This is a genomic window from Haladaptatus marinus (assembly GCF_051194195.1).
On record NZ_JBLZNK010000005.1, the window covers coordinates 1 to 112117 of the forward strand.

110 protein-coding genes, 1 rRNA gene and 8 pseudogenes (1 of these 119 cut by a window edge) are annotated in these 112117 nt (G+C 58.0%); 61 read left to right on the forward strand and 58 right to left on the reverse strand.

Features of this window, described 5'->3' with window-relative positions:
- Positions 1–332: ribosomal RNA gene (locus ACN2TU_RS17150) — 16S ribosomal RNA — on the reverse strand; the annotation flags it as partial.
- 1066 nt (positions 333–1398) lie between these two features.
- Here ACN2TU_RS17150 and ACN2TU_RS17155 point away from each other — a divergent pair.
- Positions 1399–1719, forward strand: coding sequence for a winged helix-turn-helix transcriptional regulator (locus tag ACN2TU_RS17155; RefSeq protein WP_435157061.1), 321 nt, complete (start codon positions 1399–1401; stop codon positions 1717–1719).
- Between the two features lie 40 nt (positions 1720–1759).
- On the opposite strand, the gene ACN2TU_RS17160 is transcribed toward ACN2TU_RS17155, so the two are convergent.
- A complete protein-coding gene (locus ACN2TU_RS17160; protein ID WP_435157063.1) occupies positions 1760–1966 on the reverse strand; it encodes a hypothetical protein in 207 nt (68 codons plus the stop codon).
- A gap of 149 nt (positions 1967–2115) precedes the next feature.
- On the opposite strand from ACN2TU_RS17160, the gene hemH reads away from it, so the two are divergent.
- Complete coding sequence (gene hemH, locus ACN2TU_RS17165) at positions 2116–3165, forward strand: ferrochelatase (RefSeq protein ID WP_435157065.1); 1050 nt, start codon at positions 2116–2118, stop codon at positions 3163–3165.
- On the forward strand, positions 3138–4436 hold the full coding sequence (gene hemG, locus ACN2TU_RS17170; RefSeq protein ID WP_435157067.1) for a protoporphyrinogen oxidase: 1299 nt from the start codon (positions 3138–3140) through the stop codon (positions 4434–4436). Before hemH ends, hemG begins: the two co-directional genes overlap by 28 nt.
- A gap of 51 nt (positions 4437–4487) precedes the next feature.
- Here the strand turns inward: hemG and hemE are convergent, their stop codons facing one another.
- Positions 4488–5492 carry a uroporphyrinogen decarboxylase gene (gene hemE / locus ACN2TU_RS17175; RefSeq protein ID WP_435157068.1) on the reverse strand — a complete coding sequence of 335 codons (1005 nt, stop codon included), beginning with the start codon at positions 5490–5492 and terminating at the stop codon, positions 4488–4490.
- An 80-nt stretch (positions 5493–5572) separates the two neighbouring features.
- Entirely contained in the window at positions 5573–5770 is a 198-nt protein-coding gene (locus ACN2TU_RS17180) for a heavy-metal-associated domain-containing protein (protein WP_435157070.1), read from the reverse strand.
- Positions 5771–5971: 201 nt separating this feature from the next.
- On the opposite strand from ACN2TU_RS17180, the gene ACN2TU_RS17185 reads away from it, so the two are divergent.
- The 5 genes and pseudogenes from ACN2TU_RS17185 to ACN2TU_RS17205 all read left to right on the forward strand — a co-directional run.
- On the forward strand, positions 5972–6574 hold the full coding sequence (locus tag ACN2TU_RS17185) for an AsnC family transcriptional regulator (protein ID WP_435157072.1): 603 nt from the start codon (positions 5972–5974) through the stop codon (positions 6572–6574).
- Between the two features lie 56 nt (positions 6575–6630).
- The gene (locus ACN2TU_RS17190) at positions 6631–8373 is read left to right on the forward strand and encodes a Rieske (2Fe-2S) protein (protein WP_435157073.1); all 1743 of its coding nucleotides are present in this window, start codon (positions 6631–6633) and stop codon (positions 8371–8373) included.
- Between the two features lie 266 nt (positions 8374–8639).
- Complete coding sequence (gene nrdR, locus ACN2TU_RS17195; RefSeq protein ID WP_435157815.1) at positions 8640–9134, forward strand: transcriptional regulator NrdR; 495 nt, start codon at positions 8640–8642, stop codon at positions 9132–9134.
- Complete coding sequence (locus tag ACN2TU_RS17200; RefSeq protein ID WP_435157074.1) at positions 9131–11563, forward strand: ribonucleoside-diphosphate reductase subunit alpha; 2433 nt, start codon at positions 9131–9133, stop codon at positions 11561–11563. Before nrdR ends, ACN2TU_RS17200 begins: the two co-directional genes overlap by 4 nt.
- Positions 11564–11581: 18 nt before the next feature.
- Positions 11582–12589: pseudogene (locus tag ACN2TU_RS17205) on the forward strand (ribonucleotide-diphosphate reductase subunit beta); the annotation flags it as partial.
- 41 nt (positions 12590–12630) lie between these two features.
- Here ACN2TU_RS17205 and ACN2TU_RS17210 read toward each other — a convergent pair.
- Positions 12631–13092: pseudogene (locus ACN2TU_RS17210) on the reverse strand (acyl-CoA thioesterase); the annotation flags it as partial.
- Between the two features lie 116 nt (positions 13093–13208).
- Here ACN2TU_RS17210 and ACN2TU_RS17215 point away from each other — a divergent pair.
- A complete protein-coding gene (locus ACN2TU_RS17215) occupies positions 13209–13586 on the forward strand; it encodes an SPW repeat domain-containing protein (protein ID WP_435157075.1) in 378 nt (125 codons plus the stop codon).
- Here the strand turns inward: ACN2TU_RS17215 and ACN2TU_RS17220 are convergent, their stop codons facing one another.
- Positions 13587–14039: a hypothetical protein gene (locus ACN2TU_RS17220; RefSeq protein ID WP_435157077.1), complete on the reverse strand. Its 453-nt coding sequence runs from the start codon at positions 14037–14039 to the stop codon at positions 13587–13589.
- Positions 14040–14176: 137 nt separating this feature from the next.
- Between ACN2TU_RS17220 and ACN2TU_RS17225 the strand changes: the two genes are divergently transcribed.
- From ACN2TU_RS17225 to ACN2TU_RS17255, 7 genes and pseudogenes are all read left to right on the forward strand, one after another.
- Positions 14177–15415 (forward strand): RNA-guided endonuclease InsQ/TnpB family protein, encoded by a 1239-nt coding sequence (locus ACN2TU_RS17225; RefSeq protein ID WP_435157078.1) that lies wholly within the window; start codon positions 14177–14179, stop codon positions 15413–15415.
- A gap of 495 nt (positions 15416–15910) precedes the next feature.
- Positions 15911–18512 (forward strand): annotated as a pseudogene (locus ACN2TU_RS17230) (heavy metal translocating P-type ATPase).
- Between the two features lie 108 nt (positions 18513–18620).
- Positions 18621–18992, forward strand: a complete 372-nt coding sequence (locus ACN2TU_RS17235; protein WP_435157080.1) for an ArsR/SmtB family transcription factor — start codon at positions 18621–18623, stop codon at positions 18990–18992.
- Positions 18989–19261: a DUF7521 family protein gene (locus tag ACN2TU_RS17240; protein WP_435157081.1), complete on the forward strand. Its 273-nt coding sequence runs from the start codon at positions 18989–18991 to the stop codon at positions 19259–19261. Before ACN2TU_RS17235 ends, ACN2TU_RS17240 begins: the two co-directional genes overlap by 4 nt.
- Positions 19262–19294: 33 nt before the next feature.
- On the forward strand, positions 19295–21634 hold the full coding sequence (locus ACN2TU_RS17245; RefSeq protein ID WP_435157082.1) for an Eco57I restriction-modification methylase domain-containing protein: 2340 nt from the start codon (positions 19295–19297) through the stop codon (positions 21632–21634).
- A gap of 224 nt (positions 21635–21858) precedes the next feature.
- Positions 21859–23694: an SLC13 family permease gene (locus tag ACN2TU_RS17250; protein ID WP_435157084.1), complete on the forward strand. Its 1836-nt coding sequence runs from the start codon at positions 21859–21861 to the stop codon at positions 23692–23694.
- Between the two features lie 194 nt (positions 23695–23888).
- Complete coding sequence (locus ACN2TU_RS17255; RefSeq protein ID WP_435157086.1) at positions 23889–24956, forward strand: glutamate-cysteine ligase family protein; 1068 nt, start codon at positions 23889–23891, stop codon at positions 24954–24956.
- A 6-nt stretch (positions 24957–24962) separates the two neighbouring features.
- Here ACN2TU_RS17255 and ACN2TU_RS17260 read toward each other — a convergent pair whose 3' ends face one another.
- The 3 genes from ACN2TU_RS17260 to ACN2TU_RS17270 all read right to left on the reverse strand — a co-directional run bounded on the left by ACN2TU_RS17260 (position 24963) and on the right by ACN2TU_RS17270 (position 25721).
- Positions 24963–25094, reverse strand: coding sequence for a hypothetical protein (locus ACN2TU_RS17260; protein WP_435157088.1), 132 nt, complete (start codon positions 25092–25094; stop codon positions 24963–24965).
- Positions 25091–25402 carry a DUF7979 domain-containing protein gene (locus ACN2TU_RS17265; RefSeq protein WP_435157090.1) on the reverse strand — a complete coding sequence of 104 codons (312 nt, stop codon included), beginning with the start codon at positions 25400–25402 and terminating at the stop codon, positions 25091–25093. Before ACN2TU_RS17265 ends, ACN2TU_RS17260 begins: the two co-directional genes overlap by 4 nt.
- Positions 25403–25517: 115 nt before the next feature.
- Positions 25518–25721: an HVO_2901 family zinc finger protein gene (locus ACN2TU_RS17270; RefSeq protein ID WP_435157092.1), complete on the reverse strand. Its 204-nt coding sequence runs from the start codon at positions 25719–25721 to the stop codon at positions 25518–25520.
- Between the two features lie 122 nt (positions 25722–25843).
- On the opposite strand from ACN2TU_RS17270, the gene ACN2TU_RS17275 reads away from it, so the two are divergent.
- Complete coding sequence (locus ACN2TU_RS17275) at positions 25844–26119, forward strand: MarR family transcriptional regulator (protein WP_435157094.1); 276 nt, start codon at positions 25844–25846, stop codon at positions 26117–26119.
- Between the two features lie 28 nt (positions 26120–26147).
- Here ACN2TU_RS17275 and ACN2TU_RS17280 read toward each other — a convergent pair whose 3' ends face one another.
- Positions 26148–26378 carry a hypothetical protein gene (locus tag ACN2TU_RS17280; protein ID WP_435157096.1) on the reverse strand — a complete coding sequence of 77 codons (231 nt, stop codon included), beginning with the start codon at positions 26376–26378 and terminating at the stop codon, positions 26148–26150.
- Between the two features lie 80 nt (positions 26379–26458).
- Positions 26459–27517, reverse strand: coding sequence for a zinc-dependent alcohol dehydrogenase family protein (locus tag ACN2TU_RS17285; RefSeq protein ID WP_435157097.1), 1059 nt, complete (start codon positions 27515–27517; stop codon positions 26459–26461).
- A gap of 125 nt (positions 27518–27642) precedes the next feature.
- On the opposite strand from ACN2TU_RS17285, the gene ACN2TU_RS17290 reads away from it, so the two are divergent.
- A complete protein-coding gene (locus ACN2TU_RS17290) occupies positions 27643–28296 on the forward strand; it encodes a DedA family protein (protein ID WP_435157098.1) in 654 nt (217 codons plus the stop codon).
- A gap of 93 nt (positions 28297–28389) precedes the next feature.
- Positions 28390–29655: a translation elongation factor EF-1 subunit alpha gene (gene tuf / locus ACN2TU_RS17295; RefSeq protein WP_435157099.1), complete on the forward strand. Its 1266-nt coding sequence runs from the start codon at positions 28390–28392 to the stop codon at positions 29653–29655.
- A gap of 64 nt (positions 29656–29719) precedes the next feature.
- Here the strand turns inward: tuf and ACN2TU_RS17300 are convergent, their stop codons facing one another.
- On the reverse strand, positions 29720–31579 hold the full coding sequence (locus ACN2TU_RS17300; protein WP_435157101.1) for a glycoside hydrolase family 15 protein: 1860 nt from the start codon (positions 31577–31579) through the stop codon (positions 29720–29722).
- A gap of 182 nt (positions 31580–31761) precedes the next feature.
- Between ACN2TU_RS17300 and ACN2TU_RS17305 the strand changes: the two genes are divergently transcribed.
- On the forward strand, positions 31762–32439 hold the full coding sequence (locus ACN2TU_RS17305) for a uracil-DNA glycosylase family protein (RefSeq protein WP_435157103.1): 678 nt from the start codon (positions 31762–31764) through the stop codon (positions 32437–32439).
- Positions 32440–32704: 265 nt separating this feature from the next.
- Here the strand turns inward: ACN2TU_RS17305 and ACN2TU_RS17310 are convergent, their stop codons facing one another.
- Positions 32705–32896, reverse strand: coding sequence for a DUF7576 family protein (locus tag ACN2TU_RS17310; protein WP_435157105.1), 192 nt, complete (start codon positions 32894–32896; stop codon positions 32705–32707).
- A gap of 37 nt (positions 32897–32933) precedes the next feature.
- On the reverse strand, positions 32934–33308 hold the full coding sequence (locus ACN2TU_RS17315) for a hypothetical protein (RefSeq protein ID WP_435157106.1): 375 nt from the start codon (positions 33306–33308) through the stop codon (positions 32934–32936).
- Between the two features lie 290 nt (positions 33309–33598).
- On the opposite strand from ACN2TU_RS17315, the gene ACN2TU_RS17320 reads away from it, so the two are divergent.
- The gene (locus ACN2TU_RS17320) at positions 33599–34198 is read left to right on the forward strand and encodes a DUF7344 domain-containing protein (RefSeq protein WP_435157107.1); all 600 of its coding nucleotides are present in this window, start codon (positions 33599–33601) and stop codon (positions 34196–34198) included.
- A gap of 102 nt (positions 34199–34300) precedes the next feature.
- A pseudogene (locus ACN2TU_RS17325) lies at positions 34301–35293 on the forward strand (MBL fold metallo-hydrolase).
- A gap of 30 nt (positions 35294–35323) precedes the next feature.
- Here ACN2TU_RS17325 and ACN2TU_RS17330 read toward each other — a convergent pair.
- Genes ACN2TU_RS17330 through ACN2TU_RS17340 form a run of 3 tightly spaced genes read right to left on the reverse strand, consistent with a single transcriptional unit; the run spans position 35324 to position 38646 of the window.
- Complete coding sequence (locus ACN2TU_RS17330; protein WP_435157108.1) at positions 35324–36394, reverse strand: sugar ABC transporter permease; 1071 nt, start codon at positions 36392–36394, stop codon at positions 35324–35326.
- Complete coding sequence (locus tag ACN2TU_RS17335) at positions 36391–37383, reverse strand: carbohydrate ABC transporter permease (RefSeq protein ID WP_435157110.1); 993 nt, start codon at positions 37381–37383, stop codon at positions 36391–36393. The genes ACN2TU_RS17330 and ACN2TU_RS17335 overlap by 4 nt, the downstream gene beginning before the upstream one ends.
- Positions 37384–37392: 9 nt before the next feature.
- Complete coding sequence (locus tag ACN2TU_RS17340) at positions 37393–38646, reverse strand: extracellular solute-binding protein (protein ID WP_435157112.1); 1254 nt, start codon at positions 38644–38646, stop codon at positions 37393–37395.
- 191 nt (positions 38647–38837) lie between these two features.
- Here ACN2TU_RS17340 and ACN2TU_RS17345 point away from each other — a divergent pair, with 191 nt between their 5' ends.
- Positions 38838–39965, forward strand: coding sequence for an ABC transporter ATP-binding protein (locus ACN2TU_RS17345; protein ID WP_435157113.1), 1128 nt, complete (start codon positions 38838–38840; stop codon positions 39963–39965).
- A gap of 24 nt (positions 39966–39989) precedes the next feature.
- On the opposite strand, the gene ACN2TU_RS17350 is transcribed toward ACN2TU_RS17345, so the two are convergent.
- A complete protein-coding gene (locus tag ACN2TU_RS17350) occupies positions 39990–42017 on the reverse strand; it encodes a DUF7997 domain-containing protein (protein WP_435157114.1) in 2028 nt (675 codons plus the stop codon).
- A 105-nt stretch (positions 42018–42122) separates the two neighbouring features.
- Between ACN2TU_RS17350 and ACN2TU_RS17355 the strand changes: the two genes are divergently transcribed.
- Both ACN2TU_RS17355 and ACN2TU_RS17360 read left to right on the forward strand, forming a co-directional pair.
- Entirely contained in the window at positions 42123–44180 is a 2058-nt protein-coding gene (locus ACN2TU_RS17355; protein ID WP_435157116.1) for an alpha-amylase family glycosyl hydrolase, read from the forward strand.
- A 35-nt stretch (positions 44181–44215) separates the two neighbouring features.
- The gene (locus ACN2TU_RS17360) at positions 44216–45274 is read left to right on the forward strand and encodes a TrmB family transcriptional regulator (protein ID WP_435157118.1); all 1059 of its coding nucleotides are present in this window, start codon (positions 44216–44218) and stop codon (positions 45272–45274) included.
- A 6-nt stretch (positions 45275–45280) separates the two neighbouring features.
- Here the strand turns inward: ACN2TU_RS17360 and ACN2TU_RS17365 are convergent, their stop codons facing one another.
- A complete protein-coding gene (locus ACN2TU_RS17365; protein WP_435157120.1) occupies positions 45281–45646 on the reverse strand; it encodes a DUF4112 domain-containing protein in 366 nt (121 codons plus the stop codon).
- Between the two features lie 143 nt (positions 45647–45789).
- On the opposite strand from ACN2TU_RS17365, the gene ACN2TU_RS17370 reads away from it, so the two are divergent.
- Entirely contained in the window at positions 45790–46488 is a 699-nt protein-coding gene (locus ACN2TU_RS17370; RefSeq protein ID WP_435157121.1) for a ferredoxin--NADP reductase, read from the forward strand.
- Positions 46489–46675: 187 nt separating this feature from the next.
- On the opposite strand, the gene ACN2TU_RS17375 is transcribed toward ACN2TU_RS17370, so the two are convergent.
- On the reverse strand, positions 46676–47077 hold the full coding sequence (locus tag ACN2TU_RS17375; RefSeq protein ID WP_435157123.1) for a VOC family protein: 402 nt from the start codon (positions 47075–47077) through the stop codon (positions 46676–46678).
- 113 nt (positions 47078–47190) lie between these two features.
- Between ACN2TU_RS17375 and ACN2TU_RS17380 the strand changes: the two genes are divergently transcribed.
- The 4 genes from ACN2TU_RS17380 to ACN2TU_RS17395 all read left to right on the forward strand — a co-directional run bounded on the left by ACN2TU_RS17380 (position 47191) and on the right by ACN2TU_RS17395 (position 52593).
- Entirely contained in the window at positions 47191–47916 is a 726-nt protein-coding gene (locus ACN2TU_RS17380) for a ThuA domain-containing protein (RefSeq protein WP_435157125.1), read from the forward strand.
- A gap of 139 nt (positions 47917–48055) precedes the next feature.
- The gene (locus ACN2TU_RS17385; RefSeq protein ID WP_435157127.1) at positions 48056–48382 is read left to right on the forward strand and encodes a hypothetical protein; all 327 of its coding nucleotides are present in this window, start codon (positions 48056–48058) and stop codon (positions 48380–48382) included.
- A 271-nt stretch (positions 48383–48653) separates the two neighbouring features.
- Positions 48654–49463 (forward strand): DUF8054 domain-containing protein, encoded by an 810-nt coding sequence (locus ACN2TU_RS17390; protein ID WP_435157129.1) that lies wholly within the window; start codon positions 48654–48656, stop codon positions 49461–49463.
- Positions 49464–51351: 1888 nt separating this feature from the next.
- Positions 51352–52593 carry an orc1/cdc6 family replication initiation protein gene (locus tag ACN2TU_RS17395; protein WP_435157130.1) on the forward strand — a complete coding sequence of 414 codons (1242 nt, stop codon included), beginning with the start codon at positions 51352–51354 and terminating at the stop codon, positions 52591–52593.
- Between the two features lie 660 nt (positions 52594–53253).
- Here the strand turns inward: ACN2TU_RS17395 and ACN2TU_RS17400 are convergent.
- From ACN2TU_RS17400 to ACN2TU_RS17425, 6 genes are all read right to left on the reverse strand, one after another.
- The gene (locus ACN2TU_RS17400) at positions 53254–54246 is read right to left on the reverse strand and encodes a S1C family serine protease (RefSeq protein ID WP_435157132.1); all 993 of its coding nucleotides are present in this window, start codon (positions 54244–54246) and stop codon (positions 53254–53256) included.
- 195 nt (positions 54247–54441) lie between these two features.
- Positions 54442–56502, reverse strand: coding sequence for a formate dehydrogenase subunit alpha (gene fdhF / locus ACN2TU_RS17405; RefSeq protein ID WP_435157134.1), 2061 nt, complete (start codon positions 56500–56502; stop codon positions 54442–54444).
- Between the two features lie 74 nt (positions 56503–56576).
- Positions 56577–56882, reverse strand: coding sequence for a DUF8036 family membrane protein (locus ACN2TU_RS17410; protein WP_435157135.1), 306 nt, complete (start codon positions 56880–56882; stop codon positions 56577–56579).
- 61 nt (positions 56883–56943) lie between these two features.
- Positions 56944–57219: a winged helix-turn-helix domain-containing protein gene (locus ACN2TU_RS17415; RefSeq protein WP_435157137.1), complete on the reverse strand. Its 276-nt coding sequence runs from the start codon at positions 57217–57219 to the stop codon at positions 56944–56946.
- A gap of 74 nt (positions 57220–57293) precedes the next feature.
- Positions 57294–57716 carry a ferritin-like domain-containing protein gene (locus ACN2TU_RS17420; protein ID WP_435157139.1) on the reverse strand — a complete coding sequence of 141 codons (423 nt, stop codon included), beginning with the start codon at positions 57714–57716 and terminating at the stop codon, positions 57294–57296.
- 23 nt (positions 57717–57739) lie between these two features.
- Positions 57740–57943: a hypothetical protein gene (locus ACN2TU_RS17425; protein WP_435157844.1), complete on the reverse strand. Its 204-nt coding sequence runs from the start codon at positions 57941–57943 to the stop codon at positions 57740–57742.
- Between ACN2TU_RS17425 and ACN2TU_RS17430 the strand changes: the two are divergent.
- Together ACN2TU_RS17430 and ACN2TU_RS17435 are read left to right on the forward strand one after the other, a co-directional pair.
- Positions 57930–58073 (forward strand): annotated as a pseudogene (locus ACN2TU_RS17430) (succinylglutamate desuccinylase/aspartoacylase family protein); the annotation flags it as partial. The gene ACN2TU_RS17425 and the pseudogene ACN2TU_RS17430 overlap by 14 nt on opposite strands.
- A 76-nt stretch (positions 58074–58149) precedes the next feature.
- Positions 58150–58930: pseudogene (locus ACN2TU_RS17435) on the forward strand (RNA-guided endonuclease InsQ/TnpB family protein); the annotation flags it as partial.
- Position 58931: 1 nt separating this feature from the next.
- On the opposite strand, the gene ACN2TU_RS17440 reads toward ACN2TU_RS17435, so the two are convergent.
- From ACN2TU_RS17440 to ACN2TU_RS17455, 4 genes are all read right to left on the reverse strand, one after another.
- Positions 58932–59486, reverse strand: a complete 555-nt coding sequence (locus ACN2TU_RS17440) for a class I SAM-dependent methyltransferase (protein ID WP_435157140.1) — start codon at positions 59484–59486, stop codon at positions 58932–58934.
- 313 nt (positions 59487–59799) lie between these two features.
- Positions 59800–60192: a DUF7970 domain-containing protein gene (locus tag ACN2TU_RS17445; protein WP_435157141.1), complete on the reverse strand. Its 393-nt coding sequence runs from the start codon at positions 60190–60192 to the stop codon at positions 59800–59802.
- Positions 60189–61022 carry a ParA family protein gene (locus ACN2TU_RS17450; protein ID WP_435157142.1) on the reverse strand — a complete coding sequence of 278 codons (834 nt, stop codon included), beginning with the start codon at positions 61020–61022 and terminating at the stop codon, positions 60189–60191. Before ACN2TU_RS17450 ends, ACN2TU_RS17445 begins: the two co-directional genes overlap by 4 nt.
- Positions 61023–61344: 322 nt before the next feature.
- Positions 61345–62316, reverse strand: a complete 972-nt coding sequence (locus ACN2TU_RS17455) for an ornithine cyclodeaminase family protein (RefSeq protein WP_435157143.1) — start codon at positions 62314–62316, stop codon at positions 61345–61347.
- 380 nt (positions 62317–62696) lie between these two features.
- Here ACN2TU_RS17455 and ACN2TU_RS17460 point away from each other — a divergent pair, with 380 nt between their 5' ends.
- Positions 62697–64742, forward strand: coding sequence for a S9 family peptidase (locus ACN2TU_RS17460; RefSeq protein ID WP_435157145.1), 2046 nt, complete (start codon positions 62697–62699; stop codon positions 64740–64742).
- Between the two features lie 117 nt (positions 64743–64859).
- Positions 64860–65276 (forward strand): SPW repeat domain-containing protein, encoded by a 417-nt coding sequence (locus ACN2TU_RS17465; RefSeq protein ID WP_435157146.1) that lies wholly within the window; start codon positions 64860–64862, stop codon positions 65274–65276.
- Positions 65277–65294: 18 nt separating this feature from the next.
- On the opposite strand, the gene ACN2TU_RS17470 is transcribed toward ACN2TU_RS17465, so the two are convergent.
- From ACN2TU_RS17470 to ACN2TU_RS17480, 3 genes are all read right to left on the reverse strand, one after another.
- Positions 65295–65531 (reverse strand): hypothetical protein, encoded by a 237-nt coding sequence (locus tag ACN2TU_RS17470; protein WP_435157148.1) that lies wholly within the window; start codon positions 65529–65531, stop codon positions 65295–65297.
- Positions 65532–65590: 59 nt separating this feature from the next.
- Positions 65591–65890 (reverse strand): HalOD1 output domain-containing protein, encoded by a 300-nt coding sequence (locus ACN2TU_RS17475; protein ID WP_435157149.1) that lies wholly within the window; start codon positions 65888–65890, stop codon positions 65591–65593.
- A gap of 242 nt (positions 65891–66132) precedes the next feature.
- Complete coding sequence (locus ACN2TU_RS17480) at positions 66133–67485, reverse strand: hypothetical protein (protein ID WP_435157150.1); 1353 nt, start codon at positions 67483–67485, stop codon at positions 66133–66135.
- A 155-nt stretch (positions 67486–67640) separates the two neighbouring features.
- On the opposite strand from ACN2TU_RS17480, the gene ACN2TU_RS17485 reads away from it, so the two are divergent.
- The 4 genes from ACN2TU_RS17485 to ACN2TU_RS17500 all read left to right on the forward strand — a co-directional run bounded on the left by ACN2TU_RS17485 (position 67641) and on the right by ACN2TU_RS17500 (position 70323).
- Positions 67641–68054 (forward strand): EamA family transporter, encoded by a 414-nt coding sequence (locus ACN2TU_RS17485; protein ID WP_435157151.1) that lies wholly within the window; start codon positions 67641–67643, stop codon positions 68052–68054.
- Positions 68055–68297: 243 nt separating this feature from the next.
- Positions 68298–69464, forward strand: a complete 1167-nt coding sequence (locus ACN2TU_RS17490; RefSeq protein ID WP_435157153.1) for an ABC transporter substrate-binding protein — start codon at positions 68298–68300, stop codon at positions 69462–69464.
- 328 nt (positions 69465–69792) lie between these two features.
- Entirely contained in the window at positions 69793–69960 is a 168-nt protein-coding gene (locus tag ACN2TU_RS17495; RefSeq protein ID WP_435157155.1) for a hypothetical protein, read from the forward strand.
- 66 nt (positions 69961–70026) lie between these two features.
- Complete coding sequence (locus tag ACN2TU_RS17500) at positions 70027–70323, forward strand: amphi-Trp domain-containing protein (protein WP_435157157.1); 297 nt, start codon at positions 70027–70029, stop codon at positions 70321–70323.
- A 14-nt stretch (positions 70324–70337) separates the two neighbouring features.
- On the opposite strand, the gene dpsA is transcribed toward ACN2TU_RS17500, so the two are convergent.
- Complete coding sequence (dpsA, locus tag ACN2TU_RS17505; protein WP_435157158.1) at positions 70338–70883, reverse strand: DNA starvation/stationary phase protection protein DpsA; 546 nt, start codon at positions 70881–70883, stop codon at positions 70338–70340.
- A 225-nt stretch (positions 70884–71108) separates the two neighbouring features.
- On the reverse strand, positions 71109–71303 hold the full coding sequence (locus tag ACN2TU_RS17510) for a DUF5786 family protein (RefSeq protein ID WP_435157160.1): 195 nt from the start codon (positions 71301–71303) through the stop codon (positions 71109–71111).
- A 280-nt stretch (positions 71304–71583) separates the two neighbouring features.
- Here ACN2TU_RS17510 and ACN2TU_RS17515 point away from each other — a divergent pair, with 280 nt between their 5' ends.
- Together ACN2TU_RS17515 and ACN2TU_RS17520 are read left to right on the forward strand one after the other, a co-directional pair.
- Positions 71584–72246 (forward strand): DsbA family protein, encoded by a 663-nt coding sequence (locus tag ACN2TU_RS17515; protein ID WP_435157162.1) that lies wholly within the window; start codon positions 71584–71586, stop codon positions 72244–72246.
- Positions 72247–72330: 84 nt separating this feature from the next.
- Positions 72331–72672: a DUF6176 family protein gene (locus tag ACN2TU_RS17520; protein WP_435157164.1), complete on the forward strand. Its 342-nt coding sequence runs from the start codon at positions 72331–72333 to the stop codon at positions 72670–72672.
- A gap of 53 nt (positions 72673–72725) precedes the next feature.
- On the opposite strand, the gene ACN2TU_RS17525 is transcribed toward ACN2TU_RS17520, so the two are convergent.
- The 3 genes from ACN2TU_RS17525 to ACN2TU_RS17535 all read right to left on the reverse strand — a co-directional run bounded on the left by ACN2TU_RS17525 (position 72726) and on the right by ACN2TU_RS17535 (position 75390).
- On the reverse strand, positions 72726–73730 hold the full coding sequence (locus ACN2TU_RS17525) for an LLM class flavin-dependent oxidoreductase (RefSeq protein ID WP_435157166.1): 1005 nt from the start codon (positions 73728–73730) through the stop codon (positions 72726–72728).
- A gap of 225 nt (positions 73731–73955) precedes the next feature.
- Positions 73956–74108 carry a hypothetical protein gene (locus ACN2TU_RS17530; RefSeq protein WP_435157168.1) on the reverse strand — a complete coding sequence of 51 codons (153 nt, stop codon included), beginning with the start codon at positions 74106–74108 and terminating at the stop codon, positions 73956–73958.
- Positions 74109–74115: 7 nt separating this feature from the next.
- Positions 74116–75390: a M24 family metallopeptidase gene (locus ACN2TU_RS17535; RefSeq protein WP_435157170.1), complete on the reverse strand. Its 1275-nt coding sequence runs from the start codon at positions 75388–75390 to the stop codon at positions 74116–74118.
- 99 nt (positions 75391–75489) lie between these two features.
- Here ACN2TU_RS17535 and ACN2TU_RS17540 point away from each other — a divergent pair, with 99 nt between their 5' ends.
- Positions 75490–75972, forward strand: a complete 483-nt coding sequence (locus ACN2TU_RS17540) for a VOC family protein (protein ID WP_435157172.1) — start codon at positions 75490–75492, stop codon at positions 75970–75972.
- A 139-nt stretch (positions 75973–76111) separates the two neighbouring features.
- Complete coding sequence (locus ACN2TU_RS17545) at positions 76112–76423, forward strand: DUF7344 domain-containing protein (protein ID WP_435157174.1); 312 nt, start codon at positions 76112–76114, stop codon at positions 76421–76423.
- Between the two features lie 66 nt (positions 76424–76489).
- On the opposite strand, the gene ACN2TU_RS17550 is transcribed toward ACN2TU_RS17545, so the two are convergent.
- The gene (locus tag ACN2TU_RS17550; protein ID WP_435157176.1) at positions 76490–76750 is read right to left on the reverse strand and encodes a HalOD1 output domain-containing protein; all 261 of its coding nucleotides are present in this window, start codon (positions 76748–76750) and stop codon (positions 76490–76492) included.
- 614 nt (positions 76751–77364) lie between these two features.
- On the opposite strand from ACN2TU_RS17550, the gene ACN2TU_RS17555 reads away from it, so the two are divergent.
- On the forward strand, positions 77365–77565 hold the full coding sequence (locus ACN2TU_RS17555) for an Lrp/AsnC family transcriptional regulator (RefSeq protein ID WP_435157178.1): 201 nt from the start codon (positions 77365–77367) through the stop codon (positions 77563–77565).
- A gap of 472 nt (positions 77566–78037) precedes the next feature.
- Positions 78038–78871, forward strand: a complete 834-nt coding sequence (locus tag ACN2TU_RS17560; RefSeq protein WP_435157179.1) for a TrmB family transcriptional regulator — start codon at positions 78038–78040, stop codon at positions 78869–78871.
- Positions 78872–78879: 8 nt separating this feature from the next.
- Here the strand turns inward: ACN2TU_RS17560 and ACN2TU_RS17565 are convergent, their stop codons facing one another.
- From ACN2TU_RS17565 to ACN2TU_RS17580, 4 genes are read right to left on the reverse strand one after another with little or no spacing between them, the layout of a single operon-like run.
- The gene (locus ACN2TU_RS17565) at positions 78880–79593 is read right to left on the reverse strand and encodes an ABC transporter ATP-binding protein (RefSeq protein ID WP_435157180.1); all 714 of its coding nucleotides are present in this window, start codon (positions 79591–79593) and stop codon (positions 78880–78882) included.
- Positions 79593–80351 carry an ABC transporter ATP-binding protein gene (locus tag ACN2TU_RS17570; RefSeq protein ID WP_435157181.1) on the reverse strand — a complete coding sequence of 253 codons (759 nt, stop codon included), beginning with the start codon at positions 80349–80351 and terminating at the stop codon, positions 79593–79595. The genes ACN2TU_RS17565 and ACN2TU_RS17570 overlap by 1 nt, the downstream gene beginning before the upstream one ends.
- Positions 80351–82303 carry an ABC transporter permease gene (locus ACN2TU_RS17575; protein ID WP_435157182.1) on the reverse strand — a complete coding sequence of 651 codons (1953 nt, stop codon included), beginning with the start codon at positions 82301–82303 and terminating at the stop codon, positions 80351–80353. The genes ACN2TU_RS17570 and ACN2TU_RS17575 overlap by 1 nt, the downstream gene beginning before the upstream one ends.
- Position 82304: 1 nt before the next feature.
- The gene (locus ACN2TU_RS17580; protein WP_435157183.1) at positions 82305–83555 is read right to left on the reverse strand and encodes an ABC transporter substrate-binding protein; all 1251 of its coding nucleotides are present in this window, start codon (positions 83553–83555) and stop codon (positions 82305–82307) included.
- A gap of 271 nt (positions 83556–83826) precedes the next feature.
- Between ACN2TU_RS17580 and ACN2TU_RS17585 the strand changes: the two genes are divergently transcribed.
- Both ACN2TU_RS17585 and ACN2TU_RS17590 read left to right on the forward strand, forming a co-directional pair.
- Entirely contained in the window at positions 83827–84537 is a 711-nt protein-coding gene (locus tag ACN2TU_RS17585) for an EthD domain-containing protein (RefSeq protein WP_435157184.1), read from the forward strand.
- Positions 84538–85109: 572 nt separating this feature from the next.
- Positions 85110–85709: an HD domain-containing protein gene (locus ACN2TU_RS17590; protein ID WP_435157185.1), complete on the forward strand. Its 600-nt coding sequence runs from the start codon at positions 85110–85112 to the stop codon at positions 85707–85709.
- 174 nt (positions 85710–85883) lie between these two features.
- On the opposite strand, the gene ACN2TU_RS17595 is transcribed toward ACN2TU_RS17590, so the two are convergent.
- From ACN2TU_RS17595 to ACN2TU_RS17605, 3 genes are all read right to left on the reverse strand, one after another.
- On the reverse strand, positions 85884–86849 hold the full coding sequence (locus tag ACN2TU_RS17595) for an NAD-dependent epimerase/dehydratase family protein (protein WP_435157186.1): 966 nt from the start codon (positions 86847–86849) through the stop codon (positions 85884–85886).
- A 101-nt stretch (positions 86850–86950) separates the two neighbouring features.
- On the reverse strand, positions 86951–88672 hold the full coding sequence (locus tag ACN2TU_RS17600) for a thiamine pyrophosphate-binding protein (RefSeq protein ID WP_435157188.1): 1722 nt from the start codon (positions 88670–88672) through the stop codon (positions 86951–86953).
- A 116-nt stretch (positions 88673–88788) separates the two neighbouring features.
- Positions 88789–89445 carry a helix-turn-helix domain-containing protein gene (locus tag ACN2TU_RS17605; protein ID WP_435157189.1) on the reverse strand — a complete coding sequence of 219 codons (657 nt, stop codon included), beginning with the start codon at positions 89443–89445 and terminating at the stop codon, positions 88789–88791.
- A gap of 142 nt (positions 89446–89587) precedes the next feature.
- Here ACN2TU_RS17605 and ACN2TU_RS17610 point away from each other — a divergent pair, with 142 nt between their 5' ends.
- Together ACN2TU_RS17610 and ACN2TU_RS17615 are read left to right on the forward strand one after the other, a co-directional pair.
- The gene (locus tag ACN2TU_RS17610; protein WP_435157190.1) at positions 89588–89923 is read left to right on the forward strand and encodes a DUF7344 domain-containing protein; all 336 of its coding nucleotides are present in this window, start codon (positions 89588–89590) and stop codon (positions 89921–89923) included.
- 73 nt (positions 89924–89996) lie between these two features.
- The gene (locus ACN2TU_RS17615; RefSeq protein ID WP_435157192.1) at positions 89997–91220 is read left to right on the forward strand and encodes an MFS transporter; all 1224 of its coding nucleotides are present in this window, start codon (positions 89997–89999) and stop codon (positions 91218–91220) included.
- On the opposite strand, the gene ACN2TU_RS17620 is transcribed toward ACN2TU_RS17615, so the two are convergent.
- Positions 91194–91901, reverse strand: coding sequence for a helix-turn-helix domain-containing protein (locus ACN2TU_RS17620; RefSeq protein ID WP_435157193.1), 708 nt, complete (start codon positions 91899–91901; stop codon positions 91194–91196). The two genes, ACN2TU_RS17615 and ACN2TU_RS17620, sit on opposite strands and share 27 nt — an antisense overlap.
- Before the next feature lie 163 nt (positions 91902–92064).
- On the opposite strand from ACN2TU_RS17620, the gene ACN2TU_RS17625 reads away from it, so the two are divergent.
- The 5 genes and pseudogenes from ACN2TU_RS17625 to ACN2TU_RS17645 all read left to right on the forward strand — a co-directional run.
- Positions 92065–93738, forward strand: a complete 1674-nt coding sequence (locus tag ACN2TU_RS17625; RefSeq protein ID WP_435157194.1) for an ABC transporter substrate-binding protein — start codon at positions 92065–92067, stop codon at positions 93736–93738.
- Positions 93739–94692, forward strand: coding sequence for an ABC transporter permease (locus ACN2TU_RS17630; protein WP_435157195.1), 954 nt, complete (start codon positions 93739–93741; stop codon positions 94690–94692). It abuts the gene before it with no gap.
- A complete protein-coding gene (locus tag ACN2TU_RS17635; protein WP_435157196.1) occupies positions 94689–95687 on the forward strand; it encodes an ABC transporter permease in 999 nt (332 codons plus the stop codon). The genes ACN2TU_RS17630 and ACN2TU_RS17635 overlap by 4 nt, the downstream gene beginning before the upstream one ends.
- Positions 95684–96745 (forward strand): ABC transporter ATP-binding protein, encoded by a 1062-nt coding sequence (locus ACN2TU_RS17640; protein WP_435157197.1) that lies wholly within the window; start codon positions 95684–95686, stop codon positions 96743–96745. Before ACN2TU_RS17635 ends, ACN2TU_RS17640 begins: the two co-directional genes overlap by 4 nt.
- Before the next feature lie 8 nt (positions 96746–96753).
- Positions 96754–97665, forward strand: a pseudogene (locus tag ACN2TU_RS17645) (ABC transporter ATP-binding protein); the annotation flags it as partial.
- 439 nt (positions 97666–98104) lie between these two features.
- Here ACN2TU_RS17645 and ACN2TU_RS17650 read toward each other — a convergent pair.
- From ACN2TU_RS17650 to ACN2TU_RS17660, 3 genes are all read right to left on the reverse strand, one after another.
- Positions 98105–98314 carry a hypothetical protein gene (locus ACN2TU_RS17650; protein ID WP_435157198.1) on the reverse strand — a complete coding sequence of 70 codons (210 nt, stop codon included), beginning with the start codon at positions 98312–98314 and terminating at the stop codon, positions 98105–98107.
- Positions 98315–98417: 103 nt separating this feature from the next.
- Entirely contained in the window at positions 98418–99215 is a 798-nt protein-coding gene (locus tag ACN2TU_RS17655; RefSeq protein ID WP_435157199.1) for an SDR family oxidoreductase, read from the reverse strand.
- A 126-nt stretch (positions 99216–99341) separates the two neighbouring features.
- Positions 99342–99998 (reverse strand): DUF1028 domain-containing protein, encoded by a 657-nt coding sequence (locus ACN2TU_RS17660; RefSeq protein ID WP_435157200.1) that lies wholly within the window; start codon positions 99996–99998, stop codon positions 99342–99344.
- A gap of 86 nt (positions 99999–100084) precedes the next feature.
- On the opposite strand from ACN2TU_RS17660, the gene ggt reads away from it, so the two are divergent.
- On the forward strand, positions 100085–101755 hold the full coding sequence (gene ggt, locus ACN2TU_RS17665; protein ID WP_435157201.1) for a gamma-glutamyltransferase: 1671 nt from the start codon (positions 100085–100087) through the stop codon (positions 101753–101755).
- A 1-nt stretch (position 101756) separates the two neighbouring features.
- Here ggt and ACN2TU_RS17670 read toward each other — a convergent pair whose 3' ends face one another.
- From ACN2TU_RS17670 to ACN2TU_RS17685, 4 genes are all read right to left on the reverse strand, one after another.
- A complete protein-coding gene (locus tag ACN2TU_RS17670) occupies positions 101757–102113 on the reverse strand; it encodes a hypothetical protein (RefSeq protein ID WP_435157202.1) in 357 nt (118 codons plus the stop codon).
- Positions 102114–102249: 136 nt separating this feature from the next.
- Positions 102250–102498: a Sec-independent protein translocase subunit TatA/TatB gene (locus ACN2TU_RS17675; protein ID WP_435157203.1), complete on the reverse strand. Its 249-nt coding sequence runs from the start codon at positions 102496–102498 to the stop codon at positions 102250–102252.
- Between the two features lie 214 nt (positions 102499–102712).
- Positions 102713–103048: a thioredoxin family protein gene (locus ACN2TU_RS17680; RefSeq protein WP_435157204.1), complete on the reverse strand. Its 336-nt coding sequence runs from the start codon at positions 103046–103048 to the stop codon at positions 102713–102715.
- Between the two features lie 96 nt (positions 103049–103144).
- Positions 103145–103879 (reverse strand): sporulation protein, encoded by a 735-nt coding sequence (locus ACN2TU_RS17685; RefSeq protein ID WP_435157205.1) that lies wholly within the window; start codon positions 103877–103879, stop codon positions 103145–103147.
- A 97-nt stretch (positions 103880–103976) separates the two neighbouring features.
- Here ACN2TU_RS17685 and ACN2TU_RS17690 point away from each other — a divergent pair, with 97 nt between their 5' ends.
- Positions 103977–104417, forward strand: a complete 441-nt coding sequence (locus ACN2TU_RS17690; protein ID WP_435157206.1) for a DUF7988 family protein — start codon at positions 103977–103979, stop codon at positions 104415–104417.
- 441 nt (positions 104418–104858) lie between these two features.
- Positions 104859–105671, forward strand: coding sequence for a PQQ-dependent sugar dehydrogenase (locus ACN2TU_RS17695; RefSeq protein ID WP_435157817.1), 813 nt, complete (start codon positions 104859–104861; stop codon positions 105669–105671).
- Here the strand turns inward: ACN2TU_RS17695 and ACN2TU_RS17700 are convergent.
- Positions 105668–106111, reverse strand: coding sequence for a hypothetical protein (locus ACN2TU_RS17700; RefSeq protein ID WP_435157207.1), 444 nt, complete (start codon positions 106109–106111; stop codon positions 105668–105670). The genes ACN2TU_RS17695 and ACN2TU_RS17700 overlap by 4 nt on opposite strands.
- A gap of 91 nt (positions 106112–106202) precedes the next feature.
- Here ACN2TU_RS17700 and ACN2TU_RS17705 point away from each other — a divergent pair, with 91 nt between their 5' ends.
- The 3 genes from ACN2TU_RS17705 to ACN2TU_RS17715 all read left to right on the forward strand — a co-directional run bounded on the left by ACN2TU_RS17705 (position 106203) and on the right by ACN2TU_RS17715 (position 108776).
- Positions 106203–106883, forward strand: coding sequence for an MBL fold metallo-hydrolase (locus ACN2TU_RS17705; RefSeq protein WP_435157208.1), 681 nt, complete (start codon positions 106203–106205; stop codon positions 106881–106883).
- Positions 106884–107094: 211 nt separating this feature from the next.
- Entirely contained in the window at positions 107095–108042 is a 948-nt protein-coding gene (locus tag ACN2TU_RS17710; protein ID WP_435157210.1) for an NAD-dependent epimerase/dehydratase family protein, read from the forward strand.
- Entirely contained in the window at positions 108039–108776 is a 738-nt protein-coding gene (locus ACN2TU_RS17715) for a CPBP family intramembrane glutamic endopeptidase (RefSeq protein ID WP_435157211.1), read from the forward strand. Before ACN2TU_RS17710 ends, ACN2TU_RS17715 begins: the two co-directional genes overlap by 4 nt.
- Positions 108777–108819: 43 nt before the next feature.
- Here ACN2TU_RS17715 and ACN2TU_RS17720 read toward each other — a convergent pair whose 3' ends face one another.
- Positions 108820–109101 (reverse strand): WNWW family protein, encoded by a 282-nt coding sequence (locus ACN2TU_RS17720; RefSeq protein ID WP_435157213.1) that lies wholly within the window; start codon positions 109099–109101, stop codon positions 108820–108822.
- A 29-nt stretch (positions 109102–109130) separates the two neighbouring features.
- On the opposite strand from ACN2TU_RS17720, the gene ACN2TU_RS17725 reads away from it, so the two are divergent.
- Entirely contained in the window at positions 109131–109409 is a 279-nt protein-coding gene (locus tag ACN2TU_RS17725; RefSeq protein ID WP_435157214.1) for a hypothetical protein, read from the forward strand.
- Between the two features lie 62 nt (positions 109410–109471).
- Here ACN2TU_RS17725 and ACN2TU_RS17730 read toward each other — a convergent pair.
- Positions 109472–110151, reverse strand: a pseudogene (locus ACN2TU_RS17730) (DUF7504 family protein).
- Positions 110152–110260: 109 nt separating this feature from the next.
- Entirely contained in the window at positions 110261–111490 is a 1230-nt protein-coding gene (locus ACN2TU_RS17735; RefSeq protein ID WP_435157215.1) for an AI-2E family transporter, read from the reverse strand.
- Positions 111491–111617: 127 nt separating this feature from the next.
- Here ACN2TU_RS17735 and ACN2TU_RS17740 point away from each other — a divergent pair, with 127 nt between their 5' ends.
- Positions 111618–112117, forward strand: the 5' end (the start) of a protein-coding gene (locus ACN2TU_RS17740; protein WP_435157216.1) for a M24 family metallopeptidase. 613 nt of this gene lie beyond the right edge of the window; only the first 500 of its 1113 coding nucleotides appear in the window; its start codon is at positions 111618–111620; its stop codon lies off the right edge, out of view.

Sequence of the window (112117 nt, forward strand, 5' to 3'; positions counted from 1 at the left end):
TGCGCCCCGTAGGGCCTGGATTCTTGTCTCAGAATCCATCTCCGGGCTCTTGCTCTCACAACCCGTACCGATTATCGGCACGGTGGGCCGTTACCCCACCGTCTACCTAATCGGCCGCAATCACATCCTATAGCGCCGGAGCGTTTCCAGCTCCCGGTGTTCAAACCTGGGAGCATTATCCAGTATTAGCCTCAGTTTCCCGAGGTTATGCTGGTCTATAGGGTAGTTTGATCACGTGTTACTGAGCTTTCCGCTACGAATCTAAATTCGTGCAACTAGCATGGCTAAATCGAACTCCAATAGCAATGGCCTCTGGCAGGATCAACCAGAATGCCGCTGGACGAATGTCCAGCATGTTAGGCGGAGACACTCTCAGAAGAGAGTGTATCACATATATCACGTCGTTCGAGACACCACATCGGAAAACCGACAAGGTGTCACCGAACTACCAAGGCTGACATCAGATTCCATCGTGTACGGCTGACCGCAGGGGTGGAATCCTCATTTCCTTCGGACTTGATCGAAGGAGGAGAAGGGTATTAAACCCTTCGAACCTTCGCTGCCCGAGATTGCGGGACGAGTTGAACGCCCCGCAGATCGCATTGTATCTTTCTTCGCGTTTATATCCGAGCACCCTTTCATACTTAAGGGCGTCGGATCCCGCTTGCCTTCAGCGAATGATCGCCGAAGGCACGTCCACATCCATTTTGAGTGCCCCGTATTACTTAAAGGCACCGAATTGAGTGTGTTCCGTTCGTCCCAAACCGAGGGACGCCGTCTACATCACATCCGAGTGCCCCTATACACTTAAGGGCATTGAATTGGATTTCTTTCGTCCGATCCGGGTTTCAGCCCTATAAAGGACGTAGGATTCGGACAACCACTCGGCGGAAGACCACCGGGCGGCGTTCGCATTTGTACGAATGGCAGGGTTACATTTAAGCCCGTCGAATGAGATGTTCTTTGGGACGCCTCGACACGTCACACGGTAATCGCGCAATAACAAGTATAAGGTGGTCAGTAATGAGCGCATACGCGTGCGAAAGTACACTCAATAATATATCGTTTCTGTGCAATTCCGATTTTCGGGTTTCAATCCGGTGCACTGCAAAGACCCCATTTCAGCGGAGTACGGCAACAACGGGCATCAAGATACGAAGGTGAACGATAGTGTCTCGAACAAATCGAAGTTCCGGGGAAATATTTCATCGCCTGCTTTCGCGGGTCGTCGAAAATGCTGAGAATCAGATTCGGATAGGATGACGACCGCGGACAATGTCTCGGGCGCGTGACCAATCGAGGCGTCGAGCGTAAGTCATTACAGTATCACTTCGTAACCTGATTCGAGCCCGAACCAATATATAGGTTCGCCGATAAAGCCGTAACCAGAGTATCCGAATGTCATCAACATCAGCAGACACCGAGAAAGGCGTCTGTTCTGTCGTAGAATCGTTCGAGCAAATCGGGTCACAGTGGCGACTCGTCGTCCTCCACGACCTACAGGAGGGTGAAAAACGATTCAACGAACTCAAACGCTCTACGGGCGCGAGTTCTCGGACGCTTTCGCGTGTATTGGACGACCTCGGCGATATGGGGTTCGTCAGTCGGAGAGCTGAAGCCGATGCACCGATTGCGACCTACTACAGTTTGAGCGAAAAAGGGCATTCCCTCAGTCCGGTTTTCGAGGAAATCGGAACCTGGGCCGAGGAGTGGCTCTAGTTCTGCGAACCGACAGCCATCGTGGCCACGTTGTGATTTCTCACTTCATCGTGTCGTACATCTGCCTGCTCTGACCAGCGGCATCGAAGTTCGGAATCGAGACGGATGGTAGGTGAATCGCTCGTCTGTTCGGTGGTACACGGGAAGGAACGTCCTCCCAGTTTGCCTCCCCTATCTGGATGTACGCCTGATTGCGCGCTTTCTCCGCTTGGTCGGTCGTTCGGGGTTGTCCTGTATCGTCTGCCACGCCTGCGTCGCTTGATTCGCCGCCTGCGTATCCGACCAGTTCGTGTGTCCAAGCGAAGAAAAACTATACGACCGGCACTGTCGCACGGTGAGAGTGATTCTCATTCCGCAAACGACAACTATTCGGCCCATCCGTCCCGAGATTCGACCATGACAACCGGCGTCGTCGTGCTCAATTTCGGAGAACCGGCGGAACCGACGCGAGACAACGTTCTCGACTATCTGAAGCGCATCTTCATGAACAACGCCGATTTGGAAGGCGACACCACCGAGGAAGAAGCGCGCCAACGCTCGCGACAACTCGCCGAACGACGCGTGTCGAGCCTCATCGAAGAATACGAGGAAATCGGTGGCTCCCCGCTCGACCCGCAGGCGAAAGCGCAGGCCGACGCACTGCAAGCCGAACTCGACGAACGAAATCTCGACGCGAAAACCTACGTCGGAATGCAGTTCACCGAACCGTTCATCGCCGACGCGGTGGCACAGGCACACGAAGACGGCGTGGACGAACTCATCGGCCTTCCCATCTACCCACTCTGTGGTGCATCCACGACAGTTGCCTCTCTCGAAGAACTGACCGACTCGGTCGCAGGACTGAACTGGGACGTTCCGGTTCACGAGGTCACTGGGTGGCACAAACACCCGACCTACAACCGGATTCGTGCAAGCAACATCCAACGGTATGCCGACGAACAAGGACTGAACCTCGCCGACGACGACACCGAACTGGTCTTTTCGGCGCACGGAACCCCGACCCATTATCTGGAGGAAGGCAGTCGCTACGACATCTACGTCGATGAATTCTGCGACGTGATGGCCAGCGAACTCGGCGTCGAATCCTACTCGCTCGGCTTTCAAAACCACGGCAACCGAAAGATTCCGTGGACGGAACCCGAAGTCGAAGACGTGGTGACGGAAATCGACGCCGAGCACGTCGTCGTGGAGCCGATCAGCTTCATGCACGAACAGAGCGAGACGCTCTCCGAATTGGACGACGAGCTCCGAGAAGAGGCCGAGGAAGTCGGTCTCGACTTCTACCGGGTTCCGGTTCCTCACGACGACGACCGGTTTTCCGGCGTCCTGTCCGACCTCGTAGAGCCGTTCGTGGCCGATTTCGACCCGTCCTACTACCAGTTCCGCCAGTGCCAGTGTAAGGATACGCCAGGCACGATGTGCCTGAACGCCCCGTTCCAACGATGACGGTCGGCATCGTCGGCGCGGGTATCACGGGACTCACACTCGCCCACCATCTCGAAATAACCGACACCGAGTACGTCGTCTTCGAGGCCGACTCGGAACCGGGTGGCGTCATTCGAAGCAGACAAGTCGATGGCCATCTGCTGGAGTGGGGTCCACAGCGTCTCCGACGGACGGAACCGGTGGACAAGCTCATCATCGACCTCGGACTGGCGGACGAGGTCATCGAGGCTGGTGAGACGAAACTGTTCGTCTACGCGAACGGGAAACTCCGCCGAGCACCCTTCTCCATCGAGGAGTTCGGTCAAACTGACCTGCTGTCGTGGCGCGGCAAACTCGACGTGTTGAAAGAACCGCAGACCGACCCGGCAGACCCCGAGGAAACCGCCGCGGAACTGTTCACCCGAAAGTTCGGCGAGGAAGCCTACCGAAACCTCATCGGCCCGCTGTTCGGGGGGATTTACGGCTCGGAACCGGAACGGATGCCCGTCAAGCACGCGCTCTCCGGCGTCTTGCTGATGGAGCAAAAGTACGGCAATCTGCTCACACCAGTGCTCAAGCGGGCGATGTCTGGAGGAACGTCTGCACCAGCGATTTCGTTCGACGAGGGCGTCCAGCGACTGCCCGAAGCCCTCTATGACGCGCATTCGGAGAACGTTCATCTCGACACCGCAGTCACCGAAATCCGAGAGTCGGACGACGGTTATCTGCTCGAAACCGAGAACGAGTCCGTCAAAGTCGACGAAGTCGTTCTCACCACCGCCGCAGAGATGAGTGCCTACCTCCTCGAAAATCTCACCGATTCGGCGGACGCGCTCGATCGCCTCAACTACAACCCGCTCGCGCTCGTTCACCTCCACGCGGACTGCAACCGGGACGGATTCGGCTATCAGGTGCGCCACGACGAAGGACTCGACACCCTCGGCGTCTCGTGGAACGCGAGCATGTTCGGGCGGGATGGTGTGTATACCGTCTTCCTTGGCGGGATGAAAAATCCCCAACTGGTCGAAGAAAGCGAGGAAACGCTCGGCGAAATCGCCCGAACCGAGTTCAACGACGTGATGGACGCGGATGCGGACGTGTTGAGCGTGGTTAGCCTCGACCGCGGATTCCCGGCCTATGACACCTCGTGGGATGCACTTTCCGAGTTCGAAGCACCCGATGGAATCCACCTTGCAACGAACTACACCGCCAGAATGGGCGTTCCGAGTCGGATTCGAGAAGCGAAAGGCTTGGCAACGGCGTTGGCCGAGTCGTACGCGACACGGCCATAACGGAAAACCAGTCGTAGCCCGAAGACGGAGAATTCGGCGAGAAATCGACCGCTAGCGGTCGATTTCTTTCGCCGCCTCGACGAACGCTTTCGCGTTCTCGACGGGCGTGTTTCGGTCGATACCGTGTCCGAGGTTCAGGATGTGTCCCGAATCGCCCGCATTCTCGATGACATCGTGGGTTTTCTCACGGATGAACTCCGGATTTCCGAGCAGGTAGGAGGGGTCGAGATTGCCCTGTACCGGCGTGTCGCCCAACGTTTCCCGAGCGTCGGCCATGTCCACCGTCCAGTCGAGTCCGACCACGTCGGCACCGGATTCCCGAAGGAGGTCGAGTTTGCCGCCGGGGTGGCGCGCGAAGACGATGGAGGGCACGTCGATGGCGTCGAAGATGCGCTTGTGGAGCGGCAGGACGAACTCGCGGTAGTCGTCGGGCGTCAAGACGCCCGCCCACGTGTCGAAAACCTGCACGACATCCGCACCGTGTTCGACTTGATATTCGACGTACTCACAGACCACGTCGGTGAACGCTTCCAACAGGTCGCGGAACGCGTCGGGGTGGTTCGCTCGGAACCGCCGAATCGGTTTTCGAGAAGCCGATTCGTCGCCGACGACGTAGGATGCGAGGGTGTATGGCCCGCCCGCGAACCCGATGATACTGGTTCGGTCGCCAACACTGTTCTGAAGACGGGTGAGCAATTTCCCGACATAGTCGATCTCGGTGGCCACGTCGTTGGATTCCATCGGCACGTCGTCCGGACTCATGACGGGGTTCGAGACGACGGGGCCGACACCGCTCTCGATGTGGTAGTCGAAGCCGAGGGGTTCGAGGACGGTGAGAATATCGGAGAACATGACCAGTCCGTCCGGTTGGAACAACTCCCACGGAAGGAGCGTAATTCGCTCCGCGACTTCCGGCGTCTTGATGGCCTCCTTGAAGGAGTACTGTTCGCGAATATCGCGGTATTCGGGGATGTACCGGCCAGCCTGTCGCATCAACCAGACCGGCGGGCGCTCGGTGCGTTCGCCACGTGCCGCACGAACCAACAGGTCGCTCATGGCCGAGAATTGACCGGATGGCGTCTAAGCGTTTCGACTCTGCGACACCATTGACGAAGGATAGTCAGACGGTGGCGCACTCAGGCTGAAGCGTCGTAGCCGGCATCTTCTACGACGGTGACGAGGGCGTCGGTGTCGGCGTCGCCCTCGACGGTGGCAGTTCCCACCTCGTGGTCGGCGCTCGCCGTGGAAACGCCGGAAAGGTCTTCGAGGGCGTCGACGACGCTCCGTTCGCAGTGACCGCAGTTCATGCCGTCTACCTGAATCGTGGTTACCATACACAGCCCTCGTATTGCATTACTTTTTTCAGTTTCGGAAGAACCGGAATCGGCAGGAAACGCGAGAATCGATTTACCCAACGATAATTCACTTACTAAACAAACGGAATTTGTATTGGCGGCCGATGATACACAGGTCAATCCGGAAACGAAGCGATATATCGAAAACTGTTTTTATTCTACCACACCAATGGGAGTGTAATGCGACAACTCGACGATACCGACCGGGAGATAATTCGGTTACTCGTAGAGGATGCCCGCCGCCCGTACAACGAAATCGCCGAAACGGTCGATCTGTCGCCGCCGACAGTGTCCGACCGCGTCGAGCGACTGCAGGAAATAGGAATCATCCGACGGTTCACGGCGGAATTAGATCACGACATCCTCACCGACGGTTTGTCCTTGCTGGTCACCGTCAACGCCAAACCGGGCCGCGTCACCGACATCCGGGAATCGCTCGCATCGTTCGACGGCATCGAACACGTCTTCGTCACCGCCGACGCCCACATCGTGTGTAAAGCAACTCTGCGTGAGCAAGCGGTGGAAACGCTGCTCTCGGACGCGATCGGCGAAGATGCGGTTCGCGAGTACGACGTGCAACTGCTCATCGATGACGAATGGAATCCGCAACCGGGAACAATCGACTTCGCACCGGACTGTGTGGAATGCGGAAACACCGTCACCGAGGAGGGAGAATCAACCCGAATCGATGGCGAACTCTACCACTTCTGTTGCTCGTCGTGTAAGTCGCAGTTCTCCACCCGATACGAACGCCTGCAAGAGGGTGTGAAACTTGATGGCTAACCTACATTAATTCGTTTCAGCGAACCGTTTTGGTGCCGTGTGACAATGCATCACTCATGGCAACGAACCAATCGTTCGTCCGCGTCGGCGACGCGGACGAACTCAGGGACGAAGGCCGACTGTTGGTGAACCGAAACGGTCGGTCGTTGGCACTGTTCTACCACGAAGGGGAGTTCCGCGCGGTGGACAATCGCTGTCCACACATGGGATTTCCGCTAACCGAAGGCAGCGTCGAAGACGGCATCCTAACCTGCCACTGGCACCACGCTCGGTTCGAACTCTCCTGTGGGGACACGTTCGACCCGTGGGCCGACGACGTGCAGGCGTTTCCAATCGAGGAACGCGACGGAGATATCTACGTGAACCTTACGCCGAAGCGGGACAGCCCTCCCGAACAGCACTGGAAGGAGCGACTCGAAACGGGTCTAGAAGAGAACCTCCGCCTCGTGGTGGCCAAATCGGTCATCGGTCTGTCGAACGAAGACGTTTCGGCGTCCGAACCGCTCCGAATCGGGGCCGAGTTCGGCACTCGCTACCGCGACCAGGGATGGAGTTCCGGCCTGACGATTCATTCCTGCATGGCGAACGTCCTTCCCGACCTACGGGACGACGACCGACCGCGCGCTCTCTACACCGGTCTTCGGCACGTCGCCTCCGACTGTCAGGGCGAGTCGCCGCGCTTCGACCAGCCATCGTTCGAGACGGAGGAAGTGTCGGCAGACCGACTTCGGAGATGGTTCCGCGACTGCGTGGAGGTGCGCGATGACGACGGCGCGGAGCGCTGTCTACAAACTGCGATTGCGACCCTCGAACCCGAAACAGTCGCGGAAATCCTCTACGCCGCGGCGACCGACCACCTCTATCTCGACGCCGGACACAGCTTCGACTTCATCAACAAATCGCTCGAACTGTTAGACCACATCGGCTGGGAGCACGCCGAAAACGTCCTGCCGAGCGTCATTCCGCGACTGACCACCGCCCAGCGAAGCGAGGAACTCTCCTCGTGGACACAGCCGATAGACCTCGCCGAACTGCTGTTCGACTGCTTCGACCAACTCCCCGAACTGGTCGAGGCAGGGGGAAGCGGAGGTGAATGGAACGAACCCGACGACTTCACTGACACGCTGCTCTCCGACGACCCCCACGCTATCCTCGACGCGCTGAAAGCCGCGATTCAGGAGGGAGCAACCTGCGAAGAACTGGCAAACAGCGTTTCGTTCGCGTCGATGATGCGAATCGCCCAGTTCGGGACGGCGAACGAGTTCAACGACTGGAACACCGTCCACCACACGTTCACGTACAACAACGCCGTCCAGCAAGCAGCGAAGCGCGCGAGCTCAACGGCGCTCTATCGTGGCGTCCTCACGGGTGCGATGAGCGTCTACCTCGACCGATTCCTGAACACCCCGCCAACCCCCATGCCAAGTATCGACTCCACGGACGCCGACCCCGACGACCTCCGCGAGGAACTGCTGGAAACGTTCGACGAGGAAGGCAACGTCAACGCCGCCGGAGCCATCGTCGCGGAGTATTTCGCGGCAGATGGCGACCCGGAAAACCTGAAAGAAACGCTCGGACGAGCCCTCCTGCGGGAGGACGCCGGCTTCCACACGCTCCAGAATTTGGAGGCGTCCTTCGCGCAGTTTGACCTGCGCGAGGATGCGGACGAGAAAGAACTGGCACTCATTTCGCTCGCCCGCTACATGGGTGCGCACTTCCCGACGCGCCGGGAAGCAGAGCAGACCTATGTCATCGCAGATAGGTTGAACCGGGGCGAGAAGATTTACGAGGCGAACTGAGGGAGATCGGTTCGAGCGAGCGAGTTTTCGTTCGACATCCTGTGTCGGGGTTCGCCATTTCAATTCCACGGCGACGAGAGTCCCTATCCGGAACTCATTTTACAGTCCTACTCGTCGGTTGCAACAGCCAATACAATTTGAATTGTATTATTCCAAGTTGATTGGGTAACCTTTATGGCGGCACAGTCTGACACCACATATTGCGGTTAGAACACGGATACCCCATCATATGGGGTTACATACCGGAGGACCACGTAGTGACAACTATGAACTGCCCGGATTGTGGGAACGAGCGGACGCGAGTCATCGACACCGAAACGAGCGCCGACGGAATGTCGGTGCGGCGACGGCGCGAGTGCCAACGCTGTTCGTTCCGGTTCACCTCCTACGAACGTCCGGAGTGGGATTCCCTCCAAATCAAGAAACGTGACGGGAGCATCGAGTCGTTCAGTCCCGAGAAGCTTCGCGCGGGTATCGAACGCGCCGTCGAGAAGCGCCATGTGACCGAGGAAGACGTGACGAATCTCGTCGAGACGGTCGAGTCCGAACTACAGTCTCGCGAGACCCGCATCGTCTCGTCTAGTCTGGTCGGCGACCTCGTCTCCGAGCGATTACGCGAGCTAGACCAAGTCGCATACATCCGGTTCGTCTCGGTGTACAAGGCCTTCTCCGAACCCGAGGAGTTTCTCCGCGAACTCGACGCCGTTCTCGATTCCGAACTCGATGCGTCCGATTCGACAGACGAACCCGATAATCCATGAGCCAACAATCTACTGCGACGACCGAAACCGTCCGATCCATCCTCGACCGAGCACGCACCGGCTACGAAACGACCCTCCCCGAAGACGAGCGCGACGACCTTCGCACCGAAATCGAGCGGACGCTCTACGACGGAGCGTCCACAGATGAAGTGTACCGAGCCGTTCTTCAGGCCCTCACCGCGCGAGTCGAACGCGAACCCGCATTCAAAGGTATCGCCGCCGCGGTCTTCCGACAACGTTACTACCGCGAAATCATGGGCGACGACCTGAAGGGCTACGAACTCGACCGCGAGTATCGTGCAACCTACGTCGCCAATCTCGAACGCGCGGTCGAAATCAACCTCCTCGATGACCGACTCACCGAGCGGTTCGACCTCGAAGGACTTGCGGAGTATCTCGAACCGAATCGCGACGAGAAGTTCGAATACATGGCAATCGAGACGCTCTACCAGCGGTATTTCCTCAAGACGGAGGAGAACGGCGAGCATCTCGAACTGCCACAGGCGTTTTGGATGCGGGTCGCCATGGGGTTGGCAATCGAGGAGGACGACCCACAGCAACGGGCGAAGGAGTTCTACGACGTTCTCTCGAAGTTGGAGTTCACGCCCTCGACGCCGACGCTGTTCCACAGCGGTTCGACGCATCCACAGCTCTCATCCTGTTACCTGACGACGGTACAGGACGATTTGGAGCACATTTTCGATTCCTACAAACATCACGCGATGCTGTCGAAATGGAGCGGCGGCCTCGGCAACGACTGGACCAACCTCCGAGCAGGTGGCGCGCTCATCGAATCGACCGGCGTCGAATCGACCGGCGTCGTGCCATTCCTCCGCATCAGCAACGACGTGACGGCGGCCATCAACCGCTCCGGAAAACGGCGCGGCGCATCCTGTGGCTATCTCGCCTGCTGGCACATGGATTTCCCCGCCTTCATCGACCTGAAACGCAACACGGGCGACGAGCGTCGGCGCACGCCGGACATGAACACGGCCGCGTGGATTCCGGATTTGTTCATGAAGCGGGTCGAAAACGAAGAAGAGTGGACGCTGTTCAGTCCCGACGAAGTGCCCGACCTCCACGACCTGTCGGGCGAGGCGTTCGAGAAGCGGTATCTGGAGTACGAGCGACAGGCCGAGAACGGCGAGTTCCGGCAGTATGAACGGGTTAGTGCCCAGGAACTCTGGCGGAAGATGCTCACCCGACTGTTCGAGACGGGCCATCCGTGGATAACGTTCAAAGACCCGTGTAACGTTCGCTCGCCCCAAGACCACGTCGGGACGGTTCACTCCTCGAATCTCTGTACCGAGATTACGCTGAACACGAGCGAGGACGAACACGCCGTCTGCAATCTCGGGAGCGTGAACTTCGCCACGCATGTGTCAGATGGAGAACTCGACCGTGACCATCTCGCCGAAACCATCGAGACCGCGATGCGGATGCTGGACAACGTGGTTGACCTCTGTTTCTATCCGACCGAGCAGGCCGAACATTCGAACATGCAACACCGACCGGTCGGACTCGGCACGATGGGCTTCCACGACGCGCTGATGGAACTGGACGTACCGATGAACTCGGAGGATGCAGTCGAAAAAGCCAATCACTGGCAAGAGTTCGTCTCCTATCACGCGATTTTCAACTCCTCGAAGCTCGCCGAAGAGCGCGGGTCGTATCCCTCCTACGGGGGGTCGAAGTGGGACCGTGGACTGCTCCCTCAGGACACCGTTGACCTGCTCGAATCGGAACGCGGGCAGTCGATTCCAACCGACCGCGAGGAGACCCTCGACTGGTACGTCGTCCGCGAACACGTCGAAGAACACGGAATGAGAAACTCGAACACGATGGCAATCGCGCCGACTGCGACGGTTTCGACCATCAACGGGACGGCGCCGTCCATCGAGCCGTTGTACTCGAACCTCTACGTGAAATCGAACATGTCGGGTGATTTCACCATCGTCAACGACCAACTCGTCGCGGATTTGCAGAAAGAAGACCTCTGGGACGAGGAAATGATCGACCGAATCAAATACCACGATGGTTCCATTCAAGAAATCGACGTCATTCCGGACGACCTCCAGGAGTTGTATCGCGGTGCGTTTGAAATCGACCCGCGACACCAACTCCGACTGACTGCCCATCGCCAGACGTGGATAGACCAATCGGTTTCGCACAACGTGTTTTTCCCGTCCACGGACGGCACACTCCTCGACGACATCTATCGAACCGCGTGGCAGTTGGGGCTGAAAACGACCTACTACCTCCGAACGCTCGGCGCGTCGCAGATAGAGAAATCGACACTAGACATGGCCGAGTACGGCAAGAGCCAGCATCGGGACGGTTCCGGGTCTAATACCGCCGAAACCGATGGTGGACAGACCGAAAACGAACTCTGTACCGTTTCCGACCCGACCTGCGACGCCTGCCAGTAACGAGAAAACCAACGACTTTGCACACAATCCATGCCGATCATCAACAACGACGCGGAACACGATCCGAACAAGATACTGCCGATCGACTACGACTGGGCGCGCGAATACTACGAAGCGGGCGTCAACAACAACTGGGTGCCACAGGAAATCCCGATGCAGGACGATATCTCCCAGTGGAACGGTAACGCACTCTCGGATGCCGAGCGCCAACTCATCGAGTGGAATCTCGGCTTCTTTTCGACCGCCGAATCGCTCACCGCGAACAACATCGTCCTCGCGCTGTACGAATACGTGACCGCCCCAGAATGTCGCCAGTATCTCCTGCGACAGGCCTACGAGGAGGCGATTCATACGGATACGTTCATCTACTGTTGTGATTCGCTCGGCTTCGAACCAGACTACCTCTACGGGATGTACGAGCGAGTCCCCTCCATCGAGGAAAAAGACGAGTTCGTGGTTGACCTCACTCGTGCAATCAATCGGCCCGGTTTCACCATCGAGACTGACGAAGACGTTCGCGAGTTCGTCCGCGACCTCGTCGGCTTCTACGTCATCATGGAGGGAATCTTCTTCTACGCCGGGTTCGCCATGATGCTCGGCCTGAAACGCCAGAACAAGATGGTCGGCATCGGCCAGCAGTTTGAGTACATCATGCGCGACGAATCGCTTCACCTCGGGTTCGGCATCGACCTCATCAACGAGATTCGGGCGGAGAATCCCGGCATCTGGACCGAGGCGTTCGGTGATGAAGTCACCGACCTCATCACCGAGGCTGTCGAGTTGGAGAAAATTTACGCCTACGAGGCGTGTCCGGACGAAATCCTCGGAATGAGCGCCGAGCAGTTCGCCGAGTACGTCGAACACATCGCCGACCGGAGATTGGAGCAGTTGAATCTCGCTAAACGGTACGGAACCGAGAACCCGTTCTCGTGGATGTCGGAACAGACCGACCTGAACAAGGAAAAGAACTTCTTCGAAACGCAGGTCACTGAGTACCAAAGCGGCGGGTCGCTGGACTGGTCGTAGGCGGACAGGTCGAGAACCCACACCGATTTTTTAGGCAACTCCAACGATTCCCTGCGTTTGCGACGACGCCGGAGGGCGTCATCGCGGAGGGTTTCCTGTTCGTCAGTCGGACAGCAAACGTCCGCAACCGATGCCGGACGCTCGTTCTCGTCCAGCGCGACCATCGTGAAAAACGAGGTCGCGGTGTCCTGTTTTTCGTTCTCGCTCGGACGTTCTGCTCCGACGTTCACCAACACCTCCATGCTCGTCCGCCCGGTTTCGAAGACGTAGCCTTCGACGGTCACGATGTCACCGAGGTCGATAGGGCCGAGGAAATCGACGTGATCCATCGACGCGGTGACGACCTGCCGCCTGGAAAATCGGCGGGACGCAATGGCGGCACAGATGTCAATCCAGTGAAGAACCGACCCACCGAGCGCTCGTCCGAGGTTGTTCGCGTCGTTCGGCATCAGGATTTCACTCATCACGGTGTGCGAGTCCAAAAGTGGCGCTGTTTCGGGCATCAGACCGTTCTACACGACGTGGACAGATAAAACAAGTGAATTTGTAATAATGAAATTTTATTTGTTTCCGTAACCGTTCGACTTATCCTTGAAACGGTCGTCTACCGGACAGGACAATGTGGGGGAACAGGACGATTCTCGCGGGCGCACCGCTCGGCATCTGGTTGGTATTTGCGCCGTTCGTCGTCTACGAGGCGATGCTCGCGCCGAACTTCTGGAACGATATCGTCGTCGGAATCACGGTGTTGCTTCTCGTCCTTTACGGAGCGATCTGCACGTGGCGCAATCGAAAAGTCAGCATCGCGGCGGGCGGACTCCTCGGTCTGCTCGGACTGTGGCAAGTGACGAGACCGTTCGTCGTTCCGACCGCTGGCCCGCTTCCGCTCTGGGGTGACGCAGTCGTCGGCGTTCTGCTGTCAGCACTCGGCGGGCGAGTCATGCGGGAGGCACGAAACTATTCGGTTTCGGAACAAGCGCAGACGGCACGACGATAGTCAGCGAGAGCGGTTCCGCGAAGCGTTTTCCGTTTCGAGCGCCGTCCGATACCACGACGGCCGCGAGACGGTTGTGTTGCCGACGTTCGAAACCTGCACCGACTCCGTGACTCGAGCGGACTCCCCGCGACTCGTTCCAGTCGCTTCGAACCGATACCGGTGAATCAGCCCCCACGTGTCCACGACGAAAACGAGCGAGGCGTTCTCGACCGACTCGAACGAATACTGTGAAAATCCGTCGGAATTCGTGAGTTCGGACGCGGTAACGCGGTAGAGTGGCGGTTCGGAGCTGTTGTCGATTTGCTCGATATTCGTGACGTTGAATGCCAACAGCAGTGAGTAGAGACGGTCGTGGTTTTTCCGCGGTTGGAAATCCGCTCCGTTTCGCGACGACCTCGAATCGGATTCCGCCACCTGCTCGTACCACGTGCCGTCGTCCGTCACCGTCTTCATAGATACCACAGCGCGGATACCCGCGACTTTAGGCGCGGGAGGAAGCGCGTACGCTTGACTACTGTACTACCGTTTTCTGCCGGGCTGACTCCCGGTCGTATATTAACCATTATAAGCATGTTCGTTGTACATAATGTATGGAGGCTCGGCGAACTGTTCAAGTCAAGCTATCTGTGAGCGAAAGCGACGCCGACCTTCTTCACGAGACGATTCAACAGTTCCGATGGGCCGCTAACTACGTTGTTCTGAACGCTCGAAACGACGACGGCTACGTCGAAACGAGCAAAGGCAAACTCAACAGCCGAACCTACGACGACGTTCGCTCTGAAACTAACCTTCACGCGAACCTTGTTCAAGCGGCTCGAAGCCGTGCGGCTGACGCGTTGAAATCCGTCGTGGCAAAGTGGAAACGCGGAAAGAACGCGAGTCTCCCGTACTTCTCCTCGCCGTTCCTCGAATACGACAAACGGAGCGCGACGTTCCACGATGACCACGCGTCCCTTTCGACTGTGGATGGTCGAATCACCGCCGAATACGTGTTGCCCGACGACGAACGCGAGACTCCACATTCGGAGTACCTCTTTTCCGACGACTACGAGACGACCGGTGCGACGCTTCACTACCGCGAAACCACGGACGAGTTCTACTTTCACGTCAGAACAAAGGCTGACGTGGACGCTCCCGAACCACGCGAGAACGGAACGGTTCTCGGCGTGGATCTCGGGGTCGAAAACATCGCCGTCACTTCGACTGGCGTGTTTTGGTCGGCAGCCGAACTAAACCACTGGCATCGCGAATACGAAAAGCGACGTACATCGCTCCAACAGTGTGGGTCGCGTAGTGCTCATGAGAACATGCAAGCGGTCGGTCTGAAAGAGACAGGCCGATTCGACCAGCTTTTGCACCGCGTATCGAACGAGTTGGTCGAAGAAGCCGACGCACACGGATGTTCGCATATCGCCTTTGAGAACCTCACGGATATCCGTAATCGGATACCCGGCGCGAAACGGCTTCACGCATGGGCGTTCGGCCGCCTCTACGACTACACGGCGTACAAAGCCGAAGAACGCGGGATTTCAGTTCAGCAGGTGAATCCTGCGAATACCTCGCGTCGATGTTCGTCGTGTGGGTTCACTCACGAGGACAACCGTTCGTCGCAGGATACGTTTGAGTGTTTGAAGTGTGGCTATTTGAACCATGCAGACTACAACGCGGCGAAGAACATCGGCTACAGACTCCTTGGCAAGCAAACCGCTGGCGAAGGAGGCGCACCCATAGGCGTGCGCTTGAACACCGGGATGATGAACGCGAACGGCGTCACTGCCGTACCAACGTTGGGTAGAGCGGGAGTCCATGGTGAATGCTACGGCCTTTAGGCCGTGGCAGCTTACTGATTCGTCTGCGTTCACGAATCCTTCGTGTATAGGAATCTTCTCGCAAAATCCGAGTGTGGGTATCGATGAGTGTCAGTCGATTCGTCAGGCCGTTCGCCGAGAGACCGGGGGCGAGTTCGCCCGAAAGCGTCGTTGTTTCGGGAGCGGGGTTCGGGCTGTCGATTCCGGAAAACTAACTGCATCCGGCGGTAGCGACGGAAAGGCAGAGAACGAGTGCGAGGAGGGCACGGCGCATCGTTCAAAAAATATCGTTCTTTTGATTTAAAATATGTGGCAAAGTAGAACGAACGACGGCGGAGAAAGGATTTCGGGAATGGGGAATTGAAAAAAGAGTTTGAATCGTATTCCACCTAAACATCCAAGGTTTCACCGGTTCGGCTCACTCGTTTCTAAAGGGCAACGGGGATGAAGAAGCGGTTCGTGTGAGAACATAAGGAGCAACTCGTGACGCAAAAAACGCAGCTCGACATCCACAGAATGAGTTGTACGAACTGCTCAGGGACGGTCACTGAGACACTCGAATCGCTCGACGGCGTGCGGGAGGCGAACGTCAACTTTGCCACCGATGAGGGAACTGTCGAGTACGACCCCGAAGAGGTCTCACTGGCAACCATCTACGCAGCCATCGAGGACGCGGGATACGACCCGGTTCGCGTGACGACGACAGTAGGCATCTCGGATATGTCCTGTGCGAACTGCTCGGATGCGGTCGAAACCGCACTGGAATCGGTTCCCGGCGTCATCAGAGCCGACGCCAACTTCGCCACCGACGAGGCCAGCGTCGAATACAACCCCGCCGGAGTGAGCATCGACGAGTTCTACGACGCCATCGAGAACGCGGGATACAGCCCCGTTCGAGAGGATTTACGAACGGGGAGATCCGACGGTGAAAGCGGACGCGAAAGTACGGGAGACGAGCGCCAAGACGCCCGTGACGCCGAGATTCGAAAGCAGTTCCGACTGACGCTGTTCGGAGCACTGCTCGCGCTTCCACTCCTCGCGTTCATGTTTGAGCATCTCTTTTTCCCGGAACTGCTCGGCGAGACGTCGTTCGGCGTCGATATTTGACTCGTCCAGTTCCTGCTGGCGACGCCAGTCCAGATTCTACTCGGCAAGCAGTTCTACAAGAACGCCTACACAGCCCTCGTAAAGAATGGAACGGGGAACATGGACGTGCTCATCGCACTGGGGTCAACCACGGCGTACGTGTACAGCGTGGCCGTCATGTTCTCGCTCATCCCCGGCGGGACGTACTTCGACAGCGCGGTGCTCATCCTCGTGTTCATCACGATGGGCAACTGGCTCGAAGCCAGGTCGAAAGGCAGGGCCAGCGATGCTCTCCGCGAACTGCTCGAACTGGAAGCAGATACCGCGACGGTCATCAAAGGGGGAACGGAGCGCGAAGTTCCATTGGGTGAAGTGGACGTCGGTGACCGACTCCGCGTCCGCCCCGGGGAAAAGATTCCGACCGACGGCGTGGTCGTGGACGGCGAAAGCGCAGTTGACGAATCGATGGTGACCGGCGAATCGGTTCCGGTCGAAAAGGGGGAGGGCGACGAGGTCATCGGCGCGACCATTAACGAAAACGGGGTTCTCACGGTTCGTGCAACCAAGGTCGGCGGGGAAACCGCCCTTCAGCAAATCGTGCAGATGGTGAAGGAGGCACAGGCCCGGCAACCCGAAATCCAGAACCTCGCGGACAGAATCAGCGCGTATTTCGTTCCGGCAGTCATCGCCAACGCGCTGTTCTGGGGCGTCGTCTGGTATCTCTTCCCCGAAGCGCTCGCCGGATTCGTGAACGCCCTGCCGATCTGGAGTCCGGTTGCGGGCGGGCCCGAAGCCGTCGGCGGAAGCGTCTCGGGGTTCGAGTTCGCCATCGTCGTCTTCGCCAGCGCGGTGCTCATCGCCTGCCCCTGCGCGTTGGGGCTTGCGACCCCAACCGCGACGATGGTCGGCTACTGCAATCGGCGCGCGAACGGGCGTCCTATTCAAAGGTGGCGACGTGTTGGAGCGCGTGAAAGATACCGATGCGGTCGTCTTCGACAAGACCGGCACCCTCACCGAGGGCGAGATGCGCCTCACCGACGTTGTTGCGCTCGAACCAACGACTGACGGAGGAGCGGCGACCGACGGTGGAACTGACGCAGTCACGGCCGAAGGCAAACCCGAACTCACCGAGGAGTTCGTTCTTTCTGCAGCGGCGAGCGCGGAATACGGAAGCGAACACCCGCTCGCACAAGCGATCGTCGAGGGAGCAAAAGAACGAGGTATGGACGTCGAGGAGCCTAGTTCGTTCGAAAACGTCCCGGGTCACGGAATTCGTGCGGAGACGAGTCACGGCGACGTTGTCGTCGGCAATCGAAAACTTATGCGTGATGAGGACATCGACCCGAGTCCCGCGACGGACGTGCTGGAGCGCTTCGAGCGCGACGGAAAGACGGCCATGCTCGTCGCGGTGGATGGGCACCTCGTCGGCGTCGTGGCGGACGCCGACGAGGTGAAAGCGAGCGCAACGGAAGCCGTGAGCGCCCTTCGAGCGCGTGGACTAGACGTTCTCATGCTGACGGGCGACAACGAGCGAACCGCCCGCGCAGTCGCCGAACAGGTCGGTATCGAGCCGAAGAACGTCCGCGCCGAAGTCCTACCGGACAAAAAAGCCGCAGTAATTGAGGATGTGCAATCGGAGGGGGGGGGGCGAGCGATGATGGTTGGTGACGGGGTGAACGACGCGCCAGCACTCGCCGCGGCATCCGTCGGAACAGCCATCGGGAGCGGAACCGACGTGGCTATCGAGGCCGCCGACGTGACGCTGATGCGGGACGATCCACGCGACGTGGTGAAGGCCATCCGTATCTCGGAAGGGACGCTTTCGAAAATCAAGCAGAACCTCTTCTGGGCACTGGGGTAAAACACGGCGATGATTCCGCTGGCCTCGCTCGGACTTCTGCAACCGGCACTCGCGGCGGCGGCGATGGCCTTCTCCAGCGTGAGCGTGCTGGGCAACAGCCTGCTGTTCCGACGATACGTTCCCGACCACGATTACGAACTCCTCAGTGTCCGCCCTAAACAGCGGAAATGACGGAGGCATCTCGCCGCATCGTCAGCCGATTTTCGATGATTCTCGGCCGATGAAAACGGTCGCAGTAGTCGAACCAATTATGTATCGAGCCACGGAAATCGAAATCGAATGGTGCGGGACTTGGCAGATGACGCGCCCGAGTTACAAGAGATACTCGACGCTCTAGATGACCCCGCCTGCCGACGAATCATCATGGAACTGAACGACCCGCAGACGGCGCGCGAACTTGCCGACGAAACCGACATTCCACTCTCGACACTTTACCGAAAGCTCGATATGCTGAGTGATGCATCACTTGTCACGGAATTGACCGAAATCCGCGAAGACGGCCATCACACATCCAGATACCAACTCGCGGTCGAATCGGTGAACATCTCGTTGACGGACGACCGGGAGTTCGACGTATCGATAGAGCGCCCGCCGGAAACGACCGACGAGCGCCTCGAACGATTGTGGTCGGAGGTACGAAAGGAAACATGAACGTTGCACCCATCGTCATCGCGCTCAAGACACTCACACTCGCCCTCGGAGGGGTGATAACGTATTTTGCGTACAAAGCATACCGACGAACCGGTTCGAGAGCACTTCGCTCGCTGGCGGTCGGATTCGGTATCGTCACCCTCGGGGCGTTCCTTGCGGGTATCGCGGATCAGGCGTTCCAAACCGACCGCCAACTCGTTCTCGTCATCGAAAGCGCACTGACGGCCATCGGGTTCGCCGCTATCGCATACTCGTTGTATGCCGAGTGAAGGCTTATCCGTCTTCGGAAAGAGTTGCAATCGATGGATACACTCCGCGGAGCGGACGAACATCCTGCGGAGCGACTCGACGAAACCGTCAGAACCGCCCTCGAACTGGTCACGAGTGACGTGCTCGGCGATGCTGAAAACGACCCGCGGCGAGCGTTCGATGTCGCGCTCGTGGGCGTATTTCGCGCTCTCGTCGCCGGGTTCTCGGCGAGTCGAGGACGGGACGAACCGCCGTTTGCTCACGGAGAACCCCTCATCGAACAGCGGAAACTGTTCGAATCACTGTCGCCGACGCGACTCGATTCCGTCCTCGACGAAATCGAGTACGACCGGTTATCGACGCGTCATCTCGGCGGCGTCTACGAACGATTGCTCGACTGCGAACCGACCGTTACCGATGGCGAGGTACGCCTCACGGAAGAGGCGACACAACGGGCATCGGTCGGTGCGTACTACACGCCCGAAACCGTGGTCGAATATGCCGTCTCGCAGGCAGTCGGAGAAAATCCCGACGCCACCGTGCTCGACCCGGCGATGGGAAGCGGCCATTTCGTGACCTGTGCAATCGATACACTGGCGGAACTGCGTGGCGACGAATACGAAACCGCGCGGAGAACGGTGGCTGAGAACCGCGTGTTCGGCGTCGATGTAGACCCACTCGCCGTGGAGCTCGCCCGGTCAGCAGTGTGGTTCGAAACCGGCGTGTGGGCCGAGGACAACCTCCGAGTCGGCGATTCACTGGCCACCGATACCGACTGGCCCGGAACCGGGCGGTTCAATGCGGTGGTTGGCAACCCGCCCTACGTCCGGAGCCGACACATTCCGACCGAAACCAAAGCCGACCTCAAATCGAGGTACGAGACCGTAACGGGCGCATTCGACCTGTACGTCCCGTTCGTAGAGCGGATGACTGCCCTGGGCGACCGAGTGTCGTGTGTCGTCCCGAACAAGTGGACGACGGCACGATACGGACGAACGCTCCGTGACCACCTCCTCGACCGGCATCGACTGGTCGAACTGCTTGACGTGTCGGCGGTGTCGGTGTTCGCCGACGCGAGCGTCTACCCCCTCGTCGTCACCGTCGAGGCGGAATCCGGACCGACAGAGACGATTCGAGTGCGGCAGGCCGACACCCTCACAAAACTCGATGACAGAGGCGACGAAGCGCCCGGTACCCTCCTCTCGCGGGCGTTCGTGGACGAGCTCGGTGACCGAGTCATCCCGGTCGGAATCGATCCGGCGTTCGTGCCGATTGCGGAACGACTCCGGCGCGAAAACGACGAACTCGGGGCGCACGTCACACAGACCGAGGGAATCCACACCGGAAACGTTCGGGATAAACTCGTCGTGGACGACCCCGGTCCGAACTGCGAACCGCTCGTCAATGGCGGCAACGTCTCGCGATACGGACTGAACTGGGACGGGAAATGGATTCGATTCGACCCGTCGCTCATCGGCGACGGCGAGTACGGAAGTCTACGCGACCGGGACGTGTTCGAAGACGAAAAACTGCTGCTTCGAGATATCAGCGAGCGCCCCGTCGCGACGTACGATGACGAGGGGTTTTACGCGCTGAACACGCTCTACAGCGTTCGTTCACGTTCCGACCTGCCGCTCCGATATCTCCTCACGGTCATCAACTCGACTGCGGCAACCTGCTGGTTTCAACAGGTGTACGGCGGCACCCACGTCAGCGGCGGATATCTCCGCTTTAAACCGATGTTTGCGACCCAACTGCCAGTTCCGAACGGAAACGACGATCGCGTCGCGCTCGTCGCGCTCGCAAATCGAATGCGTGACCTCGGGCGTGAACGGGACGATATCGAAATTCGGCTGCCGGTCGGAGATGGCCCCCGATTGGGTGAACTGGTGCGAACTACCTCGGCCGACTCAATGTTGGCCGAAACGACCGAAACGCGGGACGGGCTTCGACTCGGAGCCGTGTCGGTAGCTGAAAAGGAGAGCGGGCAAACCGACGGCGAACTCGTCGTTTCCGCGACGACGAGATACCGACCCGACCACGATTCGGAAACCGATTCGTGGGGGTTCACGGAAACCGACCCTATCCCGGCGCTGGTGTTCGAGGGGAACAAAGAGTGGTGCGATTTGATTCGATGGTTTGTTCCGCGTGCGGTGAACCGCAACGGATTCACCGACCGGGCGACGAAAACCATCGCCCTGACCGACCGACTGGAGTCGCTTCGCCTGCCGGAACCCGACGACGCCCACGAGTTTATCGATGCGAATCGCCGGATGGAGGAGTTAGAGGGGAAAATCGCGCGGACGGACGCCGCCATCGACCGACTGGTGTATCGGGCGTATGGGCTTTCTATGGACGAAATCGAGACGATAGAACGATTGGCGAAGCGATAACGAGTTCTGCGAAAAGGACACGGAGGGGTCGGTGAGCACAAAGTGAGGGTATGAAATCAAGGTGTCGCGGTGACAGTATCCGGGACTCCTGTGAGACGAGGTAGCCACGTCTTCGGTATCGCCGAATATCCGAAACGCCGTCGGAAAGCATCTACAAATAATATTCTTAGATTTTTCATAAGTTATAGGAAGCCTTTATGAGTGAAACGTTCGTATGTCAACGCATGTTGCAGGTCGGGGTGGCCGGTGTGACGACTGACATGCTCGTAGTGTTCGCTATCGTCGGCCTCGCGCTTGTTCTCTTCGCAACCGAACTCCTTCCTGTCGATGTCACCGCAATTCTGGTGATGGTTACACTCATCGTCCTCGAACCCTGGACGGGCATCGACCCGGCGACCGGAATTTCGGGGTTCTCGAACGAGGCGACCATCACCGTGCTGGCGATGCTCATCCTGAGTTCGGGCGTGAGTCAAACTGGGGTCGTACAACTGCTCGGAAACAAGTTGGCGACATTCGCGGGCACCGATCTCAGAAAACAGTTGTTCGCTACGATCGGCGTGGCCGGGCCAGCCTCCGGGTTCGTCAACAACACCCCGGTCGTGGCGATTTTGGTTCCCGTCATCACCGACCTCGCCCACGAGGGAAACACCTCGCCCTCGAAACTGCTGATTCCGCTCTCCTATGCCTCCATGCTCGGCGGGATGCTCACCCTCATCGGCACCTCGACGAACATCCTCGCCAGCAACGTTGCGGGGCGGTTGGCGGAAACGACTGCTGACCCGAGACTTCACGCCTTCTCGATGTTCGAGTTCACGGGACTCGGCGCCATCGTCCTCGTCACCGGGAGTCTTTACCTGCTGTTCATCGGCCATCGACTCCTGCCGGAACGCGTTCCGCCGGAAGAAGATTACATCGAGGAGTACGAAATAGAGGATTACTTGACCGAGGTGGAGGTCAACGAGGGGTCACCGCTCGTCGGACAGACCGTCAGAGAAGCCATCGACACGGCGATTTTCGACGTGGACATCATCCAAATCGTCCGCGACGACGAGACGTTCATCGAGCCTATCGGTCAGAAGACGGTGCGGTCGGGCGACATTCTCAAAGTCCGAACCGACCGCTCGACGCTCCAGTCGCTCGTGACGCTGGACGACCTGACGCTCGTCGGAACGCCAACGGACGACTCTATCGACCCCGGCGAGAAACAGACGCTGGTCGAAGTCGTCATTCCGTCCGGTTCCGAACTCGTGGGCGAGACGCTTTCGAGTTCGACGTTCCGCGAACGGTACAACGCGACCGTCCTCGCGTTCCGGAGTCGCGGCGAACTCATCCGCGAACGACTCGACCGCGTGACGATTCGAGTTGGCGACACCCTGCTCATGCAGGCGTCGGTGGACAGCATCGACCGTCTCGCCGCAAATCGGGATTTCATCGTCGCGCACGAAGTGGCCGACCCGGATTACCGAACCGACAAGATTCCGGCGGCGCTCGCCATCATCGCTGGCGTCGTCCTCCTCGCCGCAATCGGCATTTTCCCCATCCTCGTGACGGCACTCGCGGGCGTCGTGGCGATGGTCGCAACCGGCGTGCTACGACCGACCGAATTGTACGATTCGGTGGAGTGGAACGTCATCTTCCTGCTGGCGGGCGTCATTCCGCTCGGTGTCGCACTCGAAGCGTCCGGCGGGGCCGAACTGCTTGGCGGTCTCGTCGCCGCCAGCGCGGATTTCCTCCCAGTCATCGCCGTCCTCTGGGTGTTTTACATCGCCACCGGCCTCATCACCGAGGTCATCAGCAACAACGCCAGCGTCGTTCTGATGATTCCCGTCGCAATCGAGGCAGCGCTCCGCATCGACGCGAACCCCTTCGCGTTCGTCCTCGCCGTGACGTTCGCCGCCTCGACGTCGTTCCTCGGGCCGGTCGGCTACCAGACGAATCTCTTCGTCTACGGTCCGGGCGGATACAAGTTTACGGACTATTTCCGAATCGGCGCACCACTCCAACTGCTTCTGTCGGTCGTGACGGTCGGTGGAATCGCCGCTTTTTGGGGACTCGCCTGAATCGAGACCGATTTCTGTCGGCAACCGTACACCCCAATCCGTAATGAAATAATTCGCATAAGTTATTAACCGTCGGACGGCGTATGTTACTCATCGCTCGGTGACGTATCGTTCGGCGACGTTCGATTCCTGTTGCGTAGCGATCTGTTGCGATAGCGAATCGCACTTGTCACCGACCGGGGGTGGGGTGGGGTATGAAAATCGGAGTCGAAGCAGAATACTGGGTTGTGGATGAATCGGGCGGGTTAGCGACCGAAACGGACGAACTGTTCGACGTAAGTGAATACGTCGTCCCGGAGTTCGTCACGCCGTTGTTAGAGGTGCAGACGCCACCCGTTTCGAGTCCCGAGGAACTGCGTCTGGAATTCGGGTCGATTCTCAGAGCCGTCGCTGAGGCGGCCGAGGACAGAGGGCTGTCGCTCGTTCCGCTCGGAACACCGCTCACCCGTGAATCGTTCGAAATCACGTCGGAGCGCGGACGGTTGTTGGAGAGCATGTACGGCGACGACATGGAATACGCGATGAACTGTGCAGGGACGCACGTCCACTTCGACAAAGGAAACGTCGTTCGACAGATGAACCTGCTCACCGCGCTCGACCCTGCACTTGCACTCGTCTGCTCATCGCCGTACATCAACGGAAACAGGTTGGCGTGTTCTTCCCGCGCCGCGGTGTATCGCTACGAATCACACGAAACGTTCGCTCGCTACCGCGACCTGTGGGAGTACGTCGAGAGCGAAGCCCAGTGGGAAGAACGCATCGACGAAGGGTATCATGTCTTGCAACTACTCGCACGGGAACGTGGCATCGACACCGAAACATTCGGTCGCTACTTCCACCGTGAAAATACTGTGTTGACCCCGGTTCGACTCCGCCATCAATCGCCAACGGTCGAATGGCGCGCGCCGGACACCGCGCTTCCGAGCCAAATCCTGCGCCTCGTGAGCGAAGTTTCGAGTCTGTTGCAACAGACGGAGTACAAGGAGGTAGTTATCGGGGAGCCCGGCGTCCGAACGAACGAAATCGGGATTCCGCCGTTTTCCGAACTGCGCGAACTCAGCGAGCAAGCGATCAACGAAGGAACCGGGTCGCTTCGCGTCCAGGATTATCTGACCACCATGGGCTTCGACGTGACGCGCTACCATCCGATTTCGGAGCGCATCGAAAACGGATGGACGCTTCCCCAGGATGAAGCACGTCGAATCAGGCTCGAGTACGCCGAACTACTGAAAGAGGATGTAGACGGATTGATGAGCGCATAAAAACGCTCAACCAGCTCCCGACCGAAAGCCGCTGACCACGTCGAGCCACGAAACGAAGACGAACGCACTGATGAGTGCGGTCGTCGTCCCACCGAACAGGGTCGCCATTCGTTCGGTGATGTGTTCGCGCTCGTTCACTTCGATTCTGTACACTCGGTCGTTGGCGATGATAAACGAGTTTCGTAGTTGGTCCGGCGTTCCTCGTCTATCTCGTACGACCCCCGGAGTTTCGCACGTCCGAAGGCGAGCCGTGCGTCACTCGATAGATCTCCATACGTTACCGACGACGAGCGCACGCCCGGTTCGTTTTCGCTCACTTGCTCGGTGGTAAGCGTGTACGTCGTGGAACTTTGCGGCGGCTGGAGGAGTGCGTAGCCGGAGAGGACGAGTCCGGCAACGAGCAGGAGCGTCGCGAGCAGTTGAATGACGAGTCCATCGAACCGCATCTGATGTTCGTCTTCGTGCGGTGTGGCGACTTAAAGGATTTTCATCTGTCCAGCGCAGAAAGAAATGGACACCAAAACTGCATTCGGGAGCAAAAATAGGATGGTTGTTCGCCGATCACCGACGGGATGGCAGTACGTCCTCTACGGGATAGAGGTCTTCACGAATGCCGGATCCATCACAGTCCTCGTTCGGGCATCGATACCGCCAGCCGTCGTCGGTCGCCGTGTCCGCGTCGAAGCGCTCCCCACACTCGCGGCAGAACAGTCGGTCGATGTCAGTTGCGCGCTCCCGACTTGCAAGTTCAGGCTGCATACTCATACCTTCACAGTCCTCAATGAAAGAACCTACGTTTTTTCGCTACTGACCCGGGTGACACGGGTGACACCGGGTTACCCACGAGTTAGCGAGCGGTTTAGTGGGTGGCGCTCGTCGCACCGTACATGGAAAAGCAGACCCTGACCAGCCTGTGTGACCTGCCACCGAGCGCGAAACTGGTGTTCAAAGTGTTAGAGTACAGCGGTGCACACACACAGAAAGAAATCGTTCAGCGGTCGCGGTTGTCGGCGCGAACGGTCAGGAGTGCATTGGAGAACTTGGCAGATGTCGGAGCAGTCACGGAAGAAGTGTACATTCCTGATGCCCGCCAACGACTCTATCGGTTGGATGACTCCCGCGACTGGGAGCAGGTGAACTGTCTGGAAGAAGCACCAGTGTGATGTAGCCGACGTTCGACCTGGAACCGGTTTACCCACGTCTCTCAACCGAATACAGCCAACTCGGTCGTTCGCCGGTCAGCAGGTACAAGCCAGTGCCCAACAGCGCGAGCGGAGCGACGGCCATGAGAATCCAGCCAGTGACTCCGGCATCGGCAGTCACCGCACCCGCAATGAGCATGAATGCGATGGCGGGGGTCGCAAGCAAGAGGAAACCGATGACGATTGCTTGAGGGAGACCAACGTCAGCAAGCGAGCTCATATCGAAAATGACCATCATGCCGACATGTTTTTTACTTAGATACTTGGCGAGAGAGCGTCGAGGTACGAGGCCGAAACTTCTTACCGCGAAAAATCGACGACTTCGATTCCCGACGTGTCGAAGTTGCTCATCGCCTCCAACCTGTCCGGAACTTCGGCAAGCCCCACCGTCTTGGTCACCAGTTTTCCGGGCGAAAGCACATCCCGTTCGAGCATCCTGAGCAGTTCGCCGTACCGCGAGGGTGGCATGCCGCGCGACCCGAGGAAGGTGATTTCGCGCATCGTCATCGCGTCCGTGGGGAGCGAAACTTCGCCTCGCTCCTCGTCCGTCGTCAGCCCGAGTTGGACGTGCTGGCCGCGCTGACGAAGACAGTCGATGGAGTTGCGACAGGTTTCCGCGATTCCGAGGGCGTCGATGGAGATATGCGCCCCGCCGAAACGGTCGTGAACCTCGGTCGGAACATCCACCGATTCGGCGCGTATCGTCTCGTCCGCACCCAGTTCCCGCGCCGTTTCGAGTTTGTCGTCGTCCAAATCGACCGCGACGACGTTCGCGCCGAGGGCGTCGGCGACGTGAACCGCCGAGAGACCGACCCCACCACAGCCGTGCACCGCGACCCAGTCGCCGGGCGTCAGGTCGACGCGATGGGCGAGGGCGTGGTAGGCCGTCACGAACCGACAGCCGAGTCCGGCCATCTCGACCGAGGAGACGTTTTCGGGCAATCGAACCGCGTTGTAGTCGGCGTAGGGGACGTGTACCTGTTCGGCGAACGCGCCGGGTGCGTTCGCCTCGAAGCCGAGCGAAATGCCGTTTTCACAGACGTTACCGTGTCCGTTCTGGCAGTACTCGCAGTGCCCCTGTCCGAGGTTGAACGGAACCGCGATTCGGTCGCCCTGCTCGATTTCGGCCACCTGCTCGCCGACCGAGACGACCGTTCCCGCCGGTTCGTGGCCGAGAATCTGTCCGATAGGGACTTGATCGTCGGCCCATTCGCCATGGCCCTGCCACGCGTGCCAATCGCTTCGACAGATTCCGCAGGCCTCGGTTTCGATGACGACGCCGTGGGATTCTATGTCGGGTTCCGGTACGTCTTCGATGGAGAGCGGTTCGCCGTACGCGTTCAAAACTGCGGCACGCATGTGTGGGCGTGAGTTCGTGTGGCACGGGATTAAATCGGCGGGGAGCGGCAAGTCGTGATGAACAAAATAATCCACATCAGTTCGGGTAGAAGAAATATAAACGTCGAACGCCAATCGCCGCGTAGATGTTCGAGTGGTTGACGCAGGAAGTGCTCTCTTTCGTCCGGGCGTACGGATATTTCGCCCTGTTCGTCTTCATCATCCTCGAAACCGCTTGGATAATCCATTTCGTTCCGAGCGAGATCATCATCCCCGCGACGGCAGCCTTTCTCGTGCACGACCCGTTTTCGTTCGTGCTGTTCGTCGGCATCATGACGGTCGGGGCCGTCATCGGCAGTCTGCTCGGCTATTACCTCTTCGGCGTCAACGGTGAGGAGCTCATCCGCCGATACGGGCATCTCATCCACGTTCCGGAGGAAGAAATCGAGCGAAGCCAGACGTGGTTTCACCGATGGGGCGAAGGCCTCATCTTCTGGGGCCGAGTCGTTCCCGTACTTCGGACGCCCATCTCCATCCCCGCCGGGTTCGCGCAGATGAACCTCGGCAAATTCACGCTGTACTCCACCGGCGGCTGGTTCATCTACAACACAGCCCTCGTCTGGCTGATTTACGGCCCCGAGGACGAAATCTCCCCGCTCGGTGCGGCCGTCGCGTGGGTCAGCGATGCGACGGCGAGATACGGCACCGAAGCAGTCGTCGGGGTTGGCGTGGTGCTGACAGCACTCTGTGGAATCGCGTGGTGGCAATTTACGCAAAATTCGTCGCCGACACCGGAGTAATCGTGACGATTTTTTGGAAGGTTCGCCCGCAGGTGCGGCATAACTGTTTTTGTAGCTGAGAGTGAAGGATGTCTAGTACGGGGGAATGGGGAGATGCCAGACAAACCACACCAGAACCTAGCGATTATCGGCCACGTAGACCACGGAAAATCGACATTAGTCGGACGACTCCTCTTCGAGACGGGAAGCGTCCCGGAGCACGTCATCGAACAGCACAAGAAAGAAGCGGAGGAGAAGGGCAAGGGCGGCTTCGAGTTCGCCTACGTGATGGACAACCTCGCCGAAGAACGCGAACGCGGGGTTACCATCGATATCGCCCACCAGGAGTTCGACACCGACGAATACTACTTCACCATCGTGGATACGCCGGGGCACCGCGACTTCGTGAAGAACATGATTACCGGCGCGAGTCAAGCCGACAACGCGGTACTCGTCGTCGGCGCGGACGACGGCGTTCAGCCACAAACGCAGGAACACGTCTTCCTCGCGCGAACGCTCGGCATCGGCGAACTCATCGTTGCCGTGAACAAGATGGACGCGGTCGATTACGACGAAGACCGCTACCGCGAGGTCGTCGCGGAAGTGAAAGACCTGCTGAATCAGGTTCGATTCAACACCGACGACGCCGAGTTCATTCCGATTTCGGCGCTGGAAGGGGACAACGTCGTCGAACACAGCGACAACACGCCATGGTACGACGGACGGGTCATCCTCGAAGCACTGAACAACCTACCGGAACCGGAACCGCCGACCGACGCGCCGCTCCGCCTGCCGATTCAGGACGTGTACACAATTTCCGGAATCGGGACGGTTCCAGTTGGCCGCGTCGAGACGGGAACCCTGAACACGGGAACGTCCGTATCGTTCCAACCGAGCGACGTGAGCGGGGAAGTGAAAACCATCGAGATGCACCACGAGGAGGTTCCGGAGGCCAGACCCGGCGACAACGTCGGGTTCAACGTCCGCGGCGTCGGCAAGAACGACATCCGAAGGGGTGACGTTGCTGGCCCGGCGGACGACCCGCCGAAGGTCGCCGAGACGTTCAAGGCCCAAATCGTCGTGATGCAACACCCCTCGGTTATCACCTCGGGGTACACGCCAGTCTTCCACGCCCACACGGCACAGGTCGCCTGTACAATCGAATCCATCGACCAGAAAATCAACCCCGCAAGCGGGGAGGTCGAAGAGGAGAATCCCGACTACATCCAGAGCGGTGACGCCGCCGTCGTCACGGTCAGGCCGCAGAAACCGCTCTCCATCGAACCGTCGTCGGAGATTCCCGAACTGGGAAGCTTCGCGGTGCGAGACATGGGCCAGACGATTGCGGCGGGGCGAGTGCTGGAAGTGAACGAGAAGTAACGGCCGTCGAAAAGATCGTTTTACCGTTTTTCGATCCACGAGCGCGAAGCGAAGAAGTCGGAGATTATTCCTCAATAGCCCCGATACCGCTCCCCAAATCCAGTCCGATTGGGGCGAAACCACGGCTGTCACGTCCGGTCATCCGACCGAGATACAGCGCGGAATTGATGAGACCGATGTGGCTGAACGCCTGCGGAAAGTTGCCGACTTGAATCCCCTCATATTCGTCGATTTCCTCGGCCAGCAGTCCGAGCGGACTCACGTATTCGAGGATGTTCAGATACAGTTCTCGTGCCTCCTCAGTCCGGCCCGAGAGCGCGAGCGCATCGACCAACCAGAACGAACAGAGGGCGAACGCCCCTTCGTCGCCGGGGAGTCCGTCGTCGCCGTTGTACCGATAGACCAACCCGTCATCAGTCGTCAACCCCTCCTTGACCGCGTCGATGGTGTTCTGAACGCGTTCGTCGTCGAACGGGAGGAATCCGACGACGGGAATGAGGAGCGCAGTCGCGTCGAGAGAATCGGTGTCACCGAACGCTTGGACGAACGTCTCGCGTTCGTCGTTGTAGCCGTCCTCCAGAATCCGGTTTCTGATTTCGTCCCGCACGTCCCGCCACCGGTCGAACGGAGCGTCGAAATCCTTGTTTTCGGCAATAGCGATACCGCGGTCGATTGCGACCCAGCACAGCAGTTTCGAGAACACGAAGTGGCGCGGGTCGCCGCGCACCTCCCAGATTCCTTCGTCTTTGTTCGTCCACACGTCACAGACGTAGTTGACGATTGCTCGAACCGATTCCCAGTCGTCTTCGGTCAGATATTCGTCTCGGGTCGTCGTTTCGTACACGGCGAGGACGAGCTCGCCGTAGATGTCCAACTGCCGTTGATTGATCGCGTCGTTACCGATGCGAACCGGTGAGGAGTTTCGGTAGCCCGAGAGATGGTCAAGTGTGGCTTCATCGAGGTCGGGGTCGCCGTGGAGACTGTACAACGGTTGCACGTCCTCGGGGCTGTCGATTCGACAGAGGTCGAGGAACCAGTCGAAGTACCTCTCGGCCTCGGCGACGTGATGGAGATTGGAAAGCGCCTGAATCGTAAACGCCGCGTCTCGAATCCAGTTGTATCGGTAATCCCAGTTGCGAATCCCGCCGATATCTTCCGGAAGCGAGGTGGTTGGCGCTGCGGCGATTGCCCCCGTTTCGTGGTGCGTCAGGAGTTTGAGAACCAGTCCGGAACGCACCACGATATCGTGCCACGATCCGCCGAAGACACACTCTGATTCGTCACAGGTGTGTGCCCATTCCCGCCAGTAGGAAATCGTCTCATCGAGACGACCTCCTGCTATCTCGGCATCGATCGGTTCGGTGTCGCCGTACCGAAGGACGAACCATTCGGTCTCTCCCTCCTCCAGCGTCAGCGTGGTAGTTGCCGCACCGTCGGACAGTTCGAACGAACAGTCGCTGGCGAGAAAGATGGACAGGTCGTCGCCGTCGGCGAGAACGCCGTGACGCCGACGGTCAAGACGTGGCAATACCCGTGCGTAATCGAATCGCGGTTGGAACATGACGTTCACATCGACGGTTCTGCGCTCTCCGGTCACCTTCCGAAAAAGTGTCTGCTTCGGCACTCGTTCGCTCTCGTCTTCGACCACCGGCATGAAGTCGGTAACGCTGAAATCGCCCATCGCGGTTCGAAATTCGGTTCTGAGCACGTTCGTCCGGTCTAAATACCGCTGAGTGGCTTCGTAGGCCGCGTCCGGTTGAATGCTGAAACGACCGCCCTCCTCGTCCAATAGCCGTGCGAACACGCTCGGCGATTCGAGATGCGGCAGTGGACACCAGTCAACCGACCCATCCGTGCTCACGAGCGCACAGGTTTCGAGATTGCCGACGAGGCCGTACGATTCGAGCGGAGCGTAGTTCACCATTGATTCCCCCGATTCCGATACGGGCTATTTTCTCATCAAACACGAGGTAGTCGCGAGGTAGTGGAGTAACCGAGACGTAACCCGACGACACGAACCGAGACACGAGTCGATGTTACCGTGAGACGAACCGTGGACGACGAAAAACCGCACCGTCTTTAACCGCAACAGTCCTACGAAATTCCGTGCAGAACGTCACGGACAGAATCAGCAACCCGTTCGGAATGCGCCCGCCCTGCCAGTACGAATGTGTCCCCGGCGGTTCCCCCGCGGTGTTCGGATACGGCGACGCCAACGCGGACTTTCACGTCATCGGCGACTATCCGGGAGCACACGGCGGATGTGAGACGGGCATCCCGTTTACGGGAAGTGAGGCCGGCGAGAAACTTCAATCGGTGCTGAACGACGTTGGCTTGCTCGAAGACGCCTACAGCGACGAACCGGGCATCAGAAACCTGTTCATGAGCTACCTCCACATGTGCTGTCTGCCGGGTGAGCGGGCACCGACCCCGGCGGAGTACGCCGATATGGAGCGCTTTTTCGACGCCGAACTCAGAGCTATCGCGGCACACATCCTGCTTCCCGTCGGCGAGAAGCCCACCGAACACGTTTTTTGGGAATTTACCGCACAGGCCAGAAAGCACGGGTTCGATGGCGGAACACCCGACATGGCCGCGCTCCACGCGGAGGAAGTCAAGGGTCGAGGCTTCCTCGTCGTCCCAGTACGTGACCCGCGCGAATGGGGGCCACGCGATGGCGAGCGACTCGCAGCGCGCCTGAACTCGATTCTCACCTCGGACTACCAACAGACCGTAGATTTAGGTCGGTTCCTGCCGGACGACGACCCTTACGAGGTTCGGTAACGATCGATATTACGGCCGACACGGTTCCGACGACGAGTTCGACCGCGAGCAGTGCGACCGGGAGGATGAGCAAGGCGACGAGGAGTCCGATAACAGCACCCACAGCGAACCCGGCGCGTTTCACTCCCGATTCGGGGAGTCGAATGTTCATGCGAAATCGACGCGCTCGAAGGAGGTAAAGCCCCGAGAGCGTTCGCACTGGTTTCGGAGATTACCCGGACGATGAATCGAGCGCGTCGAGTCGCGAGGCACCGTTCCACAGAAGTCAGTGCAAAAACGGCCCCGTCCATTCGTCCATGCAGTCGTCGCTACAGAAATGAAGCGTCACGCGTTCGATGTCGTTGGCGGTCGCGCCGTATTTGACGATGACGGTCGGATGATGGTCTGCGATATCGACGAGTGTGCCACAGTTGGCGCAGGGTGGAAACTCCTCGTCGGAGTGGCCAGTGGTGGGCATGGTGGAAGCACACTCCCGTCGTCAGTAAATGTACTGCCTACTCCGGAAGTTCTCGGCTGTTAGCTCGGAGCTCCGAAGGACTGGATTCGACGTTGACGGTGTTTTCGACGACCACGCGCACGTCCTGTGCGAGAACCGAGAGCGCCATAGCGCGAATGTACACTTCGTAATCGGCGTGGGTGTCGCTCGTATCCTCGGCGACGACATCGTTCACGACATCGATTTCCGGTTCCCGTTCAGACACTTCACAGATACGAAGCGAGACATCACGGTTCCAGAAGTCGAAAACACACCCACCGAGCGATCGATACAGGGCGGAGCGCATGCTCATTCCGGAACCCATTCCCTCGTGTACCTCAGCCGCGAGTTGCCGGACGGCGTGCCGGTAAGCGTCCCTGTCAAAGCTCGGCATACTATGAGAAATGTATCATTGCTGATTACAAGAATCCCGATGTCTCTCCCGACCGAAATATAGGGTTCTCGTGTCGATAGTACCGCACAGCCACTGATAAAGTAGACCTTTATCAGAAACGACGACCCAACACCTTTTTAAAATAACGCCGAGATATTGAACTACATGGCACGCGAGCAACGAAACGACCGATTACCGGGACAATTGAGAAACCCGGGACGAACTAAGGAAGACAATCCCGGCTTGAATGGCACGAACAGAAGGGAAAGTATCACATACCGGGACAAACGATGAGCGTGAGTAGTGACTCACCGCCAGTAGACGAATTCGAGGCCGCCACGGAAGACCAACGTAAACCACTGGCACGCGATAAAATTTTCCACATCCTTCAGACGCAACGTCGTCGGGATGCGCTCCGGTACCTGAAAAATACCGACGGCCCTATCGAGATGCGCGACCTCGCCGAGCAGGTGGCCGCCTGGGAGAACGATACGACGATACAGGCGCTTTCGTCCAACGAACGCCAGCGTGTGTACATTGCACTCTATCAATCACATCTCCCGAAACTCGACAACGAGGGAATCATCGAGTACAACAAAAGTCGCGGAATCGTCGAGCGGGGCCCACTCGCCGACCAGTTCGATCCCTACCTCGACGTTCCCGGCGACGAGAACGAAGCCGAGAACTCCATAGTAGACGCTCCGACAGACACCGAAATCCCATGGATCAGTTACTACCGACGCCTTACTCTCGTCGGCGGTGCACTGGTCACGGCAGCGTGGGTCGGTGTTCCACCGCTTTCGTTCGTTCCGGATTTCGTCTGGGGAGTCCTCCTTGTTTCGGCATTCGCGGCACTCTCGCTGGCACAAATTTTCACGGCCGACACGTAGCGCCGCGCCCTTTATTATCCCCACATCTTAATGGGGAATATCCTCTACAAACATATGGAATAAATAAACAAATAGCATTACATCTCAAAAATAGCTGGAGTTGTGAATAGGATTCGACTCGGAAACACCGAATTTGAGCGGGACAACGCGGTCTACGTGCTTGGCACTGGGCCGGCGAACCAGTGACGCTCATCGATACGAGCGTCCGAATGCCCAATACGCTCGAATCGCTCCGGTCGGGACTGGCGGACATGGGGGTAGCGCTTGCCGACGTGGAGCGAATTCTCGTTACTCACTGGCACCCCGACCATGCCGGATTAGCTGGAACGGTGCAGGAAGCGAATGATGCAACGGTTTACGTCCACAAAGGAGATGCCTCACTCGTCGCCCAGCGCGACACGGCGTGGGACGAGTTCGAAGCGCGCCAACGGACGCTGCTCAGCGAGTGGGGACTTCCAATCCCGGTTCAAAAAGCGGTGTTGGCGACGGCAAAGAAGGCAGGATAACTCGATGGCCCGACGCCGACGGTCGAGTCGATTTCGGCGGGCGACCGCCTCGATTGTGGGATATCGCTCGAAGCAGTTCACCTTCCCGGACACACAGCGGGTCTCGTCGGATTCGCCTTCGACGGCGAGTCGGGACGTGAACTCTTCTGCAGCGACGCCCTGCTCGCCGACATCACGCCGAACATCGGCGGTGCCGACGTTCGAATCGAAAAACCCGCTTTCGGCGTATCTCGACACGTTGACCCACATCATCGAAGCGAACTACGACCGCGCGTGGCCCGGTCACGGCGACGTGATAGAAACCCCCGCCGAGCGCGCGATGGAAATCCGACATCACCATCGAGACCGTACAGAACAAGTGCTCGACGTGTTAGCCGACTACGGTTCCGTCAATGCGTGGACGATGGCTGGCCATCTGTTCGGTCAACTCGACGGCATCCACGTCCTCCACGGCCCCGGCGAATCCTACGCCCATCTCGAACATCTCGCAAAAGCGGGTGCTGTCGGTCGGGTCGAGAACGAGTACGAACTGGTTGAGCGCCCGGATTTGAATGCACTGTTCTGCGAGCGCGCGACGGTGAGTCCGTGAAAAATCAACCGACGACCCAAGTTCGGGTCGTCAGCCTTCCATTCCGCCGAACGATAGCCCGCTCTCGATGTAGCGCTGGACGAACAGATACACCAGCATGACGGGCGTCGCGAAGGTCAGCGCGAAGGCCGAGAAGCGCGCCCACGGCGTCGAATACTTCCCGACGAGGCTGTACAGTCCCACCGGAAGCGTGTACTTGTCCGCGCTGAGCAGGAGTTGTGCGACGATGAACTCCGTCCAACCGGCGAGAAAGCTGAACACCAGTACGGTCGCCAACCCAGCCTTCGACAGCGGAAGGATGATTTCCCAGACGATACGCCAGGAGGACGCACCGTCCATCATCGCCGCCTCCTCGTAGGAGGTCGGAATGTTGTCCATATAGGTCTTCAGTAGCCACGTGTTGAACGGCACCGCCGTCGCCGCATAGTACGCCGATAGCGCGAGTTTGCTGTTGTCCAGTCCGACCTGGACGAACGTGGCATAAAGCGCGATGAGCGCGGCAACGCCCAGTCCGCTCCCGACCTGCGTGAACAGGACGTAGCCGTACAGGATTTTCGACCGGAAGATGAACTTCCGACGCGACAGTGCGTACGCCGCCGGGACGACGATACACATCGTCAAGATTACTGTCGGAATGGCGACCGTGAGGCTGTTCCAGAGGAATCGGGGGAAATTCGAACAGCCGCCGTATTTGGCACAGTCCACGGTGGTCGAGATGCCCGGCGTGTTCAGCGCGATTTCGTAGCCAAGCAAACTGATACCGACTTCGAGACTCGGTATCTCCATCCCCCCGAGAACCCAGAGGTAGGCGTCCGGGGACGGGTTCTTCGGCCAGAGTCGAATCCCGCTGGACGAATACAACGAACCGCCGCTGCCCGAGAGCGAGGCGAGGAAAATCCAGTAAATTGGGAACAGTAGTGCTCCGATCATCACCAACGCCAGCGACGTAGCGAGGATTTTCGCGGCGACTCGGCGCGGCGGAACGTCGCCGTTTTTCAGGCCGACAACGGTGTACCGAACCGTCTCTCCCGCACGAATCGGGGCATCGAGAACGTGTTTGATGTCCTCGGCCAGTTTGCCCGAAATTCCGTCGGCGCTCATTCGTTCACCCCATCCGCGAGGCGGCCACGCTTCACGTTCAAGAACATGAATGCGGCGATGACGACGAGCGACAGCGACATGATGGCGGCACCCATGCCGTACTTGTCGAAGCGGAACGCTTCACGGTAGCCGTAGACGATGAGCAGTTCGTTCTGGCGGAGCGGTCCGCCCTTGTTCATCACAAACGGGATGAGGAACTGTTGGAACGATGCCGCCGCCGTCAAGATGGACGCGAAGAGTACGGGACGCTTGATAGATGGCAGTGTTACGTGCAGAAACCGGTTGAAGAATCCCGCGCCGTCAACCATCGCCGCGTCGTGGAGTTCCTCGGGCACATCCTGAAGCGCACTCACGATGATGATGACCATGAACGGATAGGCCAGCCACATCTCCGTGATATTGTAGGCGAGAAAGGCCGTCCAGCGTTGGTCGAGCCAGAGCACTGGTTGAAGCTGCAACAGCGTGAGCAGTTGATTCGCCAATCCGTACTGAGCGTTGCTGAAGATGCCCCGCCAGACAGTGATGGTGAAGATGGACGGCAGACCCATCGGGATGATGATGAACGAGCGCATGTATCGCCGACCGACCACGTGTTCGTTGGTCAGCACGAGCGCGATGGCGATGCTCAGCCCGATTTTGAGCATCACGCTCGTAACCACGAACAGCCACGAGATTCCCATCGAGTTCCAGAAACTCGCGTTTATCGGCAGTGTCGTGCGATATCCGAACAGGTCGAGCGTAAAGTGTGGCGTGCCGAACAGCACCTGTGCGTAGTTTTCGAATCCGATGAACGAGTACGACCCGTTGAACAGCGTCAGGTTCGTCGCGTCGGTAAACGAGAGGAATACCGAGTACGCGATGGGATAGAACATGAACGCCGAGAACAGAAACAGCCCCGGCAGTACGAGGAGCAGGGGAAGGTCGTCCCGGTCGAACACCGGATTTTCTAGCGCTTGCGCGCCGCGTGAAACCGTCGAGCGAATACTCATTGGGTAGTGTTACTGCCAGTTACTTTTGATCGTCTTCTCGGCCTGTTTGAACGCCGGTTTGGCGTCTTGGTCACCTTTGACGACCTTCTTGAAGGCACTTTTCAACGGATCCCAGACGCTGCTCATGTGTTTGTGCGTCGGAATCGGTTCGCCCATCTTGACGGATTTGGAGTACGCCTTGGTCGCGGCGGGTAGTTCGTCACTTCCTGCGAGGTCTTTGTGAACCGGGATGAAGCCGTGTTCTTCTGCGAGCGTCGAAAGGATATCCGTGTTCGTCGTGTGCCACTCGGCGAACTTCCGGCCGGCCGTGGCGTTCTTGCCACCCTGGTTCATCTTCTTGGAGAAGTACCAAATCTTGACCGTCGTGTACGGTTTCGGCGTTCCGCCCTTCGGTTTCGGAAGCGGCGCGACGCCGACATCAACGCCTGAGTCTCGGACGCTGCCGAGGAACCACGGCCCGTTGATGGCAAATGGTGCGTTGCCCTCGTTGAACACCGCGGCTTGTGGGTCGTATGCGTGGTCTTTCGGGATGTATTTCGCCAGTTCGTCGCGGACGAACCGGAACCCTTTGAGCGTCTTCTCGTTCGTCAGGCCGAGTTTGTCGTTTCCTTCATCGTAGTAGAACCCGCCGAAGGCCTGTGCGTAGCCGCTGATGAAGTATGGGTCGATGGGGAACGAGAGGCCGTATTTGCCGTTCGATGGGTCGTGATGTTCGTCCATGATGGACTGCATCTCTTCGACCATCTCAGGTGGTTTGTCCACCAACTCCTTGTTGTAAACCAGGCCGACCGTCTCCGCGGCCCATGGAAGGCCGAGAACTTCACCGTTGAATTGCACTGCCTCCGCCGCAGCTTTCGTGAACGTCGAGTCGATATCGACGCTCAGGTTCTCCTTCTGGTCGGAAAGGAGTCCTGCGGGCTGATATTCTCCGATCCAGTCGTGTGCCCACTGGAACAGGTGTGGACCTTTGCCCGCTGGTATCGCGTTTTCCAGTTTCTTCTCCAGTTCCGAAATCTCGGAGAGTTTCACCGAATGGTTCGTCTCGCTGCCAAACGTCTCGACGTTTGTCACCAGATTCTTTTTCGGTCCTTTCGAGCGGCCGTGCCAGAGTTGTGCAGTTCCGGCGGCAGTTTTGCCATCACCGGAACCGTCGTCTGACGTGTTCTTGTCCGAGCTATCGTCACTTACGCTGATACAGCCAGCCAATGTTGCACCAGCCAAAGCACCGCCAGTTTGAATGATTCGTCGCCGTGGATACGACATGAGGTTATCTGTTATGAAATATGACTTCACGTATTTAACCGTTAGGGATTTTCGTGTCCTTTTGGCTGTGACAAATTCACAATGATCTCCCCTCGTTCGATTTTCGAATTTTAAAAGTAGTATGAAAAATCGCATCACAAATTTAGTACGATGGGAAAGAACTTTATCGTGGTACGACACCACACGAAGTAATGGCAAGCCTTCGACTGGAGAACCTCCGAAAGGAGTTCGACCGTGGTCAAATCGTCGCGGTCGACGACCTGAACCTCGATATCGCCGACGGCGAGTTCGTTACGCTCGTCGGCCCGTCGGGATGCGGAAAGACGACCACCCTACGCATGATTGCTGGACTCGAACGCGCCACATCCGGCGGCATCCATATCGGCGACGATGACGTGACCGACGTTCACGCCAAAGACCGCGACGTGGCAATGGTGTTCCAGAACTACGCGCTCTACCCGCACAAAACCGTCGAGGAGAATATGTCGTTCGGGTTGCAAATGAGTACCAACCTCTCGAAGGATGAGCGCCACGGGCGCGTTTACGAAGCCGCGGAGATGATGGGAATCGAGGATCTGCTCGACGACAAACCCGACGAACTCTCCGGTGGGCAAAAACAGCGTGTCGCCCTCGGCCGCGCAATCGTCCGCGAACCGGACATTTTCCTGTTCGACGAACCGCTCTCGAACCTCGATGCGAAACTCCGAACCACGATGCGCACCGAAATCCAGCGCATCCAGCAGGAACTCGGGATTACCGCGGTGTACGTCACGCACGACCAGGAGGAGGCGATGACGATGGGCGACCGCATCGTCATCCTCCGGGACGGTGAACTCCAGCAGATGGGTGCACCGACCACAGTCTACGAAAACCCCACAAACAGTTTCGTCGGCGGGTTCGTCGGATCGCCCAGCATGAACTTCATCGACGTTCGCGCGACGAACGACTCGGGTGAAATCGTCCTCACTAACGCCGACGGCGACTTCTCATGTCGCCTTTCGTCCGCTTTCACCGGGCGAATCGAAACCGTGAACGGCGAGTTCACAGTTGGCGTCCGTCCGGAAGACGTGTTCCCCGCGACTGGCGACGAGCGAAACGTCCTCGAAACGACGGTCGAAGTCGTGGAACCCATCGGAAGCGACAACTATCTCTATCTCGACCTCGCCGATGATTTTATCGCCCGCGTCGATTCCGACGTGGAACCCTCCCCCGGCGACACGATTCAGGTCACGTTCGCGGAGGACGACGTTCACGTCTTCGACAGCGAAACCGGGAAGATTATCGGCGAAAAATCGGAAACCGCGACGGCGTCAGTGTAACAGTTTCTTCGGTCGAACGCCGTTTCAGTCCAGGCTCGTTTGCACTTCTTCTGGTTCCAACACGCCTTGTTTGTCCAGCGACGCAACCGTCGCCAGACGAATTGCATGCGGCCACCCGAGCGGTGTCGCGCTATCCGCGTCACCCACGTCGAAGAACTGTTCGGGCAGATAGCCGGAGTCGGTGCAGAGCGGGCCATCGGGGAGGAGGAGCAAAAGAAGTTCGCGCGAGCGTCGCGCGAACTCGTCGGCGCGCGACGACTCGCGCGCCGACAGCAGGGTTGCAAGTTCGGACGCGGCATGTGCGCCCCACGCGGTCGAAACCGTCCAGATTTTCGGCTCGCGCTGGTCGCGTTTACGCCAATCGTCCTCGTCGAATCGCGCGAGGCCGCGGATGTCGCTTTCCTCGGGGTCGCGCCAGAGCCCATCCAGAACTGCCTCGGTGTGCGACACGAGGCGGTCGACCTGTTCGGAATCGAGGTCGGCAACTTCGGCGTATGCGTGATGGGCACCGGCGAGCGCGAGGGAACTCGAATCGAGGCGAGCGTCGAGTTCGTCGTCCTCGTCCAGTCGAAGAGCGTAGAAGTCGCCCGTCCAAAGGTTTTCGAGTCCGGAGAGCACTGTCTCGGCCTGTGATTTCGCGTGCTCTCTCAGTTCCGCGTCGATCGGCGCACTCGTGAGCGCTGCGTATGCTTCGAGGTACGTCGCGGCGGTGTGAGCGAACCGTCCGGTCATGTTCTCCCATGCGTTCTGGCAGTGAACCGGGAGACCATCCGATTCCAAGGTGTCGTCCAGTCCGTCGAGTGCGACGGAGAGCGCTTCCCGAACCATTGATTCGAGTTCCGAATCCACGTCGCCGTCGCGGAGATATCTCGTCAGAAACGCGATGACGCTTCCCGTCTGGTCGGCCTGATAATCCGCACCTTCGCCAGCTTCGATGCGGGCGTTGGCCCAACCGGGAGCGAGAGTGCCATCGCGAGGCCAGACGCGGTGGGGCCACGTTCCGTCCTCACACTGCGTTTCGCAGTAGAACCGGGCACTTCGCGCGTGCCAGTCCGCGAGCGAAAGGTCGAAATGATCGTCGGAAGCGAGCAGGAAGCGCGAGATTTCAGCGTCGTCGCGGAACCACGTGTAGCCGTATCCGCCGGAGTAAGCGTAGAACGGGTCGAAATCGGGACCGGCGATTCGTGCTCCGGTTTCCGCTGAGAGGAGCGAGAGGACGCGCAGGTCGGCGGTGACCGCTTTCGCTTCCGGCGTATCGGGACGGTTTACGGTTTGTTCGGTAGCAGCGGTTCGGATTTCGTCGGTCGAATCGTATGTTTCGAGAAGTTCGCGAATTCGGACGAGGGCATCCTCGCGCGGCGTTTCGTCGTGGTCTGCGAGGAACGAAACGAGCGTGACGGTTCCGTCCAACGCGGCCGGAACGACGAGTTCGCCGCTGAGCCTGCTCTCTTCGTACCGTCCGGCCTCGTTGGTCTGTGGAACCGTCGTCGGTTCGTCGGAGACGAGGGAGGCGAAATCCGTCGGCACCTGTCCGTGGATTTCTTCCGGTTCGGGGGCGATTGCGAGGTAGTCGTGTTCGTCGGCATGGAACATCTCGATTACGTCGCCGTGTCGAAGCTGTCCGATTCGGTCGTCACGGCCATCGGGTGCAAAACCGAGATAGGCGACGAGTTCGGCCGAAAAGTCGTCCTCGGTAGTGAAATGGGTGATATGAGCGTCCGAAAGCGTCACGTCGTACTGTGTCACCGACCAGTCGTCGGCCTCGTGTTCGGTGACGATGAGCGCGGAATCCCCGTCGTATCGCTGTGTCGAGTCGGCACCGTCGAACCAGATCGTCTCGCCATCGCGTCGAATCCCGAATCGAGAGCGGTCAATTCCGTACCGGCCGGAAAGCGGATTGGAGTAGTCGCGAAGCGACCCGTCCGGGGCGACGTGTACGAGTCTGGCGTCAAGGCCGGAGAACCGGCCCGCAGGCGTCCGGCGCTCACCTGGGAAGCGTGTCGCGCTCCCGCGATGGCGTTTGAAGTCCGAAAGTGTATCGCGGAGTGTCATCGGGTTGGAAGACGGGGAGCCACGATAAAAAGGCTTGGTGAAATAGTCGTTCACAAATTAACGAAAATCCAAACGTTGTTACCCCCTGCCTGTGGTGTGGTGAGTATGCACGAATCGGCCCCACCGCGATTCACGACCGTCGGCGAGGCGGTCGAACTCGCACCGCGCGACCCCATCCCGGATGGGGAATACGAATGGCTTCTCGAATCTCACCCGGACGGGAGTTTGGCGACAGTCGGCGATTCTCCGGTTGTCCACTTCGAACCCGACGAACCCGGCGTCTACCACCTTCGACTTGCGAAAGCGGACGGAGAACAGCGCCGATTCGTTCGTGCGTTCCCTGACGAACGACGGACTGCGCGCTTCGAGCTTCCGGTCAGCGACCTCTCGATTCCGCAGGAGGAACTCGAATCTATCTGTATCGCAGGACCGTTCAACGAACACATTACCGGTGCAGACCGGCCGACCTACGAGGATGGAACCTACGTCTTCGAAACTCGACTCCCACCGGGCGATCATCCGTACGGATTCCTGATGAACGACGACCTTATGGAGCAAGTGCAGGGAACGTTGACGGTTCCGGGGCCGGGTCGCCCGCGAGTTCACCTCGATGGAATGTTGACGGACGACGAAGTCGTGATTTCGGCGGCGGTGAGTTCGGCGCCGAACAGTGAGTTCGAGGACGACGAACTCGACGTAGAGTTTTACGTGGAGATGGACGATCGAGACAGAGTCAAGGTCGTCCGTAACCAACGACGCCTTCGAATTCCTCGAAAAAAACTCGGGAACGACATTCGTGTTCACGCGGTCGCAGTCGGCGAACGCCACAGCGTCGCCGACTGCGTAGAAATCGACGAGCGAAACGGGAAAGAGAAAGTTCGGAGGCACAACGACGCGCCGGAGTGGGCCGAATCGCCCACCGTCTACGAGATATTCGTCCGGTCGTTCGCGGGCGAAACGGTCGATTCGACGTTCGAGGAGTTGGAACGGCGGGTTCCCTACCTCGAATCGCTGAACGTGGACTGTGTCTGGTTGACGCCGATTTTGGAAAGTCCGACCGATCACGGCTATCACACGACGAACTACTTCGAAACCGCGAGCGACCTCGGCACGCGCGAAGAGTTCGCGTCCTTCGTCGCACGCTGTCATGAGGCCGATATTCGGGTTATCTTCGACCTCGTCATCAACCACTCCTCGCGCGACCACCCAGCGTTCCAGATGAGTGCGGCAGGCGTGCCGGAGTATCGGGACTGGTACGTCTGGGAAACAAACGAGAAGACGGGGAAAACGGAAGCCCAGCGCTACTTCAACTGGGAGCAGATTCCGAACTTCAATTTCGACTCCCTCGCGGTGCGGCGGTTCCTTCTCGACGTAGTCGAGGAGTGGGCCGGGATGGTCGATGGCTTCCGATGCGATGTAGCGTGGGGCGTCCCCCACGAGTTCTGGAAGGAAGTCGCAAGTCGGGTACCGGACGATTTCCTTCTGCTCGACGAGACGATTCCACGCGACCCCGACTACCACGAAGGCGAGTTCACGATACACTACGACACGACGTTGTACGGAACGCTTCGCGAAATCGGACAGGGCGAAATGCCCGCCACGGCACTCTTCGACGCGCTGGAGGACGGAAACCGCGTGGGTTTCCCCGACAGCGCAGTACATCTCCGCTACGTCGAAAATCACGATGAGTCACGTTATCTGGATGACTGTGGATTGGACGCACTGAAAGCCGCAACCGCCGCGACGTTCACGCTTCCGGGTGCACCGATGATTTACTACGGCCAAGAACGCGGCATGACCGAATATCGCGGGACGATGCGGTGGGAACACGGCGACGACGAATTGACCGCGTTCCACCGCCAACTGAGTCGATTGCGTGACGAGCTTCCCGTCCTTCGAACGGGGTCAGTCGAGAAAATCCAGTGGGAATGCGACGACGGAAATGAAAACGAATGCGACGACGGCGTCGTCGGGTTCTCGCGCAAGTCGTCCGACTCGCGCGTCGTCGTCGTCTTGAATTTCGGCGAATCAGCACGGGAGGTGACCCTCGACACGGAGATCGAGGACACCGACCTCGTGACAGGCGGCCGGATTCCGACCGTTGGGGATGGTGAGACGAAACTCGTGGTCGAAAGCGTCGTCGTCGCCCACGTCACCGAGTAACGTTTATACTTTCGTGGTGAACGACCGGACAACGAATGGACGACCGTACGCTCTCCGACCTGCTCCGGCAGTTCGGTCTTTCGGAGAAGGAAGTCGATACGTATCTCGCGATTTTGGAACAGGGCGAGGCGAAAGCCAGCACCATCGCGGACGATGCTGGCGTCTCGAAACGCTACGTCTACAGCACGAGCGAGAAGTTGGCAGACCGCGGCTTTGTCGAAGTCAACGACCACGTCGTCCCGACGATGATTCGCGCGAACCCGCCGGAACAGGTCATCGGGACGCTCGCGGATAGGGTCGAAACCATGCGTCCCGCATTGGACGACCGCTACTCCGCGACGACCAGCGACCCCGACCAGTTCGAGGTCATCAAATCCCGCGTCACCGTCATCAAGCGAATCGAGAATCGACTGGCGGACGCGAACGAAGAGATCACGCTCTCGATTCCTTACGAACACCTTCCCGAGGTGGCAAACGAACTCGGAGCAGCGGTCGAACGGGGCGTTCTCGTCCTGCTCGTCGTCAGTGGCATCCACCCGAACGACATCGATGAATCGGAGTTCGACGGCCTCGCAAGCGCCGCGCGTACGTGGCGCGAACCGATGCCGACGACGCTCACGGTCGATCAACGATTCGGCCTCGTCGCGCCGACCGAGATGATCGTCCGCTCGAACAGCAACAAGCAGGCGATTACGTTCGCACAAGAACAACTCGTTCCCGTTCTCGTCGGGTCGTTTCTCGGCAACTACTGGCCGATGGCGAACGAAGTGTACGCGACCGCTCCCGCGGAGTTGCCCCAAACCTTTCACGACTTCCGCAACGCGGTGTTGCAAGCCACGCTCCATCGCCGAGCAGGCCACCCGATTCGCGCCCGGGTTCGTGCCCGGCCGGTCGGTGGGGAAAACGGGCCGGTGACCGTCGAAGGAAGAGTCGTCGACATTCGGCAAGGACTCGTCGAACCGGCGTCGAACGCCTTCCCCGTCGAAACCGCACTCGTGCTCGAAACTGCGGACGGAAACGTGAGCATCGGCGGTTCCGGGTCGTTTATCGAGGATTTCGAAGCCGACGACGTGACGCTCGAACTGGAAGATTAACCGTCTTTAGACGTGTTTTTCGAGCAGTTTACGGTTTCGCTCGTTCGCCTTCCATCCGGCGTCGAACAGCGACCCGAGAATCGGCACGGAACCACCGAAGGTGTCGATGAGGACGTTCACGAGCATCCGAGCAAGGGTTTGCCGAGGAACCCCCATAAGAACACCTTCGAAGACTATGTAAAGCGAAATCACCGCGGACGCCACGTCGCCGCCGACCGGCAGCAGACCCAGAATCGGGTCGAGGCCGAATCGGAAGTTCGTACCGGGGACGCAAATCGCCTCATCCAGCAGATTGCTCACTGTTCGTACTCGCTGGATGGAACTACGTTTGTTCTGGGGCACGTCGTCAGGGATGGTCGCATACTCTACCATGATAATAGCTTAGGCATTTGAGTCGGTTATGCACTCTGCTTGCCTATTCGGCTACTATTCACGGCCGGAGACGGTCGTATCGCTCACGTTCAGCGAACCAGTTGGCCGATTCGTTTAGGGACGTCACCGATGAGGACGAAACTATGCGCGAAGTCGAGATTACGTCGATTCACCGGATGACGCCACAGGTAAAGCAGTTCGTACTCGTCGCCGACCACGAGTTCGATTTCCAACCCGGCCAGCACACACACCTCCACTTCGAACAGGATGGGGATGAGGTGGTTCGGCCCTATACCGCGACGACGCGACCCGGAACGAATAGCATCGTGTTGGCGATAAAGCGGTACGACGACGGTACCGCGTCGGTGTACATGCACGACCGGGAACCGGGGGATACCATCGAAATCGAGGATTTGGACGGGAACCTCTATCTCCGAAACACCGACTCGGACGTAGCGTTCGTCTCGACAGGCACCGGAATCACGCCGATGATAGCGATGGTGAAACAGTACCTTCGCGAGGGAGAGGGGAAGGTAACCTTCCTCTACGGCGAGAAATCACAGGAAAACATCATGTTCCGCGAAACGCTCGACCAGTTCGAATCGGCACACGAGAACCTGACCGTGGCCTATTCCCTTTCCGAAGAGGAGTGGGCGGGAAGGACGGGACACGTCCAAGAACACATCGAGGAAGTCGTTTCATCCACGATGGAAACCGATTTCTACGTCTGTGGCGTGCCGGGAATGGTCGTGGAGACGAAGGAGAAGCTCGCGAGCATCGGCGTTCCAGAGGAGCAGGTGTACAGCGAGGGTTGGGAGGACGACGAGGTATCGGAGGAGTAGCTTCGGGAGAATTGCTTTTAGCTTCGTCTCACGAATTCCTGCCTTTCAAACTGCTCTTGGGAGGTTCTCAGGCAGATATGTACGAAGGGATTTGGCGACAGGCGTACACTCGGGTTGCTCCGTAAAGAACAGACGGGCGAAAAGATTCGCTCTCATAGGTTTATGCGTTGCCTGGCGCACATCCTGTTCAGAACTCCCAGTAGGGGTTCCACGCAACTTCCCAGAGATGGCCATCCGGATCGGCGAAATAACCGGAGTAGCCACCCCAATTGGTTTCCTGCGCCGTTTTTACAAGTTCGCCGCCCGCCGAAACCGCTTCGCCGAGCACGTCGTCGACCACTTCTTTCGAATCGACGTTGTGCGCGAGCGTGATTCCGTCGAACTCGCCGACCCCGGACGAGACGGTCGCGTCTTCGGCAAGCAGTTCACGAGGGTAGAGTGCCAGTTTCATGCCGGACATTTCGAAAAAGGCGATGAATTCGTCTTCGTCTCGCTCATCCATCGGAAGCGAGAGGCCGTCCCGATAGAACTGAATGGAGTCAGTGAGGTCGGCGACGCCGAGCGTGACGATGCTAATTCGAGGTTCCATATGGCAACTTCGGGGGCAGGTCGAATAAACAGCAGTGGTGAGATGGAACTGGGAAACGCGACCGCTGACGCGGTTCCGAAACAATGAATCGACTCTCGGGAGAGGTATGTCGCATGAGCCAGATACGGGTCACGGTGTGGAACGAGTTTCGGCACGAGCGAGAAGGAGGAGAGGCAGAAGAGTGTTACCCAGAGGGCATCCACACGGTGCTTGCAGAATTGTTCGAATCGGAAGGATTCGACGTGGAAACGGCCACGCTGGACGAACCCGAACACGGACTGAGCGAGGACGTAATCGAAGAAACGGATGTGCTTACGTGGTGGGGACACGCTGCCCACGACGAAGTCGCGGACGAGGTCGTAGAGCGAGTGCGTCAGCACGTCCTCGACGGAATGGGTCTCATCGTGCTCCACTCCGGACATTTCTCGAAAATCTTCAAACGCCTCATGGGAACGACCTGCGACCTCAAATGGCGAAACGAGGGCGAGCGGGAACGACTCTGGACGGTGGAACCGAGCCATCCGATTGCGAAGGGAGTTGACGAGCAAATCGTCGTGCCGACAGCGGAAATGTACGGCGAGCGATTCGACGTACCCGCACCCGACGAACTCGTCTTTATGAGTTGGTTCGAGGGTGGTGAGGTGTTCCGAAGCGGCTGTTGCTACCGCCGTGGTTCGGGCCGGGTTTTCTACTTCCAGCCAGGCCACGAAACGTATCCTATCTATCAACAACCTGAAATACGGCAGGTTTTGGGGAACGCCGTCGAATGGGCGGTTTCCGACGACAATCAGCGGACGGAGTACGGTGAGGTTGCGATACCACCCGAGGAGTGCGAATGAAAAGATTTGAATACTGATGCGATATTTATATGAAAGGCAATAAATCGCCGCGAAAATTGAACTCGGGTGACACTATCGGGTGAAGGGAGGACGTAGGACAAAGTTATTTATTGGTCACATACAAGACCAGTAGTGTAGAATGGAACGTCGCCCTGTTCGGGTGCTCCACGTCCAGGACAACGAGTTCTTCGGAAAGGTCGCGTCTGATGTCCTTCACGAGGAACTTGACTATGTGGAAGTTCACACTGAAAACGCCCCACGCGACGCCCTCGCCCGTCTGAAAGAGGAGCAATCCGTTCTTATCGAAGGACGGGAGACCGCGCTCCAACATGGAAGTGGTCTTGGGCTGTGGCTGACGAATTGGGTCGTTGGAAAGTTCGGTGGCGAACTTACGTTTGGCACCAATCAGCCACGAGGAAGCGTTGTGACGATTCGACTTCAACAGGCGGAACCACCTAGTAGTTGATTATTGGCAGATATTATTGGTAGGAAATTACTAGTAGAAATGATAGTCAGCAATAATTAATAAATATAATTAGTAGAGAATAGTTAGCGGAAAGCTGAATTTTCGAAGACTAATCTGGAACACGTGTTGGGCGTATAGAGTGTGTTGGGCGTATTGGGCGTTTTTGATGCGTCCGTATGGAACTTTAATACGATCGTGTAGATCTTTTTAACTGCCATCAACCGATTTCAACAATAAGTATATAATGATGAAGCAAAATGTTAGGAATGAGATGAGTACGGAACGAACGGGATTCATTGACCGCTTCAAACAGCCGGAATACATCGGAGAAAATCGGTGTATACCCTGTACGATTGTAAACGTCACAATTGCCATCGTCGTAAGTACGGCCTTGACATTTGCGGCGATACCACTCGGTATTGCGTTCTTCGCGTTTAGTATGTCGGCGATCTACCTCCGTGGGTATCTCGTTCCCGGAACGCCGACGCTCACGAAGACGTACTTCCCCGATTGGTCACTCCGGGTGTTCGATAAGAGCGAAATGTCAACGCCAACGCGGACACCCAAAGAATCGGATCGCGACCCCGAAGCGGTGCTTACCGAAGCAAACGTTATCGAACCCTGTGAGGAAATCGACGACCTTTGTCTCGACGATGGTTTCCGAGGGGCCTGGCACGATAGCATGGAACGTGTCCTGGAAGACGGTGCTGAAAAGAACGATTTGAGCCGCATTCTCGATGCCGACGAGGACGAATTGGAGTTCGAAGAACACGAGAGCGCCTTCCTCGCTCGAATCGACGGTCGCCGACTCGGTCAGTGGGAGTCTCACGCCGCACTGGTCGCCGACCTCGCCGCAGCACGCGAACTTAGCGACCGCTACGACCAGTGGGATGAACTCTCCGTGGACAATCAAAGCCGTATTCTGAGTGGCCTCCGTATCTTCCTTGAAACGTGCCCGGAATGTGGCGGTACTATTACCGCAGAACAGGAAACGGTCGAATCGTGCTGTCGCTCGATGGAAGTCGTCGCCGCAACCTGTGAAGGGTGTGACGCCCGTATTCTGGAAGTCGAGCAGAACTAGTTCGCGAAACGATTCACTAAGCTACTCAACTAATAGCCAAGGCTTCAGACAGTAGCTGAAGCACGGACAGTAGACGAAGTGGGATTGGACAGCGGTGCCATCGTTCGTACAGCAACGGTTTAACCGAACGACCACGCGATAACTGGACGACTACGCAATAGCTGGTGAAACTACGCTATAGCCGGACAACCACGCTATAGGTGTACGATGACACTATCCTTGAATAACAACACTGTCTCACCGAAAACGACAGTGTCCTCGTTCTATCCGGACAGTACGTTTCATCCGGACACTAACACCGTTGTTTCCGCTGTTCGCAGGTTATGGAGGTTCGCTCAACGAGATTCGAGAACCATTCGAAATCGGGTCGTGCGACCAATATATTATCAGAAATCGTCGGTCAACGTGAATAGACAGCTTTTCAGGGATAATTTTCGTACACCAGTGTTTCCGCTGTTTTCCGTCTCAGTCGAGATAGAGCGATTCGCAACATTTCGGGGCACAAGCACCCAGAGAGAGGACTACTAAAACGGAAGATGGATTCCATACTGATCGAAACGCGTCTGGCGAGAGTCGAATCCAGCGGCAAATCTCATCAGTTTGTTCTTTCTCGTACCACCTGATTCAAGCCACCAAATGAGTATATCAGGGTAGCCAAAGCCGCTACTAACGTTCTCGGGAAGGAATCATTTGCCATCCACGTATCAAGATGTTTCGAACGGCACCACCCCACGATTTCCGCTGTCCCCACGAGTGGAGTTGTTTCGTATCAACTCCATGGTTTCCGCTGTCGCACAAAAGAAGATGGGATACTACCCAAATAACACCCACCCCGTAATTTCCGTTGTTTAGGTGGCCTGAGACGGTGGTCGAACCGCCAGGTAGCACTGAATCGACGTTGCTGAATCGCACGCCCGAAACAGTGTGAGAGTCAAAGAGAATGCACGTAGAAAAGTATGAGAGGCGAAGAGCGTCAGGGTCAAAATATCTTGGATGGACTGGTATGACCGTCGGCTCGCCTATCGAAATGAGAGTGAGTGTAATTCCTCGGAACGGTTGGTGTGAATACCGCGATCGACATGATTGGTGTATGAGTGTGATTGGTGTATGAGTTGGAGTGACACGGACACCCACCCCATCATTTCCGCTGTTTTGGCTGGAAGGAGGGTGGCGGGTTGATGATACCGAGGACGATGGTGATGAACAACAGCGTATAGCGGTAGAGAAACGGATGACGACATCAAAATAACAAACTCTTATCTAGTTCCACTAAGTTCAATCCACGCCTTCTTTACCCAATGCGGGTATTGTTTAACTTTATTACTTATAAATCTATCGCTTTATTATAGGTCTTTCATAACCCACCCCACCCTTCCCCCAACTAAACACAGGAAATAGTGGGGTGGGTGTGTCTTTATAAACAGTAACGTGTTATCCCACCAATCTTGATCCTCGACCGGGCAAAATAAGCCAATAGTAACGGCTCTAACCCGTCTTTTTACTATTTTCATTTCATCGTTAACCCCCACTGTTTCCGTTGCTCTTTCATTCCTCTATCAAGAGTGACGGTGTTTGCAAGACGACGGAAACGGAGGAATAGTATACAAACGACAAAGATGAAGAAATAGTGCAGGTAGAAAAGGGTGGAAAAACAGACTCCGTTCGCGGACTGCGTAAGACAGACTACGTGACAGACTGTGCGGGATGAGGTGAGACAAATTATGTGAGATGATCTCATGATATAGCTCACTGATTCTAAGCGGTGAAAACGAACGTTGACATCGGAAACGACGCTCCCCGTCGAATTGGTACGATACTTATAGACGGAGGGACAGAAGAAACAGCGGACGCCTCAGTTTTATATACTCTTCCGTGAAACCGTACGATAATGTCATCGTTCAGCTTCGACCGGGATAACTCTCTCTACAAGAACCGGGACGCACTATTGGAGGAGTACACGCCCAACAATCTCGTTGGACGGGACGACGAACTCGAAGAGTATCACGCTGCTCTCCAACCCATCATCAACGGTGAAGCCCCGTCGAACATCTTTCTCTACGGAAAGAGCGGCGTCGGAAAGACCGCCGCAACGCGATTCCTGCTCAACCAACTTCAAGAAGACGCCGCGCGATACGACGACATCTCGCTTTCGGTCATCGAAATCAACTGTGATGGTCTCAATTCGAGTTACCAGGTCGCGGTTCGGCTCGTCAATACGCTGCGCGACCCTGCGGATCAGATCAGTAATACCGGCTACCCCCAAGCGCAGGTTTACAGCTTTCTCTGGGATGAACTCGACAAACTCGGCGGAACCATCATCATCGTGCTGGACGAGGTCGATCACATCAACGACAACTCCATTCTCTACCAGATTCCACGCGCCCGAAGCAACGGCTACCTGGAACACGCCAAAATCGGTCTCATCGGCATCAGCAACGACCTTTCGTTTCGCGACTCCCTCTCGGCAAAAGTTCGCTCATCGCTCTGTGAAAAGGAAGTTTCGTTCCCGCCGTACAACGCGAGCGAACTCCAGAAAGTGCTCCATCAGCGCGACCAAGTCGCGTTTCACGATAGCGCCCTCGCGGACGACGTGATTCCGCTCTGTGCGGCCTACGGTGCGCAGGACGCTGGTGACGCTCGACAAGCGCTCGATTTGCTCCTCGAAGCAGGTGACCTCGCCCGGAAAGACGCCGCAGAACAGGTCGTCGACCAACACGTACAGGAAGCACGACGTAAACTCGAACGAGACCGAATCATGGAGGGTGTTGCCGACCTTACCCAGCACGCTCGTCTCATCCTGTACGCACTCACGTCGCTCGAAGCGGAAGGAAACACGCCCGCTCGGTCGCGGGATATCCGTCCTCGCTACGAACAGTTGTGCAATCACATCGGAACCGAGGCACTCACCAGCCGACGGATGCGCGACCACCTTGCCGATCTCGCCATGCTCGGGGTCATTTCCTCGACGGAGAAAAACGAGGGTATGTCCGGCGGCAAGTACCGTGAACACGCACTCAAACAGGACTTGCAACTCGTTGTCAGCGCGCTCAAAGAAACCATCGACCTCGCTGGCGTTCACGAAAGCATTCGACCGTATTATCAGTCGCTTCTTGACGACCGAGACACCTGATCGTTACCCAATCCCCTCCCGTTCTCCAAAAATAGCAACCGAAATCACCACGAACGACTGGTAAGCACCAACATTTCCGCTGTTCTCTCACACGTCTTCTCACTCTCTTATTCTCTTCTACCTTTTTCTTTTCTACCCTTTTCCCAACTTCTCTATTCTGCTTTTCTCTCCCCATTCATCTTGCTATGTTTGGGGCCCCACTTTACCTCTCATTTCCGCTCATCTCCCGTCTTGAACTCTCTATTCACAGGTATCTCCACTCTACCCCACTATTTCCGTTGTTTCTACGATTCACATCGTTCGAATTAACACCAGAATTTCCGTTGTTTTCTCGACGCCGTCTGCCGATTTGGGACTCCGATCATCATCCGTTGATGTAATTCTCGATGAAAAACCCGATCTGAACAGTCCCGGAACTGGCGTAACACCGCTATTTCCGCTGAAATCCTACTGCCATCATAACAACACCCTACATTCCACTGATATTCCGCCGTAATTCTGCCATTTCCCACTGATAACAATATACCGCGCTATTTCCCTTCCTCTTCCGAACATGACCATCCGCAGCTATCCGCGGATAGATGCTCCGCGGAGGCGGCGATTAATACACGAATTCCGGCATTTCACGGTCGACTCCCAGCATTTCACAGCCAACTCCCATCATTCCACCGTTATACTCACATCACCGTGACCGGTGGTTCTGGGGCGTTCACCGAGTGTTACGATTTCGGTTACTGGCTGTCGTCTCCGAATCAGTTCAACCTCGACTTGCTCCCCAGGATGGGTTTCGGTGATGAGGTATCGCATTAACTCCTCGTGGGAACGGATGGGTTGACCATCGACACCGACGATAACGTCGCCACCAACTGGGATTTCACGCCCGCGAAGGGTTCGAACGGCTTCGCATCCGAGGAGTGCACCGCTCGCAGGCCCGAGTCGGACATCCACGACGAGGATTCCGTCGGTTTCTCCGAGTTCGTTAGCCTCGGCGACGACCGGTGAAACGTCTATCGTCGAGATTTTGAGAAACGGATGGCGATACTGCCCTTCGGCGACGAGATCGGGAACGACCCGTGAAACGATAGCGGCCGAGATAGCGAATCCGATACCATCCCCCTGTCGCGCTCGATTGACTCCGACGACTTCGCCGTCGAGCGTCAGTAGCGGACCGCCGCTGTTACCGGGGTTGATGGCGGCGTCGGTCTGCACTGTGTCGGGAATGACGAATCCGTTTCCGGTGGGAAGCGAGCGATTTGTTCCGCTAACGATGCCTGCCGTGATGGTTCCATCCAGGCCCATCGGATTGCCGAGTGCGGCGACCTGTTGGCCCGGTTTTGGTTCGCCCGTCGTAACTGGAAGTGGTTTTGCATACTCCGGCAGGTCAGCCACCTGTACGACCGCGAGGTCGGTATTGCTGTCCCGCCCGACGATGTGTCCAGTTCGCCAGTCGCCGTTGCTAAATCTGAGTTCCACTTCGTCGGCACTCCCCACGACGTGCTGGTTCGTGACGATATTCCCCTCGCCGTCGTAGACGAACCCCGATCCAGTTCCAGTTCTCGCACCTTTCGCCACGTTCTGCGGTGTGACGTAAATCGAGACCACCGACGGTATCGTATCCCTGTACAGCTGTTCGTATGTTTTCTGCTCGTTCATACTCCAGTCCGACGACGAAACCGAGTCCCGCCTGCCGGATTCACCCAAGGTTAGGGTCGAACACGTTTAAGCATGTCACTCATTCACATTCCACATCCATTCGTATCATACCCACTCACTCGTTGCATATCCACCCATTGTATATCCACCCACCCACCCACTGTCCATTCCTTCACTCACTGCACATTCACTCCCTCATTCCGTGTTCTCCACTCGAACCCTGACGTGCTTGTAGGTCGGAATCTTCGACGTCGGATCGAGTTCATCGCCGGTCAGGCGGTTGACCAACCGTTCGGCGAAGTGGAACGTGAGAAACACCACTCCAGGCCGAATCGACGGCGTTACCGCCGATTTGGCCTCTATTCGTCCGTTGTTGCTCGTCACGACGACTTTATCTCCGTCCTCGACACCCCGTTCCGTCGCATCGTCCGGATGGATTTGCAGGGCGTCAGTGCTTCGGAGATGCGTTAGCACATCCGACCGGCGAGTGACGACGCCGCTGTTGAAATGCTCGATAACGCGTCCAGTTGTCAACACCAACGAGTCGCTGTCGTTGTTGCTATGCTCTGCTGTTGGATCGATGTGTTCGACTGAAACGAGCGGAGCGCGCCGCTCGCCGTTCGAAAATCGGTTTCGGTGAAGGACGCCGACGCCTTCGGTTTCGCCTTTCGGGAGCGGCCATCGCTGGCTTCCGTCTCCGATTCCCGAATAACTCATTCCCGAATACTGCGGCGTCACTTGCGTTAATTCCGAAAAAACCGCCTCCGGACCGTCATACTCGAAGGACGTGTCCGACAATCGAACATCCGAATCGATATCTAACAACCGGCGACCTATCTCACAGAGAATTTCGAGGTCAGTGCGCGCGTTTCCGGGCGGGTCACTGCTCGGACGCATTTGTTGAACCTGTCGGTCGGTGTTCGTGACGGTTCCGGCCTTCTCAGCCCATGAACTGGCCGGCAATATCACGTCCGCGTGTGCCGTGGTTTCGGTCGGGAAAATTTCTTGCACGACGAGACAGTCGAGCGAATCAAGTTCCCGCACAGTGCGGTTCACGTTCGGTTCCGTCGCCCCGATATTTTCGCCGAATACGAACGCACCGCGAATCCCGTCACCGAACTCGTGCGTCATCTCGACTTCCGTGAGTCCCGGTATTGCTGGCGGTTCGACGCCCCAAACGTCTGCAATCGCTTTTCGGGCGTCGGAATCTGTCACCGGTCGATACCCCGGTAGTACGTCCGGCAAGGCACCCACGTCGCTCGCGCCCTGCACGTTGTTCTTTCCACGGAGTGGGTTGACGCCAGTACCGCACCTGCCGACGTTTCCCGTCACGAGCGCGATGTTGAGAAGTGTGTGAACGTTGGCCGTTCCGTATCGGTGTTGACTCATTCCCATGCCGGTAAACGCCGCCGCACGGGTGGCGTTCGCGTAGATTCGCGCAACTTCTCGGAGATCGTCCGGCGCTATTCCAGCGGTTTCTGCGCATTCATCCACATCGACGCCGGAGATGAACTTCCGAAACGCCGAAACGTTGGAAACGCGCTCTCGCAGAAATTCATCGTCTTCCAACCCCTCTTCGAAAATCACGGCGCACATCCCGTTCAGAAGCGGGATGTCGTAGCCCGGTTTGACGGGAAGGTGGAAGTCCGCAATCTCTGTCGTCCGGTTTTCCCGCGGGTCGATGTGAATTAGAGTCGTTCCGTCATTCACCGCCGGTGCGAGATACGAACTGAAAATAATCGGGTGTTGTTCCGCCGGATTTGCACCCCAGACGAGAAAACAGTCCGCGTCGCCGAGATCGTCCAGCGTGTTCGTCATCGCGCCCGCACCGAACCGCGACTGCATCGCTGCAACCGTCGAGGAGTGACAAAGTCGGGCGCAGTTATCGACGTTGTTCGTTCCAAGCATGCGAGCCAACTTCTGAAAAACGTAGTTTTCCTCGTTCGTACAGCCCGAGGAAGCGAAAAATCCCAGCGCATCCGATCCGTGTTCGTCGACAATACGACCGAACTCCTGTTCGATTCGGAGGAATGCTTCGTCCCACGAGACGGGGACGAGGTCGCCACCGATCCGAATCTGTGGCTCCGTCAGTCGGTCGGCGTGATTCAGCACGTCGTAGGCCGCCACTCCTTTCGGGCAGAGTTCCCCGCGTCTATTCACCGACGCTTTCCATCCGTGTCCCTTTCCGGAGTCCCCCCGAAGAACACCACAGCCGACGCCACAGAACGGACAGATACTCTTTGTGTTTTCTCCCATACACCCCTTGTGCAACCGGTGGTTGCTAAGATGTACCGGGCTATTCCGCTCGTCTGACGGGCGAGGATTTTCCCTCAGTCCCACGTCACCCACGCGAGAAACCCGATTGCCAGGGTTTCCAGCACGTGGAGAAGCAACATCGCTTTCCAAGCGATATCCGGTACTTTCGTACTGAACCACGCCGACAGCGTCGGGTCGATCAGGTAGTAGTACAGCGCGAATCCGTTCTCGAAGAACAGCAACGTTGCGAACACGAGCATTCCGAGGGTGTGTTTCGACCGAAGTTGCACGTAGTTCCGGATCCAAACGCTCCCGAGAAGCGCGAGGAGAACCATATTGAGACCCGTAGCGATGCGGGCCGTGTCGATCCAGATACTCATCGATTCGTTCCCCCGTGGAGGCTATCGGGAGCGCTTTGCTCGTGTGTAGGTTCTGTCATGGTCAGTCGAGTTCGGTCATGATATCTTCGATGATGCCCCAGTGGTCGTGGGCCATATCGGTCAGCAAGTACACCGCGCCGTAATCGTTGCCGCTTGCTTTCACGACGTTGTTGTCGGTGAGCACGTCGAGATGGTGGCGTATGGTGTCGTAGTTGAGGTCTACCTCCTCTGCAAGCTGGTTGGCGTTACGGGGACGGTCATCGAGCGCGCGAAGCATTCGCACGCGATTGACGCCGCCTCGCGTCCCGGCCAGCACGTACCAGAGGACTGCCTCCATTGGCCAGTACCATTCGAATCGAGCTACCTAAGCCCATCGACACGAATTTTAGTGGTGACGGTTTTTGCTTGCATTCAGTTTTTGACGATGAATTGACTGGCTATCTTTTTGACTTCGTCCATCGTTTTCGGCTCATCAACGGCCTTGGGGAACGGGGAGGAGGCGTTGATTTCGTTGAGGAACGAGGCGTGTTCGGCTTCGACGCTGTGGATGCCGATTGCGGCCGAAAACACATCGTCGTTGGAAACGATCGGCGCGGCACCCTTATATGCGGCGACACCAGTGTTTTCCAAGGCTTTCGCCACGCCGAGGAATTCGGTCGGCGTCTCGTAGCCGAAGTCGTACTCGGCCTCTTCGACGGGTTTTCCGCCGAGTTGTTTGACCGTCTTCGTCAGTGCTTCGACGTGTACAGCCTCGTGTTCGCCGACTTTCTTGAGGTATCCCGGCACTTTCATTTTCACGTGGTCGCTGAACTTCGTTAGCGCGTCGGCGTGCATGAGTTGGTCGTTGCTGAATTTCTTCAGACCGTCGCGGTAGAAGGCGTTCTCCAGGTTTCGAGCGTCAGCGCGTAATTCAGGACGTTCACGTCGCTCGTGTCGTCGTTGGCTTTGCGGTCTTGTTTCGGAAGAGAATCACCCGTCTCGTAGACGCTTGCATCGACTTCCGACGTGATGAAGTCGCCAGCGATTTTCAGCACCTCGTCCATCGATTTGGCCTCGCTCACCGGTCTGCTGGCGGGTGTGCTGGAAAATCCCGTCGTTTATCCCGGCAATCCGCTGTGCCATCTAGTGGAAATCCGTGAAGAGGTTCGACGGTCTATCGAGATGGAACGAAGGCATGACTCGCCAAAATGATGAGTGCAATGAACCGATAGCCTTCGTTCCCAAATTATATAGCGAAATACAGTATATGGTTGTCCGACTGTGATCCACAGTCAAACAGGAACCGACCGGAAAGTGGTACGCCATCCTCGGCGTCGAAACCCCTGACGACCCACCTGCGAAACCGGAGAATCCCGAGAGATGCGTCGGCATCGACGTGGGGATTCTCAAGTACGCCCACGACACCGACGGCACCGCCGTTGAATTGCTCGACCTGTCCGACGAACGCGAGCGGTTGGAACGCGCTCAGCGCAATCTCTCGCTGAAGCAACACGGCTCTGCGAATTGGGATACAGCGTCGGGTCGTGGCCGAGCGTCACGCCGAGTTGAAGAACAAGCGTCGTGACTTCCTCCACAAGTTGTCGAACTACTACGCCCGCGAGTACGACCTCGTGGCTGTGGAGGACTTGGACGCGAAGAGCTTGATCGAACTACCGAGCAACTCACGGAACCGAGCGGGGGCGGCGTGGGGAACGTTCCTCCGAATGCTCGAATACAAATGCAAGCGAGAGGGTACGCACTTCGTGGCGGTTAACCCGAGAGGAACGACCAGAGAGTGTGCGTCCTGCGGCGTCTCGACAGACAAGCCGTTGTGGGTCCGTGAACACTCCTGTCCGGCGTGTGGTTTCGAGGCGGACAGGGACGTGAACGCGGCGTGGAACATTCTTTCTCGCGGTCTAAAGAAGCGGTTAGGAGCGGGACGCTCCGAATCAACGCCTGTGGAGACTGCGCTCCCTGTGGAGACGTCCGTATCTGCAAAGCGCGTCATCGAAGCAGGAAGCCCCACCCTCAAGCGCGAGGGCGTCAGCCCGAGCGGTAGGGCGGGGTAGTTCACCGACTCGCTACGAGAATGAACGTTTCGGGACGCTCGGCTTCGAACTCGATTTGGAACCCTGTGTCCGAAACTAGTTCGTGCGCTGTTTCGAGGTCGTATCGTTCCTCGACCGGTGGCCCACTCTCCCCCTGGCCGTTTGCAGACCAATCGGCGATGACGAACCGACCGCCAGGTCGGAGGATGCGGGCAATTTCGGTGAGCGCCTCACCGCTTGCGAATTCGTGATACGTCATGGTCGAAAACGCGGCATCGAGTTCACCGTCCGAAAACGGTATGTCGGAGATATTTGCCGTGACGAGCGAGACGTTTTCCGGCACACCCTTCTCTCGGTAGTGGTCATGCATCGCATCCTGCACATCTACGGCGAATACTTTTCGCACGAAGGGTGCGATATTGTCGGTGTAGAACCCGGTACCGCTCCCGAGGTCTGCGACGATGCTTCCTGTGGTCACATCGAGATGGCCAACTAACTCCTCACGGGAGACGTAACGATATCGCTCTGCGTCTTCCAGTTTGTCGGCTTTCTCGGGGTCGAACGTGTGAAAACCCATTTCCTATTCGGTTCAACGAAGAGGAGAATATTGAATGTTGCTCAGGCGAACTGTTCGACGGAACTCGTGAATCTCGTCTTGTTGTGCGAGTCGGTTGGTGGTGGTCGCTACCGCTCCTTGTGCTACCGAGTCGGCTTCAATCGCTACAAGTATGTGAGGTCGAGAGCTGTTCTCTTCTGTCTCCCTTTCCAATACTGTCTTCCAAAACGTTACTCCGGTTTGATTGGATGGCTAACTACCCAGGAATCTTACCAGATAGAAACCTAAAAATATGTATAGATAGCTTTCTGGATATCCACAGGACGGAAGTACTCTACCGACGGCCGTACCCCCACTCCTCCATCACACGCTGAACATCGTCCGTGTTTTCCAGTCCTGCGCGAATGAGTGCTTCACGCACGTCCAATGCCATCACTTTGTCGCCATCGAATGTTTGGCTCAGTTCTCGTTCGAGTTCGCTGATTTCCCCTGCCGTCTCGCCCTGTACGTACACCGGTACCGCCTCGCGGTCAGCTTTAACCGTTCGCCGAGCGAAAATAAACGGGAGTGTTTGCTCCCCTGTTCCGGAGTCAGTTCCAGACTGCTGATCGGTAGCTGAGGATTCGGCATTTGTGCTCTTGGTGGCCGTGCTTGTTGTCGTCGCGTCCGTGGAGTAATCGTCACCATAATCGTCGTCGGTCGCGCCGTATCGGTCGTCTTTAGTCATGCTTCGACCTCCACATCGACGGTTCCCTGTTCGATGATTCGTGCGAGATGTTCGAAGTTCGAAAGTAGATCTTGTTCGTATTCCCGGAGGTCACGAGTTTCGTCGCTCTCAGCGAACTCGAACACGTTCATCTGCTGTTTCCACGCCTCCTTCAACACGTCCCGCTTTCGGACGCCGAAGGGCGTCACCGGTTTCCCGCCGGTTTCCAACTCGTCTCGGGTGTCACGGTAGATGTTGGAGTCGCCCACTTCGTTCGGTACGACGGCGAGTATTCCGAGTGTGAAGTTATCGTCGAACTTTCGGAATCCCCGTTCCATGCTATCGAGTGTATCTTCCAACCCTTCGATGGAGATGCTTCCCTTTCGCGTCAGTTCGATTGGAATCACGACGTTTCGTGCTGCGACGAGCGCATTATCGACGAGAACGTTGAGCGTCGCCGGTGGATCGATGATGAAGTAGTCGTACTCGCCTGCGACCGATTTCAGCGCTGACCGGAGCTGGAACTCCCGAAGTGACGTGTTCCGGGCGGCCATCTCGCTCTCGATATTTGCAAGGCTTTCATGTGACGGCACGAGGTCGAAATCGGCAGTCTCCACGATGAGCGAACGAACGTCTTTGGTATCATCTAAGAGAACGTGACCGAGGTGGTCGCGGTCACCCGTCTTCAACTCTTGGTAGCCGACATGGTCGGTCAAACTCCCCAGTTGGGGGTCTAAATCGATCACGAGAACTCGTTCGCCTCGCCGTCCCAGCGCGGCGGCAACGTTAGTCGCCATGGTGGTCTTTCCGACCCCGCCGGATTCGCTCCACAGTGTGATGGCCCGTTTCATACAGTCGGCTGTTATACGCTTACCCCTCATAAATTCTCGTCAGACAATTGCGTTAAACTATACAAACAGCTATCTAGATGGCTATCTAACTGGATACCTGTCTGGTTATCTATCCAGATAACCACTATACTGCGGCCGATTTGACTCGAACGATCTGATTTATGTGACTCGACTGCTCTCGATAAAGACGGGTATTTGTGTGGATACCTCTCCAGAAATACTTGTATAGTTCTCCACGCGGCTACTGATAGTTGATTTCCCTATCAGATAGCTATCTGGATATCTCTACAGACATCTTATCGGAAAGGTGGACAAATACTCGCTACAGGCCGACTTCCTCGCCACTCCCATGCTCGCTCGCACGTTCGAGAACGTGCTCGCTCGCGGCGGCATCCAACACGGCGGTTCCGACGCTTTCGACCACGACGATTTCCGAATCGGATTCGCGCTCGACGCGATCGCGGAACACTGCGGATAGCGGAACGATGTCGTCTTCTGAAAGATCGGTCGCTCGGAGGTCACCTATTTCTATCACTTCGTCCGGAACGTCCGCAAATATGTGTCCGGCACGCTCGAACGTCGTTCGGTCGAGTTCGCGCATCTCGGCGGCATAGGCACCGATGGCGACGACGAGTGTCCCCGCGTCGAGGGCGTCGCCCGAAAAAACAGGTTCGGTTGCAGTCGTTGCGGTCACGACGACGTTCGCACCTGAGACGGCATCGTCAGCTGACTCGACTGCGTTCGTCGGAATGTCGAGTTCCGATTCGAGTTTGTCGGAAGTGTCGTATCTGGATTCGCTCGGGGAGTACACTCGAATCGATTCGAGGTTGGTCGCTGCGGCGATACAGCGCGCTTGCCACTGTGCCTGTGTTCCGGCACCGATGAGTGCAAGTCTGACCGGCGTGGGTGCGAGTTCCTTGGTTGCGAGGCCGCCGATACAGCCAGTTCTTGCGTTGGTGATTCTCGTTCCAGCGAGGAAAGCGGCGGGGAGCCCCGTTTCGGCTTCCGTGAGCGCGATTTGCGCGTTGATGGTCGGTAGACCTCGCTCGGCGTTTCCCTCATGGACGCCGACCAGTTTCGTTGCGTAGTAGGTCGCGCCGTGGATATACGCGGGCATGACGAGACCGGTTCCGAGTGCGCCATCCGCGAGTCCGGTTCCGACTGGGAAGTGCGGGCGTTCGGGGCGTTCGACCTCCCCCCGTCCCTGTTTTACGAACGCGTTGCGGACGATGGGGAGGAGGGATTCAATGTCCAGAACGGAGGCCACAGCTGCGTCGGAGAGGATTCGAACCATGGCGGTCGTTCGTTCTGCGGTACCTTATTTGCAGGTGGTGGAACCATAACACGGACATTCGTACTTCGACCTATGCGTGTCGTCGTCATCGGTGGTGGTATCGTCGGCTGTTCGTGTGCGTACTATTCGCTGACCGAGGTGCCGAAGTTGTGGTATGTAAACGCTCGAATATCGGTGTCGGGAGCACTGAACGCTCCTCGTGCGGCATCTGAGCACAGTTTTCGACCAAAGTCAACGTCGCCCTCTTGCGGGCGAGCAGGCGAGTCTGGGAGCGGTTCGAAGACGGACGGTCGAGGAACGGAACGTGGCCTAAGCCGAAAATCGGCTCTAGATTTGCTGGCGGACGTACAACTATATGGTTCGCGTGTGATGTGTCACCGATGACGCAGACGTTCGAACTGGACGACTTCTACGATTTGACTCTCGCGTCCGATATCGCGCTTTCGCCGGACGGCGACCGACTCGCCTTCGTGGCGAGCGAGTTCGACCGTGACGAAGACGAACGACGAACATCCTTGTTCGTCGTTCCGACGGACGGGAGCGACGACCCATATCGACTCTCCCGCACCTCCGATGCCGGGTCGCCGAACTGGTCGCCGGATGGGTCGAAACTCGGGTTTCTAGCCGGCCGTGACCAGGATACCGCCCTCTCCGTGCAGGACGAGGACGTCGATTCGGATGACGCTGACGAAGCTACCGGTACCGATGACGACGAACCGAAATCGCAAGTGTGGGTGTTCGACCTCGAACGCGGCGGCGACGCCCGCCAAGTGATCGACCGCGAGGAAGGTGTCCGCGAGTTCGATTGGGGGCCGAACGGTGACCGACTCGTCGTCTCGGCCCGCGACCCGACCGAGGAACAGGCCGATTATCTCGAAGAACTGCGAGACGGCGGGCCGGTCGAAATCGACCGCCTTCAGCACCGATACGACGGAAAAGGGTTCTTGGACGACGTGACGACATACCTGTTCGTCGTTGACGTGGCCACCCGCGAGGAGCGACGACTCGACGACGCCTACGGCGGCGGATCGTTCGAACCGATGTCAGGGCTCCAACCCACGTGGGGTTCGAACCGAATCGCTTTCATCTCGAACCGAACCGAGCGACCGGACGACTCCGGCGTGATGGACGTTTACACCATCGACCCGGACGGAACCGGCCTTCGGCGGGTGACGGATTCGGATCTTACGGCGAGCGCACCCCGATGGAGTCCGGACGGCGCTCGTCTGGCGTTCATCGGTAGTGACGCCGTCAACTGGCACATTCCGACGCAGGTTTACGTTTCGGACGATTCCGCTGACGGCGAATATCGCTCGGTTACCGATTCGCTCGACCGAACCGTGGCACACGCAAACCGCGTTCGATGGATGGACGACGAGTCGATGCTCGCCCCGGTCGGTGACGAGGGAAGCACGCGCCTCGTGCGCTGTTTCGCCGACGGCAGCGCGCCCGAATTTACGCTCGAATCCCAGGACGACTACTGGACGATTCGAACGTTCGACCATGTGGGCGACACGGTTGCTCTCCTGTCCACCGAACCGGAAACGGTCGGCGACCTGTACGCGCTGGACGTGGACGAACTCGAATCGGGCGAACCCGTTCGGCTGACGAGTCTCAACGATTCATTCGAGGAATCCCACGCTATGCCCGACTGTCGGCGTGTCGTTTACGAGAACGACTCCGGCGACGATGTCGAAGGTATCGCGTATCTGCCTGCCGATTTCGACCCGGCTGACACCTCTGACCTTCCACTCATCGTTTCCATTCACGGCGGGCCGATTTCGTACGACGCACCCGAGTTCAAGTTCGAATATGCGTACTGGACCGACCGAGGCTTCGTCGTCTTTCGACTGAACTACCGCGGAAGCAGTTCCTACGGCAGGGAGTTCAGCGAGGTCATCCGCGGGGATTGGGGCGCTCGTGAAGTCGAAGACGTTCTCGCCGGTGTCGACCATCTCGTCGAACGCGGTTGGGTCGATATCGACCGCACCTTCGCCACTGGCTTTTCCTACGGCGGCATCACGACCGGATTCCTCGTCACGAGCACGAACCGGTTCGCTGGTGCTGCGGCGGAACACGGTATCTACGATTTGCGGTCGTGCTACGGAACGGACGACGCGCACAAGTGGTGGGAGAATGACTTCGGCCTCCCGTGGGAAAACCCGGAAGCGTACGATTCGGCGTCGAGTATTACGGATGTCGGCAACGTCGAAACACCCCTGCTGGTCACGACAGGTGGCGACGATTGGCGTTGCCCGCCGTCACAATCCGAACAACTCTACGTCAGCGTGAAAAAGCAAGGCGTTCCCTCGAAACTCGTCGTCTACCCCGACGAACATCACAACATCGGCGACCCCGACCGGGCAGTTCACCGAATCGAGGAGTTGACGGAATGGTTCGAAACGCACGACCCCGGACAGGTGTAGGGGTTCGGTTCGCGCTCGAACTGTTGCAGTTCGAGCACGTGTAATGAACCGTTAGTTCGTGAACGGTCGCTCGCTTTATTCACACGCTCAATCTATCCTGATATGGAGGGAGAACTGATGAGTGAAACCGAAACGAGAGAGCGAACGACACGAGCGACTGACACCGACACGTCGAACCTGAAGTGGCTGAGCGGCTTCGTATCGCTTATCGGGGCCTGGATTTTTATTTCGGCGTTCGTCTATCCGACGATGTCGATGACGAGTTATTGGAACAACCTCATCATCGGGGCCGCGATTTTCCTCGTCGCGGGCTACAACTACTACCGGATGTCGAAGGGACTTTCGACCAGCATCGGAAGTTCCTCGTTCGTCGCGCTGTTAGGGCTGTGGATGATTCTGGTTCCGGTCGTGATGGACGTAGGAACGGCCTTCTGGAGCGACATCGTCTCGGGTGTCGTCGTCGCTCTCATCGCCGGATACAACGCCTACGCCGGTCGAGAAGCGAGGGCTGGTGCGCCTGCCGGAACCGCCTGAGGCACACGTCGGAATCGTCTATTTTCGCTCCAGCTTTTCGAGCTGGAACGAAGCGAGATGGTAGCGCGTGACGAGCACTGCAAAGCCGACCATGACGAGGGCGAACAGCGCATGAAACGAAACGGCGGTTTCGTGAGCGTATCCGTTCCAGAGCTGTGCCATCCCGATTGCCACCGGCCCGAAACTAAACAGACCGGTTTGAACCGGTAGTTCACGGCAGAGTTCGTGGAATGAAACGGTTGCTTCGTCGGTCATCAATCGGTTCTTGAACTCACTCGCGGACGCGCCATCAATATCGTTTCGATATCGTCCGACTACTCCTCAGGAGTGTGATTTTCCGGTGCGTAGATGTGTATTTCGCCGTCTCCGTGAACGACAACCTCACACCCTTGGGCAGTAAAGATGACCTTTCCGTCTTCCCGGCTCCCACCGCTGTGCTTCTGACTAAAGATCGTATCGAGTGCATCCGGGTCGACGCTGTCGTATAGCCACGTTCGTCGCTCTTCGTCCTCGCCGACGATTTCTTCGATACCTCGAATAACTCTCGTGCTCACGTTGTCCTCATCGCCGGTAACTCGGTAGGCTATTCGTCCGTCCGTATCGAAATTTTCCATTCGCTCTGTTAATTTCTCACCGTTCATTGTATCGTAACGACTCAGTTGGTTAGCAACTCAAACTGGTTACTGGGATAAAAGAATCTCGATTATCGATAAAAGCAATCCGTTACTTTACTCTATACTGTTTTTAATATCGAATAATTATCAACTTTGATCTACTAACATCAACCGCATCGTCCATCTCGCCGCAGATGTTCACAAACGACCCGAAAAGCGTTGAAAACGGTCGTTTCCGACTTTCAGCGACGACGCCACAAAAACAGTACCGAAATGGAGAGTGCGACGAGTGCCACCACGCCGGTGAAGCCGGGAAGACTCGTTCCTCCTGTCTGTGTGTCCTTCCCGGAGGCCCCTTTCGCGGTCGTTTCGCTAGTTCCGTCATTTCCACCCTCATCCGAACCGTCGCCTTCCGTCGTCCCACTCGATTCGGAAATCTGTCCGGCCGAACCGAGGTGAAGCACCCAGCCGTCCATCCCCTCGGCCCCGAATCCGCCGGTTTGGCCTGCTAACAGATAGCCGCCTCCGTGCGCTTGAATCGCGGGCCACGGTTTGTCCCACTGCGCGCTTCCGTAGGCGTTCTCCCACTGTACGGTTCCATCTGAACCGGTTTTTACCACGTACCCGTCCGCACTGCCGATTCCGCCAGTCAGCGTTCCTCCCGTGAAGAGGTAGCCGCCGTCGTCCGTTTTCATTGCAGAGTCCAGCCAATCTACGTCCGCTTCACCGTATCGGTTCTCCCAGGCGAGGTCGCCGTTCGCGTCGTATTTGAGCACCCATCCGTCGCGGGAGTCTCCGCTTTCCGACTCTCCGGCGAGAACGATTCCGTCGTCACCGCCCGTCGCGGCCCAAATCGCTTCCCGGTCGGGCCCTCCCGCCGTTTTCTGCCAGCGTCGATTTCCGTTGTTTCCGACACGCATCGCCCACGCATCCTGGCTTCCCCCATCGACTTCGCCCGCGACGAAATACCCGTTCGACGCCGGAACGACCGCTTTGAAACCTCCAGTTGAATACTCTTCCGGGCTAGCGTAGGTTTTCTCCCACGCTTTCTCGCCGGAACCACGGAGTTTCAACAGCCAGCCTTTTTTCCCGCCGTCGCTCGTCCACCCGGCGAGGACGTAGCCGTTTCCGTCCCGTTCAAGGCTGTAAAACGCTCCTTGACGGGGTGTTCGTTCGTTCTGTGTCGAACCATCGCCCGCCAGTTCGACGACCCATCCCATCGCGCTGCCACCACTGTCTGTTCGTCCGGCAACCATCACGCCGCCGTTGCCGTTCGGCACGACCGAGTACAGTCTGTCGGTGCCCGAACCGCTGAGCGTCCGCGACCATTGCTCGTTGCCTTTCGCGTCGATTTTCACGACCCAGCCGTCGATACCGGTTCCGGAACGCTCGGTTTCTCCGGCGAGGATGTAGCCCCCGTCGTCGGTTCGGACGACGTCGTTGAATATTTCGTCGCCCGAACTACCGTAGGTTTTGTTCCATCGCTCGGCCGGTTCCGGTTCTGCCTGTCGTTCTACGACGCCTCCGGGGAGCGCCATCGCTCCCGCAGTGGACACGACGAAGAGAACGACCACGAGTGTCGCGGTACGCGCCATGCGGATGTGGTTGTTGCGTTGCTAATTTGTTATGTCCGTACTACGACGAAACAGGTCTACTCTGTCCGTCGTCAGCCAACCGTTGTTGGCTCACAGACCCCTCCTGAAACGCCGGAATGGGAACCCATTCTTCTGTGCAGTTCCTGGCCGACGGTATGGTTCGAACTGCAGTTCTCTTCGCGCTGGTTGGGATGGTCACGTGGGGCATCTGGGCGGTGTTCGCCGACAAAGCGACTCGGACGCTCGAACCGGAGGTTGCGATGGCTATCTCATACGCCGTGGGTGTCGGCGTCGCACTCGTCTACATCGCCTCCCAATCGGGTTCGGTCTCGCTTTCCGGGCCGGGTGTCACCTACGCAATCGCTGGCGGACTGTTCTCCGGTATCGGGTCGATAAGCTACTACGCCGCGCTGCAACGCGGAAACACGGCGATTGCCACGACTATCACGGCGCTGTATTTCGTGGTTGCCGCCGTCCTCGGCGTGGTGTTCCTCGGGGAATCGGTGGACGTGCGAGACATGGCAAGAGTCGGACTCGCCATCGGTGCAGTGGCCATGCTTTCGACGTAACTCGCGAATATAAATCGAATATCGCTATACCATCTCCGCGATGCCGACGATGACTCTGTCAAATTTCATCGCTTGATTTCACCTACGGTTCGTGCTGTGCCATGACCGACAGGTGCTCCCGCGAGCAGGCTACGATCAGTTTCATTGCATTCTTCTTTCTTCACTGTACTCTCACCCGAACTCTTTCTTTAGGCTGGCCTAAATTCCGAAACACATTTGTTGGTTTTAGGCGAGCCTAAAATAATGGTTCGGGATTCGAACGGCGGCGACGTACAGACGCGGCGAGACTACATCAAGGGAAGCGGCGCACTTCTGGCTGGAGGCCTGCTCGCAGGCTGTGCTGGCCAAACTGGCTCCGAATCGGAGGGAACGAACGGGAGAGCTTCGAGTACGACCGGCTCACGTTCGACGGACGGGCCATACACGGTCTCCATGGAACCGGTCGGGAAAGTCGAATTCGATTCGGTACCGGAAACATGGGTCGCCAACAACGGGAGTTGGGCCGACATGGGTGTCGCGCTCGGTCTCGAACCGCCGAAAGGTGTCTGGCTCACCAGCCGGTATCACACCCAGTATTACGAGGGCATCGACGGCGTCTCCGTCGATAAAAGCGGGATGATTTCACTGTATCAGGACGGTGTCAACAAGGAGCGATTCTACCAGCTCGACGCGGATGTCCACATCATGGATCCAAACTTCCTCATCAATCGATTCAAGGGATGGAAACAAGCCGATGTCGACGAGATACACGACACCATCGGTCCCGTGTTCGGCAACTGTATCTACGCCCAACATTATCCGTGGCACGAAGAATCCCGCTACTACACCCTCATGGAGGGGTTCCGGAAGCTCGCACAGGTGTTCAAACGAACAGACCGATACGAAACATTCGTGGACGTTCACGAGGCGTTCCAATCGAACCTCGAACCGGTCGTCCCGGCACGGAGCGAACGGCCATCCGTTGCGGTCATGTGGGGAACTGGTGACGAGCCCAAGCAGTTTTACCCCTACGTTATCGGTGACGGAACCGGATTCAAGCACCTGAACGACCTTGGGGTCAAAGACGCACTCGCTACCACGGATATCAAGGATTTCCACGGAAGCCGCGGGGCTATCGACATCGAAACCCTGCTGGAAGTCGACCCCGAAGTCCTCCTGCTCCGTGGCTACGAGGCAAAAAGCGAAGCCGAGTTTCGAAACACGGTCGTCGGATTCCTGCAAAATCACACCGTTGCGAGCAACCTCACTGCCGTCGAAAACGGCGACGTGTACCGTGCTGGCGGTCTTTATCAAGGCCCGATTACGAACCTCGTTCTCACACAGAGACTCGCGAAACAACTGTATGGCGTCGAAACGACGCTGTTCGACCGTCAGAAGGTTGCAGCCATCGTCAACGGGGAATTAAAATGACGCTGTGTACTGCGATTTGCCGACTCGAACTGGTCGAACACGACGAGTGACTTTCCATGGTCGGATGCACTCTCGTCAAAATCTGCCGACATATCGATACCCTCGCGCAACGCCGAAAGTTTCGCGAGCGGAATGTCTCGATATAAACACCTCCCCATCGACATGGTGGTTTTTCGTGTCGATTACAATGGTTGGAACTCCCGCCGGTTTCGTGAACGTTCCCGAGGTATCGGAGTCATGCCTTCGTCTCGATTGCTGTCAGTCTACTGGCGTCTCGCAAGAATCGAAAACCACACCTTTTTATTTTAGGCTTGCCTAAACCAGCTCGATGCCTGCACGCACCGAGTCTCAGTCGGAAAAAGAGGAGGTTTCGGACGCCTCCTCACGTCCGAACATTTCCGTTTGCCAAAGCTGTCCTGAGAGAGTCGTCTTTCTCGAATCGGGGAACACCGACGGATGGATTTCGAGCGACCTAACCGTCGATTTGACTCAGTAATTTTCCCCCCTTTCGACACTCCCTTCCGACGAGTTTTCGTTTGCGTGTGACTTACTACCGTCTCCGATGCCAGACGACGCCAACGAAACGGACGATGACCGAACGACGATTCGAACCGGGCGCGATTTCGAACAGGAATATCGCTTGAGCGCGAGCGAAGTAGGACAGTTCCTCATCAAACTCGGCGAACAACTCCGCGACGACGTCGAACTCACTGTTCTCACCGACGAGTGGGAGCTCCCGTTTGCCTTCGGCGAACCCGTCGAACTGGAAATCGATTTCAGCGGCGTCGGGGAGCCGGAACTAGAAATAGAAGTGGGAATACCCGGACGCCCCGGCGACGAGGCACCGGATATCCGCTAAATACCCTTTCGGAGTTATTTCGTCGCCGATTCGAGGACGAGCGTGTCGTCTTCGAGGTAGTGGTCGAGAACGTGGGCATGTTCTTCGAGATCTTCCAAGTGTTCGCGGAGCATCTGTCCCGTGGCGTAGTCGCCCAATCCTTCGGCGAGTTCGATATGCTCGCGGTAGCTTTCGATAATGTCGCCATACATTTTGAGGTCGTTCTCGAACGACGTTCGGATATCGTACACGTCTTCATCCTCGGGTTCCACGGTTGCGGCCGCGGAGAGCGCGGTCATGCTCGCGTGCGGGACGCCGCCGATTGCCTGCACACGTTCTGCGACTTCGTCGGCGGCCCTCTCGACATCCTCGTAGGCTTCCTGCAGGAACACGTGAATATCGAGATGTTCCGCACCCTCGACGTTCCAATGGTGCTTGTGGAGTTGATGGTACAGAACGTACGCGTCAGCGAGATCCGTGTTCAGCGCGTCGATTATCTGTTCGGCCTTCTCTCGGTCGAGACGTACCGGGTTGTCCTCGACGGTGCCTGCCTCTTGTCGGACGGTTTTCTGGGTGCTCATTGCATCTCTAGAATTGGTCTTCACCGGCTTATGAGTTCCTAAAACGGAAATAATTTTTAGGTGGTCTAAAAACATCGTCCCGTTCTCTCGGTTCTGCGCTTTCAAATATGTAACTATCACCGCCAAAATGTAAGTTAAAGGTGCATTTAGGGAACGTTGCACACGTGTCTCACTGTGTTCCCGTCGAGAAGATATCGAAGAAAAACGGGTGCGGAGCGGATGACGCTACGACTCGTCTTCCGTTTGGCCGTCTTTCATCTCGCCGAGTTTGGCGATGAGTTCGTCGCTGGATGCATCACTGTCAAACGTGATTTCGCCCTGATGGTCATTTTCGTGGACGTTGACGGCGCTGGACTCGTCCATGTTCGAGTCGTTCTCCCGGTTCTGCTGTTCAGATTCGTCGTAGCTTCCAAAACCCATATTTGAAATTACCGACTGAACTCACTAAAGACACACGGTTCGGACGCAGGAACTCGCTGGCAGTAACGACGAGGCAGAAACGCCGTTACCGGAACGTACGGGAGTTACCTGTTGGTTACCGAAACATTAAGAAAGTTCGTTTGGTCGTTTCTATCGAGCCAATGTCCGACCCTGATGAGCCACGGGAACCGTCATCCTTGACACGGCCGCGCTTCAACGGCTGTGTATTCTGCTACGGTGCTGAACTCGCATACTACGGCCTGATAAAACGCGAGATACGATGAATCGACGAACGTTCCTCGCAGCGACCTCCTCAACCCTAACCACCGCACTCGCTGGCTGTACAGGAATATTCGGTGGCGATTCCCTTTCGGAAGACTCGTTCGACTCCAACCCCGCGGCGACCGATATCGACCGCAATCCGGCACTTGGCCCGTCCCCAGCGAGTGCGAAGTCCGCTATTATCGCCTTCGAAGACCCATCCTGTTTGGTTTGTCGCCGATTCGACGAACGAACCTTTCCGAAACTCAGGTCGAACCTCATCGACCCCGGAAAGACGGCGTTTCTGTATCGGTCGTACCCACACGTCAGGGACTGGGCCAAATCAGGGGTTAACATACTCTATGCTACGAACGCACGGTCGAGTGATGCTTTTTGGAAATTGAACGAACATTTCTACAAGAATCAAGACTACGTGACGACCGACACCGTCTACTCGTTCTCGAAGAAGTTCCTGCAAGCACAGACGTCGGTCGATGCGGACGCCGTCATCTCGGAGGCAAAAAACGAGAAATACGGTGCCCTCATCGACGCAGACACGACCGCACGAAAGGAGGCGAACGTCAGCGGGACGCCGACGTTTTTCCTCTTTCGCGACGGCGAGTTTGCGACGACAGTCACCGGGAGTCAGGATTATAGCGTGTTCGAAAACGCACTGCTCTGACCGATCCTCACTTGCTCCGTGACCTTTCGTTTTCGGTTCGTCAACGACCGATATTATCATTTTCAGACACGAGTAGTCGATATCATGCCGGAAGTCGTTCTCGTCAAGCAGAAGCTTCGTCCCGGAAAAACCGAGAAACTCCGTGCGTGGTGCGCCGAACTCGAAGCGCGCGAGGACGAAGTGCTCGAAACGCTTGACAACGAGCGCGTTTTCATCGAAGCTCGATTCCTTCGTTCGACCGAGGATGGCGATTTCCTCTTCACGTTCATGGAGGCGGACGACATCGAAGCATCGAAAGCCGCAGTCGAAGCTTCGGATTTCGATATCGACGACGGACACGGCGAGGTAATGGAGGACGTGCTCATCGAGGGGAGTACCGAACTGCTCACTCCGCTCGACTATTTCTCGAACACGGCGCGGTCGTAGAACAGCGGAAACGATGGGGTGTTACTCAGTGACGATACTCCTTCTAGACCCGCTTACCGAACCAGCGGTGCGACTTCGTCGCCGAGACGCTCGATACAGTCCACCATCGCGTCCGTACCGATTCCGGGGTGGTACGTGCGGAAGATGAAATGGATGTCGTCGCCCACCGCGTCGCGATACTCGTTCAATTCCTCCGCGACCTGTTCGGGCGTGCCGAAGATGGCCTGTTCTTTCAACTCCTGTTTACGGTCGTCGTCCAGTTCCTCGACCGATTCGCCCGAGAAAATTTCGGCGTACCGACGCTGGATGTAGAAGTAGCCGGGTTTCATAGCCTCCCACGCTTCCTCCTTCGAATCGCCGATGAAGCCATGCTGGAGTACGTACACCTCGAAATCTCCCTCAATACCTTCTTTTTCCCGAACGCGCTCGATATCCTCCTTGCGCTTGCGGACGCCCTCGATGGAAATCGAAGAGGGTGCACACCACGCATCCGCAACCCGCGCTGCGCGCCGGACTGCTGGCTTGACGGACCCGCCGAACATGATGGGGACGTCCGATTCGGGTTTCGGCGTCACGCTCACGTCCGAGGATACGTCGTGGAATTCGGCATCGTAGTCCAGTTCCCCGTCAGACCACGACGCTCGCAGGAGGTTCGTCAGGTCGCTCAGGCGCTCCACCCGTTCTTCGCGTGGAACGCCGAACGACTCGAACTCGCGGGGGTTCGACCCGATTGCCAGTCCAAGCGTGAGGCGGCCATCCGAGAGCAAATCGACCGTCGCGGCGTCCTCCGCGAGTCGGACGCCGTCGTAGAGGGGTGCGAGCGCGATGCAGGTGCCGAGTTCGACGTTCTCGGTTCGGGCGGCCAACGCGCCGAGCGAGGGCATCGTCGCCGGAAGGTAGCCATCTTCGGCGAAGTGGTGTTCCGAGACCCACATGCTGTCGAGTCCGGCAGCGTCGATGGTCTCGCCGAGTTCCAGCATCTCGTCGTAAATCTCGGTCATCGAGCGGTCGTCGTCCGGGCGTCGCTGGCAGGTGAACAGCCCTGTCCCGAGCTTCATGGTCGAAAATCGCAGGCCGCCGTCTTAATGCTTTATTGAAACGTGTCTGAATACCTCATCATTCGCAGAAAACTTATCACGTACACAATTGGCAGTTCGAACATAGACATTGGCCCTCCTGACGGTTCGATCACAAGTACTGGACCGAAGAAGCCCGAGGATTCGATTCTCGACGCGTTCAAACCGGTGCTGGTTCTCGTCGGAATGCTGGTACTGCTATTCGCCTTACTGTACTTCTTGGCTTAGTGGCGGCGCGTCTCCAATTTTTCTCGTCATTTCCAAGCCACGGAGTACTCGTTCGGCATACTCTTCGGGAGAAAGTTTCGCGGTGTTCACTTCCACGTCGTACTCGTCGTCCCTGTAGATGTGGTCAAACACCTCGTTTTCAGTGTTCGATAGTCGTAATCTCCTCGACGGGCCACTGACTCAAAATTTCCACACCGTTCTCTCGCACGACGACCATCTCTTCGACGCGAACACCCTGTCGGTCTGCGGGTTCCATCGTCTCGACGGCCATGGTCATTCCCTCCTCGATTTCGATCGGGTGATCAGGCGAGATGCCACGCCAGATAAGCGGCACTTCGTACAGTTGCAAGCCAAGGCCGTGCGCCCAGTGGTTCGTCGTCATCTGCCAGTGGTCGGTGGCGTCGTACCAGTCGGCGTGTTCGCCTTCCATGTCGGGGAAGCCTTTGCAAATTTCGTCCGTCGTTGCGCCGGGTTCGATGCGTTCGAGCACGTCGTAGAGGTTGTCGCGGGCGATTTCGTAGGCGTCCTGCTGGGCCTGCGTCGGTTCGCCCATGCTGAACGTTCTGTAGTAACAGGAGCGATAGCCCATGAAGCCGATGTTGTAGAAGTCGGCGTAGACGAGGTCACCGGGGCGCATGATTCGGTCCGTTGTATTCGCCTGATGTTTCGGCCACGTGTTCGGCCCGGAGGTCACATAACCACCTTGTACCATCGCGCCGAGACTCCATAGTTTGCTGCTGGCTTCGCCCCACACTTCAGACTCGCGAACTCCTGGTTTCGCGGTTTCCGTGATGCGCTGGAATCCTGCTTCACAGAGCGCGGCGACCATCCGCAGGCATTCGATTTCGTCGCGCGTTTTGACCTTTCGGGCGCTCTCCATGACCTTCGCGCATTCATCGGTGCGAACGTCCACGCCGCGGTCTTCGAATTTCGAGATGAGCGCGCCGTTGCCGATGTCGATGCCCATCGGCTCCTTTGCGACGCCGTACTCCTCCATCGCCTCGTAGACGAGACCGGCCATCTTGTCTTTCAACCAGTCGCGGGCCGAATCGCGTCCGGAGGCCCGCGGAACGTTCCCGAGTCCGGGGCAGGCGTAGCGAATATCGTCCAACCATGGACAGTTGAATCGCTGGTTGCTCGCGTGGTCTGCCGTATCCCAGTGGACGATGTCGCCATTCTCGGTGAGCAAGGTGTAATGGTCTGCGCCCGACCCACCCGTCATGGCTAGTCCGGTTACATATCGGACGTTCGGATCGTTGATGAGGAGCATGCTCCCCAGTCCGGCCTCCCGCATTCGGGACAGGGCGCGCTCTTTGCGCTCTTCGCGCATGCGCTGCATGTCGATTCGCTCCTCCCAATCGACGCCCATCGTTCCGCGCGTTCCTTCCATGAAATCGCGTTGGTAAAATCCCATGTCGGGACGTACTCGGACTGTTGTTATGAAATTTCCCGAAACGTCCGTGATGGACTGCCGCCTACAGATTCAAGATACGTCCTCTCGTTCTTTCGACCAATGAACAAACACGATACGCCGATTCGAGTAGACCACGTCGGTATCGCCGTCGAATCTATCGAGAATGCGGAACCAGTCCTGTTCGCACTGGGTTGTGAGCGTTTAACGGTCGAATCCGTCGAAGATCGCTTTCGCTGGGCCTACTATAGCCTCGGTGACGCCTCTCGACTCGAACTGATCGAACCGATTGCGGACGACACGTTTCTCACCGACTTCCTTGACCAGTACGGTCCAGGTCTGCACCACGTCACGCTCGAAGTCGCCGACATCGACGCTGTCATCGAGTCGCTCCGCGAAAACGACATTCGCGTCATCGACCGCGCCGAGTTCGATACATGGTCCGAGGCGTTCGTCTCGCCGCGAAACCCGACCGGCACGCTCTTTCAGTTGATGAAGTATCACGATGACTATCACGAAAAACGGCTTCCACCACAGGAGTTGTTCATCAACGAGAGTCGGGTTGGGGAACAGTTTCAAAGGTGATCGAGACGAAACAGTTGGCTCGACTGTTTTTCGACCGTCTCCAACACCTCTGTCACTCACTTCCTCAAACAATTGGTGCCTGTGAATATGTCATCTACTTATTGGCTTGAGAAACGAATGCTAAATCGATGAGGTAACTATGCTAGATGACCAGCTATGCGTGCTGTCGAACGCTCACAGACGACGACTGCTTCTCGCCTTGCTGGAGGATAATCCACAGAACGACCGAACTGTACTTTTCGGCACTTCGGAGACGACGGATGACGACCGTAAACGAGCGGTTGCGATGGGACATATTCACCTTCCGAAATTGGTGGATCACGGATACATAGATTGGAATCTGGAAAAAAGGAGCGTGACTAAGGGGCCGCAGTTCGACGAACTCAAGCCGCTTCTGGTTGCACTGGAGGGGATGGATGACGATATTCCAGGCGATGGGTCATTGGACTAATCTAAGTTGAAGCGTCGCGCCGAATCTCCACCCGAGTGAAGTCTATATTCTCTATGAGTGCCTCACTCAGCGGTCATCCGGGCGAGCCGTAACCGTTCCGTCTCCCGTAACTGTGAGGACGACGCCGTCGCACGAGAACGTCAGACTCACGTCGGAACTTGTCTTGCGCCCTTTTGCAGTGACGAGTGCATTCAACGCATCGGGGTTGATGGAGTCGTACAATGGCGGTATGTCCGTCGAATTGCGTCCGGTAACCGCGGTGATGGCCTCGACGATGGCGATACTGGGTTGTTCTGCTCGCGACCAGTCGAAATCGATGTGACTCATGTTGGGGTTTTGTCCCGGCTGACCCGTATTAGAGGATGGATTCTCTTCGGTCATGATTGGGTGTTGTATCGAACGGTTTCTGTGTCCGCCGTATCGTGGTGGGTAATGTTGTCAAGTCCTTAAATAGTACTGTGATTATCTGAGTCAATTTTTAATTTTGCTTGGAGCCAGAAACGGTCACCGTCGTCACGACAACATCCAGAAAAGAACGTTCCGTAACATCGTAATTCGAGGCAGTCACTGCGTAACATCGAAAAACCGTCCCCTCGTCAGCAGATATGAACTGTATCGAAGTTTCACTCACGAAAATTGCTATGAAAGGCAGTTTCGGTGCGGAGTGACGATTGGTTGGGCCCCTGTCGACCCCGCACCACTAGACGCTTCGCGCTAGCCCCGTATAATCTTACTGTGATTATCTGGGTAACACTATCCGTAGCGTTTCGAAGACGACAGTCCGGTGAACTGGGGTGGCATCGCACCCTGAATACATACGGATTACCACCATAGTCACACTCATGGCTAGAGGCCTGGATAATATCGATAGGGGTATTCTCTTTATGCTTTAGCAGGAGGCGCGGAACACGACATCCCAGGAGATCGCCGACACTGTCGGCGTGTCTCCAAATACCGTTCGAAACCGAATCGATCAGCTCGAAACCGAGGGTATCATTCGAGGCTACCATCCCGAAATCGACTACGAAGCTGCGATCCTCCCGTTGCGCGTTCTCTTCGTCTGTACTGCCCCACCGACCGAGCGTTCCGATTTGGCAGATTCTGTCATTGACGTTCAGGGCGTCGTTGACTCAGGGAGATGATGACTGGGCGGAACAACATCCACGTCGAAGTCGTCGCGACGAGTACGGGAGACATCACCTGCATCTCGGACGCCATCCACGAACTTGGACTCGAAATAGCGAGCTCCGAACTCATGAAAACGCGCAAGATACAACCGTTCAACCATTTCCACTTTTCGCACTCGGACAACGATGAAGCGGGTGAAATGTATAATTTGATTGCTTATTTGCTAAAACCGCAATTATTTGGTGGTATTCTAGCGTATTCTGTACCACTACGTGTGGAATAATGGATTCACATCCAGACTAGAGACGAAGTTCGCAAACTGAAATAAATATAATGAGTGTGGTTAAAGACGGTCGGAACCATTTATACTAACTATGATTGCGGGTTCCGTTGGAATCGTTCGAACAGTACGACAGGAACTGACTTGTGAGTGCCCGCAAAACAACGGAGACGATACCGGATTCGCCGGTAGTATGGTTGGGACCCATGAAAGAGCTATCTAATCATCAACAAGCGGTCGAACTGCTCCAGAAACTAGGATTGAAAGAGTACGAAGCGAAATGTTTCGTGGCGCTGTCACGGCTTCCGAAAGGGACAGCCAAGGAAATCAGTGAATCCTCCGAAGTTCCTCGAACGCGCGTCTACGACGCGATTCGTGTGTTGGAGGCGAAGGGACTCGTCGAAGTCCAACACTCGAATTCAAAACTGTTTCGGGCCGTTTCAGTGGACGAGGCCGCCGAAACGCTCCGCCAGGAGTACGAATCTCGAACCGAAACACTCGTTGAGGCTATCGGAGATATCGAACCGGCAGTATCGGACACCGAGGAAGAAGTGACACACGAAGTTTGGTCGCTATCAGGTACGAAAGCGATTGCAAACCGAACACAGCAACTCATCGACAGCGCCACCCAGGAAATCGTGTTCGTCGTCGGCCACGAGAACGTTCTGACGGAGGAACTGTTGGATGACCTGCAATCCATCAACGATTCAGACATCGATATCCTCATCGGTGCAGTGGACGAACAGGTGCGAACCCGTGTTCAAAAAGCACTTCCCAGCGTCGAAACGTTCGTTTCGGGGTTGGAGTGGTTGAGCGGTTCCCTGCCCAACGAATCGGACGAAATCATGATTAGTCGGCTCCTACTGATCGACCGGAACACGATTCTGGTCAGTTCGGTGCATCAAAAAAGCGTCACCGAGTCCGACGGGGAGCGGGCCGTGTTCGGTAGGGGATTCGACAATGGCCTCGTCGTAATTGTCAGACGGTTGATGGCGACGGGATTACCGTCGGCCGACGACGTGCCGAATCCGGACGAATAACAACCGTTTCACACGCTGATGCCGAGGTGTCTGTCCAGCAGTTCCTCGTTCGCTTCCAGTTCCTCCGGCGTCCCATCGAAGACGATTTCTCCCTGGTCGAGCAGATAGACGCGGTCTGCGAGCGAGAGCGCAACCGCGACGTTCTGTTCCACGAGCAGCACCGTGATTCCCTCCTCGTTTAGGTCGCGGATGAGGGCTTCCACCCGTTCCACAATGAGGGGTGCAAGCCCTTCCGTCGGTTCGTCCAGCATGAGCAAGTCCGCGCCACAAACAAGCGCTCGGGCGATGGACAACATCTGCTGTTCGCCACCCGAGAGGTCGGTGCCGCGACTGTTTTGTCGTTCCTGGAGGTTTTCGAACGCCCCAGCCGAAAGCACGTCCTCCACTGATTTTCTGTGTGCACTGTCGCTCCCGCCGAGGGTTCCGACGGCGAGGTTTTCGCGCACCGAAAGGCCCGGGAACACCCGGCGCTCTTCCGGCACCAGCGAAACACCACGTTTGACGGTTTCGACCGGCGAGAGTCCGGCGATGTCCTCGCCGTCAAACCGAATCGTCCCTGAGGTCGGCGTCAGTGCGCCCGTGATACTCCGGAGCGTCGTCGTCTTCCCGACGCCGTTTCGGCCGATGAGTGCGACGACTTCACCGTCCGGAACGTCGAGCGAGACGCCCGAGAGCACTTCCGTTTCGCCGTATCCTGCGCGCAGGTTTTCGATCGAAAGCATCAGTGTCGAACACCTCCGAGGTACGCCGCTTGCACCTCGTCGTTTGCTGCGACTTCCTCCGGCGTGCCGGTCGCCAGTTCCCGACCTCGATTGAGTACCGTGATTCGGTCGGAGACGTTCATGACGAGGTCGATATCGTGTTCGATGAGCAGGAGTGTTCTCTCCGACAGCACGTCGCCGATGAGTTCCATCGTCGCCCGCGTCTCCTCCACGCTCATCCCGGCGGTCGGTTCGTCCAGCAGCACGACCTGCGGGTCGGTCGCCAGCACCAACCCGATTTCCAGTCGCCGCCGGTCGCCGTACGCCAGCGCCGCCGCCTGTTCGTCGGCCCGTTCTGCAAGTCCGATTTGCGAGAGCACGCTCCCGACGCGCTCGTTGATTTCGGGGAAACTGTCCGCAGGGCGGAACAGCCGACTGCCCGCCGTAATCGACTCTCCGGCCACCGACTGCGCTGAAAGTCGGACGTTTTCCCGAACCGAAAGACCACCGAAAACGGTCGTAATTTGGAACGACCGCCCGATTCCGCGCCGGACGCGCTCGTGTGGCGGGAGGTTCGACACGTCGTCGCCCGCGAACCGGATGATGCCCGACGTTGGCGAGAGCGCGCCCGAAATCAGGTTGAACAGCGTCGTCTTCCCGGCCCCGTTCGGACCGATGACGCTCCGGAACTCGCCCGCCTCGACGGTGAGGTTGACGTTGTCGGTCGCGACGAGCTCCCCGAACTGGCGGGTCAGGTTCTCGGTTTCGAGAAGCGCCATCAGTTGCTCACCTCCGAATCGGTTTCAGCGACCGGTTCCGGGCCGCCCCCAGCCTCCTGGTTCGTGTACCGGGAGAGCATCCCGGGAACCGAAACGAGGCCCTCCGGAACGTAGATGACGAAGAGGACGAACACGAGTCCGAGGACGCCCTGCCACTGATCGGTGAACGACTGAAGAATCTCACGCAGACCGAAGAAGACGCCTGCCCCAATCATCGGCCCGTACAGCGTACCCATCCCGCCGAGGATGGTCATCACGATGACCTCGCCGGACTTTATCCACGCGAGAACCGACGGCGAGACGCCACCGGTATGAATCGCGGAGAGACCACCGGCGAGTCCCGCCAGTCCGCCGCTGACGACGAACGCCCGTCGTTTGTAGGCCGTCACGTCGTAGCCGATGAAGGAGGCGCGTTCCTCGCTCTCGCGGATGCCCTGAAGCACGCTCCCGAAGGGGGCGTTCATCATCCGCCGGGCGAGCAAGTACGACCCGATGACCGCGGCGAGCACGAAGTAGTAGAACAACTCGATTTCGCCGAGCAACGCGACGTCGCCGACTTCCGGGCCGCTCATGAGTCCGTACACGGGGTCGAAGCCGAACAGGCCATCGCTGCCGCCAGTGAATCCGACCTTCTGAACGAGTTGGTAGAACAACTCCGCGAAGCCGAGGGTAATCATCGAGAAGTAGACGCCCGACACGCGAATCGAGAGGTGGCCGACCATCCACGCGACGAGCGCCGCGACGACGATTCCCGCGCCGAGCGCGACGAAGACGGACGGCATTCCGTTCTCGACCGTGAGAACCGTTCCGTAGGCTCCTAGGCCGAAAAAGAGGACATGGCCGAGCGACACGAGTCCGGCGTACCCCATCACGAAGTCGAGACTGAGCGCGAACAGCGCCCAGACGAGGATGGTCAGCAGGAGCGAGTTCACCTCGTAGGAAGTGTATATCACCCCGATTCCGAGGGGTGCGAGGAAGAGCAGCGCGACGACGAGCGCACCGAGTCGGAAGCGCGTTTGGCCGTCAAGCACGCCGCCGCCACCGCCGGTCAGCAGTTCGCCGCCGCCTTCCGAGGATTCCCACTCTGGACTTCCGAAGAGTCCCTGCGGTCGGACGAGCAGGACACCGATCATCAGAAGGAAAACGACCAGTCCTTCGAAGCTCGGGAAAACGGTGCGGAAGAACGTCTCGATGATGCCCACGCCGAATCCGCCGATAACCGCACCGCGGAAACTGCCGAGGCCGCCGAGGACGACGATGACGAACGCCGGGATGATGACGGAGTTGCCCATTCCGGGGCTGACGCTCTGTTTCGCGCCGAGGACGATTCCGGCGAGCGCCGCGAGGAACGCGCCGAAGGCGAAGACGAGCGTGTAGTAGCGGTCGATGTCGATGCCGAGGTGGCGAACCATCTCGCGGTCTTGCGCGCCTGCGCGCACGACGAGTCCGAACCGGGTTCGGTTCAGCAACAGCCACGTTCCGATGGCCATCACGACGCCGATGCCGATGACGAAGAAGTTGTACTTCGAGTAGCTGAAGCCAAGCAGGTCGATGGGGCCGCGAAGTATCGGCGGTTGTGCGAACGGTTTGGGGTTGTCGCCCCATACGAACGAGATGGCGTCCTTGAAGATGAGCACCAATCCGAACGTGAGCAGGATGTGATACAGCGGATTTCTCCCGTATAGTGGTCGGATGGTTCCGCGTTCGATAACTGCCGCGATAAGCGCGACGAGGAGCGGCGCGACGAGGAGCGCTATCCAGAACACGCCGCCCCCGGTTCCGACGGCGACGATGGCGAACGCGAGGTACGCACCGAGGGCGAAGAACTCGCCGTGGGCGAAGTTGATGACATCCATCACGCCGAAGATGATGGAAAGTCCCGCCGCTAGGAGGACGTACACCGCGCCGATGGTTAGGCCGTTCAGGAGTTGTTCGATAACTGCGCCTGCCATATCAGAGTTGACAGCCGGTTTGGTCGCACGGTGGAATCGCCTTATCGCCGCTGACTTCCGTGATGAGTTTCACGTCGGCCATCTTCCCGCCGTTGTAGACGTTCTGTCCGACCCAGACTGGATTTTTCGCCTGGTGGTCACAGCTTCGGAACTCGTTTTCCCCGAGCAGGGATTGCATCTTCAGACCCGCGAGCGTATCGACCACTTCGTCGGTGTCAGTGCTTCCGGCCTCCTTGATACCGTTTGCGACCATTCTGATGGAGTCGTAGGCGACGCGTGCGAAGCTCCCGGGTTCGCTGCCGTTCGCACTCTTGTAGGATTTCACGAACTCCTTGTTGTCGCCGGAGTCGATTTTCGGCACGTATCGCGTTCCGCTGTAGATTCCATCAGCTTTTTCGCCGAGCGCGCCACGAATGACTTGAAACGACCCCGTCGTCGTCATGATCTTCTTCTGGTCAGTGAGTCCCTGCGCGTTCGCCTGATTGATGAATTCGATGAGGTCGCCCCCCGTCGAACCGACGACGACCACGTCGGCGTCGGAGTTTTTCATCTGGCTGATGAACGAATCGAAGTTCTTCGCGCCCAATTTGGCTCTCGTGACGCCCGCCTCGGAAAAGCTCGCGTCCGACGCCTTCATCCGCGACCGCCACTCGCGAAGCACCGATTTCCCGTAGGCGTAATCCGCGATGTGGAACCACACCTTACTTCCGAGGTTGTTCAGTGTCCATCCGGAACACGCCTCCGCGATTTGTGCGGTGTTCGTCTCGCTTCGAAAGACGTACTTGTTGCAGTTTTTACCCGTAATCGGGATGGCCGCTGCGCCGGGGGCGTAGATGACGCTTTCTTCCTGTGCAAACTCGTTCAGGCCGAGCGCGACCGAACTCGAAATTGCCCCCATCATGAACGACGCGCCGTGCTGTTCGACCAGTTTTCGCGCCTCCTGCTGGCCGGTTTCGGCATCCGCTTGCGTATCGCCGTATTTGGCGTCGATGGTGAACTCGTACTCGTCGCTTTCGTTGATCGTCTTCACCGCGAGTTTCGCCCCCTTTCTCTGTTCCGCTGCGAGTCCAGCGTACGGTCCCGTCATTGGATTGAGGATGCCGTACTTTACCGTATCGACGCTACTCCCACCACCACCGATGTTACCGAGACACCCCGCAAATCCCGCGAGTCCCCCCGCCCCGACCGCGCCGAGCATGGCGCGCCGAGTCGTTTCGAATCTGTCCGACTGCCCCGAGTTACTGTCCGCCATGGCAACAAGGAACAATGGGTGGATAATAAATGATTGTATATAATTGACTGACTGTCTTCACCTGAACGGAATTGTCCAGTTGCTTTTACTCGAACTCTGATAAAATGCGGTTGTTCCCGTCGCTATCTGCTGTCCGCCGTCGTTGCCCCGTCTACGCATCGTGAGGTCGGGTGAACATCGGAAACGATGGTGTTGAAACTGCGACCGAGATTCATCCCAGCCGACATGCTTCGCGTGTTTTATCACATTTCACATCCTGTCCTCGGGTGCTATGTACAAACACGTCGCCTTGCTGGTTCGCAAAGACGGGATGACGCACGACGAGTTCGTGGACTATTGGCAGAACAATCACACGAAGATTGCCCGTGAAATCGAGGGCGTCGTGAAATACTCGACCGTTCTCCCCGTCACGCCCGACGCCGCCGAATTCGATGGTCTCGCCGAACTCTACTTCGAGGATTTGGATGCGCTGCACGATGCGCTGGGAAGCGAGGGCTCGCGGGACTACGACCCGGATAAGGGTAAGGCGAAGGAGGCCCGCGAGGACGTGGACAACTTCCTCGCACTCGAAGAACGTCCGCGATTCATCGGCGAAGTCGTCACGCAGAAAGACGAAGTCAATGGCGATACCGACGGTCTCTACAAACACTCCGCCTTCCTCGTCCGGCAGGAGGGCATGTCCCACGAGGAATTCGTGGACTATTGGCAGACCAACCACACCGCCATCGCCCGGGAAATCGAAGGCGTCGTCAAATACGACACCGTGCTTCCGGTAACCCCCGAAGAGTCCGAATTCGACGGCATTGCGGAACTTTACTTCAAGGATTTGGATGCGCTGCACGATGCGCTGGGAAGCGAGGGCTCGCGGGACTACGATCCGGACAAGGGCAAAGCGAAGGAGGCCCGTGAGGACGTGAACAACTTCCTCGCGCTGGAAGACAGGCCGCGATTCATCGGGAAAGAGACGGTTCAAAAGGAGTAACGGCTAGATTTTGGTGGATTCGTCTTTTTCTGTGTTCTTGCTGTTGGAAGTTTCGCTTTTGCTGTCGTTCCGTCTGTGGGAGGTACTGAGTGAGGCTGCTAACTAGGTGTTTCAACGTCGGGAGTATATCACGTCAACACAGACCCGCAACCGCTCTGCACCGCGACAGCCATATCCTCCCCAACCGATTCCTTTGTCACTGTGTTCCTCAGTCATCCCTCGCGCAGACGACTACCGTCGCGTTCGCGCGACGTATTGACGATTCCTATATTGCGTGAATCTTCCCAAACCATGTGGCGCGTACTGGCGCACGCCGGAGGGCAGACCGCCCGGTGGCTTGGGGTGAAGTCGTGTGAGGGGCGACTGAAACGAGCGACAGCGAGTGAAGGAGTCGGTTGGGGAGGTACGTAGGCGATGCGGTTGCGGTTTGATTGGAGTCGTGATTTGCTACGAACAGTTCTTCACCCGAAGGGGCTCAAAAAGAGAACCCCGACAACTTCCAACTCCTATTCATCTCTCCAGGTCCCTACGAATGCACGAACCATTAGGTACCAGCCCACAAACAACACGATATGAGCGATACTCCAAACTACCGCGAACAGGTCGAAGATGCCTACCCGGAACTCCAGTCCATCGAGAACGATGACCTACGTGAGAAAGTCATCGAGGCGTGGGTTCTGGGCCTCAAACGCGGTGGGTGGAACAATATCGCCGACATCCCCTACGCGTGGAACATCCACGAGGTGACGAACGTCGAACACGTTCGCGGCGTGACTCGAATTGCCATGCGCTCGGCGGAAGAACAGCGCGAGTTTCACGGGGCTGACCCCGACGAGGATGTAATCATCGCCGCGTGTCTGCTCCACGATGTCGGAAAATGCTACGAGTACGTCGATTTCGTGGACGAAGAAACACTGCTTAAACCCGACCCGACCTACGCCACCGAGGAAATCCCGCACTCGCTGTCGGGATATGCACTGGCTCACGAAGTCGGCTGTCCACTCGCAGTGCAGCGAGCGATTCCCCATTTCCTGGGCGAAGTTCCGAAACGCACCCTCGAAGCTGAACTGGTGAAAAGCGCGAATTCCGCTAGTTCGAACGCGATTACCCAATCCGCGATGGGAATCACCTTGAAAGAGTGGGTGAACGAGTACAGTCAGACGCAGGGATAGCGGCCCTCTTTCCGCTCAAACGGATTTCCAATCCATCCCCGTTTTCGTATTATCCAGAAGGCTATTCAGATAGATGTCGAGATATCTTTCCAGAAATCCATGCGGGAAGTGCCCAGAAGCTCATATCTTCGCTTTCAACGACCCAATAATAGACGATTACGTGCTACCGTTCCGCTAGACCTGTTCCAGTCCGTTCTCCTCCCGAAGTACGTTGATGTACTTCCGGAAGCCACTCTCCAAATCGTACTGCGGTTCGTAACCCAACTCCTCCTGAATCGCGGTCATGTCGAGTTTTTGTGTCCACGGCAGTTCACCTTCGTCGGACACGTCCACGTCCGCGTCGGGCATGATTTTCTCGACCGTCTCCGCAGCCTCCCGAATCGTCGCCACGGTTCCGCGGACGTTGTAAACTCGCTGTTCGATATTTTCTTCCGGCGCGAATGCCGCGAGGCGGAACGCCTGTGCGATGTCCTCGACGTGCTGCCAGTCGATGACTTGGTCGCCGTACTCCACGCTGAACGACTCCCCGAGTGCGGGTTTTTCGATTATGTTGGCGAGAAACGCCGACCCGCCCGTTTCTCGATAGGGTCCGTAGGCGACGGTCGGTCGGAGAGCGACGTGCGAGAGGTCGAAATCCTCGAAATATACCTTCGCCTGATGTTCGTTGAACTCCTTCGTCGCGCCGTAGAGCGTGTCGGGGTAGACGAGGTCGTCTTCCGTGACCCAGCCATTGTCGTAGTTCGCGGGCGGGGCGAACACCGCCGCGCTGGATGCCCATGCTACGCGCTCGACTTGGTCTGAAAGCGTTCGTGCCGCCTCGAAAACGTTGTTCGTGCCCTGAATGTTCACGTCGATAGCGAGCCGTGGGTTCTCGCGCGCCGTCGTCGTGAGGAGAGCGGCGAGATGAACGATTCGCGTCGCCCCGGTCTCTTTCACTGCCCGAATAACGTCCGTCGGGTCGGAGAGGTCTCCCCGACGGACTTCCACGTCGTCCGCAACACCGAGCTTTTCGAGGATACGCGTATCGGTCGAGAGATCGTACGCAACCACGTCGTGGCCGTGTTCGACGAGGTCTTTTGCCGTATACGACCCGATGAATCCTGTCCCGCCAGTGACGAGCACCGTCTCGCTTTGCGTCATGAATTTGCAGTCACGGGGTGGCAGGAAAAGGTTTTCTTCCCGCTGTCAGGTGGTTGTCTGGAATCTATTGATTTGGGAGACACCTGCTCCCAATTCCCGAGCTATTCGTGCAGTCCGCCAACCTCTGCATAAAACGACGACTGCAACTGTTCGGCCATATCCTCATCACGGTCTATTCTGGTGTCGATGACGAACGGGAGGTCGCTTTCCTTTCCTTCCTGAAGCGCATCGGCCAGTTCGTCGGGTGTCGTCGCTCGCGTTCCTTTGGCACCGAAACCTTCGGCCACTTTTACGAAATCGGTGTCGTGGAACTCCACGCCCGCGATGTCGCCGTCTTCCTCCTGCATCTGGCGCACCATGCCGAGGCTGGTGTCGTTCAGCACGACGAAGGTCGGCGCGACGCCGTATTCGACGGCGACTTCGACGCTGGTCATCGTCATCGTGAATCCGCCGTCACCTGCGACACCGATTACGTCTTTGTCCGTCGAGAGTGCGGCGCTCACTGCGGCGGGGGCAGACCAGCCCATCCCGCCGACGCCACCACTGCCGAAGTAGGTGCGGATTTCGGGGGTTTGGAGGTAGTTCAACAGCCAGAATCGGTTGTTTCCCGAGTCGGCCGTGACGATGGTATTCTCGTCCACCAACGCCTCGATTTCCTTGACCGCGCGCTGGGGTTTGATTGGTGATGCGTCGCTCTCGCACTTCGTGGTGAAAAACGACTCGCGCGCTTTCCGTGCCCGCTTTCGTGCCCAGTCGTTGTCTGCACTTCCGGCATCGGCCAGTGCTTGTAGGCTTTCTTTCGCATCGCCGATGAGACCTACGTCGGCGGGGTAGACCCACCCCGCGTTGCGGGTGTCGATGTCGGCGTGGATAATCGTCTGTTCGTCCGGGCGGATGAACGATGATGCCTGCCAGTTCGTATCCATTGGGTTCATCCGACACCCGACGATGAGGAGGGTGTCGGCCTCGCTGACGACCTGATTCGCGCCTTCGTGACCGAACGACCCGATGACACCAGCGGCGAGCTCGTGGGTTTCCGGAATCGTCGATTTACCCAGATAGGAGGTTGCGACCACTGCATCGTAGGCTTCCGCGAGTTCCCGAAGTTCGCCGTAGGCGTTCGCGGAGTGGACGCCGTTTCCGGCGACGATGACGGGACGCTCTGCAGATTCGAGCGCAACGTTTGCGTCCGAAACGTCGTTGTCTGTCGGTTTCGACTCCCAATTCCGGACTTGCTCCTTACTGTCCCAGACTGGCGGTACCGGGTTATCCGGCACATCGTCAGTAATCGCGTTCCCGTCGAGAATGACAGCAGTCGGTCCCGACCGACCCGCCGTCGCGTGCTTGAACGCCAGTTGCACGCTCCGCAGCGTTTCGGTCGGTGTTCGCGGGAACCAGTGTTCTTTCGTCACGCCGTCCAAGATTTTCGGAAGTGAAAGGCCGCCGTAATCGCCCCGGGATTGCTGATAGGGGGCGAGCGTCGAGTAATCGCCGCGCTCGCTCGCCTCGGTCAGAACGACCATCGGCGAGGAGGCGAGGCGGGCCTCCATCTGCCCGATGACGCCGAGGCTTCCTATCCACGGCCCTTGTCCGGCGAGCACCGCGGGTTTGCCGTGGAGGCGACCATACATCTCGGCCATGACACTTCCCTCGCGTTCGTCCCGTGGACGGACGACGTCCACGTTCGACTCCGGTAAGTCGTTGAGTAGTTCGATGACCCGTCCGCCGGGGTAGCCAAACACGTACTCCACGCCCAGCGATTCAAGTATGGAAACCAGCGATTCGCTCGTCGTCTCCCCCTCGGTGTCGTCAGCACCTGTCATGCTAGCCGAAGCCACCCACTCTGCGCTCTTTGTTCTGTCGGTTACAACGGTTGGATACGATACTCTCACTGAATACTGTGTTTCCGAGATGTATCGTCGGGTGGACTCTTCCGCGACTACGACTGTTCGCCGTCGGAATACACCGTATATTCGATAAGCGATTTTACCCCGCGACGGAACCGTTCTGATGCCGCCGTTTCGGAGATGTTGAACTGATCACTCAAATCCGCGAGTGAACTTTCCCGCGGGATTTCCAGATATCCGCACTCAAAGGCCGTAATCAGGGTCTCTCGTTGCACGCCGGTCAGTCCGAATCGGGGTGTCTCAGGATGCCCTCGTTCCTCGTAGAATCGGTGGATGCTGAACCTGGTATCGTGGTCTCGACAAAAATCACGGAACCGGCCGAACGCTGCCCGGTCGGGAAATGCCGCGCGGAACTCCCAACCGTTGTGAGTCGCGGTGACGTGTTGAAGGATACTCGCTTCATCGACCAAAATCGGATAAATACTCGTTCGTTGCGCCTCCTCATTCAGTTTGGTTTGATATAATCGTTGGTCGCCGAGGTCGATAGTGCGTGACGGGGCGGTGACGGTGGGATCCTCTTCAAGTGCATCCTCGAATGCTTCGAAATCACCGCCTTCCGTCCAGAACAGGAGTTGATGACGGCCATCTTTGGTTCGATCCGACTGTTCCCACGTAACCGTCATTCCGGGCGCACGGCGTAACGCAGCACGAAGAATCGGATATTCGAGCCGAAATTCGACGATTATCATGCGAATCACTCCCGGCTAACCATGGACGATTGGAATCCTATGTCCTGTGCTAGCAATTAGCAATCTGGGGTTAAAAAGACTACGAATATTGATGAAGATTCATTATTCGATCTGCGAGGATGGTGGACGGTGGAGAAAGAACGTGAACGCAGACACGGAAACCATCGATAAGCTGTTTGAAATCCTCCGTAATGAGCGACGACGGCGCTTGTGCTTTGTTATGGCCGACACGGACGACCAAGTATTTTCGCTCGAGGAACTCGTCGATCAGCTCGTCCCCCAGGAGACGACCGTTGACACGACGGAAGCGGAAGTCCACGATTGTATCGCAGCCAGTATTCACCATATCCATCTGCCGAAAATGGCGGATTTCGGCATTATCGAGTACGATGAACGAAGCAGTACGGTTCGGTGTGAAGACCTCTCGATGAGCGAGTTCGGTGATTGGGAGAGAGGGAACCTTCGCGTCGTGGAGTAACAACCCGAATGATGGGCGAGACCCGGTTCGATTCGGGCGACCTTTTATAATTGATACCCAACCAACACCCACTGTGAACCGCAACGATCGAACCATCGTCGGACTCGCGATGCTCGCACATGCGATGGTTCATACCTACGAACTTTCATTTCCCATCTTCGTTACAGTCTGGCTATCGGACTTCGGCACCACGACGGGAACGTTGGGAATCGTCGTCGGCATCGGATACGCGCTGTTTGGACTGGGGGCGTTACCGGGTGGCGTGCTCTCCGACTCGTACGGGTCACGAAGTCTCATCGTCCTTTGTTTGTTCGGGATGGCCGGGTCGTTCCTCCTGCTCTCGGTCGCGCCAACGCTCCCGATTGTCGCATTGGCGCTCGTGCTGTGGGGAATCTCGGCCAGCGTTTACCATCCCTCCGGACTCGCACTGCTCAGTAAGGGCGTCAGCGAACGCGGCAGCGCGTTCGCGTACCACGGCATGGCCGGAAATTTCGGCATCGCCTTCGGTCCGTTAGCCACGACGCTCCTTTTGCTCGTGTTCGACTGGCGAACCGTCGTCGCAATCCTCGCCGTTCCGGCGCTCATCGCGGCGTTCTTCGCGTTCCGAACGGAAATCGACGAATCCGCGGCGGTCGAGGGGAAGGAGACCCGCGCCGACGGTGGCGTCTCTTCGCTTTCCGAATTCTTCGGCACATCTCGAACGCTGTTTGCAGGGTGGTTCATCGCCGTTTTCGGCGTCGTCATGATGTCGGGTCTCTACTACCGCGGCGTGCTGACGTTCCTGCCTGACCTGCTCGGGGGACTGCCGATGTTCGCGCCCGTCGAATTCGGCGGTGAATCGCTGAAACCCGCGAATTACCTCTATGCCGGTCTGCTGACGGTCGGCATGGCCGGGCAGTACGTCGGCGGAAAACTGACCGACAGGGTCGAGAACGCCCGCGCAATCGCGGTTTCGTTCGGACTCTTGGCGGTCATCGCACTCGTGTTCGTTCCCGCTTCGAATGCCGGACTCGTGCCGCTGCTCGTGGTCAGTTTCGTCCTCGGGTTCTGCCTGTTCGTGGTGCAACCGCTCTATCAGGCGACCGTCGCGGAGTACACGCCACCCGAAGCACGTGGAATTTCCTACGGCTACACTTATCTCGGTGTCTTCGGCGTCGGGGCGCTCGGAGCGGTCATCGCCGGACTCGTCCTCCAGTACTTCTCGCCGACCGTCCTGTTCGCCGTGCTTGCCGGATTCGCAGTTATCGCGTCCCTGCTTGGAACATTGCTATCACTTCGAGGACCGAGTATCGACTGAGGAGAGCCGGTTTCCGACTTCTTCCATCACTTTTGCCTCCGCGCGCGCGAGGTGTTCCCACGCCGTCGTTGATGCGATACCGACGGTGTCGGCGATATCCTCGATACTCGTCCCTTTTTTCGGGCGATAGTAGCCGAGTTCGATGGCGGTTCCGAGAACCTCTCGCTGTCTGCGTGTCAGGTCGCTGAGGACGCGGGAGAACTCCAGCCGTTCCCGCTCGGCTACCTCGTCCACTTCCACGTTTCGAACGAGATCGGTTTCGTTCCCTGCCCGTTCGAGGGACGCGACGATTTCGTTCAGATTGTCCGATTCGTCGAGGTACAGAGTCCACCGTTCCCATCCTGCCGTAATCGTCGTCCCCATTCGATAGTGGACGCCGATATCGGTCAGTCGTTGCGAGATGCTGTCCCATTGATAGCTGTCGTATGTGATGGCAACGAGGACGCGAGGAACGTCGAGCGAGGTCAGTGGGTCGACCTCCAACACTGCAGGTGCGGCGGCGAAATCGTCGAGAAATCCCGAAATCGAGGATTCGGGGCCAGTTATCTCGATGATACGCTTCCGTTCGGCGGCGCTCCCCGTCATCGAAGAGACAGAACGGATCGTAATTGTCGGATAGTTTTCACTGATGTCGCTCTCGGGTTCGCCATGGTGTCTCACCCGGAGCGTCACTTCTCGCATGACTGCAGTTTACGAACTCGGCTCAATTCAACCTTCGGATTAAAGAAGTTAAAATCGTGTCTGTATATTCTGTTATCATATTATAATTTACACGATAAATTTTGAAATCCGAATATATTCGGGTGTACAACGAAGTGGGTTTGCTGATCTGTTTAGGTATACCATGAGAAGACATACCAATGTTTCGGACGAAGACATAAGCGGGCCGGTGATCGACCGCCGGACGACGATGAAACTCCTCGGTGCGGCCGGTATCACCAGTTTGGCCGGTTGCACGAGCGGCGGTGGTGACGGCGCCGGCAGTGGTGGCGGGAGCGGAAACAGCGACGGAACGACCGGCGCACCGTCGGAAAACCAGCGCGGCGGTCGGCTCAGTGCCGGTTGGTTCACCGGCAGTATCGACGTGTTAGATCCACCGTTCATCAGCGTGGGCCAGTATTTCCAAGTGGCCGCAAACGTGTTCAACGGCCTCGTCACGCTCAACAAAGATCTCACGATTCGTGGTGACCTCGCGAAGGACTGGGAAGTCGCAGACGATGGGACGAAGTTCACGTTCAACCTTCGGAAGGGCGTGAAATTCCACGACGGGTCGGATTTCACCGCTGAGGACGTGAAATACACTATTAACCGGACGATTTCGGAGGAGGCACCCGCCGCCTCCAAATTGGAATCGCTCAAACCGATGGACGAGGATGGCGTCGTCGTCAAGGACGACCACACCGTCGAACTCACTTTCTCGGAACCGATGGCTCCCGCACTTATCTATCTCACCCGGGGTCCCGGTCGTGCGGCGACGATCGTCTGCAAGGAGGCTATCGAGAAAATGGGCGCAGAGCAGTACAAGGTGAAACCGGTCGGTACGGGGCCGTTCAAGGTGACGAAACACGAAATCGGCTCGGGCGTCACGCTCGATGCCTTCGAGGACTACTTCGAAACCGATAGCGAAGGGAACGCGCTTCCGTACCTGGACGGCATCGACATCAAGCCGATTCCCGAACCCGCAACGCTCGTGAACGCGCTTCGAAGCGGCGACATCGACTTCGCCAACCTCGTCCCGCTTCAGAACGTGAAGAAGGTGGAACAAGCCAACGGCGTCGAAAAACTCGACGCGCCGGGAATCAACTGGTATGGGTTCGCCATGAACCAACGCCGCGAACCGTTCGGTTCGAGGAAAGCCCGCATGGGTATCGCCAAATCCATCGACAACGAAGCCTACGTGAACGCGGCCTACTTCGGCAACGCGCTGCCTGACACCGGGCCAATCAACAAGGCGACCAACTGGGTCTGGCGCGACGACAAACCGACCGACCAGCAGTACGACCCGGAGGCCGGAAAGAAACTCATCAAGGAAGCAGGCGCGGAAGGTGCGTCCTTCCACATTCTGACCACTCAAAGCAGTCTCCGCGGCGCGAAGGCGATGCGCCAGCAGTTGAACAAGGCCGGATTCGATGTCAGCATCGAGCAGGTGACCAGTTCGACCTACTGGGAACGCTACGAGAAAGGGGACTACGACACCACCATCAGCGGCAGTGTCGGTGACCCAGACCCCGACCAGTCGCTCTGGAACTTCTACCGCAAACCGGACGACGGCGGCGTTTGGAACTGGGTCAACTTCAAGGACGACACGGCGAACGAACTGTTGATGAAACAGCGTACGGCGCTCGAACGAGAGCAGCGCAAGCAGGCGCTACAGGAGTTGGAAGACCACCTCATCAAGCAAGCCCCGCACGCCTACCTGATGCATCAGGACGACATCGCGGCGAAACGCTCCAACGTGAAGGGCTTCACCCACATTCCCTTCATGCGTAACTTCCACACGACGTGGGTCGAGGGGTAGATGCGCCAGTACGTCGCAAAACGGGTGGTGCACGCCGCCTTCATTATGTGGCTAGTGGCGACGACAGTCTTCTTCGGACTTCGCCTGATTCCGGGCGGACCGGTTCGAACCATGCTCGGACAGGAAGCGACCCCGCAGGCAGTGGCCGCCCTTCGGGCAAAATTAGGCCTGGATAGGCCGCTGTACATGCAGTATTTCGACTGGCTACTGGACATGCTCACGCTGAACTTCGGCCAGAGTCTCAGCACCGGCCAATCCGTCTCCACGCTCGTGGGGCAGGCTGCGCCGAAAACGCTCTCTATCGGCGTTCTCGCCATCATCGTCGGCCTCGGTGTTGCAGTCCCAACCGGCATTCTCAGCGCAACTCGCAAGGGCGAGGGAGTCGATTACGTGGCGACCGTTACGGCGTTCCTCGGCGTCTCGATGCCCGCGTTTTTCGTCGGTATCCTTCTAGCACTGGTGTTCGGCGTTTGGCTGAATCTCCTCCCTGTCTTCGGGTACACGCCGCCAAGCAAAGGGATTCGACCGTGGCTGGAGAGCATCTTACTCCCCGGTATCGCGGTCGGGCTGCCCTATGCCGCGGTCGTGATGCGGATGATGCGCTCGTCGCTGTTGGAAGTGCTGAACAAGCCGTACATCCGAACCGCTCGCGCTAAAGGCGTCAGCAACCGCGTGATGCTGTACAAGCACGCGCTCCAGAACGCGATGATTCCCGTGATTACCGTCGCGGGCATCCAACTCGCGCTAGTGCTGGTCGGCAGCGTCACGGTCGAACTGGTCTTCGGCATCAACGGCCTCGGGCGACTGCTCGTTGACTCGATGCTCGACAGGAACTACCCGGTAACACAGGCGGTCATCCTCATCGTCGCCGCCGTGATGGTGTTCACGAACCTCGCAGTGGATCTCGTCTACACGGTCATCGACCCCCGCATCGGCTACGGAGGCTCCCAATGACGGAACACACCGAACCGGGCGTCGGCCCGAACACGCCCGCCGAACCCGGGCCAGCCGACGTTCCGCCCGAATATCAGGAAGAAGAACAGTACGAAGAACACAAAACCACCCGCCAGCGGCTCGTCGAGGGCGTACTGGGCGACAAAATGGCGCTGTTCGGAGCCGTCATCGTCGTCCTGTTCGTCTTCACGGCGGTGTTCGCACCATACGTTGCACCCCACGACCCGGAAGCCTCGTTCGGCTTCATGCAAGGGCCGAACAGCTATTCGGAGGGGAACTACGACGACGCCGCCGGAACTGAACGCGTTTGGCATCCGCTCGGAACCGACTCGTTCGGCCACGACATCCTCTCACGGATGATATACGGTGCGCGCGTTTCGCTCCTCGTGGCGCTTGCAACGGTTGCAGTCGCGTTCACGCTCGGCACGTCGATAGGTCTCTTCGCCGGATTCTACGGCGGCTGGGTCGATAGCGTGCTGATGCGCTACGTGGATTTCCAGTGGGCCTTTCCCGAACTCATCCTCGGAGTCGGTATCATCGCCATCTCCGGTGGGTTGGGCGTCACGAACGTCGTCATCGCGATCGGTATCGCGTACATCGACGATTTCGCCCGCCTCGTCAGGGGTGAGGTGCTGTCGCTCCGTGAGGAGGAGTACGTCATGGCGGCCCGCGCCGTCGGCATGACCAACCGCAGAATCATGACGAAAGAAATTCTGCCGAACGCGGTCGCTCCACTCATCGTGCAGGCGACGCTGATGATTCCGCTGGCAATCCTCGCGGAGGCTGGCCTGTCCTTCCTTGGACTCGGCGTCAAGCCGACGACGCCGACGTGGGGCCTGCTCCTCTCCGACGGCCGCCAGTTCATCGACCAAGCGTGGTGGATTAGCGTCATGCCCGGCCTCGCAATCATGCTGACGGTGCTCGCTTTCAACATGCTCGGTGACGGCCTGCGCGACATCTTCGACGTGAGCGAAGGGGAGGTCGAAAGCAGATGAGCCTCCTCGAAGTCGAAAACCTTCACACTCGATTCCCGACGCCGAGGGGCACGGTTGACGCGGTCAACGAGGTTGACCTCCGCATCGAACCCGGCGAAATCGTCGGTCTCGTCGGCGAATCCGGCTCCGGAAAGAGCGTCCTGGCCGACACCATCATGGGTATCGTGGAGGAACCGGGCGAAATCGCAGGCGGCGACATCCGACTGCACGGCGATTCGCTGCTCGAATTGCCCGAATCGGAACGCCGAGAAATCCGCGGCGGGACGATTTCGATGGTGTTCCAAGACCCGATGAACAGCCTCAACCCGACGCTCACCGTCGGCGAGCAAATCGCCGAGATGGTTCGACTCCACCAACCGGTCGGCGAATCGATTAGCCTCCCCGCCGAACTCAAACGCAAACTCGTCGGGTCGTCCAAAAACGGCGAAGCGTGGCGGAAGGCCATCGAGATGTTGGAGAACGTCGAGATTCCGGAACCCGAAACTCGGGCGACCGACTTCCCACACGAGTTCTCGGGTGGCATGCGCCAGCGCGCGATGATCGCGATGGCGCTCGCCGCGGAACCCGACCTCCTCATCGCGGACGAACCGACGACCGCACTGGACGTGACGATTCAGGCCCAGATTCTGGACGAACTCCGGGATTTGAAAGACGCCTTCGACACGGCAATCCTCCTCATCACGCACGACCTCGCGGTCGTCGCAGAGGTCTGTGACCGAGTGAATGTGATGTACGCCGGAAAAATCGTGGAGCGCGCGGAGACGAACGAACTGTTCCGCAACCCACAGCATCCCTACACGCAAGGGCTGATTGCCAGCACGCCTCGACTCGACGCGCCGACCGAAGCACTGCAACCAATCGAGGGGAACGTCCCCGACCTCATCGACATTCCCTTCGCATGCCACTTCGCGCCGCGCTGTCCGGAGGCGACACGGGAATGTTACGAAACCGACCCGAACTTCAGACCGGTCGGGAAATCGGCGGAATACGGAACGAAAAACGACGAGGGCCACGTCGCGGCGTGTCTTCGCCGCGGCCCACAGGAGCAGCGATTATGAGCATGCAAATGACCACCCCCGAGGAACGAATCGGTGGCGAACCGCTCCTGACCGTCCGCGGACTGAAGAAGCATTTCGACCAGTCCAGCGGCGTCCTCGACAGGTTGGTCGGCGAAACCGGCAATGTCCGGGCGGTTGACGGTGTTGACCTTACGGTTCACGAGGGAGAAACGCTCGCAATCGTCGGCGAATCCGGTTGTGGAAAGAGCACCCTCGGTCGGACGGTTCTCAACCTTCACGACGCGACGGCGGGGTCGGTGACGTATCACGGCGAGGACATCACCGAACTGTCGGCGAGCGAGATGCGTCCGTACCGCCGCAACCTCCAGATGATATTCCAAGACCCGTTGGCCTCGCTCAATCCGCGCCAGACGGTCGGCGAAATCCTCACCGCTCCGATGGAGGTTCACGGTATCGGTGCAAACAGCGAGGAACGACTGGAACGTGCGAAGGAACTGCTCCAACGAGTCGGATTGAAACCGGCACACATCGACCGCTACCCGAACCAATTTTCGGGCGGCCAGCAACAGCGCGTCGGCATCGCTCGCGCGCTGTCGCTGGAACCGGAACTCATCATCGCGGACGAACCCGTGTCGGCGCTGGACGTGTCCGTGCAGGCCCAGATTCTCAACCTGCTGGACGAACTCCAGGACGAGTTCGGCCTGTCGCTCGTTTTCATCGCCCACAATTTGAGCGTTGTTCGCCACGTCGCAGACCGCGTGGCAGTGATGTATCTCGGGAAAATCGTGGAAACCGCGCCCGTCGCGGAACTGTACGAGAACCCACAGCACCCCTACACGAAATCGCTGCTGTCGGCGGTGCCGCGAATCGACCCCGGCGACCGTGACGACCGAATCATCCTCGAAGGGACGGTTCCGTCGCCGTTGAATCCGCCATCCGGATGTCGGTTCCACACGCGCTGTCCGATGGTGATTCCGCCGGACGACTGGGCGGGAACCGAAGACGAGTTCCGGAACGCATTCACGTTCCGAAATCGCGTCCTGTCCGGCGAACTCGACCCTGATGCGGCGAAAACCCGGCTTTCAGCGGAGGGGGAAAACACCGACGATGGAACCGTCGCATCGTATCTCGTGGAACAGCTGCTTCCCGGTGACTCGGCTGACCTGCCGCCGAACGCGGCGGATGCAGTTCGGGAGGCTGCCAGTGCACTGTCCGCGGGGAAGCGCGACCAAGCAGAAGCAGCGGTTACGGCGGCGTTTCCCTCGCCCTGCGAACGGGAAACGCCCCAGACGATAGCGGCGGACGACAGCCACGTTGCGGCCTGCCACCGGGTGGAATCTCGGGACTCCGCCTAGTCAGTTCGTGGGGCTCCGTGACTTCTCGTCGGTATCGCCGTTCCTATTTCGTCCGTCGTTCTTCGGTGTCGCTCGATTTTGACTCCTTTACTACCGAAGCGACGGTTCCACCACATTCGGAACACTCCGACTTCTCCACGTAGAATCGCTCTCCACAGCTCCCACACTCGTAACTCGCCCCTTCTTCCGCCACGGCCTCGGAGGTTTTCTTGAACTCCTCGACTTTTCGACCCAAATTCTTGAATAGCCCCATCGATACATCCGGTGAATAGGGTATCTTCGTGATAAGTCTTGGGTGAAAAATTTCCTGTCTTTCGAATATAAAGCTGTTCGGAAGCAAGTGGCAGAACAGTCAGCTAAAACGCATGTCGATGCCAACCACCGTCTACTGGGAGAACAGCATCCGTGATGTAGTCCGCGGCGGGCGAGGAGATGTAAGCAACGGAACGAGCGAATGAATCCGGCGTTCCGAGGTCGTTGACGGGCAGTTCGTCCGTTCTCCGCTTTCGCGCCTCCGATTCCGTGATTCCTTCCCGTTCGGCCAGTTCGGCGATTTTGAACTGGATTCGGTCTGACATGACACCGCGGGGGGAGACGCAGTTTACGCGCACGCCATCATCGCCGACTTCCTCGGCGAGCACCTTCGAGAGACCGTAGACTCCCGGGCGGAAGACGTTGCCGAGCGCACCACTGGCCGACGGTTCGAGGGCGGATGCTGCGACGAGGTTCGTTATTGCGCCACCGTCGTCCCGCAGTGCGGGAAGCGCCGTTTTACAGGCGAGTACGGTACTTCGCAGGATTCCGTGATAGGCGTCATCGAACGCGGACATGGAGAGTTCGGAGAATCGCGTCGTTTCCGGGCCGCCATGGTTCGTCACGAGGATGTCGAGGCCGCCGAGAATTTCGATGGCTTCCTCTGTCGCGTTTCGAACGTCCTCCTCGTCGGCGAGGTCGCAAATCACCGATTCGATGGCGTCGTCAGCGCAGTCGGTTGCCTCCCGAATCGATTCGGTGGCCGTCCGAAGTCGTTCCGAACTTCTAGACGAGATGACGACGGTTGCACCCTCTCGTACCAGTTCTTCCGCGACGGCGCGACCTAAACCGCTACTCGCTGCCATCACGTACGGTCGTTTTCCGCCGAGTTGTAAATCCATGCGGGAGATATTTCGAAGAAGGATATCTTATTTTTTATTTAATGATTAAATCGATTAGTATGTCAATTGATGTCTAATGAATGTCCGGTCAATCGGTCGGCCAGATGTCGTTCGACCGTCCGGTTTTCAGTCGAAGATTCGCTCCTTCGAGGATTCGCTGAACCCCTCGCTCGCCTCCTTTGCAGTTTCGTAGACGCGCTTAAGTTCGGCGATCGGCTCGTCGTGCGCATCGACTCGCAAATCGTGGTGAGCCATGGTTTGTGGCGCTTTTACCATCACAGCTGCGGAGGTGTGGCCGCGTTTGTCGCCGCTCGCTTCCTTTCCGGCGGCCAATGCGCCGATGAGTCGGGAGACGAGGTCATCCTCTCCCTCACTCCCCACGAAGGTTTCGGCTAGCGCATCCAGCGTCTCCTCTCCGACAAGCATGTTCCCGGCGACAGTGAGGTCGCGTTCCTCGTGAACCCGGTGGCCGAACCACCCGTCACAGCCATCGCCGGAGTATGCGAAGGCATTGCCGCGCGCGTCGAGTCCGTGAACCTGCCTGAGCTCGCTGTGGTCGTCCTGGGTGAGGAGGCCTTCCAGCGCGTCGTTCACGGCAATATCCGGGAGGAGCGCGATTCCTCGCCGTCCGAGACGAACGTTGACGAAGCTCTGTGTGCTGATGACTCCGTCGTGGCTGATGCAGGGTGCGAGCGCGCCCACCGCCGGTGCATCGGTCGAGACAGCGACCCCGAAGGTGGTTCCCTCGTCGGATTCTTCGCGAACGCAGATCGAGAACGTCATACGATTTCAATGTGTTACCGTCTCCTAAACCCGTGCCCGAAACTATTTGGTGGGTATTTTAGGGCCACTTCCGAGTATGGCATGATATGACGAAACCTGATTTGGACCGGTTTACGTCCCGACGTTCTACCGCCTACGCGCCGAATGGAATCGTGGCGACGAGTCAGCCACTCGCGGCGCAAGCGGGCGTCTCGGTTCTCCGGGAGGGAGGGAACGCGTTCGATGCCGCAGTCGCCACCGCCGCGGCGCTCAACGTGGTCGAACCGACGAGCACCGGACTCGGCGGGGACGTATTCGCACTTTATCGAACCGCGGACGGTGAGGTCGGCGCGATGCGAAGTTGTGGCGGCGCGCCCGCCGAAGCGACCATCGAAAACGTCCGTTCCTCGATCGAGAATCACGACGACCCGTCAGCATGGTATCCGGACAATCGTGGATACACGGTCGATGACGACGACGACACCGATGACCTCGGAATGCCCTTTCTCGGCCCGCACGCCGTCACCGTCCCCGGGACCGCACGCGGATGGGAAGCGACCGTAGAGCAGTTGGGGAATCTCTCGCTCGGCGATACGCTCCAACCGGCCATCGACTACGCGATGGGCGGCTATCCCGTCTCGGAGGTCATCGCATCTCACTGGACTGGCGCGGAAACCCTCTTCACATCCGACCACGCTCGAGACGCATTTTTGATGGACGGCGACGCTCCCAGTGTCGGTGAATCGATGACGCTGCCCCGCCTCGGCGAAAGTCTGCGGCGAATCGCGGAGGAAGGAGCGGACGTACTGTACGAAGGCGATATCGCCGAGCAAATCGCGGACGAAGTTCAATCGCAAGGCGGTTTCTTGACGGTGGACGACCTTGCCGAATTCGAACCCGAGTTCATCGACCCCGTTTCGACCACGTATCGTGGGGCGGAGATTTTCGAACTCCCCCCGAACAATCAGGGTCTTATTGCGTTGGAGGCGCTCAACATCGCCGAGGAAATCGATGCTGGCGACCATCCGCTCGACTCGTCGGAGCGCGTTCACTACTTCGCGGAAGCGATGAAACTCGCCTTCCACGACGGCCACCGCTACATCACCGACCCTGAGTACGAGGAAATTCCGCCGCTCGCCTCCGACTCGTGGGCAAAAAAACGCGCCGAACATATCGGAACGGAAGCAAACCACGACGTGAGTTTCGGCGTTCCGGATGCACACGCCGAGGACGCCGACACCGTCCTGCTCTGTGTCGCGGACGACGAGGGCAACGTCGTCTCGTACATCAACTCCCGATTCGCCGGATTCGGGTCGGGACTCGTCGCTGGCGATACCGGCATCGCCCTCCAAAATCGCGGAGCATCGTTCTCGCTCGACCCCGACCACCCGAATCACCTCAAACCCGGAAAGCGTCCGTTCCACACGCTCGTTCCCGCACTCGCTCGATTCGGCGATGACGACTGGGCCGCCTTCGGCGTGATGGGTGGTTACATGCAACCGCAGGGTCACGCGCAGGTCATCTCGAACATCGTGGATTACGACATGCCGCTCCAGGCCGCGCTGGACTATCCGCGTTGGCGCTACCGGGAGGAAGGGACGCTCGCAGTTGAAGGACGGACCGACGGCAATCTTGCGTCGAAACTCGTCAGAAAGGGCCACGACGTGCGGGTGCTCCCGCCGTCGCTTTTCGGCGGCGCGCAGATAGTGAGAAACGAAAACGGTGTGCTTTCCGGGGCGACCGAACCGCGAAAAGACGGGACTGCCACCGGATACTGAGTTACACTTCGTCTTCTGCTTCGTCGTCTTCAGTCTCTTTGGTTTCTTCGTCGTCCGATTCGTCTTCGGTTTCCGCTGCGTCTGACTCCTCGTTTTCGACGTCCTGCGTGTCGGTTTCCCCTTCCTCCACGGAACTGCCTTCCGTGCTCTGTATCTCGATTTCCATCGGCCCTTCCTTTGTTCGTCCGAGGTCGTCGAGTTCTTCGCGCAAGTTTGACTCGCTCCCCTGACTCTTTCCGACGAGGTAGCCAGCGATAAACGAAAATCCGAGCAGCAGAAGGGTTCTGAGTCCCGACCCCGATTGCTCGGAATGGTCGTTCGAATTGTTGCCGTCTGCCTCTGTCGTGTCGTCGGCCATAGTAGTCGGTTTGCGGGAGAGTGACTTTTCCGTTGTGGTCGCCCCACGCAACCGTGTTCATATTGTTGTCACTGCTCGATGTATTACCTCGGAAAAACTGCTGGGCCGGGTGTTCCCCGAACCCCCCGAATCTGGGTTATGCTTCCGGTTCCGCTTCGACGGCCGTGTCGTTGGTCTCGGTCGTGGAGTCGGACTCCTGCATCTCGCGGAGTTCCGTTTCGACTTCCTGCCGACCTTTCTTGAACTCGCCCATCGCCTCGCCCGTCGAACGTGCGAGTTTGGGAATCTTGTTAGCACCGAACAGGAGCACTGCGATGAGCAGAATCACCGCGAGTTCCATCCCACCGGGAATCGGCCCGAACAGCGGAATCGTTTCGACTACCATCTGTGATAAACAATCACGTGCGAGTATTCATAGGCTTTTTGCCCCATGTTAATAATTATCATTCGTCTCCTCGTGACAGATTTCTCTCCCCTCTTCTCGTGCAACTGGCCAATCCAGCGCTGACATCGTGGTTAAAAGCATCGTTGGGCCGAACACGTGGCAGGCGCTCATCGATATCGGCAACTGAGTGGCTTATCGTCTACGGTATCGTGCTCTATTTTCCAGTCCTGTCCACGAATTCGACGACTGCGTCGGTTCCTTGAAACCCGTCGGCCATCCGCCCGACGAGGTTGCCGTGTTCGAACAGCAAGAGGGTGGGAACGCTCCGAATGGTGTACTCCTCCACGAGCGAGAGGTCGTTTCCGGGGTTGACCATCACGACGGTTGCGTCGGTGGCACGAGCGACGTTCCCGACCACCGGTTCAATAGCTTGACACAGGGTACAGCCCTTCGTGTAACAATCGACCAATACGCGGTCGTGCTCAGCGATGACGCGATGGAGTTCGTCGCTGTCTTCGACTCGAAGCGGTTTGTTGGGGCTGTCGCTCACCCCCGTTTGTACGAACTGACCGCACTTGTCGCGTTCGCTCCCGAAGATGCGACGAACGGTTCTTTCCCCCGGAGGATACTTACCGAACGACGCCAGTCAGGTGTGTCGCTCGATTTCGTCACGGAGCTTCGATTTCATCTCGCTCGCGTTCTCGTCCGTGAACGAAAGCTGTGTCCACCGTTCGTCCATATCCGCCATTTCCGAAAGAAGACCGCCTCTGCGGTCGATTTCCAACTTCACTTCGAGTCCGGATTCGGTTTCCGTCGGAACGACTTCGAGTTCGTCGAGTTTGCCGCCAAACGGACCGGAGTGCGGAACGAACTCCAGTTCCTGGACGAACTGTTGGCTGGAGAACAATCCACCGGGTGCTTTCTCGCACTTGGAGGTTCGAAGCGTAAAGCCGAGCGAATCGAGCGCGTCGAGGAACGTCGAAAGTCGTGGTCCAGGGTCGATTTGAACCGGGTCTTTGTCGTCAGGGTCAACCGCCCAGTCAATGTCGAGACCGGTTTCCAGCCAGACGTTCGTCCGACCGACCGTGATGGGAGTATCGACCGGCACGTCGATGGTGATGGGGAACGTCTTCTCCTCGTCCGGTTCGATGGTGAATGGGTCGGCGACTTGGAACTTGTCGATGACGCCTGTCCGGGTGCTGTCGTCGGTTTTGTACCGTGTCAGCAGGGCGAAGTAGATCGCATCGATTTCCTGTTCGGTCTGTCCACCTTCGACGTGGACTTCGGCTTCGACCGATTCGCCTGCGGTCAGCGTCGTTTTTGGAAGGACGGTATCGACACGGGCAGAACCGATTCCAACGCGGGAGAGGATTCGTTTCATTCCATCGGTAGTTCTGTTGAATTCCGATATAAGCTTTCTCTCCGTCGGACGCTAGCGTTCGACACGGTTTTGTGTTCTTACGACGCGCGTTCGAACGATGGCCGACCCGGAAATCGCCGCCCGCGAGTACATCCTCTCCGAACACGGTGAAACTATCTATGCCGTCATTCGCTGTGCGGACGCGGTCGCCGAGTCGTGGCACGACGAAGCAACGACTGGCGCACCGCGTATGACGACCGACCGCGAGAAAGTCGTGGAGCCGTTATCGCGCGAACTCCGCGACTCCGGGTTGATGATGGAGTTTCCGACCATCCTCGCAGCGTCGGTGTCCGCCGTCGGATTCTCGTTACAGGCCACGCCAGTTCCGGCTCCGCCATACGTTGCACTGACCAGTCGCGGGCCGGTTCTCCGAGCGACGGTTCCGGCGGGTCGATTGGTCGTTTCGTTCGACGTGTTCGACGTAGTTCGTGATGGTCGAACTCGGTACGTTCGTGGAGCAAGCGACCCGAAAGACGTGGTTTCGGTCGAAGTTAAATAATCCAAGTGGTCGAAATTTCAGTGGATACGATTGGCTCGAGCGAAGTAGTGGTATAGTCGCTGCGTACCGTGACTTCCGCCGAAATATCTCAAAACAATTTGCCAAAAATTTAACTTTCAATGAATGTATTCATCGTCTCATGCCACCCAGTACCAGACGACAGGTTCTCGCCAGTGCAGGTGTTCTCCTCTCGGTCGGCGTCGTGACCGGCAACACGACGTCCGGAGCACACCACGAATCATCCGCTCGCGCCTCCCGCACCGCTTCACCGCTGGAGGTGGATGGACGTCCTGCTCAACAGAACTCCACCGTCGAGACGGTTGCGACCGACCTCGAAATCCCGTGGGGTACCGACTTCGCGCCTGACGGAACGCTCTATTTCACGGAGCGCCCCGGGCGCGTCAATCGACTCGGTCCGACGGCGTCGAACTCCTTGCCGAAATCGATGACACGAACGCGGTCGACGAGGGTGGTTTACTCGGACTCGCGCTGCACCCCGATTTCCCGTCCACGCCGCACCTCTACCTTTTCCAGACCTACGAGGACGGCGGCATTTCACAGCGCATCCTCCGCTACCGCCTCACGGACGGCGAACTCGAACGCGAAGCCGTGATTTTCGACGACATTCCCGGCGCGCAGCGACACACGGGTGGTCGTCTCGCCTTCGGGCCGGATGGACACCTCTACGCGTCGGTCGGTGATGCCGACCAACCGGAACTCGCGCAGAATCCCGAAACGCTTCACGGGTCGATTCTCCGACTCAATCCGGATGGGTCGGTACCCGACTGCGAACGGGCGGTGTTCAGCTACGGCCACCGGAATCCCGAGGGACTTGCGTTCCACCCGGAAACCGGCGCTCTGTACAGCACCGAACACGGCCCCGATACGGACGACGAAGTCAATCGCATCGAACAGGGGAACAACTACGGCTGGCCGGTCGTTACCGGGGAGAGCGACGACCCGGCGTTCACCGACCCTCTTACGTCGTACACGCCGACCATCGCACCCGCGAGCGCGGCGTTCCACGACGGGGCGTTCTACTTCGGAATCTTGGCGGGTGAGCATCTACACCGAGTGACGTTTGGTTCCGAAGGCCAGACGGTCGAATCCGATGAACGACTGTTCGAAGGCGAGTTCGGTCGGCTCAGAAGCGTCGTTTCCGGCCCTGACGGTCTCTACTTCGCGACGAGCAATCGAGACGGCCGAGGCTCACCAGTGACCGACGACGACCGGATTCTCAGGTGGACGCCCTAAAGCGGTTCCACGCTCACGCTTCCGGCCGCACCTCCCGCCAGTGCACCTTCGATTGCGAGAAGGAGTCCGACGACCGCGGGAACGAGAATTGCGAGTTGCTGATCGTACATCGCGGCGAACTCGCTCGGGAGCCCACTCGTCGCTATCAGATAGTTCAGTCCCCAGAGCGCGCCGACCTCGCTTCCCGGCGTTACCATGGTGTAGCCGAGAACAAGTGCGAGTGCGCCGCCGCCGATGACTCCTGCGAACAGGCCGTGGCGGATTCCATCGCGCCAGTTTCCACCCGCGACCCGTCCGGCAACGTAGCCTCCTGCGAGTCCGACGGTGAGGAGTGCGAGTGCGGCAGTTATCCGCAACTCCGGCGGAAGTGGAAGGGTCGCACCGACTGCCACCGCGAGCAGTTCGACCAGCACCCCCGCTCCGACCGCTTCGACGTGCATGGATGACTGTCGACGTTCGACGTGGGAAGGCGTTTTGGCTCCAGTGATGGTTGGCTCCGTGTGTTAAGTCCCTGCCCGGCGTACTCCGTGTATGGCGCAGGAACTCGCGGCGGGCGTTTGGCTGCTCGAACTCGGTTTTCCCGTCTTCGGGGCCAACGCGTTTCTCGTGGACGACGGCGAGGTGACGCTGGTCGATACGGGCTTGCCATGGTTCGGCGTCCGCCGAGAGCTTCGAGACGCAGGCTACGAACCCGCCGATATCGACCGCGTGCTCGTAACACACTACGACATTGACCACGTCGGCGGCCTTCGAAACCTCCACGACCTCGAGGTGCCCGTCTTCGTCGGCCAGCGAGATGCGGACTTACTTTCGGGAGTCTACGACCCGCCGTTGCTCCATCACAAAGGAGTGTTCCACCGCTTTGCCCGACTGCTCGTTCCGATTCCGGAGGGATTCGACGTTCGTCCGCTGAAAGACGACGCGCAGGTCGGCGGATTCACGGCCTACCACACACCCGGCCACAATCCGGGCCACACCGTGTACGTCCACGACGACCTCAGCGTCGGTTTGGTCGGCGACCTCGTCTGGGAACGCGACGGCGTCCTTACCCCACCGGAGTGGTGGGATTCTTACGACACCCGCGAAATTCGGCGGAGTATCCGGCGCTTTGCTGGAACGGTTCCGTCCATCGAAGTGCTCTGTATGGGCCACGGGACACCGATTCGCCGCGGTGGCTCAGAGGTGCTTTCGATCCTCGTCCGTCGCTTGTAACACGGTGCTGAGAAGGTGCGCTCACCGGTTCCAACTACTATATCAGAAAAATCAACTTCATGAGAATTTGGTTTGCGCCTACTACGAGCGGTTACCTTTCCTCTGTCTTCGCTTTTCGCACCCTGTCGGAGTCATCCCTCTCCCCAAAAATAACAGATTAGTTACACAACAATCACTATCCTCGAAGTCGAATCGGGATACGGAGGGTGGAATGGGGGTACGATATCTCGTCACAGGGGCGACTGGTGCACTGGGGAGTGCCGTCGTTGAACGACTGCTCGAATCGAACCCGGACGACCGAATACGCGTTTTCGTCCGGAGTCAGCGACGCTTCCGCGAAATTTTTCCGCGTGCAAATGTCGAAATGGTTAGAGGGAACGTCCTCATCCCGCTCAACGTGCGTCGAGCGGTTCGAAACGTGGACGTGATCTTTCATTGCATCAACTTCCCACTCACGAACTACTACCACAATCTCGAATCGGCGCGCCTACTGGTCACGGCTATCGGCGATACCGACGCCCACGTCGTCTATCCCGGAAATACGTGGGTGTTCGAAACGCCGGAATTATCGACGCCGAACCCACCGATTACGCCGGAAACGCCAATCGACCCGCCGTCGCGCATGGCGAAAATCAAGGCGGAAACCGACGAAACACTCGTCCGTGCACCGTTTCCAACGACGGTCGTTCACCTGCCGGATTTCTACGGCCCGGGCGTAACGAACGACCTCGTGCGTCCACTGTTCGAGCGACCCATTGCCGGTCGGAACGTACTGTTTCCCGCTCCCGTGGACGTTCCACACGAGTTCATCTTCATCGAAGACGCTGCACGCGCACTGATTTCCGTGGCCGACCGATCCACCGCCGACCGCCGATTTACTGTCGGAACCGAACCGACCACGGTCGAATCCTTTATCCAAAGGGTGTACGACGCGGCCGGGACGGACGGCCGAATTAAGGGCGTTCCACCGTGGGTTCTTCAGGGCGGGGCGCTGTTCAGCGAGCGACTCGAAGTGGTGCGCGAAATCCTTCACGTCTTCATGCACGACACGACGATGAACGGCGACGCAATTCGAGATGCGGTCGGCTTCGAACCCCGCGTCGGATATGATGAGGGCATCAACCGTACTGTCACATGGTACCGGGAGGAATCAGAATGACGACGCTTTGGAACCCACGTTCTCGGGCGGTGTTCGCCGCGGTTGGACTGGGTCTCGGTGGCTACGCCTTCGCCGCCATCGTCGTTCTCATCGCCGCGTTCGCACTTCTCGCGGTCGGTATCCCTGTTCTCACCCGTCCGTCGCTCCTCGTCGCCGTCTCGGTCGTGATGGGACAGGGCGTGGCCTTCGGCCTGTTTGCGCTGGCATATTTACGATACACTGGTCGGGGTCTCGGGTATATCAAAGTTCGAATCCCGACGGTTCGCGATTTCGGCTGGATGACTGGTGGGTTCGTCCTCTTCTATGGCGGTCTCATCGCGGTGTCGCTCGTGCTCACGACGTTCGGTATTCAGTCCGCCCAGAACGAACTCGCCACGCTCGGCGAGAAAGACCCGCGGGTCTTCCTCCTGTTGATTCCGCTCTCGTTCCTGCTCATCGGGCCGGGCGAGGAGTTGCTCTACCGAGGTGTGGTTCAGGAGCGACTCCGCGAATCGTTCGGTCGCTGGCCCGCCATCGCGCTGGCGAGTCTCATCTTCGCGCTCGTCCACGTCTTCTCACTGCAAGGTGCGGGTAAAATCGTCTATCTCGCTATTCTCTTCGTCCTCTCGCCGATTCTCGGTGCGGCGTACGAGTACACTCGAAACCTCGTCGTCCCGGCATTGATTCACGGCGCGTTCAACGCTATTCAGTTCGCACTGGCGTATCTGATGATGACCGGGCAACTTCCATCGTAACGCGAGTCGCAGTGGCTCGTCGCTGGTTCGCTCAATCGGGTTGTCACTCCGTCCGTTGCCACCGGACGATGAGGAATTCGGTGTAGCCACCGTAGGCGATTCCCAACGACCCCATCCACCAGTTCCACTTCTCCGGAAGCGACCGCTCGTCGGGCGCATCGTGCAGATGCGAGACGATTGCCTCGGCTGTCAGTTCGACCCCCGTATCGTTTCGATACTCGCCCGAATCGACGAGGTCGCGCGCCTGTCGAACAACCACCCGACATGCTCCCTCGGGCGGATCGAATTCCTCCCGCAGTCGTCGGTCGAGTTCCGTCGCGTCCATTTAATATCGTGCTCCGCGTCGGTTTACCCATGCCAACGGTCTTCGCAGTGGACGAATACGAGGCACAGGAGTATGACGCCGTGCTTATCCAAGAAAACGCCGTGGTTTGTCTTAACGATGCCCCACCGCTCGCCCGAGTTATTCCCTTCGAGAAAGTGAATCATGTCGATGCAGACCCCGAGTTGCTCCTCACCGATTCCGAAGTTCCGGATTCGTTTTTCGGCGGTGCGGAGTACGCCTTCGTCGAAGTCTCGAAATTTGACCGACTACGGCGTCATTTGGACGAGCTAGAACGGGAACAGTACTGACTGCAATCGGTTTCGTATCCCTTTCTCTCGGAGCGAGATGCACAGTAATCCGTATCGCCCGTCTACAACTGTGACCAAGCCGTCGTGATATCGTGCTGTGGGACGTGCCAGCGCTGTTCGGCGACCAGTGTCCCTCGCTTTCGGAGTTCGATACGCGCGTCGAACAGCGGCGATAACTTCTGGACGACCCGTGATTCGTCCGGCATGGGAAGATGCACATGTTCGATGTCGTGAACGCCACGGACGAGGGCGGTGGTCGCTCGAAGAAACTGCTTCAACGCGGGGCGGTCGTACGCTTCGAGCAAGGGTTCGAGCGAGTCGATGCTAACCCTGAGTTCTGCGGAGTCGAGTCCGTCGGCTACGTCGTCGAAGTGGCCGACCGCCTGTGAGAGTTCACCTCTGAGACAGTCAAGTTCGTTCTCGCCGTCGGTGGGCGAGGAGTGCCCTCCGTCGGTAGCCGAGAGGTTTCCGCACGACTTGATGATTTTGACGGCCGAATCGCTGCGCCGAACGCCCGGGGGAGACTGTTTTCGATGTGCGCAGATGATGCGTCGGTGAATACCAGAAGCCGTTTTCGCTCACGTTGCGGGTCTCCGAGTAGTCGCTTCGTCGCTTGCGCAGTAACGCGTTCCGACACTGCTCCCGTTATCAACAGCGTACATCCCTGTCGCTTGAGCGTTCGTAACGTCCGATCGAAATTACGTTTGTTCCCGTCCCGATACAGGTTCCGCACGGATGGCATCTCTATTGATAGTCATTGGATTTATACTAAAATTTTTACTATTCATATATGGTTTATTCATATGGTAATATGGTGTAATATGCCGATTACGACGGCTACACGTTTTCGGTCAGTCGCGGATTTCCTCGTCCGCTGCTGTTTGCTCCGACGATCCTGTCTCCGATTCTTCACTCATTTCGGCACCTTCCTCCTCTCGGGTTTTCTCCCCCGTTTCTTCTGGTTCGGATTCGATGTCGCCAGTCACCTGTTGCGCTGGAAGCGGCTCTCCCTGCATCAGTTCCGGAAGCACGATGCGGTTGAACTGAACGAGTAGGACGAGCAAAAGCGGTCCGACGAACAGGCCGTACCACCCGAACAACAGCGGTCCGAAAATGTAGGCGAAAGACATCAGTCCGACGTGCAGGTTTCTCCCCGCCGTGTACGGTCGAATGACGGTTTCGGTTACCACATCCAAGGCGAGGACGACGACGACAACGAACACTACTGGGAACCAGAGAGCAGTTACACCCTCCCCGAGCGCACGAATTAAGAGCGACAGCGCGATTGGAACGTAGACGAGCTTCGTCCCGACGTGGGGAATGAGGCTGGCTACCCCCGTCAGCAAACCGAGTAGGGTTGGGAGGGGAATCGACAACCCCACCGGTGCGACGAAGGCGGCGACGTTGTACACGACAGCGGCGGCGAGTGCGACGACGAACGCTTGGAGAATGCTTCCGAAATACACTGTCTGAAGGTTGTCATCGACCGCAGATCCGTAACTGTACACCGTACTCCGCCTGCCGCCGATGTCGCTGACGAACCAGCGAACGAGTTTGTCGTCGTCCCGCAGGAGGTAAAATGCTAATGCCAGCGCGACGAACAACTGCAAGAGCGTGAGTCCGAACCCGCTCGCCGCGCTTACCACACCGCCGAGCAGTTCCGGCCCGCCGAGACGAACGAACGCCCCTTGACTCTCGCGTGCGAGGTCGAGTATCTGTTGTGGATGAACCGTCAGCGATGACAGGTCGAGATACGGTTGGAGGACGCCTTGGTAGTCCCCGACCGATTCTCCGGCGATTTCGGCAACCTCGATCGCGCTGACCGCGATGGCGTACGCGACCAGCACGAGGATCGGAACTGCGATGGCCAACAGTGACGCTATCGCGGTTACTCCCGGATGGCCCAGCCGTGACTCCAGTCGGTCGTAAATCGGTCGCGTCGCGTAGTACATGAACAGTCCGAGCGCGAACGTCCCGATGAACACGTAGAAGACGAAGAGCATCACTGCTCCGAAGATGATACCGACGACCCACCACGCGAGGCGCGGCCTGTCGCGCAGTTGCCCCTGTTCCCCACCCATACCTGTTTTACGCCGCTCATGGGTATATCACTCGGGGTCGGATTTCGACCCAGGTGTTCGCAAAGGAACTGCGATGAGACCGCCGGAAGAGTGTAATTTTTACGTATACCCAACGACAGCATCATCTATGACGGATGCTTTCGCAGAACGCACTCGCCGGTGTCAACAGCGCCTCCGGACGGTCGATGCGGACGCCGCGGTTTTGTTCCCGAGCACGAACCTCTTTTACGTCTCCGGATTCCGGGAACATCCCGGCGAACGCCACCTCTTCCTGTTCGTTCCGGTTTCGGGTGACCCAGTCTTCGTCGTTCCCGATATGTACGGCGAGCAGATCACCGACGAATCGTGGGTGTCCGACGTACGAACGTGGAGCGACGGCGACAACCCCCTCGAACTCGTCGACGCGGTCGCCGACGAGTTCGATCTCCACGGCGGTCACCTGCTCGTAGACGACACGATGTGGGCGTTGTTCACCCAAGACCTTCGGCGTGCGCTGCCGGACGCGACCTTCGGCCTCGCCAGCGAAGTGCTCGAACCCCTCCGAATGCGAAAAGACGAGGCGGAAATCGAGGTGCTTCGTCGTGCTGGCGACGTTGCGGACGAAGTCTGCGTCGAAATCCGCGAACT

Coding starts and splice junctions, on each gene's coding strand:
- ACN2TU_RS17315 (WP_435157106.1), bottom strand. CDS start 33,308: ATGCCGAGCTTTGACAGGGACGCTTACCGGCACGCCGTCCGGCAACTC.
- ACN2TU_RS17225 (WP_435157078.1), top strand. CDS start 14,177: ATGGAGGCTCGGCGAACTGTTCAAGTCAAGCTATCTGTGAGCGAAAGC.
- ACN2TU_RS17330 (WP_435157108.1), bottom strand. CDS start 36,394: ATGAGCGCCGACGGAATTTCGGGCAAACTGGCCGAGGACATCAAACAC.
- ACN2TU_RS17340 (WP_435157112.1), bottom strand. CDS start 38,646: ATGTCGTATCCACGGCGACGAATCATTCAAACTGGCGGTGCTTTGGCT.
- fdhF (WP_435157134.1), bottom strand. CDS start 56,502: ATGGGAGAAAACACAAAGAGTATCTGTCCGTTCTGTGGCGTCGGCTGT.
- ACN2TU_RS17415 (WP_435157137.1), bottom strand. CDS start 57,219: ATGGAGGCAGTCCTCTGGTACGTGCTGGCCGGGACGCGAGGCGGCGTC.
- ACN2TU_RS17690 (WP_435157206.1), top strand. CDS start 103,977: ATGGCCGACCCGGAAATCGCCGCCCGCGAGTACATCCTCTCCGAACAC.
- dpsA (WP_435157158.1), bottom strand. CDS start 70,883: ATGAGCACCCAGAAAACCGTCCGACAAGAGGCAGGCACCGTCGAGGAC.
- ACN2TU_RS17285 (WP_435157097.1), bottom strand. CDS start 27,517: ATGCGTGCCGCAGTTTTGAACGCGTACGGCGAACCGCTCTCCATCGAA.
- ACN2TU_RS17620 (WP_435157193.1), bottom strand. CDS start 91,901: ATGCGAGAAGTGACGCTCCGGGTGAGACACCATGGCGAACCCGAGAGC.
- ACN2TU_RS17400 (WP_435157132.1), bottom strand. CDS start 54,246: ATGAACGAGCAGAAAACATACGAACAGCTGTACAGGGATACGATACCG.
- ACN2TU_RS17625 (WP_435157194.1), top strand. CDS start 92,065: ATGAGAAGACATACCAATGTTTCGGACGAAGACATAAGCGGGCCGGTG.
- ACN2TU_RS17355 (WP_435157116.1), top strand. CDS start 42,123: ATGCACGAATCGGCCCCACCGCGATTCACGACCGTCGGCGAGGCGGTC.
- ACN2TU_RS17725 (WP_435157214.1), top strand. CDS start 109,131: ATGCCAACGGTCTTCGCAGTGGACGAATACGAGGCACAGGAGTATGAC.
- ACN2TU_RS17540 (WP_435157172.1), top strand. CDS start 75,490: ATGAACAAACACGATACGCCGATTCGAGTAGACCACGTCGGTATCGCC.
- ACN2TU_RS17685 (WP_435157205.1), bottom strand. CDS start 103,879: ATGAAACGAATCCTCTCCCGCGTTGGAATCGGTTCTGCCCGTGTCGAT.
- ACN2TU_RS17390 (WP_435157129.1), top strand. CDS start 48,654: ATGAGTACGGAACGAACGGGATTCATTGACCGCTTCAAACAGCCGGAA.
- ACN2TU_RS17235 (WP_435157080.1), top strand. CDS start 18,621: ATGGTGCGGGACTTGGCAGATGACGCGCCCGAGTTACAAGAGATACTC.
- ACN2TU_RS17215 (WP_435157075.1), top strand. CDS start 13,209: ATGTGGGGGAACAGGACGATTCTCGCGGGCGCACCGCTCGGCATCTGG.
- ACN2TU_RS17200 (WP_435157074.1), top strand. CDS start 9,131: ATGAGCCAACAATCTACTGCGACGACCGAAACCGTCCGATCCATCCTC.
- ACN2TU_RS17650 (WP_435157198.1), bottom strand. CDS start 98,314: ATGGGGCTATTCAAGAATTTGGGTCGAAAAGTCGAGGAGTTCAAGAAA.
- ACN2TU_RS17385 (WP_435157127.1), top strand. CDS start 48,056: ATGGAACGTCGCCCTGTTCGGGTGCTCCACGTCCAGGACAACGAGTTC.
- ACN2TU_RS17720 (WP_435157213.1), bottom strand. CDS start 109,101: ATGGACGCGACGGAACTCGACCGACGACTGCGGGAGGAATTCGATCCG.
- ACN2TU_RS17635 (WP_435157196.1), top strand. CDS start 94,689: ATGACGGAACACACCGAACCGGGCGTCGGCCCGAACACGCCCGCCGAA.
- ACN2TU_RS17485 (WP_435157151.1), top strand. CDS start 67,641: ATGGTTCGAACTGCAGTTCTCTTCGCGCTGGTTGGGATGGTCACGTGG.
- ACN2TU_RS17300 (WP_435157101.1), bottom strand. CDS start 31,579: ATGGTGAACTACGCTCCGCTCGAATCGTACGGCCTCGTCGGCAATCTC.
- ACN2TU_RS17675 (WP_435157203.1), bottom strand. CDS start 102,498: ATGGTAGTCGAAACGATTCCGCTGTTCGGGCCGATTCCCGGTGGGATG.
- tuf (WP_435157099.1), top strand. CDS start 28,390: ATGCCAGACAAACCACACCAGAACCTAGCGATTATCGGCCACGTAGAC.
- ACN2TU_RS17500 (WP_435157157.1), top strand. CDS start 70,027: ATGCCAGACGACGCCAACGAAACGGACGATGACCGAACGACGATTCGA.
- ACN2TU_RS17240 (WP_435157081.1), top strand. CDS start 18,989: ATGAACGTTGCACCCATCGTCATCGCGCTCAAGACACTCACACTCGCC.
- ACN2TU_RS17595 (WP_435157186.1), bottom strand. CDS start 86,849: ATGACGCAAAGCGAGACGGTGCTCGTCACTGGCGGGACAGGATTCATC.
- ACN2TU_RS17180 (WP_435157070.1), bottom strand. CDS start 5,770: ATGGTAACCACGATTCAGGTAGACGGCATGAACTGCGGTCACTGCGAA.
- ACN2TU_RS17220 (WP_435157077.1), bottom strand. CDS start 14,039: ATGAAGACGGTGACGGACGACGGCACGTGGTACGAGCAGGTGGCGGAA.
- ACN2TU_RS17460 (WP_435157145.1), top strand. CDS start 62,697: ATGACGCAGACGTTCGAACTGGACGACTTCTACGATTTGACTCTCGCG.
- ACN2TU_RS17525 (WP_435157166.1), bottom strand. CDS start 73,730: ATGAAGCTCGGGACAGGGCTGTTCACCTGCCAGCGACGCCCGGACGAC.
- ACN2TU_RS17455 (WP_435157143.1), bottom strand. CDS start 62,316: ATGGTTCGAATCCTCTCCGACGCAGCTGTGGCCTCCGTTCTGGACATT.
- ACN2TU_RS17345 (WP_435157113.1), top strand. CDS start 38,838: ATGGCAAGCCTTCGACTGGAGAACCTCCGAAAGGAGTTCGACCGTGGT.
- ACN2TU_RS17465 (WP_435157146.1), top strand. CDS start 64,860: ATGAGTGAAACCGAAACGAGAGAGCGAACGACACGAGCGACTGACACC.
- ACN2TU_RS17575 (WP_435157182.1), bottom strand. CDS start 82,303: ATGGCAGGCGCAGTTATCGAACAACTCCTGAACGGCCTAACCATCGGC.
- hemH (WP_435157065.1), top strand. CDS start 2,116: ATGACAACCGGCGTCGTCGTGCTCAATTTCGGAGAACCGGCGGAACCG.
- ACN2TU_RS17245 (WP_435157082.1), top strand. CDS start 19,295: ATGGATACACTCCGCGGAGCGGACGAACATCCTGCGGAGCGACTCGAC.
- ACN2TU_RS17185 (WP_435157072.1), top strand. CDS start 5,972: ATGCGACAACTCGACGATACCGACCGGGAGATAATTCGGTTACTCGTA.
- ACN2TU_RS17520 (WP_435157164.1), top strand. CDS start 72,331: ATGCCGGAAGTCGTTCTCGTCAAGCAGAAGCTTCGTCCCGGAAAAACC.
- ACN2TU_RS17515 (WP_435157162.1), top strand. CDS start 71,584: ATGAATCGACGAACGTTCCTCGCAGCGACCTCCTCAACCCTAACCACC.
- ACN2TU_RS17440 (WP_435157140.1), bottom strand. CDS start 59,486: ATGGGTTTTCACACGTTCGACCCCGAGAAAGCCGACAAACTGGAAGAC.
- ACN2TU_RS17605 (WP_435157189.1), bottom strand. CDS start 89,445: ATGATAATCGTCGAATTTCGGCTCGAATATCCGATTCTTCGTGCTGCG.
- ACN2TU_RS17630 (WP_435157195.1), top strand. CDS start 93,739: ATGCGCCAGTACGTCGCAAAACGGGTGGTGCACGCCGCCTTCATTATG.
- ACN2TU_RS17280 (WP_435157096.1), bottom strand. CDS start 26,378: ATGAGCTCGCTTGCTGACGTTGGTCTCCCTCAAGCAATCGTCATCGGT.
- ACN2TU_RS17655 (WP_435157199.1), bottom strand. CDS start 99,215: ATGGATTTACAACTCGGCGGAAAACGACCGTACGTGATGGCAGCGAGT.
- ACN2TU_RS17535 (WP_435157170.1), bottom strand. CDS start 75,390: ATGGGATTTTACCAACGCGATTTCATGGAAGGAACGCGCGGAACGATG.
- ACN2TU_RS17350 (WP_435157114.1), bottom strand. CDS start 42,017: ATGACACTCCGCGATACACTTTCGGACTTCAAACGCCATCGCGGGAGC.
- nrdR (WP_435157815.1), top strand. CDS start 8,640: ATGAACTGCCCGGATTGTGGGAACGAGCGGACGCGAGTCATCGACACC.
- ACN2TU_RS17360 (WP_435157118.1), top strand. CDS start 44,216: ATGGACGACCGTACGCTCTCCGACCTGCTCCGGCAGTTCGGTCTTTCG.
- ACN2TU_RS17490 (WP_435157153.1), top strand. CDS start 68,298: ATGGTTCGGGATTCGAACGGCGGCGACGTACAGACGCGGCGAGACTAC.
- ACN2TU_RS17155 (WP_435157061.1), top strand. CDS start 1,399: ATGTCATCAACATCAGCAGACACCGAGAAAGGCGTCTGTTCTGTCGTA.
- ACN2TU_RS17735 (WP_435157215.1), bottom strand. CDS start 111,490: ATGGGTGGGGAACAGGGGCAACTGCGCGACAGGCCGCGCCTCGCGTGG.
- ACN2TU_RS17395 (WP_435157130.1), top strand. CDS start 51,352: ATGTCATCGTTCAGCTTCGACCGGGATAACTCTCTCTACAAGAACCGG.
- ACN2TU_RS17365 (WP_435157120.1), bottom strand. CDS start 45,646: ATGGTAGAGTATGCGACCATCCCTGACGACGTGCCCCAGAACAAACGT.
- ACN2TU_RS17290 (WP_435157098.1), top strand. CDS start 27,643: ATGTTCGAGTGGTTGACGCAGGAAGTGCTCTCTTTCGTCCGGGCGTAC.
- ACN2TU_RS17470 (WP_435157148.1), bottom strand. CDS start 65,531: ATGACCGACGAAGCAACCGTTTCATTCCACGAACTCTGCCGTGAACTA.
- ACN2TU_RS17570 (WP_435157181.1), bottom strand. CDS start 80,351: ATGGCGCTTCTCGAAACCGAGAACCTGACCCGCCAGTTCGGGGAGCTC.
- ACN2TU_RS17670 (WP_435157202.1), bottom strand. CDS start 102,113: ATGGCCGACGACACGACAGAGGCAGACGGCAACAATTCGAACGACCAT.
- ACN2TU_RS17715 (WP_435157211.1), top strand. CDS start 108,039: ATGACGACGCTTTGGAACCCACGTTCTCGGGCGGTGTTCGCCGCGGTT.
- ACN2TU_RS17275 (WP_435157094.1), top strand. CDS start 25,844: ATGGAAAAGCAGACCCTGACCAGCCTGTGTGACCTGCCACCGAGCGCG.
- ACN2TU_RS17480 (WP_435157150.1), bottom strand. CDS start 67,485: ATGGCGCGTACCGCGACACTCGTGGTCGTTCTCTTCGTCGTGTCCACT.
- ACN2TU_RS17510 (WP_435157160.1), bottom strand. CDS start 71,303: ATGGGTTTTGGAAGCTACGACGAATCTGAACAGCAGAACCGGGAGAAC.
- ACN2TU_RS17445 (WP_435157141.1), bottom strand. CDS start 60,192: ATGACTAAAGACGACCGATACGGCGCGACCGACGACGATTATGGTGAC.
- ACN2TU_RS17660 (WP_435157200.1), bottom strand. CDS start 99,998: ATGACGTTCTCGATCTGCGTTCGCGAAGAATCCGACGAGGGAACCACC.
- ACN2TU_RS17370 (WP_435157121.1), top strand. CDS start 45,790: ATGCGCGAAGTCGAGATTACGTCGATTCACCGGATGACGCCACAGGTA.
- ACN2TU_RS17600 (WP_435157188.1), bottom strand. CDS start 88,672: ATGACAGGTGCTGACGACACCGAGGGGGAGACGACGAGCGAATCGCTG.
- ACN2TU_RS17640 (WP_435157197.1), top strand. CDS start 95,684: ATGAGCCTCCTCGAAGTCGAAAACCTTCACACTCGATTCCCGACGCCG.
- ACN2TU_RS17700 (WP_435157207.1), bottom strand. CDS start 106,111: ATGCACGTCGAAGCGGTCGGAGCGGGGGTGCTGGTCGAACTGCTCGCG.
- ACN2TU_RS17550 (WP_435157176.1), bottom strand. CDS start 76,750: ATGAGTCACATCGATTTCGACTGGTCGCGAGCAGAACAACCCAGTATC.
- ACN2TU_RS17590 (WP_435157185.1), top strand. CDS start 85,110: ATGAGCGATACTCCAAACTACCGCGAACAGGTCGAAGATGCCTACCCG.
- ACN2TU_RS17335 (WP_435157110.1), bottom strand. CDS start 37,383: ATGAGTATTCGCTCGACGGTTTCACGCGGCGCGCAAGCGCTAGAAAAT.
- ACN2TU_RS17475 (WP_435157149.1), bottom strand. CDS start 65,890: ATGGAAAATTTCGATACGGACGGACGAATAGCCTACCGAGTTACCGGC.
- ACN2TU_RS17705 (WP_435157208.1), top strand. CDS start 106,203: ATGGCGCAGGAACTCGCGGCGGGCGTTTGGCTGCTCGAACTCGGTTTT.
- ACN2TU_RS17270 (WP_435157092.1), bottom strand. CDS start 25,721: ATGAGTATGCAGCCTGAACTTGCAAGTCGGGAGCGCGCAACTGACATC.
- ACN2TU_RS17580 (WP_435157183.1), bottom strand. CDS start 83,555: ATGGCGGACAGTAACTCGGGGCAGTCGGACAGATTCGAAACGACTCGG.
- ACN2TU_RS17565 (WP_435157180.1), bottom strand. CDS start 79,593: ATGCTTTCGATCGAAAACCTGCGCGCAGGATACGGCGAAACGGAAGTG.
- ACN2TU_RS17320 (WP_435157107.1), top strand. CDS start 33,599: ATGAGCGTGAGTAGTGACTCACCGCCAGTAGACGAATTCGAGGCCGCC.
- ACN2TU_RS17450 (WP_435157142.1), bottom strand. CDS start 61,022: ATGAAACGGGCCATCACACTGTGGAGCGAATCCGGCGGGGTCGGAAAG.
- ACN2TU_RS17375 (WP_435157123.1), bottom strand. CDS start 47,077: ATGGAACCTCGAATTAGCATCGTCACGCTCGGCGTCGCCGACCTCACT.
- ACN2TU_RS17585 (WP_435157184.1), top strand. CDS start 83,827: ATGTACAAACACGTCGCCTTGCTGGTTCGCAAAGACGGGATGACGCAC.
- ACN2TU_RS17410 (WP_435157135.1), bottom strand. CDS start 56,882: ATGAGTATCTGGATCGACACGGCCCGCATCGCTACGGGTCTCAATATG.
- ACN2TU_RS17420 (WP_435157139.1), bottom strand. CDS start 57,716: ATGCACGCCGACGCGCTAACGAAGTTCAGCGACCACGTGAAAATGAAA.
- ACN2TU_RS17560 (WP_435157179.1), top strand. CDS start 78,038: ATGAAAGAGCTATCTAATCATCAACAAGCGGTCGAACTGCTCCAGAAA.
- ACN2TU_RS17710 (WP_435157210.1), top strand. CDS start 107,095: ATGGGGGTACGATATCTCGTCACAGGGGCGACTGGTGCACTGGGGAGT.
- ACN2TU_RS17190 (WP_435157073.1), top strand. CDS start 6,631: ATGGCAACGAACCAATCGTTCGTCCGCGTCGGCGACGCGGACGAACTC.
- ACN2TU_RS17495 (WP_435157155.1), top strand. CDS start 69,793: ATGCCTGCACGCACCGAGTCTCAGTCGGAAAAAGAGGAGGTTTCGGAC.
- hemE (WP_435157068.1), bottom strand. CDS start 5,492: ATGAGCGACCTGTTGGTTCGTGCGGCACGTGGCGAACGCACCGAGCGC.
- ACN2TU_RS17250 (WP_435157084.1), top strand. CDS start 21,859: ATGTTGCAGGTCGGGGTGGCCGGTGTGACGACTGACATGCTCGTAGTG.
- ggt (WP_435157201.1), top strand. CDS start 100,085: ATGACGAAACCTGATTTGGACCGGTTTACGTCCCGACGTTCTACCGCC.
- ACN2TU_RS17265 (WP_435157090.1), bottom strand. CDS start 25,402: ATGCGGTTCGATGGACTCGTCATTCAACTGCTCGCGACGCTCCTGCTC.
- ACN2TU_RS17255 (WP_435157086.1), top strand. CDS start 23,889: ATGAAAATCGGAGTCGAAGCAGAATACTGGGTTGTGGATGAATCGGGC.
- ACN2TU_RS17310 (WP_435157105.1), bottom strand. CDS start 32,896: ATGCCCACCACTGGCCACTCCGACGAGGAGTTTCCACCCTGCGCCAAC.
- ACN2TU_RS17380 (WP_435157125.1), top strand. CDS start 47,191: ATGAGCCAGATACGGGTCACGGTGTGGAACGAGTTTCGGCACGAGCGA.
- ACN2TU_RS17545 (WP_435157174.1), top strand. CDS start 76,112: ATGCTAGATGACCAGCTATGCGTGCTGTCGAACGCTCACAGACGACGA.